Genomic DNA, 115,343 nt, shown 5'->3' on the forward strand with positions numbered 1-115,343 from the left:
CCGCCCTGACCCGGCACGCCGATTCACTGCGCGCCGCCGGGGACCCCCGGTCCCGCGGCCAGCTCATGGCCGACGGCCTCCTCGAACGGACTACCGGCACCCCCGGCGGGATCACCGGAATCGAACTCCAGCTCATCATGACCGACCGCACCCTCCTCCAGAGCGACTCCGAACCCGCACGCCTCCCCGGCTACGGCATCGTCCCCGCCGGCTGGGCACGAAACATCCTCACCCACACCGCCAAAGCCGGGGCCACGGTCAACGATGACGCGGCGTTCAACCTCTTCCTCCGCCGGCTCTACACCGCCCCCGGCAGCGGGGACCTGATCGGCATGGACTCCCGCGTCCGGCTCTTCCCACCCGGGCTCCGCCGCTTCATCCAGGCCCGCGACGACACCTGCCGCACCCCCTACTGCGACGCCCCCATCCGCCACTACGACCACATCATCCCCTGGCACCACGGCGGCACCACCACCCGGACCAACGGCGCAGGACTCTGCGAAGCCTGCAACCACACCAAAGAAAACCCCGGCTGGACCGCCAAACCCCGACCCGGGCCCGACGCCGCCTCCCACCACAGGCACACCATCGACCTCACCACCCCCACCGGCCACACCTACCACTCCACCGCACCACCACTCCCAGGAACACCACTCCCGGGAATGAAGCCGCCGGGAACGACGCTGCCGGAATCAGGTCTGAGCCGGACGAAGGTGCGGGGAACGAAGCTGCGGAGATCAGGTCTGAGCCGGACGTCACCGGACCCACCCCCGCCTCACCGCCGCCGGGCCAAGATCCTCCGGAGCGCCAAGCCGCCGCCGCCAACAACAACGCGGGCAGTCACATACGGCCCATCCGACAGGGCATAACGGGCCGTATGTGATCCCCGCGTTGCAGTCAGAAGCGGGTCAGCGCGCCGCCGCGCCGCCGTCGTGACCCCGCGTTGCAGTCAGAACCTTGTCCTCGCGCCGCCACCCTGCCGCCGCCACCCTGCTGCCGTCGTGCGGGTCCGGAAGCAAGAAATCGCCGCCGTCGAACGCCTCAGGACGCAGGAAGCCGCCCGCCGATCAAAGTGATCAGCGGGCGGCTTGGAAAATCGGCGCGGGGAGCCTGTGGCTGTCAGCGCGCAGTGGCCCCGGCGACCCCCGCCGGTTCTGTTGCGGAGCCTGCACCCGTCGTCGTCCCCGGTTTGCGGAGCTTGGCGCCTTCGACGTCCACGTCCGGCAGGAGGCGGTCCAGCCAGCGCGGGAGCCACCAGGCCTTCTCGCCGAGCAGGTACATCACGGCCGGAACGATCGTCATCCGCACCACAAACGCGTCGATCAGCACGCCGAAGGCCATCGCGAAGCCCAGCGGCCGGACCATGTTCAGGTGCGAGAAGATGAAGCCCGAGAACACGCTGACCATGATGATCGCTGCCGCGGTGACCACCGCGGAGGCGTGGCTGAAGCCGGAGCGGACCGCGTGCTTGGCCGGTTCGCCGTGCATATACGCCTCACGCATGCCGGAGGCGATGAACACCTGGTAGTCCATGGCCAGGCCGAACAGCACACCGATCAGGATGATCGGCAGGAAGCTCAGCACGGCCCCCGGGTTTTCGACGCCGAAGATGGCCCCGAGCCAGCCCCACTGGTAGACCGCGACGACGGCGCCGAACGCGGCGGCGAGTGACAGCAGGAAGCCGCCGGTCGCCAGCAGCGGCACCCAGATGGAGCGGAACACGAGCAGCAGCAGGATCAGGGAGAGCCCCACCACAATCGCCAGGTACGGCGGCAGGGCGTCGCCGAGCTTGGTGGAGACGTCCACGTTGCCGGCAGTCTGGCCGGTGAGGCCGATGCTGACCCCGGTGGTGTCCTTGATCTGGCCCTTTTCGGCGCGCAGTTCGGAGACCACCTGGACGGTGCTGGCACTCGCGGGGCCTTCTTTCGGGATGACCTGGAACACCGCGGTGCGGCGGTCCGCGCTCACGGCCAGCGGGACGGCGGTGGCGACGTTCTTGGTGTCCCGGAGAATGTCGGCGACGTCGAGCTGTTTGGCCTGGGCCCCGGCTTCGCTGAGGCCGGACGGGAGGTCCCCGACCACTATGATCGGTCCGGTCATGCCCTCGCCGAAGCTGCGCTTCGTGACGTCGTACGCCTTGAAGGCCTGCGAGGCGACCGGCTCGGAGCTGGCGTCCGGCAGTGCGAGCCGGAGCTGGCTGGCGGGCAGCGCCACGATGCCGAGTAATAGGACGCCGGCCAGCAGGGCCAGGACGGGGTGTCGCGTGACGAGTCCGCCCCAGCCGTGGCTGCCGCGGTACTCGTCCTTGGCCCGGTCCTCGGTCTCGTGGCCGGGGGCTGCGTTGTGCTTTTCGGCCTTGGCCCAGGCCCGTTTGGAGATGAGCCTCCGGCCCATGAGGGACAGGACAGCGGGCGTCAAAGTCAGGGCGACGACGACGGCGACAGCCACCGTGGCGGCCGCCGACAGGCCCATCACGGCCAGGAACGGCAGCCCCGGGACCACCAGGGCAGCCAGGGCGATGATGACGGTCAGGCCGGCGAAGAGCACGGCATTGCCGGAGGTGCCGGTGGCCAGCGCCACGGACTCCTCGGGATCCATGCCGCTGAGCAGTTGGCCGCGGTGCCGGTTGACAATGAACAACGAGTAGTCGATTCCGACCGCCAGGCCGAGCATCAGCGCCAGCATCGGGGAGATGGAGCTCATGTCGACGGCGCCGCTGAGGGCAAAGGTGCCGCCGACGCCGACGGCCACGCCGACGATTGCCATCAGCAGGGGAAGCCCGGCGGCGATCAGGGTGCCGAGCATGATGATCAGGACCAGGGCTGCGACGGCGATGCCGATGATCTCGGCGGCGCCGAAGAGCTCGGAAATGTCCTCACTGATCTCCTTGCTGGGCAGGGCAGTGACGTTCGCGGAAGAGACTTCCTTGACGATGTCCTGGACTTCCTGGCGGACTGCGGGTTCGAGGCCGTTGATGGAGGTCTTGAACTGGACCTGCGCGATTGCGGCCTTACCGTCCTCGGAGACAAAACGCAGCCCCGTCGAGGCCTCCAGCTGGCGCTTGCTGAGGGCCATTTTCGTGGCGCCGGCCGCGAGGTCCCGGGTGCCGGCGTCGAGCTTTGCCTGACCTTCGGCGAGGGCGGCCTTCTGCTGGCCGAGCTGAGCGTCGATGGCGGCGGGCGGCATCCCGGCGTCGGTCATCTGCTGTTCCGCGGCGGTCAGCCGGGCCTTGCCGGCCGCAAGCTCCGCGGCCGACTGGTCCAGCCGGGCCTTGCCAGCGGCTGCCTGCTGTTCACCGGCGGCAAGATCCGTGGCGGCCTTGTCCAGGCGGGCCTGGGTTTCGAAGGGGTCAACCGTTCCCTGCACGTCCGGGAGGGCCTTGAGCTTGGCCAGGGCGGCGGACACGGCGTCCCTGCCGGCCTGGCTGAACTGGGCGTCGTCGGCTTCAAAGACAACGCTCGCGGAGCCGCCGGAGGATGAAGGAAGCTCCTTCTTGAGCTTGTCCGCCATCTGCTGGGTCTCGGTGCCCGGGATCTGGAAGTTGTTGGAGAGTGTGCCGTGGAAGGCCGCTGCCGCGCCGCCGACGGCCACCATAACGGCGAGCCACAGGGAAATCACCAGCCAGCGGTGTCGATAAGAGAATTTGCCGAGGCGGTAGAGCATCAGTGCCATGTCAGTGCCGTTCTGGGGAAGTAGTGGCCGGGGTGGCCGGAGTGGCGTCGGGGCTGGCGAAACCGGAGCCGAGGAGACTCATGGAATCGATGAGGAGTTGGCGTAGGGTGGCGAGGGAGCCGGCGGTGAGGTCGCCGCCGCAGCGGGCCAGCCAGAGATCCATGGCGGCCCGCCCGCACGCGATGACGGAGCCGGCCAGGGCGCGGAGGTAAAGTTCATCGATTTCCGTGCCGGGCGCGAAGCGTTCGCGGGCGGCCTCGATGATCTGTTCGGTGCAGTGGTCCCACGCCTCCAGCTCGGAGCGGCCCAGCTGGGGGTTGGCCTGGCCCAGGCTGTACAGTTCGGCGATCGGGGCCACAGCCATCGGGTCGGCGAGTTCAATGAGAGCCGCCCGGGCGGATTCCATAAACGATTCGCCGGCCGGGCGCAGCCGGAACTGCTGCAGCGCGTTGTCCAGGAAACCGTGGGTCACCGAGGCGATGGCTGCTTCGGTGCTGCCGAAGTAGTTGAAGAAGGTGCGGCGGGAAATGCCGGCGGCGTCGGCGATGTCCTCGACCGTGAAGTTGCCGGGTCCGTTGGACCGGAGAAGAGTTAGGGCCGCGTCTGTGATGGCCTCGCGGGTGGCCGCCTTGTTCAGCTCACGGCGCGACGGTCCCTCGGGCAGGGCAGCGGGCAGGGCACCGGGCGGGATATTGAACGGTGCCCCGGACGGCACGTCGGAGACCGGGGGCGCGGATGCGCGGGGGGATGAGGAGATGGGCACGTAATTACACTACGTGCATATTTGCACACAGGGCAACTTTTCCGCCGGGGTAAAAACTGAGGGCACACGCCGAGGGCAGACGCTGATACTGAGCGCCGGAGGGAAAGCGCCGGATACTAAGCGCCGGAGGGAAACTGCCGCGAGCAGACGCGGAGGGCAGATCAGGACGGCGGATCCGGCCGCAGATCAGCCTTTGCCTGGTCCGCCCCTGGCCCCGGACCGCGGCCGGAACCTGTGCCCGCCGCGGACTTCGTCAGGAAAACGGACTGTCCGGTGGCGCCCGGTTGGTTTTCCGCGAGCGGGATGACGAAGACGGCCGTGCCGTAAGCACAGACCTCGGTCCAGGTGGTCCCCAGCTGCGAGCTGTCGAAGCGCATGGCAACTATGGCATTGGCCCCCCGCTGCTCCGCCTCGGTGACCATCCGGGCCATGACCTGTTGCCTGCTCTCATAGAGCATGCGGGTCATCTCCGGCAGTTCCCCGCCGCCGATCGAACGGAAGCCGGCCATCACCTGCCCGCCGATGTCCCGGGCGCGGACAGTAAGCCCCATCACCTCGCCGAAAACGGCGTCGATCCGGTGGCCGGGGATGTCGTTGGAGGTCACGATCAGCATGACCCGAGCCTACCCACTCTCCGGCCCGCTGGGCCGAACACCATGCGGTAAATTGCAGCCCGTGAATCCGCCCGGAACCAGCCGGAAACCCGCCGGGAATCCGCCCGGAATCCGCCCGGAACCTTTCACAGGAAGATGAAAGGTTCCCAACAGCTCCGCACGAACTCCGCGCAGCAGACTTGGACTACGTCTTGAAAGAGACCAACCACCACGACGGAGCCGTCACGCACGGCAGATCCAGGAGACATCAGATGTCACGTACGAAGAGAATCACGCTCGGCATGTCGGCCGCTGCACTGGCACTTGGCGCCGGCCTTGGGGTCACCGGGATGGCGTCCGCGGCCACCACTCCGAGCCCCAGCCCCAGTTCCATCGCTTCGCCGGACAGCTCCACCGGCGCCACCGGCTCCACACCCGGTGACGGCCAGGGCATGCGCGGCGGCCACGGACATAAGGGCGGGGAGCGCGGCGGCCCCGGCGGCGTGCGAGCCGCCGAGCTGGCCACCAAACTCGGCGTGGACGAGGCCAAGCTGACCGAAGCACTCAAGGCATTCCGCGATGCCAACAAGCCGGCCACCCCGCCGGCTGACGGCACCAGGCCGGACCGTGCAGCCAGGGATGCTGCCCTCGCCAAATCGCTCGCATCCTCGCTGGGCATCGAGGAGTCCAAGGTCACCGCGACTCTTGAGGAACTCCGCACCGCGGCCCAGACGGAACGTGCAGCAGCGCTGAAGACCAGGCTGGACACGGCCGTCGCCGGCGGCACGCTGACCCAGGCGGAGGCCGACGCCGTCACCAAGGCCGTCGAAAAGGGCGTCATCGGCGGAGGCGGACACTAGGCCCCGCTTCATAGCCGACGCAGAAAGAAGTCCCCGGGTGATTTCCCGGGGACTTCTTTCGTGTGGTGCGTCAGGCGGGGGCTATGCCTTGGCGGCGGCCAGTTCGCGGCCTTCCGGCGTCGCTCCGGCAGACGCAGCAGTTGCGGGAGCGGCGGCAGCCGAGGGGTCGACGGCGGTGGTGCCGGCGTCGTCCGCGGTGTCGTCACTGAAAGGGTCACCGGTGCGCGGCGCGTTGTACAGCGACTCGTCCAGGATGCCGTGGCGCTTGGCCACGATGGTGGGGATCAGGGCCTGCCCGGCCACGTTGACCGCAGTGCGGCCCATGTCCAGAATCGGGTCGATGGCCAGCAGGAGGCCGACGCCGGCCAGCGGCAGGCCCAGCGTGGAGAGCGTCAGGGTCAGCATCACGACGGCGCCGGTGGTGCCGGCGGTCGCGGCGGAGCCCAGCACGGAGACGAGGGCAATCAGCAGGTATTGGGTGAAGTCGAGCTGGATGCCGAAGAACTGTGCCACGAAGATGGCCGAGATGGCCGGGTAGATAGCGGCGCAGCCGTCCATCTTGGTGGTGGCCCCCAGCGGCACGGCGAACGAGGCGTAGGCGCGGGGGACGCCGAGGCTGCGCTCGGTTACGCGCTGGGTCAGCGGCAGGGTGCCCACCGAGGAACGGGAGACGAAGGCCAGCTGAACGGCCGGCCAGACACCGGAGAAGTACTGCCTGACGGACAGGCCGTGGGCGCGGACCAGGACCGGGTAGACCACGAACAGCACCAGGGCCAGGCCCACATAGATGGCGAAGGTGAACTTGCCGAGCGAGCCGATGGTGTCCCAGCCGTAGATCGCCACGGCGTTGCCGATCAGGCCGACGGTGCCGAGCGGGGCAATCCGGATGATCCACCAGAGGACCTTCTGGATCACGGCGAGGGCGGAGGCGTTGAGGCTCAGGAACGGCTCGGCGGCCTTGCCCACCTTGAGCGCTGCGATGCCGACGGCGATCGCGATCACCAGGATCTGGAGCACGTTGAAGCTCACGGCGGTGGTGGCGACGCCCTCGGTGACGGTGGTGGTGGCGCCGAGGCCCAGGAAGTTCTTCGGGAACAGGCCGGTCAGGAAGGCCCACCAGTCGCCGGACTTGCCGGCGTACTTGGCGTCCTGGCTGATGCCGGTGTTGGCGCCGGGCTGCAGCAGCACGCCCAGTCCGATGCCGATCAGGACGGCGATCAACGAGGTGATGGCGAACCAGAGCAGCGTGTTCCAGGCCAGCCGGGCGGCGTTGGAGACCGCGCGGAGGTTGGAGATGGAGCTGACGACGGCGGTGAAGATCAGCGGCACGACGGCGGTCTGCAGCAGGGAGACGTAGCTCGAGCCGATGGTCTGCAGCGTGGCGCCGAGGGCGTTGGGGCTCGCCTTGGTGCTGCCCGTGTACTTGGCCAGCAGGCCGAGTCCCAGGCCAACGATCAGTGCGGCGATGATCTGGAAGCCGAACGAGCCGGCCCACTTGGGCAGCTGGAAGCCGGTCTTCCCGGCGGGTGCGGGGGTGTTTCTCTGAGTGCTTGTCTGAGTGCTCACCAGAACACGCTAGGACCGGGCCGCCTAGCACGACGAACGGATGTTGAGAAATGTTACGCAATCCCAATTTGGTGCCGTCCGCGGAATCCCGGGATATACGCCGGAAGACTACCCGTTTGTGAAGTTATTCCAGCCCCCGGTGTGGCGATTGTCTCTTGAGGCGAGGGCCTCCGGGACGGCGGCCCGGGGGGAGCCCGCCGAGGTGAGACTTCGCGCCCATGTGCCGGGGCATTATGGGCGCGAAGTCTCACCTCGGCGGGGATGGCTGCTCCCGGGAACCGCACTACTCCAGCAGCGCCCGCTTGAGCGTGTCGAGGCCCACGGAGCCGATGTTGAGGGCCTTGGTGTGGAAGGCCTTGAGGTCGAAGCCGGGGCGGGATTCGAGCTCGGCGCGGATCTGCTCCCAGAGCCGCTGGCCCACCTTGTACGACGGCGCCTGGCCCGGCCAGCCGAGGTAACGGGTGAACTCGAATTTGAGCTGGCCTTCGCTGATCGCGAGGTTCTGCTTCAGGAACTCGTAGCCCTTGTCCGGGGTCCAGGTGCCGGTGCCCCAGCGCCCGGGCACCGCCAACTCCAGGTGGACGCCGATGTCGAACACCACGCGGGCAGCCCGCATCCGTTGCATGTCCAGCATGCCCATGTGGTCACCCGGGTCCTTGAGGTAGCCCAGTTCCTGCATGAGCTTCTCCGCGTAAAGCGCCCAGCCTTCGCCGTGCCCGGACGTCCAGCAGGCGTTGCGGCGCCAGTTGTTGAGCAGTTCGCGGCGGTAGGTGGCGGTGGCGACCTGCAGGTGGTGGCCGGGGACCCCCTCGTGGAATACCGTGGTGGTCTCGGACCAGGTGGTGAAGGTGTCCTCGCCCGGCGGCACGGACCACCACATGCGGCCTGGCCGGCTGAAGTCGTCCGAGGGGCCGGTGTAGTAGATGCCGCCTTCCTGGGTGGGGGCAATCTTGCACTCCAGCGTCTTCATCACATCCGGGATGTCGAAGTGCACCCCGGCCAGCTCGGCCACAGCCTTGTCGGAGAGCTGCTGCATCCATGCCCGGAGGGCGTCGGTGCCCTTGAGCTGGCGGGCGGGATCGCTGTTCAGGATCTCCTTGGCTTCCTCCACCGAAGCGCCGGGACGGATCTCGCCGGCCACGCGCTCCTGCTCGGCGATCAGGCGGTCCAGTTCCTGCACGCCCCAGGCATAGGTTTCCTCAAGGTCCACCGTGGCGCCGAGGAAGTCGCGCGAGGCCAGCGCGTAGCGCTCGCGGCCCACGGCGTCCTTTTCCGGGGCAGCCGGCAGCAGCTCGGACTCCAGGAAGCCGGCGAGCCGGGAGTACGCGACCCGGGCGGCGGCAGCACCGGCGTCGAGCCTGGACTGCACCTCCGCCGGAAGCGGCCCGTCGTCGGTTTTTGCCTCGGCGGCCAGTTTCGCGAAGAAGCCGTCGTCCGCGGCGTGGTTGGTGGCCTGTTCGATCACGATCGACACCTGGCGGGCCGCGGCAATCCGGCCGTCCTTACTGGCCGAACGCAGCGACTCGATGTAGCCGTCGAGCGCGGACTGGACGTTCCGCGCGCGGCCCGCGATGTGGTCCCACTGCCCGGCGGTGTCCGTCGGCATGAGGTCGAAGATCGCGCGGATCTCCTGGGCGGGGGAGGCAATGTTGTTCAGCTGGGCCGCGTCCCAGCCCGATCCGTGGATTTCCAGCTGCAGGCCCAGGCGTTCGCGCATGGCGTCGAGGGTGACGGCGTCGACGTCGTCCACCGGCTCCAGCCCGTCCAGCGTGGCCAGTGCCCCGCGCGCGGCGACGGCGAATTCCTCGAGCCCGGCGGGGGAGAAGTCCTGGTATTCGGTTTCGTGGCCGGGGAGCCCCAGCTCGGTGGCGAAGCTCGGATTGAGCCGGATCAGGGTGTCCGTGTAGGCATCGGCGACCGCGTCGATGGCCGTCTTCGGGCGCACAGGGGCAGTATCTTCAGTGGTTTCGGTAGTCACCCGAAAAAGACTAGCCGGGCGGCGCCGGATATGAAAGGGTTACTGAACTTTTCCCGCGGGACCCTTCGGGCGCCGTGAAACTTAGCCGCGGCTGCGCTTCCACGAGCCGGGGCCGGGCTTCGGCGCCAGCTGCAGTTGCTGCCGCCGGATCCAGTGCCGCGCGCCCGGCTTCTGGGGACTGGCGGGTTCGTCGCTGCCCAGGGCGAGGACGACGGCGGTCAGCGCCGCCAGTTCCTCCGCCGTCGGTTCGCCCTTGACGACAGAGAGCAGGATTTCGCCGGACGGCGCGGCCGGCTCCGCCCCAGATTCCTCCGCCGGTGCGGTGGGGATCACAGCGGGATGTTCCCGTGCTTCTTGGCGGGCAGGCTGGCGCGCTTGTCGCGCAGGGCGCGCAGGCCCTTGATGATCTGCACCCGGGTCTCGGACGGGGCAATAACCGCATCCACGTAACCGAGCTGGGCGGCCTGGTACGGGTTGAGGAGCTCATCCTCGTACTGCCGGATGACCTCGGAGCGCTTCGCCTCGACGTCGCCGCCGGACTCCGCCACCGCGGCGAGTTCGCGGCGGTACAGGATATTGACCGCGCCCTGGGCACCCATGACGCCGATCTGCGCGGTGGGCCAGGCCAGGTTGAGGTCGGCGCCGAGCTTTTTGGAGCCCATCACGATGTACGCTCCGCCATAGGCCTTGCGGGTGATGACAGTCAGCTTCGGCACGGTGGCCTCGGCATAGGCGTAAAGCAGCTTCGCGCCGCGTCGGATGATGCCCTGGAACTCCTGGTCCTTGCCCGGCAGGAAACCCGGCACGTCCACCAGCGTGATGATGGGGACGTTGAAGGCGTCGCAGTGCCGCACGAAGCGGGCGGCCTTTTCCGACGCGGCGATGTCCAGGGTGCCGGCGAACTGGATCGGCTGGTTGGCCACGATGCCCACGGTGTGCCCCTCGATCCGGCCGTAGCCGATCATCACGTTCGGGGCATAGAGGGACTGCATCTCAAGGAAGTGGGCGTCGTCCACGATCTGCCCGATGACCTTGCGCATGTCGTAGGGCTGGTTGGCGGAGTCCGGGATCAGCGTGTCCAGGGCGAGGTCGTCGTCGTCGAGCTCCATGTTCTGGGTGTGCTCCAGCACCGGTGCCTCGGCGAGGTTGTTTGAGGGCAGGAAGTCGAGCAGTTCGCGGACGAACTCGATCGCGTCGGCTTCGTCGGAGGCAAGGTAGGTGGAGGTTCCCGTGTTCGCGTTGTGCTGGCGGGCGCCGCCAAGGGTCTCCATGTCCACGTCCTCGCCCGTGACGGTTTTGATGACGTCCGGGCCGGTAATGAACATGTGCGAGGTCTTGTCCACCATGACCACGTAGTCGGTCAGGGCGGGGGAGTACGCCGCGCCGCCGGCGGAGGGGCCCATGATGAGGGAGATCTGCGGGACCACTCCGGAAGCGTGGACGTTGTTGCGGAAGATATCCGCGAACATCGCGAGCGAGGCCACGCCTTCCTGGATGCGGGCGCCGCCGCCGTCGAGGATGCCCACCACGGGGCAGCCGTTGCGCAGCGCGAATTCCTGGACCTTGACAATCTTCTCGCCGTTGACCTGGCTCAGCGAGCCGCCGTAAACGGAGAAGTCCTGGCTGTAGACGGCCACCGGGCGGCCGTCGACGGTGCCGTAGCCGGAGACCAGGCCGTCGCCGAGCGGCTTCTTCTTCTCCATCCCAAACGCGGTGGAGCGGTGCACGGCCAGCGCGTCGAATTCGACGAAGGAGCCGGCATCCAGCAGCAGGCCGATGCGCTCGCGGGCCGTGTTCTTGCCGCGTGCATGCTGCTTCTCGATCGCTTCCGGGCCGGAGGGCTGCTCAGCACGGGCCTGGCGGTCGCGGAAGTCTGCAATCTTTCCCGCAGTCGTGGTCAGATCGTGGCTCATCAAGTGTCTCCGGCTCTGTCGCTGATTGTCCTGGCGCTGGTACTTCTGAGGTTCGCTGGCCCTGTCCCGCGTGGCGGTTTAGCTGGATTCCACAAAAGCAAGGCCTTGATGGCAAGTCTAATGACGCTATTGGCCCATACCGCTGTAGAAAACCTACAATATTCGCGCCGAGTCTCGCCGTGAACGTGATGGGCGGAAGTGTAGTTCGGTGGTGCTAGCTTGTGTGCAGAGTGGCGGCGTAGTCCGTGCGGTGGGTGGCGGCGCGTCGGCGGCGGGAAATGTTACTCGCCGGTAACATAAGTCCGCTAGAGTGTCCCCATGACTTCGAGCAATGATGCTTCGGGCACCGCCCGTTCCTCCCAGCAACCAGGGCCGTACCAGGCCGCCGGTTCCCTCCAGGGCCGCACCATCCTCATCTCCGGGGGAAGCCGCGGGATCGGACTGGCGATTGCCACCCGGGCCGCGCGCGACGGCGCCAATATCGTCCTGATGGCCAAGACCGGCCAGCCGCACGCCAAGCTGGAAGGCACGGTCTACTCCGCCGCCGAGCAGATTGAGGCGGCCGGCGGCCAGGCACTGCCGCTGGTAGGGGATGTGCGCAACGACGACGACGTGGCCGGCGCGGTTGCCGCCGCGATGGAACGCTTCGGCGGGATCGACATCGTCATCAACAATGCCTCCGCGATCGACCTGTCCACGACGGACGCAGTGGACATGAAACGCTACGACCTGATGCAGGACATCAACGTCCGCGGCACCTTCCTGCTCTCCAAGCTCGCCCTGCCGGCACTGCGTGAATCCGACGCCGGTCAGATCCTGACACTGTCCCCGCCGCTGAACCTGGACCCCAAATGGGCCGGCCTGCACCTGGCATACACCATGGCCAAATACGGCATGAGCCTGACCACCCTTGGCCTCGCCGAGGAACTCAAGGTCGACGGCATCAACGTCAACTCGCTGTGGCCCTGCACCCTGGTCAACACGGCAGCCATCCGCAACATGCCGGGCGGGAACATGATGGTCAAGGGCGCCCGCGGCCCCCAGATCATGGCGGACGCCGCGCATGCCGTGCTGACCGCCAGCAACGCGATCCCCGAATCGGGCAGCTGGAGCGGAAACTTCTACACAGACGAGCAGGTCCTGGCCGCGGCCGGCGTCACCGACTTCACCCCCTACAGCCTGGGCGCCCCGGAGAACCGGCTGGTGCCTGACATTTTCCTCTGAGTCTCCTGCGGATCCCGGCGCCCGGCCCACCCGGCCGGGGCTACCGGAGCCGTGACTCGGTAGGATTCAAAGCATGGAAGCCGCGCAGGTAACACCGGAACGTCCGCCCCTTGACCTGAATGCCCTCAGTGATGAGGTGTTTCTCTCCGCCAACGGCATTCCGCGGCTCACCGTGGTGGAGACTACCGGATCCACCAACGCGGATCTGCTGCGTGGGGTTACCGAGGACCCCCGCGCGTTCCCGGACCTCACCGTGCTCGCCGCCGAATACCAGAACGCCGCCCGCGGCCGGCTGGACCGCCGCTGGGAAGCGCCGGCGCGCAGTTCCGTCTCCGTCTCGCTGGTACTCCGGCCGCTCAACGCCGACGGCAGGCCGCTGCCCACGCAGAGCTATTCCTGGCTTTCGCTGCTCGCGGCGCTTGCCCTGCGCGAGGCGCTTCTGGAGACGGCAGGCCTCCCGGCCGAGCTCAAATGGCCCAACGACGTGCTGGTCCGCGGCAAGAAGATCGCCGGAATCCTCGCCCAGCTTGGACCGCTGGAGGGCGGCGCCGTACCGCCCATCGTGCTGGGCACCGGCCTGAACGTGACGCTCACCGCGGCCGAACTGCCGGTACCCACCGCCACTTCGGTGCTCCTGGAACATCCGACGACGGCGGACCGGACCGCGCTGTTGAAGAGCTACCTCGCCCGTTTCGCCACGCTCTACCGCAGTTTCTGCAACGCCGACGGCGACCCCACCGCGGGGATGGCCGGCGGCCCCTCGCTGCACAAGCGCGTCGAGCATCTGCTGACGACGCTTGGCAAGCAGGTGCGCGCCCAGCTTCCCGGCGACCATGAAATCATCGGGCACGCCACGCGCCTGGACGACTACGGCTCCCTCATGGTGGTTGACGCCGCGGGCCACGAACATGTGGTGACCGCCGGCGACGTGGTGCACCTTCGCCCCTGGACCCCGCCGGGTGACAGCGCCGCCACGGGCAGTAGCGGTGGCAACAGCGCCGGCAGCAAGACTCCAGGCAGCGCCGAAAGCGGCTATGCGTAAAGAGCTCCTCCCGGGCGAGCAGGTGATTGTGGTGACCCGGCCGCAGCCCCGGGCCCTGATTGTCCCGGCGCTGCTGTTCATCGTTGTTCCCGCCCTTGCCGCCTATGCCTGCGCCTGGATTGTGAAGGGCGGCCCCACCAAGCTGGTCCCGCTCATCACGAAGGAGTGGACGCCGTGGCTGATTGGAGCCTGCGTGGCTCTGGCAGCCTGGGTGCTGTTGGGTTACTGCCTGCCGCGGGCCATTACCTGGCACGCCACCCGGTACACACTGACCAGCCAACGATTAGTTGCCCGATACGGCATGTTAAGGCGTCGTGATCAGCAGATTTCGCTGGCCGCCGTCCGGAATGTGGTCATCCACCAGTCGTTGCTCCAACGGGTAATGCGCTCCGGGAATATATCCTTGGATACCGGGTACCCCGCCGGGACGGTGGTCCCCGACGTCCCGGAAGCCGCGACGTTCCGCAACTTCATCCTTGACGCCGTCGATGACCTCCCGCGGGAGGCCCGGGGAGCCGAGGGCATAGTGCACAACCCCGATGCGGCGTGGCCGTGGGAGACGAGAGAAGGTGGAAGAGATGAGCGCTGAGAACGTCCACCATAGGACCGGTCTCCTGGCCGAAGAACCGTCGCAGGTTCCGGACGCCGTCGTCGAGACCGCCAGCCTCGAAGCAGCCGTCCTCGACTCCGTGGCCGCTTCCGCGGTCGGGTCCGTGGCCGGGAGCGCCGCCGAACCGGGCCCGTCGCAGGATGTGGAACCCGCTGCCCACTCCGCCGACGCCGTTGAGACGGACTTAGAGCCGTCCGACGCCGGCGCCGACGATGCGGCGCAACCGGTTCCCGCCGTCGTGCCCCCCACCGGGACGATGTCGGCCGAACGCGTTGCGTTGAGGGCCCTCGAGCACCGGCTCCTGGGCGGGGAGCGCAAGCTTCGCCGCCGCGAAGTTGCCGCCGGTGCGGGACTGTCCCTGCTGTCGGCCCGGAAACTGTGGCGGGCCCTGGGCTTTCCGAATATCGGCGATGAGGACGTTGCCTTCACCGAACGGGACCAGGCCGCGCTGAATACCGTGGTGGGCCCGGTTCGGGCCGGCAAGCTCACCGAGGAAGCCGCCATTTCCGTCACCCGCGCCATCGGCCAGATGACGGACCGCATGGTGGTGTGGCAGATCGAGGCCCTTGTGGAGGACATGGTCCACCAGCAGGGCGTCACCGACGCCGAGGCCCGCAAGCGACTGGTCAGCGAGCTGCCGACGCTGGTGGACGCGCTCGAGGAAATCCTGGTCTACTCCTGGCGCCGCCAGCTCAACGCCGGGGTCCAGCGCCTGGCCGTGCGCGCCGAGGCCGGTCTGGCGTCCAGCGAGGAAGGCCGCGAGGGGGACGAGGACGACGCCCCACTGCCGCTGGCACGGGCTGTTGGCTTTGCGGACCTGGTCTCCTACACCAGCCTGTCGCGCCGGATGAACGAGAAGACGCTCGCCCAGCTGGTGCAGCGCTTCGAGAACACGTGCGCCGAGATCATCTCCGTCGGCGGCGGACGCCTCGTGAAAACGGTGGGCGACGAAGTCCTCTACATCGCCGAGACGCCCGCCGCCGGTGCCGAGATCTCGCTGGCCCTGTGCCAGGCCTTCACCGAGGACGAGATCCTCCCCGAGGCCCGCGTCGCGATGGTCTGGGGCCGCATCCTCTCGCGCCTCGGCGACATTTACGGCCCCACCGTGAACCTGGCCGCGCGGCTCACCGCCCTGGCCGACCCGGGGACGGTGCTGGTGGACTCGATGACCGCCGCCGCGCTGGAAAAGGACGAACGCTTCGTCCTGCTGCCGCGACCGGCGGAGGACGTCCGCGGCTTCGGCGAAATCCATCCGGTCCAGCTCCTGCGCGGCAGCGGCCGCGGCCTGGTCCTGGACTAGCCGGCCCCGCGCCGAACCCCGCCGCGGAAACGTGTCCCGACACCGCAGTAGGCAATCGGCGGGGAGTCCTCCCCATCGCGCGCTCCCGGAACATTCGGTAGGCTGTCGCGGGGAGTGGGCGGCCTTGTCTCGGGCCTGCCGGGGGAAACACGATGCAATGTTGAGGGAAATCTGAAGCTGTGGGACGTCTGTTTGGCACGTTGGGGAAGCCGGGATTGACGAAACGGCGCAAAAAGCTCATCACCGGTACCGCCATCGCCTCCGTGGCGGCGGTGCTCATCACCGGCGCCATCATCTACCCGGGGTTCAAGACCACCGAGGTGGAGTTGAACGACGGCGGCGTGTGGGTGGTCTCGAAGTCCAAGAATGCGGTGGGCCGGCTGAACTATCCCTCCCGCGTCCTGGACGGTGCCGTCACGCCGGCGAGCTCCACCTTTGACGTGCTCCAGGATGCCGGAACCGTGTTTGTCGACGACAGCTCCGGGTCCACCCTGAACCAGGTGTCGGCAGCCCAGATGCGGCTGGGCGGGGACAAGAAACTTCCCGGCTCGGCGGAGGTGAGCTTCGGCTCGAAGGTCATTTCCCTGACGGATGCGGCCAAGGGCACGGTGTGGGCACTCTCGCCCGCCACGGTCAACGGCTTCGACGAGGAAAATTCCGAGCCGGTCCTGAAAGGCTCGGAGGGGACCGTCTCGGCGGTGGGGTCCGATGACCGGATCTACAGCGCGGAGCCGAAAACCGGACAGATCACGGTGACCTCGGTGGACGCCGACGGCACGGCCAAAGAGACGAAAGCCAGCACCTGGGACGGGCTTAGAGGCGCTGGGGACCTGCAGCTGGCCGTCGTGGGGGACCAGCCGGTGGTGCTCGACGCCGGCCGGGGGAAGTTGTTCCTGCCCGGCGGGCGGGAACTGGCCCTGGCCGACGCCCGCGAAGCGAAGCTGCAGCTTTCCGGCCCGGCGGCGGACGCCGTCGCGATTGCCACCCCCAAGGCGCTGTTGAAGCAGCCGCTGGACGGTTCGACGGCGAAGACCGTCACCTTCGGCGGGCAGGGTGTTCCCGCGGCGCCGGTGCAGCTGGGCGGCTGCATCCATGCGGCGTGGTCCGGGGCGAACAAGTATGTCCGCGATTGTGTGAATGACGCGGATGATAAGACCGTCGCGGTTCCCAAGGCGTCCGCGTCGCCGTCGTACGCTTTCCGGGTCAACCGGGACCTGGTGGTCCTCAACGACGTGAACTCCGGCAACGTGTGGCTGGTCAACCAGAACATGCAGCTGGTCAACAACTGGGACGACGTTGTCCCGCCCAAGAACCAGTCCAAGGACCAGGACCAGGAGTCGGCGGACAACAACACCATCAACATCCTGCCGGACCGCACCAAACCGAACCGGCCGCCGGAAACCAAGCCCGACGCCGTCGGCGTCCGCCCGGGACGCACCACCATCCTGTCCGTGCTGGACAACGACTCGGACCCCGACGGCGACGTCCTCACGGCCGGCGTCGGCAACGCCGGCCCGAAAGCGGGCAGCCTCGAAAACATCTACGGCGGCACGGCCTTCCAGATCACCGTGCCGGCGGAGGCCAAGCCCGGCACCGAAACCCTTGCCTACAACGCCGCCGACGGCCGCGGCCTCACCGCCGCCGGCAGCGTCACGCTCAATGTGGTGGGCCCGGACGAGAATAAGCCGCCGCTGTTCAAACGCGGCGACCCCACCACCATGCTGGTGGAGCAGGGCAAATCGGTCAGCCAGAACATCCTCACCGACTGGACCGACCCGGACGGCGACGACCTGGTGCTGATGGACGCCACGGCGGACAATGACCAGGACCAGGTCAAAATCCGCCGCGACGGGCTCCTCACCTACCAGGACTCCGGTGCCGCGCCGGGCAAAAAATCCGTCACCGTGTCCGTCTGGGACGGCCGCGCCACCACCACCGGCAAGGTTGTGGTGAACGTGCAGCCGCCCGGCGCCCTGCAACCGGTGGTCAATGCGGACCACGTGACCGCCGTGGTGGGCCAGGACCTCGTGATCGCTCCGCTGAAGAACGACGTCGATCCCAACGGCGGTGCGCTGCGCCTCGCCCAGGTGGAAGCCGCCGGCACGGCGCAGCTGGGCCCCGTGACCGACGGCGGCACGTTCACTTTCCGCAGCGACACCCCCGGCCCCGTTTATCTGACGTACATCGCCAGCAACGGCCCGCAAAGCAGCCAGGGCCTGATCCGGGTGGACGTCGAATCCGGCAAGGACACCGGCAACCCGGTCGCCGTGCACGATGTGGCCCTCCTGCCGGTGGGCGGCAGCGTCCTGCTGGACCCGCTGGCCAATGACTCCGATCCCTCCGGGGGAGTGCTGGTCCTGCAGTCCGTGCAGCTGCAGGAAAACTCCACCGCTTCGGTCAGCGTGATCGATCACAGCGTCCTGCGGATCACCGATGTGGTGGGTACCAAGGACCCGTTCACCTTCCGCTACACCATGTCCAACGGCACCAAGTCGGCCACCGGCAGCGTCTCCGTGGTCCCCGTCCCGGCCCCCGTCGTCGTCGAGGCCCCGCAGCCCAAACCGGACGAGGTGAATGTGCGGGTCAACGACGTGGTCACCATCCCGGTGCTGGCCAACGATACCCACCCGCAGGGCGAGAAACTGACCGTTGACCCGGTGCTCCCGCAGGGCGTTCCGGCGGCTGACGGCAAGAGCTTCGTCTCCGAAGACTCGCTCCGCTTCATCGCCGGCCCGGTCCCCAAGACGGTCCGCGCCATCTACAACGCCGTGGACCCGCAGGGGCAGAAGAGCGCGGCGGCCGTCACCGTCCACATCCTGCCGCTGGAAGGCGCCGAGAACTCCCGGCCGCAGCCGAAAAACCTCACGGCGCGGGTGGTGGCCGCCGGTTCCGTACGGATCCCGGTGGAACTGGACGGGATCGACCCCGACGGCGACTCGGTCCAGCTGACCGGCATCGACAGCACGCCCGCGTTGGGCACCGCCACCGTGGGCAGCAATTTCATCGACTTCACCGCCGCCGGCGACGGCGCCGGCACGGACACCTTCCGCTACAAGGTGGTGGACCGGCAGGGCGCCGTCAACACCGGCACCGTGACCGTGGGCATCGCCCCGCGCGGGGACACGAATCAAAAGCCCACCCCGGTGGACGACGAGGTCAAGGTCCGGCCGGGCCGCCAGATCGCCGTCGACGCGACCGGCAACGACACCGATCCCGACGGCGACCCCATCCGGATCCTCGGCGACGGCATCGAGGCTGCCGCCGAACTCCAGGCCACCGTCAGCAAACAAAGCGGCCGCATCATCCTGCAGGCGCCGGGCGAGGAAGGCACCGTCAACGTCCGCTACACCGTGGCCGATGACCGGGGCGCCACGGCCCAGGCCGCCATCGCAGTCAAAGTGCAGAAAGATGTGCCGCTGCTGGCCCCGATCGCACGGGACGACCGGGTGACGTCGGCGCAGACCCTCGGCAGGACCGCCGTCGACGTGCCCGTGCTCAAAAACGACGAGGACCCCGACGGCGTCGGCGAAAACCTCAAGATCGCCACCGAAGCCAAGACCGCCCGGCCCGGTACCGAGGGCACCATGATCGTGGAGCTGACCGAACAGCCGCAGCTCATCCCGTACACCGCGGAAGACGTGGACGGGCAGAAGTCCACCGCGATCATCTGGGTCCCGGGGCTGGGGCAGCAGGTACCCACCCTGGCCAAGGACGAGGTCATCGAGGTTGTAGCCGGGCAGTCCGTCACCGTGGATCTTAAGGAATGGGTCAAGGTCCGCGACGGACGCTCGCCTCGCCTGACCCAGACGGACCGGATCAAACTGATCGGTGCCGACGGATCAGACCCGGTGGCCAATAACGGCACTGCGCTGAAGTACACCGCGGGCAAGGACTACGTGGGCCCGGGCTCGCTCAGCTTTGAAGTCACGGACGGCTCAGGCCCGGACGATCCCGCCGGCCTCAAGGCGACCCTGAGCATCCGCACCAAGGTGCTGCCGGACCCCAACCGGAACAACCCGCCCGTGCTGCTGGGCAGCCAGGTGGAGGTACCCAAGTCGGACTCCACCACCACCGACCTGGCCCGGCTCACCACGGACCCGGACGACGGCGATCTGGACCGGATGAAGTACGAGCTGGTGGGCAATGTCCCCGCAGGATTCAACGCGAGCCTTGACGGAAAGACGCTGAAGGCCGCGGCGAAGGACGGCACCGCCGCCGGAACCACCGGCGCCGTCCAGATCAAGGCCAAAGACCCGCGGGGGCTGGAGGCTACTGCCACCTACCAGCTGGCCGTGACGGCCTCCAACCGGCCCAAGCCGGTGGCCAACGACGACCTGGAACCCAACGCCGCCGCCGGCAAGCCCGTCACCGTCCGGGTGCTGGAGAACGACGCCAACCCGTTCCCGGATTCAGCGCTGAAGATCATCTCTGCCGTCACCGAGACCGGTCAGGGGAGCGCAGCGGTCAACGGCGACGCCGTGACGGTGACCCCCGCTGCGGGCTTCTCCGGAACCCTGATTGTTGCGTACACGGTTTCCGACAAGACCGCGGAATCCTCCCGTTACGCGACGGCCCGGGTCCGGCTGACGGTCAAGGACAAGCCCCTTGCTCCGGCCACACCCCAGGCGCAGAGTGTGGGGGACCGGACCGCCCTGCTGAACTGGAGTGCCCCGGCGGACCGAGGCTCCCCGATCACCAGGTACACGGTCTACGGCGAAGGCGGCTACCGCCAGGACTGCCCGGCCAACTCCTGCACCCTCAACGGGCTGAGCAACAACGCCAAGTACCACTTCCAGGTCACCGCCAGCAACGAGTTCGGCGAATCGGAGCGCTCCCCGGCCTCGGCCGAGGTGCGCCCGGATGTCAAGCCGGACACTCCGGCCGCGGCGGCGTTGAAGTTCGGCGACCAGCAGCTCACGGTCACGTGGGTGGCCCCGGCGTCCAAGGGCTCGCCCGTGAAGAGCTACGACCTGGAGATCTCGCCGGCACCGGCCGGGCAGAACGCCCAGGTCCAGAACCTCACCTCTGTGAGCTACGCCTGGAAGGGCCTCAGGAACGGCGTGGCCTACAAGGTCCGCGTCTTGGCCCGGAACGACGCGAAGGATCCGTCCGAATGGAGCGCCTACTCGGCTGCGGAAATTCCGGCCGGGGTGCCGGTGACCCCGGCGGCTCCGAGCTCCAGCCAGGCCGGTTCCGTGGGCGCGCAGAGCCAGCTTAAGGTCTCCTGGCCGGCGCCGAACAACAACGGCGACGCCATCTCGGCGTACACCCTGACCACGCTGCGCGGCGGGGCCGCCGTGGGGAGCCAGCAGGTTTCCGGCACCTCGCAAAACGTCACGGTGGACAACTCCGAGGCGGACTACACGTTCACCGTCTCGGCCACCAACAAGGCCGGCACGTCCGGTGTGAGTCCGCAGTCCGCGCGGATCCGGGCAGCAGGCAAGCCCGGCACCGTCACGAGCGGGACCGTATCGGCGCCGGGAAGCAACGGTCAGCTGACCGTGACGTTTACGCCGCTCACCCCGGCCCAGCGCAACGGCTCCCAGGATACGGAGATCAGCTACCGCTGGTCCACGGCCTATGGCTCGGGCCCGATCAGCGCCGGCGGCGGCACCATCACCGGCCAGCCGAACGGCCAGAACGTCACCGTCAACATCATTGCCACCTCCACGAAGAACAACGTGGCCGGCGACGGGAAAGCGATCGGTTCGGCCGTGCCTTATGGCCCGCCGGAAGCGCCCAGGGTCACCGGCGGTACCTCCGGCGTCGGGGATGGCCAGGTGCACTGGACCTGGACGGAGCCGAATGCCAACGGGCGGCCCATTAACAGGTACGAAGTGAACTACGACAACACCGGCTGGACAAGCGTCGGCCTGGACCGCCGCTACGACCGCAACGCCGGCGGCTGGAGCCAGGACCACAGCCTGAAGGTCCGCGCCTGCAACGGGACGGACGGGATCAAGGATTGCAGCGGTAACGATACCGCCACGGCCCGTTCCGGGGCAGACCCGACCCCGCCGCTGTCCCAGATCCAGGTGGAAGCCTCCACCGTCCGGACGTGCCCCGGCCAGCCGGGCGTCAGGGATTCCTACAGCGACGGCCCGCCCAAGGATTGCGGCGCCGGCTGGGTGGAACGGACCGAGGGCAGGCTCAACATCAACTGCACCAAGGACATCTACAACAACGGCACCCCCTGGTATCGCGTGACCCAGGGCAGCCACCCGGGCTGGTTCGTCAAGTCCACCACAGTGGATCTTTACGGACCGCGGCCCGGCGGCTGCTGATGTCAGCCGATAAACTAGCCGCCGCCGGACATCGCGGGATGCCCCGGCGGCGGCGCACTAAGAACCTTCACCAGAGACAGAACAGGACCACCCCATGACCATGACCACCGAACAGGCCGAATGGTTTTCCGGCACCTTCGAGAAACTCGTCGACAACGTGGGCCAGGCCGTGCTCGGCAAGGCCCACGTCATCCGGTTGACGTTCATGGCGATGCTGGCCGAGGGTCATGTCCTCTTCGAGGACGCCCCGGGCACCGGCAAGACCTCGCTGGCGCGCGCCCTCGCGGCGACTGTGCAGGGCTCCAATAACCGCATCCAGTTCACCCCGGACCTGCTGCCCTCGGACGTCACGGGCGTGACTATCTATGACCAGAAGACGCAGAAGTTCGAGTTCCACAAGGGCCCCATCTTCAACAACATCGTCCTGGCCGACGAAATCAACCGTGCCTCACCCAAGACCCAGTCGGCGCTGCTGGAGGTCATGGAGGAATCCCGCGTCACCGTGGACGGCACCACCTACGAGGCGGGACGGCCCTTTATGGTGATGGCCACCCAGAACCCGATCGAGCAGGCCGGCACCTACCGCCTGCCGGAGGCCCAGCTGGACCGCTTCCTGATCAAGACCTCCATCGGCTACCCGGACCACGCCTCCACCGTGCAGCTGCTCGGCGGCGCCAACCTCAAGGACCGGTCCAAGGACATCACCGCCGTCATCACCACCCAGGCGATCGCGGACATGGCGGACCTCGCCGCCACCGTGCACGTGGATACCGCCGTGCTGGAATACATCTCCCGGCTTTGCGAAGAGACCCGCAGCGCCCCGGAAACCCGCCTCGGCGTCTCCGTCCGCGGCGCCCTCGCCATGGTCCGAGCCGCCAAGGTCTGGGCGGCCAGCCAGGGCCGTAACTTCGTCCTGCCGGACGACGTCAAGGACATCGCCGCCGTTCTCTGGACGCACCGCCTGGTGATGGACCCGGAAGCGGAGTTCGCCGGCGCCACGGCCGACGCCGTGCTGACCCGCGTCATGGCCGACGTCGCCGCGCCGCAGCAGCGCGCTTCCGTGTAGCCGGGTCCCCACTGGCCACCAGCTCCACCGGCACTGCGGCACCCACGAATCCCAGCACGAACGAAGGCTCCCAATGTCCACCAGCACTCCGTTGACCCGGCTGGCTGACCGCCTGAAACGTCCCTTCCACCGGGACGGCAGGCCCACCCGGCTGCATCCTGCCTCCCTCTGGTCCGAGGCCGGCAGCACCGCCGGCCTCGCCCTGGCGCCCGCCTGGGGCGCGGTCCGTGGTCTCTGGCTGCGGTACGCGTGGCCGGTGCTGGCGGTGGTCAGTGTCCTGGGCTGGTCCGTGCTGGCCGCGTCGATCCTGCTCTGGACGGTGGGCCAGGCTTTTGGCTGGCAGGAAGCCAAGGCCGCCGCGATCGCTGCCTTTGTGCTGTTCGTCCTCGCCGTCGGCTTCATCCTGGGCCGCTCCTCCTACGGCGTGGTCCTGGATCTGGCCCGCACCCGCGTAGCGGTGGGGGACAGCGCCGTCGGAAGCATCGCCGTCTCCAACACCTCCGAGCGCCCGCTGCTGCCCGCTGACCTGGAGCTTCCCGTCGGGGGAAACACAGCCGTGTTCCACCTGCCCCGGATGAAACCGCAGCAGGTCCACGAGGACCTGTTCACCATCCCCACCGCACGCCGCGCCGTGATCGTGGTGGGCCCCGTCCGCTCCGTCCGCGCGGATCCGCTGCACCTGCTCCGCCGCCAGGTCCTGTGGACGGAACCGGAGGACCTCTTTGTGCACCCCAGGACCGTGGCGCTGGCCGGTTCGGCCGCCGGGTTCATCCGGGACCTCGAGGGTATGCCCACCACCGAGCTCTCCAGCGCGGACGTGTCCTTCCATGCCCTGCGCGACTACGTTCCGGGGGATGACCGGCGGCACATCCACTGGAAGACCACGGCCCGGACCAACAAGCTGATGGTCCGCCAGTTCGAGGAAACCCGCCGCGCCCACCTCGCCATCTCGCTGTCCGTCAACACGGACGAATACGCCTCGGAACAGGAGTTCGAGCTGGCCATCTGCGCCGCCGCCTCGATCGGACGGCAGGCCATCCGGGAACAACGCGACCTCGACGTGCTGACCCAGAAAGGCCCGCTGCGCTGCGAAACCGGCCGCAATCTACTTGATGACATGACCCGGATCGTCGGGGCGCCGCTGCGTAAGACCGCCGTCGACCTTGCCCGGACGCTCGCGGACACCGTCCCCAACGCCTCCGTGGTGTTCCTCGTGGTGGGCAGCAACATCACCCCCGGCCAGCTGCGCTCCGCCTCGGCCTCGGTGCCGGTCGGCGTGCGCAGCCTGGCCGTCAGGCTCCAGCTCGGCGCCGCGCCGGCCCGGGCCAACATCGGCGACCTGACCGTACTGACCCTCGGCGACCTGTCGGACCTGGCGATCGTGCTGCGAAAGGCGGCCGCATGAGCACCGCACCTCGGACCTCCCGGCGTGCCGCCAGAGGTGCCGCCGCCGGCAATCCCCAGCCGAAGCCTTACGGCTTCGCGGACGGCCAGCCGCTCTGGCATATCGCACTCGACGCCGGCGCCCTCACCCTGCTGCTGGGCCTCGGTGTGCTCGGATTCAGCCTCAGCTTCGGCGGCGACCCCTACTATCTGATCGCGGGCTTCGGCGGCATCCTGCTGGGCCTGGCCGTCGCCGCGGCCAACGTGCACTTCCGCCTGGGCCTGCTCATCACCAGCGCCCTGGCCCTCGGCGCCTACCTCGTCCTCGGCACCGCCCTGGCCGTCCCGGACGCCTCGATCGCGGGCGTGCTGCCCACGTTCGACTCGCTGCGCACCCTCCTGCTGGGCGTGGTGCTCGCGTGGAAGGACATGCTCACCGTGGGTGTGCCGGTGGGGACCGCCGGCGGCACCCTGATTGTGCCGTTCCTGAGCTCCCTCATCACCGCCCTCGCCGCCGGACTGCTGATCTGGCGGCTCAAGAGCCCGTACTGGCCGCTGCTGCCGGTGCTGGTCCTGTTCGTCACCGGCATCGCCTTCAGCACCAACGCGGGCTTCCTGACGGTGGAACGGGGCATCTCGCTCACCGTCGTCGCGATCGCTTGGGCCACGTTCCGCCGTGACGTGCTCCGCCGCAGCGACACCCGCAAGGTCTCCGTCAACCGGCTGGAGGCGGACCAGGCCACGGCCCGCGCGGCGAAGCTCCGCCGGCTGGGGACCGCCGCAGCGGTGATCGCGGCCGCCGTCGGGATCACCGCCGTCGCCTCCCCGCTGGTCACCGCCGGGGATGACCGCCGGGTGCTGCGCAACACGATTGTCCCGCCGTTCGATCCCAAGGACTACGTCACCCCGCTGGCGAGCTTCCGCACGTTCGTCAAGGACCAGAAGGATGACAGCCTGTTCGTAGTGAAGGGCCTGCCCAAGGACGCCCGGGTGCGCCTCGCCGCCCTCGATTCCTTCAACGGGACCAACTACAACATGGATCCGAACGGCTCCGGCAGCTTCAGCAAGGTGGGAGATGCGAAGTCCATCAACACGCCCGCGGACTCCACCGGGATTGTGCAGAGCACAAACTACGCCCTCGACATTACGATCGAGGACTACCAGGGCTACTTCCTTCCCGGCGGCAGCAGGACCACCGGAATCAGCTTCGCCCGCGACGGATCGGGCGCCGCCGCGGGGCTGTACTTCAACGCCGGAACGGACACGGCCGTGACCACCAAGGGACTCGCCAAAGGCGATTCCTACCGGGTCCAGGTGGCCGACCCCGCCAGGCTGGACCACGGACAGCTCACCCAGTACGACTTCGCCAGGCTGTCCCTCCCGGACCCGGCCGAGGTCCCGCCCGTGATCGGTGCCCAGGCCAATGACCTTGCCGCCGACGCGCCCACCGCGATCGACCGGGTGCGCCAGGTCGAGGCGCATTTCCAGAAAAAGGGCGCCTTCAGCAACGGCCTGATAGCCGACGGCCAGCTGCCCAGCGTCTCCGGCCACGGCGCCAACCGCATCCGCAGCCTGCTCACGGCCAAGCAGATGCTCGGCGACGACGAACAGTACGCCGTCGCGATGTCGCTGATGCTGCGCCACCTGGGCATCCCATCGCGTGTGGTGATGGGCTTCTACCCGGATCCGAAGAGCCCGGAAAACGGCGCCGGCGAGGTAAAGATGACAGGCAAAGACGTCCACGCCTGGGTGGAAGTGGCGTTCGAGCGCGTGGGCTGGGTGTCTTTCGACCCCACCCCGCCCAAGGACAACGTGCCCATCCCGCCGGATCCGGAGAACAAGTCCAAGCCCAAGCCGCAGGTGCTGCAGCCGCCGCCCCCGCCGCAGGAACCCGCGGACCTCCCGCCGGATTCCGCGCCGGATGCGCTGGACGCCGACGAGAAGAAGAACAACCCCTGGCTGTTCTGGGGCCCTCTCCTCGCGGCGATCGGCTTCGCGCTGATCCCCGTGGCGATCCTGGCGCTGCCGCTGCTGCTGATCGCGCTGCTCAAATCCCGGCGCCGGAAGGCCCGCTTCAGCGACGGCCACCCGGCCCAGCGTGTGGGCGGCGGCTGGAACGAGGTTCTCAGCCTGGCCACCGACCTCGGCGCCGGGATGGACCAGCGCGCCACCCGGCGCGAGTCCGCCGTCGTCCTCGCGGATGCGTTCCCGGCGACGCAAGGCACCACCACTCTGCTGGCCCGCCGTGCCGACGCCGCGATCTTCGGCGCCGGCCAGCCGAGCGAGGACGAGGTGACGCAGTACTGGGAGATCGTGGACGGCTCGCTCAAGGAAATGACCGGGACGCTTGGTTTCTGGGGCCGGCAGCGGGCCCGGTTCTCGCCGCGCTCCCTCCTGGCCGATGGCCGGGCCGCGCTCAGGCTGCGTGGACTCCGGCCCGTGCTGCCCGGCCGGAGGCGGCCCGCGGCGCCGTCGGGTGAGCCCGCCGGTACAGTGTCCGCCGGTACTGGGACTGCCGGTACAGTGTCGGCCGGTACTGGGACTGCCGGTACAGTGCCCGCCGGTAGAGTGGAGACCGATCCGGTGCCGGCGGCCCGCATCAATGCCGCCGCCGCCGCCGCCGCTGCTGCTGCAGCCGCCGCCAGCCAGACCGCCAGGAAGAACCGCAACGAGCCATGACCGACGACGCCGAGCGCTGCCCGCGCTGTCAGCAGCCGCTCCGGCCGGGAGCCGCCTTCTGCACCTCCTGCGGTGCGCCCCTGAGCAACCGCTCCGCGCGGAGTTCCCGGAACGCGCCGGACCTTTCCCAGCCGCAGGGTGCGGACACGGCGGCTGCAGTGGCCGCGGGCGGCGGGAACCCCGGCGTCGGGCGCTCCGGCCCGATCCCCGGTAGTATCCCCGTAACGCAGGGCCCGGTCACGGGCCATGGACAAGGGGGAGGTCCTTTGATGCCAAGCAGGCTTGAGCTGGTTCCCGCCGACACCGGAAAACGGTTCGGTGCCGCGGTGCTGGACTGGCTGCCGGCCCTGGTGGTGCTCACGGTGCTGTTCGCGAGCGGATTCGCCGGCATCACCCGCAGCCAAAGCGGCGGCATGATCGTGTACGACACGTCCGCCGTTGTGATTCTGGGCGGCATCGGCGTGGGGCTGACCCTCGTGTACATCGGCGTCCTCGCGATGCTCGAAGCCCGTTCCGGCGTGACCCCCGGCAACCGCCTGATGGGGATCCGCAGCACCGATGCCGACGGCGACGCCCCCGGCGGGGGCGCCGTCTTCCTGCGCGGCCTCATCACCGGCGCCGGCATCCTGCTGGCCGTCGTCGCGGCCGCCATTCTGGTCATTTTCCAGTGGTTCGGCGTCGCCTTGGTGGTGCTGGGGCCGCTGCTGGTCCTTGGCTCGGCGTGGGCTGTCCTTGTGGTGCTGTCCAGCGCGTGGGACCGCAACGGAAAACTCCGCGGCTGGCACGACACCGCCGCCAAGACCCTCGTCTTTAACGTGGTGGCCGGCCGCAATCCGATCACCACCGGCGGCATTCAGGGCCCGTACAGCTTCGCGCCCCTTGACCTCCCGGCGGTCCAGCAGGTCGCCTCGCCGCTCGCGGGCGCCGGGCTCCGGAACGGCGGCGGTCTTGGGAGCGGCGCCGGGCCAAACAACAGCGCTGCGCCGGGCACCGCCGTGCACAACCCCAACCAATGGCAGCCGCCCGCAGCACCGCAGCCTGTTGCCGCGCAGCCGATCACCGCGCAGCCGATCACCGCGCAGCCGGTAGCGGCACAGCCCGCGCCCGTCGTCGTCCAGCCTGCCTCCTTCGCTCCTCCCACACAGCCGGCTGCGCCTACACCGGCAGCCCACCCCGACGACGACCACGACCGCACCCAGGTCCGCGGCGACACCCACACCCCGGTCACCGTGGCCATGCTCCGGATCCGGCTCGACGACGGCCGCGACATCGAACTCGACCGCACCGTGCTGGTCGGCCGGAACCCCGCCGGCCACCCCGGCGAGGACTTGGTGCAGCTCATCCCGGTCGCGGATCCCGGCCGGTCCATTTCCAAGACCCACCTCCATCTGCTTGCCGGAAACGGGGGAGTATGGGTCACGGACCGGAACTCCACCAACGGCAGCGCTGTCACCACACCGGACGGGATCCGTACCGCCCTGGCGGCGGGGGAGCCCACCCACGTCCGCCCAGGTTCCACCGTCCACTTCGGTGACCGCTCCTTCTACCTAGGACAGGCATGAATTCCCAGCCGGCCGCCGTTCCCCCCTCCGCTGAGTCAGCAGCGCCCGCCGTGGAGACACCCCTGGGCCTACGGCTTAACTGCGGCTACGGCACCGACCGGGGCCTGCGCCGTGAGATGAACGAGGATTCCTACATCGCCTCCGATCCCGTGTTCGCCGTCGCCGACGGCATGGGCGGGCACGAGGCCGGCGAAATCGCGAGCGGCATCTGCGTCCGGACCCTCGCCCGGATCCCCCAGCTGGCGAGCGGGAAGCGGGACGCCACCGCCGGCGTCGTGCAGGATTACCTGCTGATGGCTGACGAGAGCATCCGCGAGGCCACCGGTTCCCGCGCCGGGACCACGCTGTCCGGCGTGGTGGTGGTGGAACAGCTGGGGGTCCCGTACTGGCTGGTCCTGAACATCGGCGACTCGCGCACGTACCGGCTCAGCCACGGCAGGCTCAGCCAGGTCAGTGTGGACCACTCCGAGGTGCAGGAACTGGTGGACGCCGGGCAGATCACCCAGGCCCAGGCCGCGGTGCACCCGCGCCGCCACGTGGTCACCCGGGCCCTGGGCGCCGGCGGAGGGGCCGAGGCCGACTACTGGCTCCTGCCCGTCGAGGAGGGCGACCGGATGCTGGTCTGCTCCGACGGGCTCAACGGTGAGCTGAGCGACCACCACATCGCCCGGATCCTGCGCTCCCAGGCCGACCCCCAGGCCGCTGTGGACGAACTCATCCAGGCGGCCCTGCGCAGCGGCGGCCGGGACAACGTCACCTGCATCGTGCTGGACGCATCCAACGTCACGAACGACGACGACGGCGCCGCCCTGACAGCGCCGCGCACCGCCGCGGCGGCGGCGGACGAAGACACTCTGCCGCGGACCGATGTGCAGGAAATCGCCCCCGCCGGGGAAGCGGTTAACGGGACCGGCGCGGTTGACGGGATCGACGCGGTGTCCGCGAATGGGCCACTACCCGACACCGGGCCTGCCACCGACACGGAGCGTGGCTCCGGAATCAAACCTGGCGCCGGCGTCGAGCCTGGCGCTGGCTTCGAACCTGGCAAGGGCGCGGATGATGGCAAGCGTTAACGCTCCGGCTGCGGTCCGGTACACGCCCGGGACCTGGCTCGGGCTGGTGCGTTCCGGAACCGTGGTGCTGCTGCCCCCGGACACCACTCCCGCGCTGGTGGAATCTCTGTGGGAGCTGCTGGCCACCGGGCCCGAAACCGCTGAGGTGCTGGACGCCGTGACCTCGGCCTCGGGCGTTTCCCTGTCGCGGATGCCGTGGTTTGGGATCGTGGACGCCAGGAACGCGATGCACGTGTTCCTGCGCGGCGATATCGACCTCAAGGTCCAGATGCCCGCCGGGCCGATGGAACTGAGCGGACGCAACGTCACCACCTGGACGGAACGCCGCTTTGTCTCGGCCGCCGGCTATGCCGTGGGCATTCCCGGCGCGGGTGCGGATGCCGTCGTTTCAGGTGGATCTACCCTGGACTTGCCGCTGGGCGACGGGGTGGTCCGGCTGCAGGGGCTGCGGATGGACCTCTCCGGTTCTGCGGCGTCTGCGGCGTCTGCCGTGGTGCCTGCCCCAGCGTCTGCTGTGGCGCCTGCCTCACTGCCGGAAGCCGACGCGGCGGTCGAGGTGGTCCGGACTCCCGAAGTCCCCACCATTGCCGAGGTTGACATCGCAGCTGTACCGGGCGAGCACGGAGCCTCCGCCGAAACCGTGCTGGAGCTCGACGAGGAGGACGAGGAATTCGACCCTGACCTCGGCGGGACCATGCAGGAATCGGAGCCGGAGGCCGAACCGGAAGACGATCCGGAAACCGATCCGGAAGCCGAACCGGAGCCGGAGGCCGAACCGGAACCGGAACCGGCCGACAGCTACGACCACCTCTGGGAACAGACGGTGATGCGCACCATCGAGGAAGCCGCCGTGCGCGAGGACCCCGACGCCGGTGCGGAATCCGCCGTCGGAAGTTCCACCCCGGCGCCATCTGCTCCGGAACCCGCGACCCCTCAGCCGGCCCCGGCCCCGGGGGAGGGGGCTGCGGAATCCGATGCAGCTCCGGGACCGACGGCCGCGCCGCGCCCGGTGGTCGCCGCCGGGCTGATCGACTCCGTGCCGTGGCACACCGGAGGCAACGGCTCGTCGTCGTCGGCGTCCCGGACAGCAGTGCCCCCAAAAGCGGCGCCGCCAAAGGTGGCGCCCGGTCAGCTGCAGGCACCAGCCGCGCAGCCGGAGCCGGATGCGGACCACGACGGCCAGACGATCATGAAGGGCGACCTCGCCGCAGGCCCGTCCCTGCCAGCCAGAACCGCGCCAGGGGCTCCGCGCATTCCGGAACCCAGCACCGGCCCCATGGTGCTGGCCCGCGTCTGCCCGCAGGGCCACGCCAACCCGTCCACCTACTCGAAGTGCGGCCGCTGCAGCCTGCCGCTGCCCGGCGACGGGGTCCAGGTCCGTCGCCCCCGGCTGGGGCGGATGAGGTTGTCCACCGGCGAACTGATCGACCTCGACCAGTCGCTCATCGTCGGGCGCCAGCCCTCGGTATCCCGTGTCCAGGGTGCAGTGATGCCCAGGCTGGTCCAGGTGCCCAGCCCCGGCGGCGACATCTCCCGCTCGCATGTTGAGGTCCGGCTGGAAGGCTGGCACGTTATGCTGTGTGACCTCAAGGCCACCAACGGAACCGTCCTGGTGCGCGAAGGCCAGCCCCCGCGGCGGCTGGCCCAGGGCGAAATGGCGATCCTGCTCGACGGCGACATCGCAGACGTAGGCGACGGCATTTCGCTGCGCTTTGAGGAGATTCCGTGAGTTCAAAACGACCTGTAGCCCCGCCGCCGGTCATTCCAGGCTTCACCTACATCAGCCTGCTCGGGTCCGGTGGATTCTCCGACGTCTACCTCTACGAGCAGGACCGGCCGCGCCGCAAGGTGGCCGTCAAGGTGCTGCTGGCGAGCCTTCTGGCCGAGGGCGCGCGCCGCCGCTTCGAATCCGAAGCGAACCTGATGGCGCAGCTGTCCTCGCACCCGTATATCGTGACGATCTTCGAGGCCCAGATCACCGACGCCGGGCACTCCTACCTGGCCATGGAGTACTGCTCCCGGCCCAGCCTGGATGTCCGTTACCGCCGGCAGCGCTTCAGCGTGGACGAGGTGCTGACGGTGGGCATCCAGGTGGCGTCCGCCGTCGAGACCGCCCACCGGGCCGGCATCGCGCACCGCGACATCAAGCCTGCCAACATCCTGGTTACCGACTACAACCGGCCCGCGCTCACCGACTTCGGTATCTCCGGCACGCTGGCCGGGGACGCGGACGAGGACGCGGGCATGTCCATCCCCTGGTCCCCGCCCGAACAGTTCACCGACCAGCACGTCGACGGCGTCCTGGTGGACGTCTGGGCGCTCGGCGCCACGCTCTACACACTGCTCGCCGGGCGTTCGCCGTTTGTGCTGCCCGGCGCGGACAACTCCCAGCGCGAGCTGATCTCGCGGATCACCAACACGCCGGTGCCCACACTGGGACGCGCCGATGTGCCGCAGTCTCTGGAACTGGCCCTGGCGACGGCGATGGCTAAGTCAGCGTCCGCACGGTACTCCTCGGCCCACGCTTTCGCCCTGGCCCTGCAGCGGGTCCAGGCCCAACTGAACCTCGCCGTCACGCCCTTTGAGGTCCTGGAAGAGCCGCGGCCGGAAGAACGCCACCCCGACGACGGTTTCGAGGAAACCCGCGTCCGCAGCATCGCCTCGATCGACCCGGATGCCACCGGCCAGGCCCCGACCTTCCCGGCCCGGATCCTGAAGGACGCTTCGGGCTCCACGGGCTCCACCGTTGACCACAACACCACCAACAACCACGCAACCGTCCGGCGCCCACCGGCGCTGCCCGGCTTCGACGCTCCCGGACCTCCCGGGGCTGCCGCCCGGACGGCCCCGCCCGACGACGACCTCGCCGCGACCGTCAACCGAGCCAGCGCGGCGGCTCCCTTAGGCGTCAGCGGCGGGAGCACCGGGGCGGAGCGCCCGGCCGGGCACGGGCGCCGGAACCTGATGCTGTCAGTCGTCGGCGGCACCGTGCTGGTGACCGCCGTCGTACTGGGCATCATCGCCGGCGCCACGCGGCCCGAGCCGGCACCCAGGGCCGCTGACCAGGTCAGCAAGCCGCCGGCGGATGCCCTGGACAGCGGCACCGTTCCCGACGCGAAGAACGTCGTGGGCGTGGCCGGGCCCACGGGAAAGATCCTGTTCAGCTGGACCAACCCGCAACCGAAACCCGGCGACAGTTACAAATGGCGGGTCCACACGCTCAAGGCCGACGGGACGTACCAGGCCACCGCCGAGCCCAGGGCCGAAATGGCGGCCAATCCGGCGGAGCCCAGCTGCATCCAGGTCATGATTGTCCGCAGTGACGGGGCATCCTCCCCGCTGGGTGAAGACTCCATCGGCTGCGTCAGCAAATGAGCAACGAGTCAGGGAGGCACGGCTGATGGGGGATCTGGCAATAGATTTCTGTGGCGAGTGGCATGAGCCCTCGGACGGGGACGTTTTCAGCATCGGCCGCGAAGGCGACCTCGAGGTGGATGACAACCCGTACCTGCACCGGCAGTTCCTGCAGATCGCGCGGTACGACGGTATCTGGTGGCTCAGCAACGTTGGCAGCATGCTCTGCGCGACCATCGCCGATGCCTCCGGCGGGATGCAGGCCTGGCTCTCGCCCGGCGCCCGGATCCCGCTGGTCTTCAGCCACACCAACGTCATCTTCACCGCCGGCCCCACCACCTACGAGTTCGCCGTGCACCTGAAGACGCCCGCGTTCCGGCAGGAAGCCCGCGACGAGGACAGTGGCGGGGATACCACCATTGGCCCGGTCATCTTCACCGACTCGCAGAAAGCCCTGATTGTGGCCCTCGCCGAACCGATGCTGCGCCGCGACGGGACCGGTTTCAGCGCCATCCCCTCGTCCTCGGATGCCGCCAGGACACTGGGCTGGGCGCTGACCCGGTTCAACAGAAAGCTGGACAACGTGTGCGACAAGCTGGACAAGGTAGGCGTCGCCGGCCTGCGGGGCGGCGGCGGGAAACTCGCCACCAACCGCCGCGCACGGCTCGTGGAACATGCCGTCACCTCACACCTTGTGACGGCCGCTGACCTGCACCTGCTTGAAAAGCACAACACTGTAAAGCACAGCACTGACAAACTGAACGGAACCGACGACGCGTGAGAATCCGACTGACGCTGCGCCGCGACCCGGCCGCCGCCAAAGACCTTGCCGTCACCGTCGACGGGCTCGCCACAGTGGCGGACATCGCCACCCAGCTCTGGGCCGCGGACCCGGCACGGCGGGGGACCCCGCCGCCGTCCACCCTGTCCCTCAGCATCGAGGAGGCCTTCGCCGCCGGCGGCATGAAGGGCAGTGTTCTGGACCGCAGCGACAACCTGCTCGAATCCGGGCTGCGCCCGGGGTCCATCGTGTCCCTGACCCAGGTGAGTGAGCAGTTCGGGACGCCCGGGGCAAACCGGGGTCCCGCGGCGGCGACGCTGCGGGTGCTCTCCGGTCCCGACGTCGGGCGTGAATTCTCGCTGCCGTCGGGCACCAGCTACATCGGCCGGGACCGCGACGTCGACCTCCGGCTGACGGATCCGCTCACCTCCAAGCGGCACGCCCGCATCACGGTGGGCGAGACGGTGGAGATCGTGGACACGAATTCGGCCAATGGCCTGCTGATGGACGGGCTCCCCGTGACCCGTGCCACGCTGAACTCCTCGGACACCGTGACCCTCGGCGACACCACTGTCTCCGTGGTCTCGCTCGGCACCGGGCACAGTTCCGCCCCGAGCTCCCCGCTGATCGACTTCAACCGCTCGCCCCGCGTGGTGCCGCGCTTCGAGCCGCAGAAACGCATGCTGCCGGCCGGGCCGAAGCGCCAGGACCCGCACGCCTTCCCGTACATCATGCTGCTCGCGCCGCTGATGATGGGCGGCATCCTGTTCGCCGTCACCCAGAACGTGCTCTCCGTGGTGTTCATGATGATGATGCCGTTGTTCATCGTGGGGCACTACGTGGACCAGTTGCTGCAGACCAAACGGGAGACCAAAATACAGCTCAAGCAGTTCCGCGAGTCGATGGCCGCGTTCCGGCAGGACATCACCCGGCTGCAGAACGTGGAACGCTCGGTCCGGCTGCAGGAAGCGCCCTCGGTCAGCGACACCGTGGACTCGATCTACCAGCTGGGACCGCTGCTCTGGACGCACCGGCCCGAACACACCGGCTTCCTGGGCCTGCGGTTCGGCCTCGGCACGTCGCCCTCGCGGATCCTGTTCGAGGAGCCGAACAGCAACGACACCGAAGCCCAGTACATGCAGGAAATCCAGGAGTGTATGGCGCAGTTCCGGGACGTCGAGGGCGTGCCGGTTGTTTCGCAGCTGCGCTCGGCCGGTTCCTTCGGGCTGGCCGGATCCCGCGGCCTGGTGGACGATGTGGCGCGCGGCATGATCCTGCAGCTTGTGGGGCTGCACTCGCCGGCGGAAGTGGTCCTGACCGCCATCACCTCGGCGCAGTCCAGGGAACGCTGGGGGTGGCTGCAATGGCTTCCGCACGTCGGCTCCGGCCACAGCCCGCTGGCCGGCGACCACCTCGCGGCGGGTCCCGCGGGCGGTTCCGCCCTGCTGTCCCGGCTCGAGGACCTGATCGAGACGCGCGAGGCGGCCGCCCAGGGGCCGCGCCCGGCGCTGCGGCCCGGCGTCGACCCGCTCTCCGCCGAGGTGTCGGCGCCGCTGCTGCCCACCGTCGTGGTGATCGTCGAGGACGACGCGCCGGTGGACCGCGGCCGGCTTACCCGGATGCTGGAGCGCGGCCCGGACTCCGGCGTGCACGTCATGTGGGTGGCCAGCGCCGTCCAGCAGCTTCCCGCCGCGTGCCGGGACTTCATGGCGGTCGACGGCGAACACGGCACCACCACCGGGCAGGTACGGCTCGGCCGGCACACCTTCCCCGTGAGCTGCGAAAGCCTCGACGCCGGACTCGCCGCCCAGCTGGCCCGGATGCTCTCGCCGGTGATCGACGTCGGCAAGCCGCTGGAGGACGACTCGGACCTGCCCCGCGCCGTCTCCTATGCGACTTTGATCGGCAAGGACTTCCTGGACAACCCGGCCGCCGTGGCGGAGCGCTGGACCGAAAACAACTCGGTCCGCGCCTCCGCCGTGCCCAACCGCAAGGACAACGGCACGCTCCGGGCCCTGGTCGGATCCAAGGGCATCGAACCGCTCTACCTCGACCTGAAGAACGAGGGCCCGCACGCCCTCGTCGGCGGCACCACCGGCGCCGGCAAGTCCGAGTTCCTGCAGTCCTGGGTGATGGGAATGGCCGCGGCCTACAGCCCGGACCGGGTCAGCTTCCTGTATGTGGACTACAAGGGCGGCGCCGCGTTCGCCGACTGCCTGCAGCTGCCGCATACCGTGGGCCTGGTCACCGATCTCTCCCAGCACCTTGTCCGCCGCGCCCTGACCTCGCTCCGGGCCGAGCTGCACTACCGGGAGCGGCTGCTCAACCGGAAGAAGGCCAAGGACCTGCTGGAACTCCAGCGCGAGGCGGACCCCGACGCGCCGCCGTACCTGGTCATCATTGTGGACGAGTTCGCCGCCCTGGCCACCGAGGTTCCCGAGTTCGTCGACGGCGTGGTGGACGTCGCCGCCCGCGGACGATCCCTGGGCCTGCACCTGATCCTGGCCACCCAGCGCCCGGCCGGCGTGATCAAGGAAAGCCTGCGCGCCAACACCAACCTCCGCGTGGCGCTGCGGATGGCCGATGAGGACGACGCGGTCGACATCCTGGGTGTGCCCACCGCAGCCTACTTCGACCCGTCCATCCCCGGCCGGGGCGCGGCGAAGACCGGCCCCGGCCGGATCCAGGGCTTCCAGACCGGCTACGCCGGCGGCTGGACCACAGAGAAGCCGCAGCGGCCGCAGATCGAGATCGTCGAGATGGCGTTCGGCTCCGGTCCCGCCTGGGCCGCCCCGGCTTCCGGGACCCCGGTCAAGGAAGAACCGGCCGGACCCAACGACATCGCCCGGATGACGGCCAACATCATCAAGGCCGCCGACGTGCTCTCGATCGAGCCGCCGCGCAAACCCTGGCTGGACGAACTGGCCACGAGCTACGACTTCTCCCGGCTGCCGAACCCCCGCACCGATGAGCGGCTCCTGCTCGGTGTGGCGGACGACCCGGCGCACCAGGACCAGCCCACGGTGTTTTACGAACCGGACCGGGACGGCAACATGGCCGTTTACGGCACCGGCGGCTCGGGCAAGTCCGCGGCCCTGCGCGGGATCGCCATCGCCGCCGCGGTCACCCCCCGCGGCGGCCCGGTCAACGTTTACGGCATCGACTGCGGTTCCGCGGGGCTGAAGATGCTCGACGAGCTCCCGCACGTCGGCGAGATCATCAGCGGCGACGACGTCGAACGCGTGGGCCGGCTGCTGCGCTGGCTGCGCGAGCTCGCCGACGACCGGTCGGCACGGTATTCGGAAGTCCGCGCGTCCACCATCGTGGAGTACCGCACGCTGGCGGACCGGCCGGCGGAGAAGCGGATCTTTGTGCTGGTGGACGGCATGTCCGCCTTCCGCGAAGCCTACGAATACAGCAGGCTCTCGGCGCTCTGGGACATCTTCCTGCAGCTCGCCACCGACGGCCGGCCGCTCGGCATCCACCTCGTGGTCAGCGGGGACCGGCCCAACTCGGTGCCGGCCTCGCTGCTGGCCTCGATCCAGCGCCGGCTGGTGCTCCGGCTCTCCTCCGAGGACGACTACCTGTCGATGGACGTGCCCAAGGACGTCCTGGGGGCGGCCTCGCCTCCGGGCCGCGGCCTGCTGGGCAACCTCGAGGTGCAGCTCGCGGTCCTCGGCGGCAACTCCAACCTGGCCGTGCAGGCCCGCGAGGTGCACAAGCTCAGCGAGGCCATGCTGCGCCAGGGCGTGGAACGCGCCCCGCAGATCGAACGCCTGCCGGACCAGATCGACCTCGACATCCTGCCCGCGGGCAGCCCGGACCTGCCGGTGATCGGCGTCGACGACGAGACCCTCCAGCCGGCCGAGATCCTGGCCAAGGGCCCGCTCCTGCTCGCCGGTCCGCCGGGCTCGGGCCGCACCGTGGCGCTGGTGACCCTGGCGTACGCACTGCGGCGGTCCAACCCCGGCGTCGAACTGATCTATGTCGGTTCCCGGCGTTCCGCCGCGGCGGCGCTGAAGATCTGGGACCGTTCCGTGGTGGGCGCGGACGACGTCGAGGAAGCGATCGACGAACTGGTGGACTACTCGACCGGGACGCCGGGCAAGCTGGCGATCTTCATCGAGGGCCTGACCGAGTTCACTGACACCGGCGCGGAGTCCGGGATCGAGCGGCTCGTCACGGCCTCCATCAAGGCCGAGCAGTGGGTGGTGGGCGAATCCGAGACGTCCACCTGGTCCTCGGCCTGGTCCCTTGGCCAGCCGTTCAAGTCCGGCCGCCGCGGGCTGCTGCTCAACCCCGGCGACATCGACGGCGACAGCCTGCTCAGCACCCCGCTGGGCCGGATCAGCACCGAGTTCATCCCCGGCCGCGGCTACATCGTGGGCCGCGGCAAGGTCCGCAAGCTGCAGATCGCCCTGCCTCCCGGGAACCGGAACTAAGCGGAACGGGTCGCCGACGTCACTCCCGGCACCCCTTATATGTATCGATGATTGTCGATACACTGATGGGAACCGCAATCCAAGGAGAACCACATGCCTGCTATCCGAATCTACGAATCCGCCCTCTGCTGTGATACCGGTGTTTGCGGTCCCGACGTGGACCAGTCCCTGGTGGATGTGACCGCGGATGTGCGTTACCTCCAGGGCCTCGGTGCCGACATTGCCCGTTACAACCTCGCCAGCGAACCGACCGCCTTCGCGGATGACGGGACGGTCCGTGGATTTATGCACCTGGTCGGATCCAAGGGCCTCCCGCTCACCATCGTCGACGGCGTCACGGTCGCCACTGGGACCTACCCGAGCCGGGGAGAGTTGCTGGGGTTGGCCGGATTGGGCGGAGCCGGCGTCGAACCGCAGTCCCGACCGGAACTCGGCGTGAGTGAAAAGTCCGGCGGCTGCTGCGGCGGCTCAACGAGCTGCTGCTAGGTCCGGCGTGAAGTTTCTCCAAAACGCGCCCCGGTTCCTGTTCTTCACCGGCAAGGGCGGGGTGGGCAAGACCTCCGTAGCGTGTGCAACAGCGCTTACCCTGGCCAAGACCGGCAGGAAGGTCCTGCTGGTCAGCACCGACCCCGCATCCAATGTCGGGCAGGTTTTCGGACTGACTATCCGGAACACCGTCACTGCCATCCATGATGTTCCGGGCCTCTCTGCCCTGGAAATTGACCCGGAGCAGGCAGCCGAGGCCTACCGGGAACGGATCATCGGACCCGTCCGGGGACTCCTGCCCGAGACGGAACTGGCCGGCATCGCCGAGAGCCTCTCGGGTTCCTGCACCACGGAGATCGCCTCCTTCGACGAGTTCACCAACCTGCTCACCGACCGGACCGCCTACGGGGAGTATGACCACGTCGTCTTCGATACCGCCCCGACGGGTCACACGATCCGCCTGCTGCAGCTGCCCGGCTCGTGGACCGATTTTCTGGCGGCAGGCAAGGGAGACCCGTCCTGCCTGGGCCCCATGTCAGGACTTGAGAAGCACAAGCAGGTATACGCCAGGGCAGTCCAGGCCCTCACGGACCCGGCCCGTACACGCCTCGTGCTGGTCAGCCGTGCGCAGACATCGTCACTGAGTGAGATTGAGCGGACCTATTTCGAACTCAACCAGATCGGCATCGGGGGCGGTTACGTCGTCGTCAACGGCGTCCTGCCTGAAGCCGCCGGTGAAGAGGAGCTGGCGCAGGCCCTCCGGGCCAGGGAAGCTGCGGCCATCGCTGCCATCCCCGCCGCGGTCGCCGCCCTACCCCGCGATGTTCTGGAGCTGAAGCCGGGCAATATGGTCGGCATCCCGGCGCTTGAGTCCCTGTTCGCGGCCACGTCCGGCGCCGGTATCACTGATGATGCGGCGCTGGCCACCGAAGTGGAGGACGCTCCGCTGGCTGTCCTGGTGGACGAAGTGGAGCTCGACGGTCACGGCCTGGTGATGTGCATGGGCAAGGGCGGGGTGGGGAAGACCACCGTTGCTGCCGCCATCGCGGTCGCACTGGCCAAACGCGGGCATGCGGTCCACCTCACCACGACCGATCCGGCAGCGCACCTCACCGAAACACTCCACGGTTCCATCCCCGGCCTGACGGTTTCACGCATCGATCCGGAAGCGGCCATCCAGGAATACCGACGCCATGTGATGGAAACCAGGGGCCGGAGTCTGGACGATGACGGACGCGCGGCCCTCGCCGAGGACCTCATGTCCCCGTGCACGGAGGAGGTGGCTGTGTTCCGGCAGTTCTCCAGGGTGGTCCAGGAATCGCGCCGCCACTTCGTGGTGATGGACACGGCACCGACCGGACACACGCTGCTGCTCCTGGATGCCACGGGTTCCTACCACGGCGAGATCTCCCGCCAGGTGGGCGACACCATGGGGTTCGTGACGCCGCTGATGCGGCTTCAGGATCCGGCGCAGACCAAGGTTCTTCTCGTCACGCTTGCCGAAACGACACCCGTGCTTGAAGCCGAAGAGTTGAAGAGTGACTTGGAAAGGGCCGGGATCCACCCGTGGGCCTGGGTTATCAACAACTCGATCGCCGCCGCACACCCGCAGACGCCGTTCCTGCGGGCCCGCGCCGCGAGCGAAATGGAACAGATCGCCAAGGTGCACACCCTGACGGACCGGGTTGCCCTCATCCCGCTGCTGCCCGAAGAGCCCATCGGTGAAGGGAAGTTGTCGGCCCTGACCGCCCTCAGCTGCCAGCCTGCCTAACGCTGAACCACAGCCCCGCCGCCCTGTGACCTACAGGGACGCCAGAAGGCCGGCTGTCTGCTCAATTGCGCCGGGGACAAGGGAGTAGTACGCCCAGGTGCCGCGCTTTTCGCGGTGCAGCAGGCCGGCGTCGACCAGGATCTTGAGGTGGTGCGACACGGTGGGCTGCCCCAGATCCAGCGGTTCGGTGAGGTCGCAGACGCAGGCCTCCCCGGCTTCGGCGCCCTTGACAATGGAAAGCAGGCGCAATCTGTTGGGGTCGGCAAGCGCCTTGAAGACCAAGGCTTTCTGCTTCGCCTCCTCAGCGCCCAGGACTGGCATTCCTGCCGGGGTCCGGCAGGATTCATCCGTAGCCGGCGTGAGCGTGGGCAGCGAGTTCATGTACCCATTATGCCCCGATATTGACAATCATCAATATTGCCAGCCACGGGGCCTGGATCGGGAGCGCCCCGCTATGGGCCGGCTGTTTCAGACCTGCGTGGGAGAACGATCTTGTCCGCGGTGCGGGCCGCGGCGGGGAACAGGATGAGGAGGAGGCCCAGGCCTATTGCCGCGCCGACGAGCTGCGCTATGACAAAGCCGGGAACCGAAGCTGGTGCGATGCCGGCGAAGGTGTCACTAAAGATGCGGCCGACGGTCACGGCCGGGTTCGCGAACGACGTCGAGGACGTGAACCAGTAAGCGGCCCCGATATATGCGCCCACCGCCGGTGCGGCTAAGGCGCCGCGGGAGGTGGCAGCCAGCGCGAAAATCAGCAGGACGAGCCCGGCGGTCGCGACCACTTCACCCAGCAGATGGCCCGTGGTTGCGCGCTCTTTCGCAGAGATGGACGTGCCCACTTCAAACATGGCATTTGCGAGCACGCTGCCGCTGACCGCCCCCACTGTCTGGGCTGCAACATAGGTGCCCAGCTCCGGGAGGGTCGGTCCGGTGCCGCTGCGTCGACCCAGGATCCAATCGGCGAGGGAAACCGCAGGGTTGAAATGCGCGCCGCTCACGGGCCCGAGCATCAGGATCAGCACCGTCAGGCCCAGCATCGTGGCGATGCTGTTCTGCAGAAGCTGCAGGCCGATGTCACCGGGGGAGAGCTGCTGGGCGGCGATCCCGGAGCCGACGACGATGGTCACGAGCAAACTGGTGCCGAGCAGTTCAGCGATGGCACGGCGCCATAGCGGCGGCTGGTTGGAGGTCATGGAAACAGCTTGACGGAAAGGATTGACTCAGTCAAAATTGAAACAATGGATACTGAGACATTGGCCGGCTTTCGGGTGCGGGTGGCCAGGCACGCGGCCCTCGCCGACCCTGCGCGCCTGCGCATCGTTGATCTGCTCACCCTGGGGGATTTCTCCCCGACAGAGCTGCAGGCAGAGCTGGGGATGCCGTCGAATCTGCTGTCCCACCACTTGCGCGTGCTCGAAGCGGCCGGGCTGGCAACCCGCCACCGCTCCGAGGCCGACAGGCGCCGGAGCTACCTCCGGCTTGCTGCCGGCGCCCTGGACGGGCTGGTGCCCGGGGCCGGCCGCGGGGCACGCCGCGTCATGTTCGTCTGCACGCGAAACAGTGCACGCTCGCAGCTGGCCGCCGCCCTCTGGCAGCAGATCAGCGACATCCCGTCGGGGTCGGCGGGAACGCATCCCGCTGACCACATTGCCCGGGGGGCCATCGAGGTCGCCCGTCGTCACGGACTGAAGCTCGCCGATATTCCTCCCCGCCAGCTGGACCATGCGGCGGTGGAGGGGGACCTGATGGTGACGGTGTGCGACAACGCCCATGAGGAGCTGGCCGGACTGGTCGGCGTGCACTGGTCGGTGCCGGATCCTCTGCGTCTGGGCACCGCAGAGGCCTTCGAGCATGCCTTCTCCGACATTGCCCACCGCATCAACCACCTCGCACCGCGCGTTCTCGCCGTCTGAACCCACGCCGACTGCACTAATATTGACAACCATCAATCTATTGCCCGATACTCTCTGTATCGACCATCGTCAATGTCTATGGAGCGGCGCGGAACGGGCACAGAGACCTCAACCAGACCATGCAACACCTAACTGATCCCAGGAGAACCCCTTGAGCACCGAAACCGCCCGGAAGCCCTCCGTCCTGTTCGTCTGCGTCCACAATGCGGGACGGTCGCAGATGGCTGCCGCCTTCCTCACCACCCTGTCCCAGGGCCGGATCGAGGTCCGCTCCGCCGGGTCCCAGCCCGCCGACACGGTCAACCCGGCCGCCGTCGCGGCCATGGCCGAACTCGGCATCGACATGTCCGCCGAGATCCCCAAAGTCCTCACCACCGAGGCCGTCAAGGAATCCGACGTCGTGATCACCATGGGCTGCGGGGACACCTGCCCGATCTTCCCGGGCAAGCGCTACGAGGACTGGGAACTCGAAGACCCGGCCGGCCAGGGCGTCGAGTCCGTCCGCCCCATCCGAGACGACATCAGGTCCCGCATCGAGGACCTGATCGCCTCCCTCACCCCCGCCGCCAAATAGGAGCAGGACCATGAGCGCCGACACCGGAAACGCCGACACCGGAAACACTGACCAGCTGATCATCATCGGGTCCGGCCCCGCCGGCTACACCGCCGCGATCTACGCCGCCCGGGCCGGCCTGGAGCCGCTCGTCATCGCCGGAGCGGTCACCGCCGGAGGCGCCCTGATGAACACCACCGAGGTGGAAAACTTCCCCGGCTTCCCCGCCGGCATCCAGGGCCCCGAACTCATGGACGGGCTCCAGGCCCAGGCCGAGAAATTCGGCGCCCGGGTGGTGTTCGACGACGTCACCGAAGTGACGCTGACCGGCCACCTCAAGCGCGTCGTCACCGGAGCCGGCACCACCCACGAAGCACCCGCGGTCATCCTCGCCACCGGCTCCGCCTACAAGGAACTCGGCCTGCCGGAGGAGAAGAAGTTCAGCGGCCACGGCGTCTCCTGGTGCGCCACCTGCGACGGGTTCTTCTTCCGCGAACAGGACATCATCGTCGTCGGCGGCGGAGACTCGGCCATGGAGGAGGCCACCTTCCTAACCAGGTTCGGCAAGTCCGTCACCGTCGTGGTCCGCAAGGGCGAGCTCCGCGCCTCCCGGATCATGGCCCAGCGCGCCAAGGACAACCCCAAGATCCGCTTCGCCTGGAACTCCGCCATCACCGCCATCCACGGGGACGCCAAGGTCACCGGCGTCACCCTGACCGACACCCGCACCGGCGAAACCCGCGAACAGGCCGCCACCGGCATCTTCGTCGCGATCGGCCACCTCCCGCGCACCGAACTGCTCACCGGCCAGGTCGACCTCGACGCCGAGGGCTACATCAAAGTGGATTCACCCACGACCGTCACCAACCTCAGCGGGGTCTTCGCGTGCGGGGACGCCGTGGACCACCGCTACCGCCAGGCCATCACCGCAGCCGGCACCGGCTGCGCCGCCGCCCTCGACGCCGAACGCTACCTCGCCGCGTTAGAGGACGCGGACAGCATCGCCACGGCACTGGTTGAAGAGCCCACCCACGCCTGACCCCAAACGGAGAGGGGGTGAGCTGAATGAAGACAGGATGCTGCAGTGACTCCGGTTGCTGCGACGACGATCAGGACTGCTGCTAACACCCTCCCGCCTGCCGGTCCCACCAAGGACCGGCAGGTGCCTCCCAACAGAACCGTCAAACCTACGGATGAAACAGAGGACACCATGGATTCAGCGAAGAACCTCCGCGTTGCCATCATCGGCGCCGGCCCCGTCGGCCTCGCCGCCGCAGCGCACCTGATCGAACGCGGCATCGAGCCGCTGATCCTCGAAGCCGGCACCACCGCGGCCGCGGCCATCGAGCAGTGGCGCCATATCCGGTTGTTCTCCCCGTGGCAGTACAACACCGATGCCGCCGCCGTCCGCCTGCTCGCCGCCACCGGCTGGGAATCAACTGAGCCGACGGCGCTGCCCACCGGCGGCGAACTCATCGACCAGTACCTCACCCCACTCGCCGCGCTCCCCTCGATCGCGTCCCGCCTGCACACCGGCGCCCGCGTCGTCGCAGTGACCCGGCAGGGCATGGACAAAACCCACAGCCGCAACCGCGACACCACACCCTTTGTGGTCCGGGTCGAACACACCGACGGCGAAGTCCGCGACTACCAAGCTGCCGGCGTCATCGACGCCTCAGGCACCTGGTCCACCCGCAACCCGCTCGGAGCCTCCGGACTCCCCGCCCTCGGCGAAGCCGCCGCCGCTGAACGGATTACCTCACCGCTGCCGGACGTCCTGGGCCGAGACCGCAGGACGTTCGAGGGCCGCACGGCGCTCGTGGTCGGCGCCGGCCACTCCGCCGCCAACACCCTGCTCAACCTCTCCGAGCTCGCAGCGCAGGTGCCCGGGACAAAGATCGTGTGGGCCATCCGCGGCGCATCCGCCGCCAAGGTCTACGGCGGCGGTGACGCCGACGGGTTGGCCGCCCGCGGCCAGCTCGGCAGCCGTCTCCGCAGCCTCGTCGAATCAGGCGCCGTCGAACTTCACACCGGCTTCGGGATCGCCGGCATAACCGCAGACGGCGGCTCCGTCACGCTGACCGCAAGCGACGGCCGTACCCTCGAAGCCGACGTCGTGGTTCCGGCCACCGGGTTCCGCCCCGACCTGGACATCCTCCGGGAACTCCGGCTCGAACTGGACCCCGGCGTCGAGGCCCCGCGGGAGCTCGGCCCGCTGATCGACCCCGAATTCCACTCCTGCGGCACCGTCGAACCCCACGGCGCCCGGATGCTGGCCCACCCGGAGCAGGACTTCTACATCGTCGGCATGAAGTCCTACGGCCGGGCCCCGACCTTCCTGCTCGCCACCGGCTACGAACAGGTCCGCTCCGTCGCGGCCGCCCTGGCCGGAGACCGGGAAGCTGCCGACACCGTCCAGCTCGAACTCCCCGAAACCGGCGTCTGCTCCTCCGACATCGGCTCCAGCTGCGACGTCCCCGCCGCCGTACCCGCTGGATTTGTCGCGGAAGCCTCCGGCGGCTGCTGCGGAGCACCCGAACCTGTCCTCGTCGGATTCCCCACCGGCCTTGCCCACGGCCGTTCCGGCGAAAACTGACCGTCTTCCCCTGCTTGCGTCCACTGATCACACTGGAGAGCTGACATGACTGACCACCACGAACACGGCCTGGGCCTGCAGGACAACACCGAACTCCTGCACCGGACCAGCGCGCGCCTGTCCGACCGGTTCGCCGGCGTGTTCGCCGCAGAAACGGTCGAACGCTACGTCTTCGAGTCCTACACCGCCTCGGCCCGGACCGCGAAGATCAAAGCGTACCTGCCCTCCACCACCGAACACTTCGCCAACGACCGGCTCAACGCTTTGGCGAAATCCAAGGGCGCAGTCACCAGCGACGTCCCGGAGGTGCTGTTCGTCTGCGTGCAGAACGCTGGCCGGTCCCAGATGGCCGCAGCCCTACTCACCGTAGAGGCCAAGGGCAGGATCCGCGTCCGGTCCGCCGGATCCCTGCCGGCCGCCGAACTGGACCCCGCCGTCGTCGCCGCGATGTCCGAAATGGGCCTGGACCTGACCAAGGACTATCCCAAACCCCTCACCGACGATGTCGTGCGCGCCTCCGATGTGGTGATCACGATGGGTTGCGGCGACTCCTGCCCGATCTACCCTGGCAAACGCTACGAAGACTGGGAGCTTGCAGACCCGGCCGGGCTGCCCGTTGCGGCCGTGCGGATCATCCGCGATGAGATCCACGACCGGGTCAAGGCACTGGCAGCATCACTGCTCACCACCCCCGACGCAGACAAGGAAGAATCACACGCATGACCCAGACCACGAAAAAGCCCAGCGTCCTGTTCGTCTGCAGCAAGAACGGCGGGAAGTCCCAGCTCGCCGCCGGGCTCATGAACCAGCTCGCAAACGGGACGGTCACGGTGCACTCTGCCGGGACCAAACCCGGCCAGTCGCTGAATCCCCAGTCCGTAGACGCACTGGCAGAACTCGGCATCGACATCACCGGCGAGCACCCCAAACACGTCACCGCCGAAGTACTGGACGAGATCGACGTCGTCATCGTTCTGGGCAATGAGGCGAAAGTCGAACCCCCCGAGGGCAAGCGGCTGGAGGTCTGGGATACGGATGAGCCCTCCGAGCGCGGCATCGAAGGGTTGGAACGCATGCGCCTGGTCCGGGACGACATCAAGGCCCGGGTCCGGAAGCTGTATGCGGAGCTCACCGGGAGCTAGTGGTCATTTTGCTAGTTCGTCGGGGGTCAGACGGAGCCTGGACGTTTTCGCGCCAGTGTCCTGGCCAGCGGGACATGCTCATTCTTCGCACCCGCGACCGGGCACAATGACACTGTGTCCATCCGCTGGTCCGGGCGCGGGGCATGTCCCTTTGGGCCGGTGTCCAGCCCAGGGGGACATGCCCATTCTTCGCACCCGCGACCGGGCATAATGGCACTATGTCCATCCGCTGCCCCCGGCGCGGGGCATCTCCCTGGGCCCGGCGATCGCGCCCCTGGACGCGACCATCCTCGCAGTCCGGGGGCGGGATGGGGAGGGGTGCCCATCGACAGTTTTTCGCGGCGCAGGGTAGGTTCTAGGCAATGGATCTTCCGGAACAGCCGGGAGCCACTGGGGGACACCGATCTGGATCGGGTCCGTTTCAAGTGCTGAAGGAGATTTTCGAATGGCTATTTGGGGTGCAGACATTGCTCAGCTCAAGACTCTTGGGACGAAGCTGCAGGCGGGTTCGTCGGAGATCGACAAGCAGAAGTCGATGCTGACCAAGGTGCTTGAGGGCACCGACTGGAAGGGGCCGGACGCCGACAAGTTCCGCAGCGAATGGAACGGCCAGCACGTTGCCTCGCTGGCGAAGGTCTCGCAGGCGCTGCAGGAGGCCGGCAAGCAGGCCAGCCGCAACGCCACCGAGCAGGAAAGCGCCTCCCGCTAGTCGGAGATCACTGCCTTGGCCCGGACGCACGAAGCGTCCGGGCCAAGGCTGTTTAACGCCGGCGCCCCGGCCCACAATCCTGACCGGACAATGTCGGTGATCTAAGGCAGGATAGGTCTGTGAGCACAGGGAAGACTGCAGCAGGCACCGAAACACCGACCCCGTCCGAGGACATCCGCGAAGAGTACGAAAACCTGGTTGAACAGGTCCGCAAGCACCGCTTCGCGTACTACCAGGACGACGCGCCGATCATTTCCGACCCCGAGTTCGACGAACTCTACCGGCGGCTGGAAACGATCGAGGCCCTGCACCCGGAACTCGTGGCCAACGATTCACCCACGCAGGAGGTGGGCGGCGAAGTGTCCGCCGCCTTTGCCGCCGTCGAACATCTGCAACGTATGTACAGCCTTGAGGACGTCTTCTCACTCGAAGAGCTGGAGGCCTGGATCGCCAAGGCGGAAGCCAACATCACCAAGCTCGGCAACGGGACGCCGGCGTGGCTGACCGAGCTCAAGATCGACGGCCTGGCCGTCAACCTGCTCTACCGCGACGGCGTACTGATCCGCGCCGCCACCCGCGGCGACGGCACCACGGGGGAGGACATCACCCACAACGTCCTCACCATCAAGGAAATCCCGCAGCAGCTCAACGGCGACGGCTTCCCGGCCGAGATGGAGGTCCGCGGCGAGGTCTTTATCCCCTCCAAGGATTTCGCCGCATTCAACGAGGCCCTGATCGAGGCCGGCAAGGCGCCGCTCGCCAACCCGCGCAACGCCGCCGCCGGCTCGCTGCGCCAGAAGGACCCGGCAGAGACCGCCAAACGGCCGCTGCGGATGTACGTGCACGGCATCGGCGCGCGCGAAGGCCTCGAAACGGCGAGCCAGTCGGACACCTACCGCCAGCTCGCCGAGTGGGGCCTGCCCACCAGCCCCTACTTCGAGGTCCTGCCCACCCTCAAAGACGTGCTGGAATTCATCACCCGCTACGGCGACAAACGGCACAGCCTCAGCCACGAGATCGACGGCATCGTGGTCAAGGTGGACCACTTCGCCACCCAGCGGGCCCTCGGCTACACCTCCCGGGTGCCGCGCTGGGCCGTCGCGTACAAGTATGCGCCGGAGGAAGTCCATACCAAGCTGCTGGACATCTCGGTCAATGTGGGCCGCACCGGCCGCGTGACCCCGTACGCCTTGATGGAACCGGTCAAGGTGGCCGGCTCCACGGTGGAAATGGCCACCCTGCACAACCAGGAAGTCGTCAAGGCCAAGGGCGTGAAAATCGGCGACATCGTGGTGCTGCGCAAGGCCGGGGACGTCATCCCGGAGATCGTGGGCCCGGTCCTGGCCCTCCGGGACGCCCAGGATCCGCCCGTCCGCGACTTCGTGATGCCCACCGTGTGCCCCGCCTGCGGCACGCCCCTGGCGCCGGCGAAGGAGGGGGACGTGGACATCCGCTGCCCCAACTCCCGCTCGTGCCCGGCTCAGTTGCGCGAACGCGTGTTTCACCTCGCCGGCCGCGGCGCCTTCGACATCGAGGCGCTCGGCTGGGAGGCGGCCATCGCCCTGACCCAGCCGGCGGAGCCCGACGTCGGGCCGCTCACCACCGAGGCGAATCTGTTCCGGCTCACCGCCGCTGACCTCGCTGAGGTCCGGATCCGGCGGGAAAAGCGCTCCAAGGGCGTGGCAACCGGAGAGTTCGAACTGGTGCCGTACTTCTACAGCAAGGGCACCGCCAAGATCCCGTCCAAGCCGACGGCCACCACGGACAAGCTCTTCCGGGAACTGGAAAAGGCCAAGAGCCAGCCGCTTTGGCGCGTCCTCGTGGCTTTGTCCATCCGGCACGTCGGCCCGCGGGCCTCCCGCGCCCTCGCGACCGCGTTGGGGTCCATGGATGCGATCCGGAAGGCATCGGAAGAGGAGCTCGCCAACGTCGACGGCGTCGGCCCGGTGATCGCCGCGGCCCTGACCGAATGGTTCGCCGAGGACTGGCACCGCGAGATCGTCGACAGCTGGGCGTCCGACGGCGTCCGGATGGAGGACGAGCGGGACGAGTCCATGCCGCGCACCCTGGCAGGGCTGACCATAGTGGTCACCGGAAGCCTCGAGGGCTTCAGCCGGGACGAGGCGAAAGAGGCCATCCTGATCCGGGGAGGCAAGGCGGCCGGCTCTGTCTCGAAGAACACCAGCTATGTGGTGGCCGGTGAGAACGCGGGCACCAAGCTGGACAAGGCCGAACAGCTCGGCGTTCCCGTGCTGGATGAAGACGGCTTCCGCGCACTTCTCGCCGACGGGCCCGACGGCGGTCCGGGGGCGGCTGCGGAACCGGCGGCTGCGGAACCGGCGGCTGCGGACGCTGAGAACGGCGACGGGGAGGGCGCTCCTAAGCATGCCGATGAAGACCACCAGGATGTGGTGACCGAATGAGCGCCCACCCCACCGAACCGCTGGACGCCGGAGCCGGGCCGGATCTGGCCGCGCTGCTGGAACTGGCGCAGACGGCGGCGGCGGCCGGGGCGGCCGTGCTGGCCGGCAGGAACGCGGCCGGGCTGGACGTCAGCAACAAGGGCGACGCGGGTGACTGGGTGACCGCCTTCGACCTCGCCGCGGAAACCGCAGTGCGCCACGTCATCACCGCGGCGCGGCCGTTCGACACCGTAACCGGGGAGGAAGGCGGCACCATCCTCCCGGCGTCACCCAGCGGCTACCGCTGGTCCATCGACCCGCTCGACGGCACCACCAATTTCAGCCGCAACATTCTCTACTACGGCACCTCCGTGGCCGTGGCGGATCCCGACGGCGCCTGGCTGGCCGGCGTCGTCAACGCCCCAGCGCTGGGCCGGACCTACTACGCGTCCCGCGGCCACGGCGCCTGGCTTGAAGAAAAAGGCCGTCTGACGCAGTTGTTCGGCCCGGACGCGGGGCGGGCCGGCCAGATCCTGGCGACCGGGTTCAGCTACGACCCGGCGGTCCGGGCCGAACAGGCCGCCGGGCTGGGCAGCATCATGGCGGGCTTCGCGGATGTCCGCCGGCTTGGCTCCGCGGCGCTGGACCTCTGCCTGGTGGCCGATGGAACCCATGATGCCTACGGCGAACGGGGCCTCAACGAGCACGACTTCGCCGCCGGCGCCCTGATCGCGGAGGAGGCCGGCTGCTGGGTGCGCCGTCCCCGGTTCACCAGCGTGCTCGACGGCGGGCCCTCCGACGAGGAGCGGCTCGCAGCCTGGACCTGCGCCGGGACGCTGGAACTCGCCGGCAAGTTCCCGCTGTGAGGTGCTGAGGCGCTGAGCGTGAGACTCAGAGGCGGGCCGAACTGATAGTTTTTTCACGGAAACGACCCGTAGGTGTGTTGCCCGACGCACCCGCCCGTAGCATGGACAGGTGCATCCTCAGATCATCATTCGCCCTGCCGTCCCGGCCGACTACGACGCCGTCGCCCGCATCACCCGGGACGCCTACCTGGCCGCGGGCTACTTTGAGAGCGCCGACCACCCCTATATGCGCCAGATCCAGGAAGTGCCCAAGCGGGCCGCGAATGCCACTATCTGGGTGGCGGAACGCGCCGGGACGATTGTCGCGTCCGTGACGCTCGCCGTCGCCGGCGAACCCTACGCGGACATTGCCTACGGCGATGAGCTTGAATTCCGCATGCTCGTGGTGGATCCGGCCGTCCAGCGCAGCGGAGCCGGCAAGGCCATGGTCCATGCCATCCTGGAGCACGCGAGGTCGCTGCCCGGTATCCACGCTGTGGCCCTGACCACCGGCGTGACCTGGGAAAGCGCCCACGGCCTCTACCAAAAGACCGGCTTCCAACGCGCCCCCGAGCGCGACTGGGTGGTCCCGGACACGGACATCAGGCTGCTCGTCTACCGCCAGGAGCTTTAGTCCGGCCGCTGCTGCAGACAGGCCCCGTCATACTGGATGCGTGGCGCGGATGGAAATGGTGAGTGTCCCGGGGGGAGTCGTATCGCTGCATGACGCGCGCCGGAAGCGCCGGTGGGCAGTAGAACTTCAGCCCTTCGAGATCGGAAAGTTTCCGGTCACGGCACACCAGCTTGGCGCGCTGTCCGGTGGAAAGCCGGGAGCCGGGCCGCAGCATCCCGCTGTCAGTGTGAGCTGGATTGATGCCATTGAGCTCTGCAATGCTGCATCGAAATCCTACGGACTCGCCCCGTCCTACGTTGTGCACGGCAACGATGTGCGGTGGATTGTCTGCGCGGAGGGCTTCCGGTTACCGACCGAAGCCGAATGGGAGTTTGCCTGCCGGGCAGGGTCCAGCACACCGCACTACGGTCCGCTCCCGGAAGTGGCCTGGACGAGCCACGACCGTGTGTCGTCGCCTCAACCGGTCGGATTGAAACTCCCCAACGAGCTTGGACTCTTCGACACCCTCGGAAACGTCTGGGAGTGGTGCTGGAACCTTTTGGACCCGGCCCGCTACAACGACTACAGGGTCTTCCGCGGTGGCGGATTCGCCGATCCCTCATGGAGCGTGCGCGCATCCGCCCGCCGGGGAGGAGCACCAGGGACTCGTCTCGACGATGTTGGATTCCGGGTTGCGCGGGGAGGATTCCGGTGCGTTGACGAAGCGCAAGGGTGGTCGGCAGCCGAGGATCACGAGCGTGCCGCGGGCCAGGGCCTGCTGCCATTTGGCTGGACTCCGCTCCGCTGAACGGACTTCGTCGACTGCCGTGGAGTCGGAACCGGTGCGAGCCGCCGTCGTCCGCCGGCGAGCTGTGATCCCGGCCAGTGGACGCAGCTCCGGGTAGGGTTGGCGATCAGGGCACAATTCCTGACGCACGCTGGGAACGGCACGAGTACAGCTGGAGGATTCATGGCACCGCACATCCCCGATTCGATCGACGAGAAGCTCCTTGGTCTCTATCTGTCGGACCACCTGACCGGTGCCACCGCCGGCGTTTCCCGGATCGGACGGATGGCCGAGGCCTTCTCCGATACCCCGGTGGCCAAGGAACTCGCGGAGCTGAGCGCGGACATTGGCCGGGAACAGGACATACTCCGCGGGCTGATCCATGACCTTGGTGTGCGCCAGCGTCCGCACCGCCAGGCGGCGGCGTGGCTCGTCGAACGCGCCGGACGGCTCAAACTCAACGGCCGCATAGTGAGCCGTTCCCCTATGACCATGGTGCTGGAAGCCGAACTGATGCGCGCCGCGATCCTGGGCAAGCTCGGCGGCTGGCAGACCCTCGAAGAACTGGCACCCGATCTTGGTCTCGATCCGGCCAGGTTCGCGGCGCTTGGCGACGAGGCCCGCTCGCAGATCGACGTCCTCAGCCGGGTCCACGAGCACGCCCGCCGCAACGCCTTCCGCAAGCACGGGGACATCACCACCTGACCACAACGCGGGGTCACCTACGGCCCATCCCGGCGATCCGGATGGGCCGCAAGTGACCCCGCGTTGCTTGTTGGCCAGGCAGACGCCGTCGGCGCCGGCTGACAATCCGCCGAGGTGAGAGTTCGCGCCGATGTTTGCGCGGCAAAACATCGGCGCGAAGTCTCACCTCGGCGGGAAGCACCCCTGCGGGCAGACGCCGTCGGGCAGTATCAGTCGGGCAGTAACAGCAGTTCAACCCACGTAGACTGGGACGGAAAATAATCCGAACCTGCAGGGGAGATCCATGGCTGCGATCAACCGCGACGACGTCGCGCATCTCGCGCGTCTCGCGCACATCGAGATGAGTGCTGAAGAGCTGGACAGGATGGCCGGCGAACTGGCCGTCATCGTCGATTCGGTGAAATCCGTCAGCGAAGCCGCCGGTGACGACGTCCCGGCCACGTCCCACCCGATCCCGCTGACGAACGTGTTCCGCGACGACGTTGTGGGCCACACGTTCACGGCCGAGCAGGCACTCTCCGGCGCCCCCGACGCGTACGAAGGCCGCTTCAAGGTCCCGGCAATCCTGGATGAGGGCTAAGAACATGTCTGAGAACAACGAACTGATCCGCTCCTCCGCCGCGGTGCTCGCCGGCAAGCTGGCCGCCCGCGAAGTCTCCGCCGTCGAGGTCACCCAGGCCCACCTGGACCGCATAGCCGCCGTCGACGGCAAGGTCCACGCCTTCCTGCACGTCAACACGGACGAGGCGCTCGCCGTCGCCGCCGAGGTGGACGCGATCCGCGCCGCAGGCGGGGCCGCCGCCGAAGAGCTGCACACGCTCGCCGGTGTGCCGATCGCCGTCAAGGACCTGATCGTCACGATCGGCCAGCCCACCACGGCCGGCTCGAAGATCCTCGAGGGCTGGCACAGCCCCTACGACGCCACCGTCGTCGAGCGCCTCCGCGCCGCGAAGATGCCGATCCTGGGCAAGACCAACCTGGACGAATTCGCAATGGGCTCCTCCACCGAGCATTCCGCCTTCGGCCCCACCCGCAACCCGTGGGACCTGGACCGGATCCCGGGCGGCTCCGGCGGCGGTTCCGCTGCCGCCGTCGCGGCCTTTGAAGCGCCGCTGGCCCTCGGCACGGACACCGGCGGTTCCATCCGGCAGCCCGGCGCCGTCACCGGCACCGTGGGAGTGAAGCCCACCTACGGCGGCGTATCCCGTTACGGCGCCATCGCCATGGCCTCCTCGCTGGACCAGATCGGCCCGGTTTCCCGCACTGTGCTGGACTCGGCGCTGCTGCACCAGGTCATCGGCGGGCACGATCCGCGCGACTCCACCTCGCTGCCGGACCCGCTGGAGGACCTCGTCGCCGCCGCGTCGATCGGCAACGTGCGCGGCATGAAGATCGGCATCATCAAGGAACTCCACGGCGAGGGCTACCAGGCCGGCGTCGAAAACCGCTTCAACGAATCCCTCGAGCTGCTCAGGGGCGCCGGCGCCGAAATCGTCGAGGTCTCCTGCCCCAACTTCAAGTACGCCCTGGGCGCCTACTACCTGATCATGCCCTCCGAGGCATCCTCCAACCTGGCCAAGTTCGACGGCGTCCGGTACGGCCTGCGGGTGCTCCCCGAAGAGGGCCCGATGACCATTGAACGCGTCATGGCGGCCACCCGCGCCGCCGGCTTCGGCGACGAGGTCAAGCGCCGCGTCATCCTGGGCACCTACGCCCTCAGCGCCGGCTACTACGACGCCTACTACGGCTCGGCCCAGAAGGTGCGCACCCTGATCCAGCGCGACTTCGAGGCCGCGTTCGGACGCGCCGATGTGCTGATCTCCCCGACAGCGCCCACCACGGCCTTCAAGCTCGGCGAGAAGCTCAACGACCCGCTGGCGATGTACCTCAACGACGTCGCCACCATCCCCGCCAACATGGCAGGCGTGCCCGGGCTCTCGCTGCCCGGCGGCCTGGCCGACGAGGACGGGCTGCCGGTGGGCGTCCAGCTGCTGGCCCCGGCCCGCCAGGACGCCCGCCTCTACCGCGTCGGCGCGGTGCTCGAAGCCCTGCTCGAGGCGCAGTGGGGCGGCCCGCTGCTGGACCGTGCACCCATACTGACCGATGACGCCGTCGCGAGCCACGGAGGTTCCCACTAATGACTGACGCAACCCTCAGCTTCGAAGAGGCGATGGAGAAGTACGATCCCGTACTGGGCTTCGAGGTCCATGTGGAGCTCAACACCAGGACCAAGATGTTCTCCTCCGCGCCGAACGTGTTTGGCGACGAGCCCAACACCAACGTCAACGAGGTGGACCTCGGCATGCCGGGCGTGCTTCCTGTGGTGAACAAGACCGCGATCGAGTCCTCGATCAAGATCGGCCTGGCGCTGAACTGCACGATCGCCGAGACCTGCCGCTTCGCCCGGAAGAACTACTTCTACCCGGACACCCCGAAGAACTTCCAGACCTCCCAGTACGACGAGCCCATCGCGTTTGACGGCTACCTGGACGTCGAACTCTCCGACGGCACCATCTTCCGCGTCGAGATCGAACGCGCGCACATGGAGGAGGACGCCGGCAAGCTGACCCACATGGGCGGCGCCACCGGCCGGATCCAGGGTGCGGACTACTCCCTCGTGGACTACAACCGCTCCGGCGTGCCGCTCGTGGAGATCGTCACCAAGCCGATCGAGGGCGCAGGCAGCCGTGCGCCCGAGCTGGCGAAGGCCTACGTCGCGGCCGTCCGCGAGATCGTCAAAAACCTTGGCGTCTCGGACGCGAAGATGGAACGCGGCAACGTCCGCTGCGACGCGAACGTCTCGCTGCGCCCGCACGGCCGGGAACGCTTCGGCATCCGCTCCGAGACCAAGAACGTGAACTCGCTGCGCGCCGTCGAACACGCCGTCCGCTACGAGATCCAGCGGCACGCCGCCGTGCTGGACGCCGGCGAGCCGATCGTCCAGGAAACCCGGCACTGGCACGAGGACACGCGGACCACGACGTCGGGCCGGCCCAAGTCCGACGCCGACGACTACCGCTATTTCCCGGAACCGGACCTGGTGCCGATCGTTGCCTCGCGGGCATGGGTCGAGGAACTCCGGGCCACCCTGCCCGAGCCGCCGGCCGCCCGTCGCAAGCGCCTGCAGGCGGACTGGGGTTACTCCGACCTGGAGTTCCGCGACGTCGTCAACGCCGGCGTGATGGACGAGATCGAGGAAACCATTGCCGCCGGGGCCACCGCCACCGTGGCCCGCAAATGGTGGATGGGCGAGATCGTCGGACGCGCCAAGAACGCCGACGTCGATCCCGGCCAGCTCGGCGTCGCACCGGCCACCATCGTCGAACTGAACCAGATGGTCCAGGACGGCAAGATCAACAACAAGATGGCCACCGAGGTCCTCGACGGCGTACTCGCCGGCGAAGGCACCCCGGCGGAAATCGTGGTGAAGCGCGGCCTCGCCGTGGTCTCCGACGACGGGCCGCTGCTCGAAGCCATCGACGCGGCCCTCGCCGCGCAGCCCGGCGTCGCGGACAAGATCCGCGGCGGCAAGGTCCAGGCGGTCGGCGCGATTGTCGGCGCCGTCATGAAGGCCACCCGCGGCCAGGCCGACGCCGGCCGCGTCCGCGAGCTGATCCTGGAGCGCCTCGGCGTCGAAGGCTAGGTCGACCCACCCACCAACCCGGTCATGATGGTCTGCAGCGCTTCGCAGACTTTTCTGACCGACGTGCGCTTAAGGTTCTCCGGCCGGGCCAGGATGTCGATCCGGCGGCGGGTGCTGATGCCCTCCAGCGGGCGCAGCACGATGTCCGGGTTCAGCACGGGCCGGGCGGTATGCCGCGGCAGCAGCCCGATCACGCTCCCGGTCGCCACGAGCGCGGCCACGGTGGAGTAGTCATTGATCCGGTGGACGATATTCAGTTCCCGGCTGGCGACGGCGGCGACGGCGGCGAGCACATCCGCGGGGGAGTAGCCGGCGTGGCTGGTCACCCATGGTTCGCCGACGACGTCGTCCGCCGTCACCGCCCGCTGGCCGGCCAGCCGGTGCCCGGCAGGCAGCGCCACATCCAGTGGCTCGTGCGCGAGCGGGATCACCGCGACGCGTTCCGCCGGCCAGCGCGGGCTGTGGTCCATCCGGTGCGCGAGGACCAGGTCGTAGCGGGCGGTCAGCGCCGGGAAGTCCTGCTGTGCCACGTCCTCGTCGGAGAGCAGGATCCGCGGCTGGTCCGGGCCTGTCAGCAGCCGGGCAAGCGGGGCAAACAGTGCCTGGCCGGCGCTGTGGAAGCCGCTGAGCGTCACGGGCGCCACGGGGGAGCCGTGGTACGCGCCGATCGCCGTCCGGGCGTCCGCCATGGCGCTCACGACGGCGGCCCCGGCGTCCGCGAGCACCTGCCCGGCCCCGGTCAGCACCAGGTTGCGGCCCTCCTTGCGGGTCAGCGGCACCTCCACCGTCTTCTGCAGGGCGGCGAGCTGCTGGGACACCGCCGAGGGCGTGACGAGGAGGGTTTCGGCGACGGCCTTGACGCTGCCGAGGGCGCCGAGTTCCCGGAGCATCTCCAGCTGGTGGATTTCCATGCCGACCAGTCTAAGCGCAAGCAAAAGCTAAATCGTCGATTGAGAAAAATCCGGTTGTGCTAATGCTTTCCGCCCCGGTCTAATGGGGTGAGTTGTCCCACATCACCCGCCTCCGGGGAGGGTGTCCCCAGAAGTTAGGAAGGCCCATGAAGGCTCTCTACAAGGCCGGCGCCCACGCAGGGTTCGAGCTGGTGGACCGCCCCGAGCCGGAAACCGGCGCGGGCGATGTTAAGATCCGCGTCATGACCACCGGCATCTGCGGCACCGACCTGCACATCCAGTCCTGGGACGCCTGGGCGCAGGGCATCATCAACGCCCCCCTGATCGCCGGCCACGAGTTCTACGGCGAGGTGGTGGAGATCGGCGAGGACGTCCTGGACGTCAAGGTGGGGGACCGCGTCTCCGGCGAGGGCCACATCGTCTGCGGGATATGCCGCAACTGCCGCGCCGGCCGCAGGCAGATGTGCATTAACACCGTCAGCGTCGGCGTCCAACGCGACGGCGCCTTCGCCGAGTACGTCGTCATCCCCGAGACCAACGTCTGGGTCCACCAGGACCCCTCCGTGACGCCGGAACTTGGAGCCATCTTCGACCCCTTCGGCAACGCCGTCCACACCGCGCTGAGCTTTCCGCTCGTCGGCGAGGACGTGCTGATCACCGGTGCCGGGCCTATCGGGCTGATGGCAATCGCCGTCGCCCGCCACGCCGGCGCCCGGAAAATCGCCATCACCGACGTTTCCGCCCCGCGGCTGGAATTGGCCCGGGAGCTCGGCGTCGACCTCGCGATCGATGTCTCCAGGATGCGCGTCAGGGACGCACAGCGCGAACTGGGCATGCGCGAGGGATTCGATATCGGCATGGAAATGTCGGGACACCCCACGGCACTGCCTGAGATGATCGACAATATGAACCACGGCGGCCGGATCGCGATGCTGGGACTGCCCAGCCAGTCCATCGACATCAACTGGGGCAAGGTGGTCACGCATATGCTGACCATGAAGGGCATCTACGGCCGTGAAATGTTCGAGACCTGGTACGCCATGAGTGCCATGCTGTCCTCCAACCCGGTACTGCGCGCCAACATCTCCGCCGTCGTCACGGACACGCTGCCCGCCGCGGACTGGGAGAAGGGCTTCGAGATCGCCCGCGCCGGCGTCGGCGGCAAGGTGGTCCTGGACTGGACCGGGTTCTAGAACTTCGCGTTTCCGGACCCCCACCCGCCGCCGACATCCGGCACACCGCACACATTCAGCTGAGGAGCACAACCCATGTATTCAGCCATCAAGGACCAGTTGCAGCACGAGCTGGACGAAATCCGCAGCGCCGGCCTGTTCAAGACCGAGCGGCACATCGACTCACCACAGGCCAACCACATCAAGGCCGGACGGATCGGCGAGCCCGGCGCGGACGTGCTCAACTTCTGTGCCAACAACTATCTGGGCCTCGCGGACCACCCGGAGATCATCGCCGCCGCCAAGTCCGCCATGGACGAACGCGGCTTCGGCATGGCCAGCGTGCGCTTCATCTGCGGCACCCAGGACCTGCACCTGGCCCTCGAGGCCCGCGTCTCGGCGTTCCTCGGCACCGAGGACACCATCCTGTTCTCCAGCTGCTTCGACGCCAACGGGGGCGTGTTCGAGTCCCTCTTCGGCCCGGAAGACGCCGTCATCTCCGACGCCCTCAACCACGCCTCCATCATCGACGGCATCCGGCTCTGCAAGGCCCAGCGCTTCCGCTACGCCAACCAGGACATGGCGGACCTCGAAGCCAAGCTGATCCAGGCCACCACTCAGGAGAACCCGGCCCGCCGCAAGATCATCGTCACCGACGGCGTCTTCTCGATGGACGGCTTCCTGGCCCCGCTCGAGGCGATCTGTGAGCTCGCCGAGAAGTATGACGCCATGGTCATGGTGGACGACTCCCACGCCGTCGGCTTCATGGGCGCCACGGGCGCGGGCACCCCGGAACACGCCGGCGTCGCGGACCGGGTGGACATCTACACCGGCACCTTCGGCAAGGCACTGGGCGGCGCCTCCGGCGGCTACGTCTCCGGCCGCCGCGAAGTGGTGGCCATGCTCCGGCAGAAGGCCCGCCCGTACCTGTTCTCCAACTCGCTGGCCCCGGCCATCGTCGCGGCCACGCTGACGGCCCTGGACCTCGTGGAGAACTCCGGGGAACTGCGCAGCAAACTCTTCGCCAATGCGGAGCTGTTCCGTACCCGGATGAGCGAGGAGGGCTTCGAGCTTCTCCCCGGCGAGCATGCGATCGTCCCGGTGATGTTCGGCGACGCCGCGATGGCCGCCAAGGTGGCCGATGCGATGCTGCACAACGGTGTGTTCGTGACGGCCTTCAGCTACCCGGTGGTGCCCAAGGGCGCGGCCAGGATCCGCGTGCAGCTCTCCGCCGCGCACAGCACCGACGACGTCGAGTCCTGCGTCCAGGCGTTCGTGCGCAGCCGCGCCGCCGTCGCTGAAACCGTCGCCGGCTAGCTCCGATCGAGGTTGCGGCCCAGCTCCGCGGCCAGGGCCCGGGCCAGTTGGGGCAGCAGCGCCGCCAACGGCGACGCAACCTCTCCAGTCTGCAAGGATGGAACCATGTCAGCTAATTACGATGTGGTGATTGTCGGCGGCGGTATCGCCGGCCTCTCCCTGGCCTCAGCCCTTGCCGGACAATGCAGCGTCGCGCTGGTGGAAGCCGAGCAGATCCTGGCGTACCACACCTCCGCGCGCTCGGCCCGGCAGCTGATCCCCAGCTATGGCCCCGCCGTGGTCCAGGAACTTACGCTCCGCACCCTCGAACTCATCGCCGGCCAGGACGCCACCCGGCCGGAACCGGTGCTTTCGCCCCGCAGCTTCATGCTGATCGGCGACGACGCCACTGTCCGTGGGAAGGCAAGCGGCCACATGCGCCGGATCACCCACGCCGAGGCCCTAGAGCTTTGCCCGGCCCTGGTTCCGGACTCCTTCAGCGCCGCCGGGCTGGACACCGGCTCCTTCGCCTGCAACGCCCCCGTGCTGCTCGAGGACCACCGCCGGCGGGCCGAAGCCGGCGGTGTGGACATCATCACCGGCGCCCGGGTCCACTCGGCCCAGCGCCTGGGCTCCGGCTGGCAGCTCGGGGCCGGGCAGGAAGGCTTCGGAGCCGGCGTCGTCGTCAATGCGGCCGGCGCCTGGGCGGACGAACTCGCCGTCCTCAGCGGCGTCGAGAAGGTCCAGCTGCAGCCGTACCGGCGCACCGCGGCGATCGTCGACGTCGGGCGTCCCCTCCCGGAGCGCAGCCCCATGGTGGCGGCCGCCGACGACAGCTTCTATTTCCGGCGCGACGGCGGGCAGGTCCTGATCTCGCCGTCGGAATCCGTGCCGAGCGGCCCGGAAGACGCGCAGCCGTTTCCGGGCGACGTCGAGGCGCTGGTCACCCGGCTCAACACCCTCACCACGCTGGGCATCCGCGGCGTCCGCACGGCCTGGACAGGGCTCCGGACGGAGGCGGCCGACGGCGTTCCCGTGGTGGGGTTCGACGCCGAGGCCCCCGGCTTCTTCTGGCTTGCCGGCCAGGGCGGCTACGGTTTCCAGACCTCCTCCGGCATCGCCGAACTGGCCGCGGGACTGATCCTCGCCGGGCAGGGCCCGGCCGAGGCAGCCGCACCCGCCGTCGGAACCGCCGCAGCCGCCAATCCGGCATCCCGGACGGCCGAGGCGCTGGCGGCAACCCGCTGGTCCATCCGGCGCTGAAAAATGGACCCATGAGCACCCTGATTACCAACATTGCCGAGCTGATGACCCAGGACACCGAACACCGCGTCCTCAAGAACGCGGCCGTGGTGATCGAGGGGGAGCGGATCGGCTGGATCGGCGCCGCGGCCGGGGCGCCGGCGGCGGACGAGGCAGTCGACGCCGGCGGACGCGCCGTCCTGCCGGGCTGGGTCGATTCCCACACGCACCTGATCTTCGCCGGGGACCGGACGGCCGAGTTCGAGGCCCGGATGGCGGGGGAGAGCTACAGCGCCGGCGGGATCGCCGTGACCACCGGCGCCACCCGGAGCACCAGCGACTTCGACCTCACCCGGCTGGCCCTGGGACGGGTGGCCGAGGCCGTCTCGCAGGGGACCACCTATCTTGAGACCAAAACCGGCTACGGCCTGGACGTGGAAAACGAGGCGCGCAGCGCCCGGATCGCCTCCACCGTCGCGGACGAGGTCACCTACCTCGGCGCCCACCTGGTGCCCGCCGGGATGGATTCGGATGAGTACACGGAGCTCGTCTGCGGACCCATGCTCTCCGCCGTCCTACCGTTTGTCCGCTGGGCCGACGTCTTCTGCGAACGGGGCGCCTTCACCGAGGACCAGTCGCGGCGTGTGCTCCGGGCCTGCAAAGACGCCGGGCTGGGGCTCCGCGTGCACGGCAACCAGCTCGGCGAAGGCCCCGGGGTGCAGCTCGCCGTCGAATTCGGCGCCGCCAGCGTGGACCACCTGAACTACCTCTCCGCCGCCGACGTCGACGCCCTCGCGGCGAGCTGGTCCGGCTGGGATCCCGGCGCCGGGCATGGCCCGCGAGGCGCCCGGCGCGGCACGGTGGCAACGTGCCTGCCGGCCTGCGATCTCTCCACCCGCCTGCCGCTGGCCCCGGGCCGGGAACTGCTCGACGCCGGGGTGCAGCTCGCGCTGGCCACCAACTGCAACCCGGGCACCTCCTACACGAGCTCCATGGCGTTCTGCGTCACCACAGCGGTGTTGCAGATGCGGCTCAGCGTCCACGAGGCCGTCCGGGCGGCGACCTTCGGCGGCGCGCTGGCGCTCGGACGCGAGTCAGGGAACGACGTCGACGGCGAACGCGCCGTCGGCTCGATCGCCGTCGGACACCGCGCGGACCTGCACCTGCTCAACGCGCCGTCCGCCACCCATCTGGCCTACCGGCCGGGCATTCCGCTGACCCACGCCGTCTGGCGCGCGGGGGTCCGCGCCCGCTGACGCAGCGCCCGCGTTGGGGGATAAAGATCTATCCTGCGATGAGCTCCTTGACCGGCCCTTCGTGCAAGGCCAGGTACACATCGTCTCGGATCCGATTGGCCTGTGGATCTGTCATGGTCCGGGCGAGAGGGCGCAGCACCAGACGGATCAGCGCGTTGGCCTGTCCGGCGCAGATGCGGAGTCGTTCCTGCGCTGCCGGAGGAAGCCCGCCATAGGACGTCAGGGCCAGAAGCTCGACGCTTTCCAGGTCCTCGGCTCTTCGGCCCAATGCAGTCCGCACCCGGTCTCCGAGCACTTCGGCATCCATATCGGCGGGAACCACGATGGAAATGTCCCTGCGGATGGAGGGCAGCTGGGAGACCGGTTTCCACCGGGACAGGTCCAACAGCTGCTGCTCGATTCTCTGGTCCGTAGACCGAAGCAGCCTGATGTCGGGGATGCCTTTGCGGAGCATCAGGGCCCGGTCCAGACCCATCCCCAGAGCCAGTCCCGACCACTTTGCGGGATCCAGGCCAGCTTCGAAGAACAGGTGCGGCGCCATGAGCCCGCATTCTGCGAGTTCCAGCCATTCCCCGTCCATACGGACATCGACCTGCAAACCGTCTCTGGTGTAGGGGTGAGCTGCCGGGACTGCGCGCCATTGCGCCCCCGGAAGCACCGCCTGCACCAGGGATACGATCATTTCCTGCAGGTTGCCGGAGTCGAGTTGTTCCCGCGAGCTGACGCGCCACAGGTCCACCTGGTGGGGAGTTCCCACGTGGGCGCGGTCGATGGAATCGCGCCGGTAGACGAGGCCGGGGACGGCCCAAAGCTCGTCCATGGAGTCGTCGGCATCCAGTGCCCGCAGCAGCGACGGGATGGACGCCGACGTGTGGCTGCGGAGCATGACTGTTGGGCTGACGTAGCGGGAGTATCGTTGATCCCGCGTCACGTCGGACTCGTTGAACCCCAGGCTGTCGTAGTTGTCGATCACACTGACCAGGGGGCTGTGCCGAACGATTCGTGCCGGCACGCCCCATTGGTTGCAGAGGGTGTCGATAACGCCCTGTAAGAGGGCCTGCATTGCATGGGGTTGATCGTCCGGATTTGAGAGGTCACGGATGGTCAAAGCGTCATGGAGTTCAGAGGGGCTGAGATACGTGGGCATTGTTGGTCCTTATGTTCGGATGTGAGTGAAGGTTTTCCTCCCCCGACTCACGTCCGGCGCCAGGACCTAGGCGCGCGCCTGAGAGCCCTCGCGACCGGAGACCGGTCGGGGGCACATAAATCGACGCGTAGAGAGCATGGGGCGACTCTACCCCAATGCGGTGCCAGCCGGGCTTCGTGCCAGCATCAGAACCCCCATGCCGCCGAGGAACATAGTGGCGTGGAACCTCGGACCGCGGGCTACTTCGGTGTGGTTGCCATACATCGTTGCGCTGGCGCTGCACCGCGAGTCCGGGAATGACGTCGACGGCGAACGCGCCGTCGGATCAATCGCCGTCGGTCACCGCGCGGACCTGCACCTGCTCAACGCGCCGTCCGCCACCCACCTGGCCTACCGGCCGGGCATTCCGCAGACCCACGCCGTCTGGCGCGCGGCGGTCCGCGCCGCTGACGCAGCACGTGCGCTCCAGGGAGCAGCCAGCGGCCTAGAAATACATCGGCGGGGCGTCCAGTACCGTTTCATCGACGCGCCGGGCTTCCCACTGGCTGAACGGCTTGTCCAGCTCATACTTGCCCAACCCGGTGCGGTGCAGGGTCCGGACCGCTGCGTTCTCCGGGTTGTTGAGGGACTCGAAGTACTCAACGGACCAGTGGAACCAGCGCATGCAGAACAACCGCATGGTCAACCCGTGCGTCACGAACAGCGCGTTCGGGGCATAGCTCGGCTTGGACCAGTGCCGGTACAGGGTTTCCATGAACGAGGAGATCCTGTCGTACACATCGGAGCCGGATTCTCCCTCCCGGAAGCGATAGAAGAAATGTCCGTAGGCGTTGCGGAGCTCCTTCTGGTCCTCGATCTCGCCGGCGATCTGAAAGTTCGCCCAGTCCTGCTCCCGAAGCCGCGGCTCCTCGATGACCCGCTCGATCAGCGGACCGAGGTTGAGCGCCTCGAGGGTCTGATAGGCCCGGAGATAGGGGGAAACGTAGACGCAGACCGGACGCCCGTCCAGCAGCCGCCGGACCTGCTCACCGGCGGCGCGGGCCTGCTCGAGGCCCAGCTCGGTCAGCGGAATCCGGTAATCGGGCACCCGGTTGTAGATCGAGGTGTCGGCGTTGGCGGCGGACTGGCCATGCCGGATCATGATGATTTTCCCGGGCGCACTCATAAACCCCAAGCATAGGCCGCAAGTACAGGCAAGATAGGAACATGTTGGTTCCCTCCCGCCGTCGGCTGCGGATCGAAGTCTGGATAGTCCTTGGCCTGTCGCTGGGGCAGTCCGCCGTGTACTCGGTGGTGCAGCTGCTGGACAAGATGACCCGGGCGCCGCTGGCTCAGGGCACCTCCACGCTGAACCGTTCGCAAAGCCCCCGCGAGTACTTCGATCTCACCTACCAGCTGCTGGACATCATCTTCGCCCTGGTTCCGGTGGTGCTGGTGATCTATTTCCTCTCCGAGCAGCGCCCCGCGCTCGGGTCCGGAGCCGGCGGGCCCGGCGCCTCGGCCTTCCAGAAGCTGGGCTTCAATTTCGCCCGTCCCGGCAAGGACCTGCTGCAGGGGCTGGGCCTGGCGGCTCTGATCGGCATCCCCTCGCTAGGCCTCTACGCCGCGGGCCGGGCGCTGGGGATCACGACGGCGATCATCCCCAGCGCGCTGGACTCCTACTGGTGGACGGTGCCGGTGCTGATTCTCTCCGCGGTCCGGCACGGGATCGTGGAGGAAGTCATTGTGTTGGGCTACCTGCTGGACAGGCTCCCCAGGTTGGGTTGGAGCATCCCTGTGGCCATTTTCGCCAGCTCCATGCTGCGCGGCAGCTATCACCTGTACCAGGGCTTCGGGCCGTTCATCGGCAACGCGATCATGGGCGTCATCTTCGCCTGGATCTACACCAAAACCCGCCGGGTGATGCCGCTCGTGATCGCGCACGCGCTTCTGAACACCGTGGCGTTCGTGGGCTTCAGCCTCTTCGGCAAGGCCGTGGGCCTGGGCTGAGTGGGCATAAAGCAACGCGGGGTCACTTCGCGCCCATCCAGAGGTTTGGGACGGGCGCCAAGTGACCCCGCGTTGCCCTCGAGAGCCCACGCTCCAGCCGAGGCCCTTAAATAGATATCGGCCGCCATCGATGGGGGGCGTCATTGGCACCCGCCGATAGCGGCCGAAGTTGGGGGGAGTGTCAGATTGTGACGGCTCCGGAGGCCGTCTCGAACGTGACGGAGAGGATGCCGGGTGTCCCGCGGGGGGCGAGCCAGTTCACGGCCACGTCCTCCAGCGGCTTTTCCACCGGAACACCGAGCCACTCGGTCACGCGCTCGGCAGAGCCCGCGATGGTGAGGGCCGACATCTTGACGTTGCTCTCGTAGGCCTTCGACGGGTGGAGCTCCGGATCTCCCTCCCACTTGAGCATGTATGGGACCTGGGGATCGGCGATGAGACCGAGGATGCCGATCTGCTTCCAGACGAGTTCGCGGCCGTCGGGGAACTTGCGGTTGCCGTTGACGGCGGCGCGGCCGAGCCGTTCCTCAAACGGTGCCAGGTCCTTGACCTCGACGCACCAGCCCATCCACCCGCCACCCGCCTCGGAGCGCGCACGGACGGCCTGGCCGAAAGGGGCCTTGTCGGATGCAGGGTGGTTCAGGACCTCGACAACCTCGAGGTACTTGTGTCCCGCGAGCGGGATAATCATGTTGCGGGTCCCGAATCGGGGGTGTACTCCGCCCTTCACGGCTTCGACGCCGAGGGCAGACGCAATTCGTTCGGTGGTGGCAGCCAAGCCATCTTGTTCACAGGCGTAAGAGACGTGATCCATGCGCATGCCCTCATCTTGGCACTTTGTGATCCGGCTCTCTGCTTAGGGTCCCCTAACCGAAATGGCGTGTCGCGTGATGCGGCCTGTCGACGCGGACTTCCGCCGTCATCACTCTCCCGGAAGGCGCCCCATCCGGCGCACAGCTTCATCTTCGTCACAAAGCTAGCCACGCCCGGTGAACGTTTCCTAGACTGAGCCCAGGTCATGAGTGCCAGCAGATAGCCCCGGCTTGCTGGCCGGCAACCCTCGTTTCGCGGTGGGGTGCCCCGGGTGAAGACCTGGCCGTCCGGCGCCCGCCGGAGGGCAAGCGCGGCGCCTGCGCCGCTCGGGGCCGATGAGCCCCGGGGCGGACAGTGCCCGGTCCTTTGAGGAGCATCCCAATGTCCAAAGCCTGGTCCTTCGAAACCCGCCAGATCCACGCCGGCCAGGAGCCGGACAGCGCCACCGGCGCGCGGGCGCTGCCCATCTACCAGACGACGTCGTTCGTGTTTCCCAGCGCCGAAAGCGCCGCGAACCGCTTCGCCCTCGCCGAGCTCGCCCCGATCTACACCCGGATCGGCAACCCCACCCAGGACGCCGTGGAGCAGAGGGTGGCGAGCCTGGAAGGCGGCCTCGCGGCGCTGCTCCTGAGCTCCGGCCAGGCCGCCGAGACCCTGGCGATCCTCAACGTGGCCGAGGCAGGCGACCATGTTGTGGCAAGCCCCAGCCTCTACGGCGGCACCTACAACCTGCTGGCGCACACACTGAAGAAGTTCGGCATCTCCGTGACCTTTGTGGAGGACCCGGACAACCTGCAGCAGTGGCGCGATGCCGTCCGGCCCAACACCAAGCTGTTCTTCGGCGAAGTGGTCTCCAACCCCCGCCAGGACGTGCTGGACATCGAGGGCATTTCGACGGCCGCCCACGACGCCGGTGTGCCGCTGATCGTGGACAACACCCTGTCAACCCCCTACCTGATCCGCCCGATCGAGTGGGGCGCCGACATTGTGGTCCACTCCGCCACCAAGTACCTCGGCGGCCACGGCACCGCGATCGCCGGCGTGATCGTGGACTCCGGCAACTTCGACTTCGGCAAGGATCCGGAACGGTTCCCCGGCTTCAACACCCCCGATCCCAGCTACAACGGCCTCGTGTACGCCCGGGACCTCGACAAGGACGGCGCCCTCGGCGCCAACCTTTCCTACATCCTCAAGGCCCGCGTCCAGCTCCTGCGCGACCTCGGCTCGGCGGTGTCGCCGTTCAACGCCTTCCTCATCGCGCAGGGCATCGAGACCCTGAGCCTGCGCGTCGAGCGGCACGTCGCCAACGCCACCACGGTGGCCGGATGGCTTGAGGCACGGCACGACGTCGAATCCGTCGCCTACGCGGGGCTGCCGTCCAGCCCCTGGTACGAGCGCGGCCGCAAGTACGGGCCCAAGGGCACCGGCGCCGTCGTTGCGTTCAACATCGCCGGGGGAGCGGAGGCCGGAAAGCGCTTCGTCGATGCCCTCGAACTGCACTCCCATGTGGCGAACATCGGCGACGTGCGCTCGCTGGTGATCCACCCGGCGTCGACCACCCACAGCCAGCTGACGCCGGAACAGCAGGCGATAGCCGGCGTGACCCCGGGTCTGGTGCGGCTGTCCGTGGGCCTGGAACACATCGATGACATCCTCGAGGACCTCGACGCCGGATTCCGCGCGGCCAAGAGCGCCTGAGCACCGCCGCTCCCGGCGTGCCGCCGCTGGAAATTCGGGCGCTTGAGCTTAGGGGCGCTTGAAATTCGGAGCGCGCGACGCCGGAAGTCATACGGTCGTCACAATCTTCGCCACAACGGCGCCTCCTTTCGTAAACTCAATGAAGGTCATGAGTGCCAGTGACAGCCCCGGCTTGCTGGCCGGCAACCCTCCTTTCGCGGCGGGGTGCCCCGGGTGAAGACCTGGCCCGCCGGTCAGCTGACGGCGGGCAAGCGCGACGTTAGGTCCTCACATGAGCATTGCCGTCACCCGCAAGGGTGTACCCGGGAACAAGACCCCCCATAACCCAGCTGCCTCGCCGGAAACGGAAAGGCCGGAAACCAGAAGCCCGGAACCCGCGCGTCCGGAAACAGCCCGTTCCGAAGGAGTCCCGGACGGGACCGTGCAATACCTCCGGATCGGGGACCTCGAGCTCGAATCCGGCTCGACGCTGCCGGACGTCACCCTCGCCTACGAGACGTGGGGGACCCTCACCCCGGACGGCTCCAACGCGGTGCTGATCGAACATGCACTGACCGGGGACACCCACGTCACCCGCGGCGCCGGCGAGGAACCGGGCTGGTGGGAGCAGCTCGCCGGCCCCGGCGCCCCGGTGGACACGGACACGTACTTTGCTGTCTCCGTCAACATCCTCGGCGGCTGCTACGGCTCCACCGGACCGTCCTCGCCTGCGCCGGACGGCAAACCCTGGGGCTCACGCTTCCCGCTGGTCACGCTGCGGGACACCACCGCGGCCGAGGCCAGGCTGGCCGACGCCCTCGGCATCCGCTGCTGGCACGCCGTCCTGGGCGGCTCCCTCGGCGGCGCACGCGCCCTTGAGTGGGCCGTCAGCTACCCGGAGCGGGTCCGGCGCTGCGCCGTGATTTCCATCGGCGCCAGCAGTACCGCCGAGCAGATTGCCTTCGCCCAGGCCCAGACTCTCGCCATCCGACAGGACCCCAACTTCAGGGGCGGGGACTACTACGGCGGTCCGGAACCGGAAGCTGGCCTGGCCTTGGCGCGCCGGATCGCGCACATCACCTACCGCTCCGCCGCGGAACTGGACGGCCGCTTCGGCCGGAACGCCCAGGCGTCCGAGACCCCGCTGGAAGCCGGTTCCCTGGCTGGCCGCGGACGCTACCAGGTGGAGAGTTACCTCGACCACCAGGGCAACAAACTGGTCCGCCGCTTCGACGCAAACAGCTACATCGCCATCACCGAGGCGCTGATGAGCCACGACGTCAGCCGCGGCCGCGGGGCACTCGAGGAGGCGCTGGCTCCGGCCACGGCGGACTTCCTGATCGCGGCTGTCGACTCGGACCGGCTGTACTTCCCGTCCCAGTCCCGGGCCCTCGCCGACGCATTGCCGGGCGAGGTTGCGGTGCACACCATCGAGGCGCCGATCGGCCATGACGGCTTCCTCACCGAGATCGGCCAGCTCAGCGGCCAGCTCCGGCAGAACTTCTTCGGCTAGTGTGCATTTTCGTTTGTACGTCGGGGGTTCAGGCAGCGCCAGGACGTTTTAGCGCCGGGGGACATGCCCATTCTTTGCCCCCGGGACTGGGCACAATGACTCTATGCCCACCTGCCGGCCCGGGCGCGGGGCATGACCAGCCCAGCGGGCAGCTCCCGTCCGGCGGGCATTTTCGTTGACCTGGCCGGACGTAGGTGGCCGTTGGCGCCGCTCCTTCCCGGTTACCTGCCGCCACTGCTCCTGTCGGCCCGGGGAAGGCCCGGATTCCCGCGGGCTTGTGGCGCCGGGCGCCGAAGTAACTGGGCAGGAACGTCGCGGCCTGTCGCGTTGGGCTGGTCCGGTCAGGCGTTGGGCTGGTCCGGCGGCGTGGAATCTGGCGTCGCCGCGGGAGGACATGCCCATTCTTCGCACCCGGGACCGAGCACAATGACACTATGTCCACCCGCGCACCCCGGCGCGGGGCATGTCCCAGCGCTGTGCCCTCCCAGCCCCCGTTACCCCCGGGCCAAGACCCCCGACGAACTAACGAAAATGTCCACTAGCCGCTCTTCGGCTCTTGTACTGCCGGACCGGCTGCGGTCCGGGCGCGGTGGCCGGGCTCAGGGACATGCCCCGCGCAGGGGCCAGCGGGCGGACATAGCGTCATTATGCCCAGTCCCGGGTGCGAAGATTGGGCATGTCCCCCCGTTACCGGCACAAAATGGTCCAGGTCCGGCCCGGAACTTCCTCTGCTGCAGATACGCCGGTAGGCTCACGGCGCATGACAACGATCGATGAACAGGGCCGTACGGAACCTCCCGTCGCGGCAGGCGAGGCCGCTACGCTGCTGGGATTCCTTGACTACCAGCGAGCCACCCTCGAGTGGAAGTGCGCCGGCCTGGATGCCGCCGGCCTTGACGCGAAGACCGCCGCCTCGACCATGACCCTGGGCGGCCTGCTGAAGCACATGGCCTACGTCGAGGACAGCTGGTTCGCCTACTCCCTGTTCGGGCAGGACCGGCAGCCCCCGTGGAACACAGTGGACTGGACAGCGCACCCCGCCTGGGAGTTTGACTCAGCCGCCCTGGACTCAGGCGAAGCCCTCCGCGCACTCTGGCAGGGCGCCGTCGTACGCTCACGCTCCCTCGTGGCAGAGACCCTGGCCGGCGGCGGGCTGGACTCGCTGGCCCTGCGCACCTGGCCCGACGGCGGGGCGCCCAGCCTGCGCTGGATCGTCTGCCACATGATCGAGGAGTACGCGCGGCACAACGGCCATGCCGATCTCCTGCGCGAATCCGTGGACGGAAGTACCGGAGAATGAGGCACCTGTGTGCATTTTTGCAGATGGGCCCTGCACTAATGGCCGTTGAGGCCGCGGGCATGAGCGTCCATACTCGTTGAGAATGATGCCCGTGTCACACGTCACAGGTATTCTCTGTCCAGTGGTCCATAGGGTGTCGACGGAGACACCGAAGGAGTCGACATGACTACGCAAAATGCCGCCGCGAGGCGACCGGAAGAGCCCGACGTCAAGACGTCCGGCCTGAAGAAGGTTGTGACGGCCTCCATGGCCGGCACGGTCGTGGAATGGTATGAGTTCTTCCTCTACGCCTCCGCCGCCACCCTGGTCTTCGGCAAGCTGTTCTTCCCGAACTCCGGCACTGAGCTCGATGGCATCATTGCAGCCTTCGTGACCTATGCGGTTGGTTTCGTTGCCCGCCCCATCGGCGGCATCGTCTTCGGGCACTTCGGTGACAAGTTCGGCCGCAAGCAGCTGCTCCAGCTGAGCATCATCCTCGTCGGTGTCGCCACCTTCGCGATGGGCTGCCTGCCCACCTTCCAGCAGATCGGCTACTGGGCTCCGGCACTGCTGGTCTTCCTGCGGTTTGTCCAGGGCTTCGCCGTCGGCGGCGAATGGGGCGGCGCCGTCCTCCTCGTTGCCGAGCACAGCCCCAGCAAATCCCGCGGATTCTGGTCCAGCTGGCCGCAGTCGGCGGTTCCGATGGGCAACCTGCTCGCCACCGGTGTGCTTTTCACCCTCTCCTCCACGCTGTCCCCGGCTGACTTCCTCAGCTGGGGCTGGCGCGTGGCGTTCTGGCTCTCCGCCGTGATCGTGGTAGTCGGCTACTACATCCGCACCAAGGTCCAGGACGCCCCGATCTTCCTCGAGGCACGCAAAGAAGTTGTTGTGGAGAACAAGGGATACGGCGTCGCCGAGGTCTTCCGCCGCTACCCGCGCGGCGTCTTCACGGCCATGGGCCTGCGCTTCGCGGAGAACATCCTCTACTACCTTGTGGTCACCTTCTCCATTACCTACCTGAAGATCGTGGTCCAGACGGACACCTCGCGCATCCTGCTGCTCCTGCTGGTGGCGCACTTCGTCCACTTCTGTGCAGTGCCGCTGGTGGGCAAGCTCTCCGACGCTTACGGACGCAAGCCCGTCTACATGGCCGGCGCCATCCTCGGCGGGACCTGGGGCTTCTTCGCCTTCCCGATGATGGACACCAAGAACGACCTGATCATCCTCGCCGCCATCACCATCGGCCTCTTGTTCCACGCCCTCATGTACGCCGGCCAGCCGGCCATCATGGCCGAGATGTTCCCGACCCGGATGCGCTACTCCGGCGTCTCGCTCGGCTACCAGGTCACGTCAATCGTGGCCGGTTCGCTGGCTCCGATCATCGCGACCGCGCTGCTGAGCCAGTTCAAGTCCTCCACTCCGGTGGCCATCTACCTGCTCGGCGCCTGCATGGTCACGATGGTGGCAGTGTTCTTCCTCAAGGAAACCCGCGGCATCTCGCTTCACGACGTCGACGCCGCCGACGCCCGCGGCACCGCCGACCTCCTTGCCGCCGGCAAGAAGTAACAGGCAGAACAACGGCCCTTGTCCCCGCGCTGCGGGGGCAGGGGCCGTTGTTGTTGGCCGCCGGGCTCAGCCCAGCAGGACGTCCTGGCGCTCGGCGATCTCGGTTCGGATCGTGGCCAGCACAGCCAGTACCGGGGCCGAGCGCAGCGACTCCGAGCGTGCCACCGCCCAGATCGGCAGCTGGCGCTGGAAATCGTCCGGCAGTACGGGCAGGAAACCGGGGTTCCCGACCACCAGGAAGTTGGGCAGCAGCCCGATCCCGGCGCCGCGCCGCACGGCCTCGAGCTGGGCGAAAATGCTGGTGGCCTGGAAGCTGGACCGCGGCATGGGGAGCTGGGTGGAGCGGTGGCCGAGTTCCGCGACCTGCAGCGCCGATTCCACGTAGGAGACAAAGCCGTGCTGCCGGACGTCGTCGAGCGTCACCGGCAGTCCGCGTTCCTGCGCGTACTGCGGACTGGCGTAGAGCCGGAGGAAGTAGTTGGACAGGAAGATGGTCTGCGCGTTGCTGACGTCCATGTTGCCAACCACCACTTCGAGGTCCACGCCCGAGCGGTTCCGGCTGACCTTGCGGGTGGCGCTCAACATCTCGACGTTCAGAAGCGGGTGCTCCTGCTGCAGCCGGACCAGCGCCGGGGTGAGGAACTCGGCGCCGAAACCGTCCGGGGTGCTGATCCGGACCAGGCCGGAGAGCGCATCCCCGCTGTGGGCAATGCGGTTTGACAGCGCACCGAGGGTACCTTCAATTGCCTCGGCCGCAGTCACCGCCTGGCTGCCGAGCTCCGTCAGCTCCCAGCCGTGCGGGCTTCGCTCGAGGGTACGGCCGCCCAGCTGCTTGTCCAGGGCCAGGATCCGCCGGGAAATGGTGGTGTGCGTGGTGCCGAGAGTCTCCGCCACCGCGTTGAACCGGCCAAGCCGGGCAACGGTCAGCAGGATGAGCAGGTCATCCGGGCTCGGAAGCCGCCTTAAGTCCACAACCGTCCGCCTTCCGGAGTATGTGCATCGATGCACATACCATCTGTAGTTTTTCGTCTTGATTGCACTGTAACAGGGTGTGATGCTGGACACGGAACGTTCGGCGGAACGTCCGGCGAAACGGCCGGATTGTGCGGACGCGGACAAAGACCCACGAAGTACGCACGACAAAAAGCAAAGGAGCTTACGCCATGGCAGTAATCGCTTGGATTGGACTGGGGAACATGGGCGGGTCCATGTCGGTGAACCTCGCCAAGGCCGGCCACAACGTCCGCGGCTTCGACCTCAACGCCGAGGCCGTTGCTGCCGCTGTGGCCGGCGGCGTGAAGCCGGCCGCCAGTATCGCCGAAGCGGTCGACGGCGCAGACGTCGTGTTCACCATGCTGCCCAAGGGCGAGCACGCCCGCGCCGTGTACCTCGGCGGGGACGGCGTCCTGGCCCACGCGGACACCCGCACGCTGCTGGTGGATTCCTCCACGATCGACATCGCCTCCGCCCAGGCCCTGCACGACGCCGCCGCTGCCGCAGGCTTCCGCTTCGTCGACGCGCCCGTCTCCGGCGGGATGAGCGGCGCCAAGGCTGCCACCCTGACCTTTATGATTGGCGGCGAAGCAGGCGCCGTGGCCGAGGCCACCGAGTACATCAAGCCGATGGCCGCCAACATCATCGCCACCGGCGGTGCCACCACCGGCCAGGCCGCAAAGATCTGCAACAACCTCATGCTCTTCATCAACCTGGCCGCGACGGCCGAGGGCGCCGTGCTGGCGGACCGGCTCGGCCTGGACAAGCAGGTTTTCTGGGACATCGCCTCCGTCTCCTCCGGCGACAGCTGGGCGCTGCGCACCTGGTATCCGGTGGCCGGCGTGGTTCCCACGGCCGCTTCCAACAATGACTTCGCCCCGACCTTCACCACAGAGCTGGCCAACAAGGACATCGGACTCGCCATCAGCGCCGCCCATGACACCGGCACCCCGCTGGTGATCGGGGAGCACGTCCAGCAGCTCTTCCAACAGCTCGTCGACGCCGGCCAGTCCGGCATGGACTGCTCCGCGATCGTCAAGCTGGTCGACGGCAGCCTCGACTCCGCCAAATAGAAACTGCCAAGTAGCCACCGCCCTCTCCACGAAAGAGACCCACCCCATGGAACGCATTCCGCACTTCATCAACGGCGCCCTGATTTCCGACGCCGATCGCTACGGCCCGGTCTTCAATCCGGCCACCGGCGAGCAGGAGAAAGAGGTCGCCCTGGCCTCCGCAGCCCGGGTCGAGGAGGCCATTGAGGCCGCCCGCGCCGCCCTGCCGGGCTGGCGCGCCACCAGCCTGGCCAAGCGCACCGCCATCTTCTTCAAGGTTCGGGAACTGCTGATGCAGCGCCGGCCCGAACTGGCGGCCCTGCTGACCAGCGAACACGGCAAGGTCCTCTCCGATGCCGAGGGCGAGATCACCCGCGGCCTGGAAAACATCGAATTCGCCACCGGGCTGTCCCACGCGCTCAAGGGCGAACGCTCCGAACAGGTCGCCGGCGGCGTCGACGTCCACTCCGTCCGCCAGCCGGTCGGCGTCGTCGCCTGCATCACGCCGTTCAACTTCCCCGCCATGGTGCCGCTGTGGATGATCGGCAGCGCCCTGGCCTGCGGCAACACGGTGCTGCTCAAGCCCAGCGAAAAGGACCCGTCCTCCGCCGTCTTCATCGCGCAGGTCTTCGCCGAGGCCGGCCTGCCCGCAGGGGTCCTCAACGTGGTCCACGGCGACAAGGAAGCCGTCGACGTGCTCCTTGAGCATCCGGCCGTCAAGGCCATCAGCTTCGTGGGCTCGACGCCGATCGCCCAGTCCATCTACAAACGCGCCGCCGATCATGGCAAGCGCGTACAGGCCCTCGGCGGCGCCAAGAACCACATGGTGGTCCTGCCGGACGCGGACCTGTCCATGGCCGCCGACGCCGCCGTCTCCGCCGCCTACGGCTCCGCGGGGGAGCGCTGCATGGCCGTCAGCGTCCTGGTGGCCGTCGGCAACATCGCCGACGAGCTCGTCGAGGCGATCACCACCCGGATGGCCACCCTCAAGATCGGCCCCGGCACCGACCCCGCCTCGCAGATGGGCCCGCTCATCACCGCCGAGCACCGCGACAAGGTCGCCTCCTACGTCGCCGGTGCCGCCACTGAAGGCGCCACCGTCGTGGTGGACGGCCGGGAACAGGAGTTCGACTCCAACGGCTTCTTCATCGGCGTCAGCCTGATCGACCACGTCAAGCCGGGCATGAAGGTCTACGACGACGAGATCTTCGGCCCCGTCCTGTCCGTGGTCCGGGTCGAGACGTACCAGGACGCCGTCCGGCTCGTCAACGACAACGAATTCGGCAACGGGGTAGCGATCTTCACCCGCGACGGCGGCGCCGCGCGCCAGTTCGAGTTCGACGTCGAGGCCGGCATGGTGGGCGTCAACGTGCCGATCCCGGTGCCGGTGGGCACCTTCTCCTTCGGCGGCTGGAAGAACTCGCTCTTCGGCGACACTCACATGTACGGCCCCGAAAGCATCCGCTTCTACACCCGCGGCAAGGTGGTCACCACCCGCTGGCCGGACCCGTCCACCTCGGTAATCGACCTCGGCTTCCCGCAAGTCGACTGACCAACCCGCCTGGCCTCCCGCCGCCTCCCTAAAAGGCAACGCAGTCACATACGGCCCATCCGACACCCAATTATGGGCCGTATGTGACTGCCCCGCGTTGTTGGCAAGGGGGTCAGCCCTTCATGATCTCCGCGCGCTGGGCCATGTAGTCCTCCATGGCGAGTTCTCCGTTGCTGTACCGCTGGTCCAGTTCCGCCAGCTTCCGCGCCCGGAAGCCCTGCGGTGCCGACGGCGGCGGGGGCACCGCAGGTCCCGACGGCTGCTGGCCCGCAGCGGGCTGCTGTCCGAACTGCTGCGCATCCTGCTGCTGGAACGGCTTGGGCTGGTTGCCCGGGTAACCCGGGCTGTCCTCATGGGGGACCGGCGGCTGGTATCCCGCCGGCGCCTGGTGGCCCGCCGGCGGCGTGGGCTGCTGCGGAGCGCCCAGCTGGCCGAAGCCGCCGTAGTAGTCCCGCTGGGTGAAGCCGTCACGGGGCTGCTTGTTCTGCTGTCCGGGGTAGTTCCCGGCATCGCTCCCGGGAGTATCGCCGGGGAACTGCCCGAACTGGCCAGGGAAGCCGCCCGGCATACCCTGGTCCCGATTCCGGCCGCGCACCGACTTCTTGTAGTAGCGCATTGCCATCGGGATCAGGAATGACAGGATGATGATCCAGAAGAACAGATTGTTCACGGTACGGCGCCTTTCAGAAAGTGTCCTTCCAGCTTAACGCCCACACCCTGTCCGCCGTGCCGGGGCGCTACGTGCGCACGGGTTCCTCGGCACCGGGCGGGCCTTCGCCGGAGCCCAGCGGAACACCGGGCCCGAACACCGGGCCGGGCAGCGGTCGCTTTGCCGTCATACCGTCGCCGGAGGAACGGTGCCGCAGCCGCCGCACCACCCACGGCATGAAATATTCGCGGGCCCACACCAGGTCCCCGGTCCGCGCCTCCCGCCAGCTCCGCTGCGGCAGCGGCTTGGGGGAGAGCGGCTCGAGCGTGTGCCGGACGTTGAGGGAATCCAGCACCATGGCCGCGATGGTGTGGTGTCCCAGCGGCGAAAAGTGCAGGCGGTCCGCGTCCCACATCTGGGGATCGTTGAGTTGCCGCAAGGACCACATATCCGCGATGACGGCGTCGTGGCGGGCAGCGATGGTGCGGAGGTTCTCGTTGTAGATGGCCACCTTGCTGCGGACCCGGCCCAGCACGGACGAGCCGGTGTCGGGTCCGTTGAAGAGCACCACGGTGGCGCCGCCCAGGCCCAGGATCTGCACCAACGAGTCCAGCTTCTCCGCCAGCAGATCGGGATCGCCGCCGGGCCGGATCAGGTCGTTGCCGCCGGCGGACAGGGTCACGAGGTCCGGGCGGAGCGAAAGGCAGTGCGCCAGTTGCTGGTCCGCGATCTGCTGCAGGAGCCGGCCCCGGACGGCGAGGTTGGCGTACGCGAAGCCCTCGTGGCCGCGGCTCAGTTCCTCGGCCACGCGGTCGGCCCAGCCCCGGTGGCCGCCGGGGCTCGCTGGCTCGGGATCGCCGATGCCCTCGGTGAAGGAGTCCCCCAGGGCCACGTAGCGGGTCCACGGGTGGGTCACGGCAGTAGCTGGCGGATTCTCTATGGCTTCGGTTTCGCTCACCTTCATATCCTGCACTGTTCCAGTAAAGCTACGCCACCATAAGTTGTTACCGGCGGGTAATGGGAAGGTGGAACTGCAAGAATGGAGCCATGACTCACGCTCCTGCCTTTCCCGCGCCTGTTGTCCTGTGGTCCACCGCAGAGGAGGACCGTGCCGGAAAGCCGCTGCTGGTCCTGCTGCATGGCTACGGCGCCAACGAGCAGGATCTGCTCGGACTGGCGGACGTGCTTCCCGCCGGGTTCGCGGTGGCCTCGCTGCGCGCACCCCTGGTCTCCGGCCCCGGGTTCACCTGGTTCCCGCTGACCGCCTCCATCGACTACACGCTCGACGCCGTCCAGGACGCCGCCACGTACGTGCAGGACTGGATCGACTCCGTCAGGGCGGACCACCCCTCGGTGGCGCTGCTGGGGTTCTCCATGGGGATGGCGGTGGCCACCACGCTGCTCCGTCAGCGCCCCGCTGACTATGCCGCCGTCGTCGGACTCTCGGGATTTGCCGTCGACGCCGGCGGGGACCCGGGCTTCCGCGACGCCGAACTCGAAGGCACCGTGCCGATGTTCTGGGGCCGGGACCAGCAGGACCCGGTGATCACGCCGGACAAGATCGAATTCACCATGGCCTGGGTGCGCAGGCACGTCAAGCTCACCAAGGTGCTCTATGCCGGCATGTGGCACGGCATCAACCAGCAGGAAATGGGCCATGTGTCCGAGTTCCTGACCCACGAGGTGCTGAACAAACAGGGCTAGGGAGGACCCCGACGTCACGGCGGAGTCCTCCCAGTGCGCGCCCGGGAGCGCGTCAACACGGCATGTCGTTAGGGGATGTCGCTTTGTGCGGCCTCCCTGATGAGCCTGCGGGCGTCGTAGTCGGTCAGGAAGGTTTGGCGCTCGAGCGTGCGGGCACTGTCCTTCACTGCCTTCACGTAGGCGCCGTGGTTCCGGTACAGGCCGTCGATCACGTCCTGCGGGAGCGGTCGCTCGTATCCGGCGATGAAGCAGAAGGATGCACCGGTGGCGGTGCCGTACCAGGTGCTCGTCGGAGCGTCGAGGAAGGGTGAGCGCAGGCCACCCTGTACATTGCCGAACTTGTCCAGCACCGCCGCGCCATCGCGGACGAGGATCGGCTCCGCGCGCGGTGGCGCAATGCCTTCCCGGACCCAGCGGTCGAGGTTCCGCAGCGCGGCATTGAAGAAGATGGAGCTGGGGAACCTGCTGCGCGGTCCCTCATTGCAGGACGCAGGCGGGACGGACCGCCCCGCGGCAATGATGTCCGCGGACGACGCCGAGAAGGTGAGCTCGTCCGGTGTGGCGTGGCCGGCGCCCGCCATTTCGTAGTGGCGGTACTGGTCCCCGGGAACATCACTGTCGGCGCGGCGGGATCCGATGCCCCGCAGGTAGTCGGACTGCGACATGATCCGCATGATGGGCACGCCGACGTCCTTGAACTGGCGGCGCACATCGTTGGCGGGCGGGGCGGGCTCGCACTGGTTCATGGGGTACGCGCCGGCGAATGCACCGCCGGCCACAGCGACGATGTACGCGTCGTAGACGGGCTTGCCGTCGGATTCGATGACCAGCGGGTGCACGCCGTTGATGTAGTTGACCAGAAAGCCGCCGGTCTGGGAGTAGCCGAAGCCGTAGGCGTGCTCCACCCTGGTAGTCGGTGATCCGTAGCGCAGCGGGTTGGTGGAATCGTTGCTCTTGAGCCACGCGCCCACCTGGGAGTAGATGTCCCAGATCAGGCCGTTCTCCGTTGTCCGGGACGAGTCGGCGGCCACCGTTGCACAGTTGCGGGGGTCAGTGAGCGGCAGCGGATTCGCGAACGACAGGGATGCGTACCGCTCCGGATCGAAGTTCTTGAGCGCCTCGACGGCGATCGGCTTGGCGGTGATGCCCACCCAGGCGTCGCCGTTGGCGACGATCTGCTCCTGGGCGACTGCCCAGCCGATGTTGAGGTCGAACAGGTTGCTGGGGTTGAGCATCTCAACTACTACGTTGCCGCTGAACTTCTGGCCCTTGGCCGGTTTACGGACCAGGACGCGGGTGGTGTACGGGGCGTCGGCGGTGCGGATCTGGGCGGGTCCAGCGGTAGGCCAGGTGTAGACGTTCGAGGTGCCGCTGACCAGGTACTCCTCCTCGACGTAGCCGAGCTTCGAGAGATCCTGGGGGACTTCCTGGTGGTTGGCGGCGCCGAACGGATAGGACTCGGCCGTGGACGCTAGGGGTCCCTGCACCGCGGGGATCGGCGTCGCCCCGTCGGGTGCGGCAACCTGTGCCGGCGGGGGTGGAGTCACTGCAGTGGCTGGAACGGCTGACAGGCTGAGTCCTGTGAGGGCGAGGGACAGCGTCAGCAGGATGGATGTTCGGGAACAGGTTCTCATCGGTGCTCCTTCTCGGGACCGGGCTGCACTGCCCGGCACGCTTCGCGGCACACCGGCCTCGGTGCCGTGTGCCCTGACGCGACCTCGACGCTCAGGCCAGAACCCGGCGATTGTCAGGCAACGAAGCACTTCGACAGTAGTTAGGGCTGGTCGGCAGGGTCAAGGGTGGTGCGTGAAAGTGCAACAACGTGCAAGCTTCCACAGCAGACCTTGTCGATAAGCGATGTCGATACGCGGTAGGGCATCGCTCAGGACGGAATTACGCGACGTGATTCGAGCATGCAAAGCCGTCACGAACCAGTTGTCAGCCACGCACTATTGGTCATTTTCGTTAGTTCGTCTCGGGGGTCAGACGGAGTCTGGACCTTTTCGCGCCCGGTGTCCAGTCCAGCGGGGCATGCCCATTTCTTCGGACCCGGGACTGGGCATAATGCCACTATGTCCATCGGCTGGCCCCTGCGCGGGGCATGTCCCTTTGGGCCGGTGTCCAGTCCAGCGGGGCATGCCCATTCTTCGGACCCGGGACTGGGCATAATGCCACTATGTCCATCCGCTGGCCCCTGCGCGGGGCATGTTCCTGAGCCCGGCTTACGCGCCCAGACCCCCGACGAACTAACGAACATGCGCACTAGGTGCCGGCCGGGGTGCTGATCCTCACGGTCCTGCCGTTGACCGTGACGGTGTCGCCGTGGTGGAGTTGGCGGCCGCGGCGGTCGTCGATCTCGCCGTTGACCTTGACCAGGCCGCCCTTGACCAGCTCCGCCGCCTCCACTCCGTCCTCCACCAGGCTGGCCAGTTTCAGCAGCTGCCCCAGCCGGATCATGTCGTCGCGGATGGGGATCTCTTCAATTTCCGGGTTGCTCATAAAGCAATAATGCCTGACGTAAAGTGACAGCCATGACCCACTCACCCCGGATGCCCCTCATCGCCGGCCTGCCACTGGCCGTGGCCGCAGGGCTGCTGATGCCGGTCCAGGGCAGGATCAACGGCGCGCTGGGCGCGGCGCTCGCGGACGGAATCGCCGCCGCAGTGGTCAGTTTCAGCACCGGACTGGTGCTCATGATCGCCATTTCGCTGGCGCTGCCCAAGGGCCGGGCCGGGCTCGCGCGGATTCTGCCCGCCGTCCGGAACCGCGACTTCCCGCCGTATTACGTCCTGGCCGGCTGCATCGGGGCCTTCTTCGTTTTCACCCAGTCCTTCACCGTGGGCCTGCTGGGCGTAGCCCTGTTCACCGTGGCGGCTGTGACCGGTCAGACACTCAGCGGACTGCTGGTGGACCGGATGGGGATCGGCCCCGCCGGCAAAAAGGCCATCACCGGCATCCGGGTGCTCGGCAGCGTCCTGACCGTCGCCGCCGTCGCCTGGGCCGTCTCGCCGCGCCTTTCCGGGGCCGAATCCGGGGCGCTGCAGTTACTCGTTCCGGTGTTGCTGCCCGTGCTGGCCGGGTTCCTGATGAGCTTCCAGCAGGCCATGAACGGGACCGCGACGGTTCACTACGGCACCCCCATCACGGCCACGCTGGTGAACTTCGTGTCCGGCACCGTCCTGCTCTGGACCGCCTGGCTGATCAAGCTCGCAGTGGCCGGCACCGGAAATCCACTCCCGGGGGAGTGGTGGTACTACCTCGGCGGGCCAATGGGCTGCGTTTTCATCGGGGTGGGCGCCCTGCTGGTGCGCAGCCTGGGTGTGCTGGTGACGGGGCTCGGAATGATTTCCGGCCAGCTGCTGGGCTCACTCGGCCTGGACGTCGCCTTCCCGGCACCGGGGACCGTGGTGGCCCTGCCTACGGTCCTCGGCACCATCCTGACCCTGGCGGCGATCGTCCTGGCCACCCTGCCCTGGCCCAAAGGCGCCCTGAAGCGGTAGCCCCGGCGGGGCGGCAGCCCGGTAGGCTAGGAACCGCAGCTTCCTGCACCGCGGCATTTGGCCGCAGCGACATTTACCCACCGCAATGTGTACCCATAGCTTTGTTTGTTTTGCGTTTTTAGTGCCCCGTCCGGCAACCAGCCGGGGGTTCCGGGGCTGAGACCGCGGACCGCACCCAGCGGCCCTGTAGAAAGTGGAGTTCCCATGGCAGCAAAATCCGTCCTCGACCAGATCATTTCCCTCGCCAAGCGCAGGGGTTTCGTATTCCAGGCCGGTGAAATCTATGGTGGCTCCCGCTCCGCCTGGGACTACGGGCCCCTTGGCGCGGAGCTCAAGGAAAACATCAAGCGCCAGTGGTGGCAGTCCGTGGTGCGCGGCCGTGACGACGTCGTCGGCCTCGACTCCTCCGTCATCCTGCCCCGCCAGGTCTGGGAGGCGTCCGGCCACGTGGATGTCTTCTCCGACCCCCTGGTGGAGTGCCTCTCCTGCCACAAGCGCTACCGCGCGGACCACCTCCTGGAAGAGTTCGAGGAAAAGAAGGGCCGCCCGGCCGAGAATGGCCTCAAGGACATTGCCTGCGCCAACTGCGGAACCCGCGGCCAGTGGACCGAACCGCAGGAATTCTCCGGCCTGCTCAAGACCTACCTGGGCCCGGTGGCCAGCGAAGAGGGCCTGCACTACCTGCGCCCCGAAACCGCGCAGGGCATCTTCGTCAACTTCAGCAACGTCCTGACCACCTCCCGCAAGAAGCCCCCGTTCGGCATCGGCCAGATCGGCAAGTCCTTCCGCAACGAGATCACGCCGGGCAACTTCATCTTCCGCACCCGCGAGTTCGAGCAGATGGAAATGGAATTCTTCGTCGAGCCCGGCACGGATGAGCAGTGGCACCAGTACTGGATGAAGGAACGGATGTCCTGGTACACGGGCCTCGGCATCAAGGAAGACAACCTGCGCTTCTTCGAGCACCCGCTGGAAAAGCTGAGCCACTACTCCAAGGGCACCACGGACATCGAATACCGCTTCGGTTTCCAGGGCTCCGAGTGGGGGGAGCTCGAGGGCGTGGCCAACCGCACCGACTTCGACCTCTCCACCCATGCCAAGGCCTCCGGCCAGGACCTGAGCTACTTCAACCAGGCCACCAACGAGCGCTACACCCCGTACGTGATCGAACCCGCCGCAGGCCTGACCCGCTCCTTCATGGCGTTTATGATCGATGCGTACACCGAGGATGAGGCACCCAACGCCAAGGGCGGCGTGGACATCCGCACCGTGCTCAAGCTCGATCCGCGGCTGGCCCCGGTCAAGGCGGCCGTGCTGCCGCTGAGCCGCAACGAGGACCTCTCGCCGAAGGCCAAAGACCTCGCCGCGCAGCTGCGCAGGAGCTGGAACATCGAGTTCGACGACGCCGGCGCCATCGGCCGCCGTTACCGCCGCCAGGACGAGATCGGCACCCCGTTCTGCATCACCGTGGACTTCGAGACACTGGAGGATCAGGCCGTCACAATCCGCGAACGCGACACCATGAGCCAGGAACGCGTCTCCCTGGACAAGGTGGAGGGCTACCTGGCCGCCCGCCTGATCGGCGCCTGACGATGGCGATCGAATACCGTGAATGGCGCGACGGCGACGACCTTGCCCTGCTGGAAATGTGGGGCGGCCCGGAAACGGTCCAGGCCGGGCAGTTCCGCGGCACCCTGGCACCCTCCGGCAACTCGCCGTGGCGCCGCTGCATCGTGGCCGAGGACGTTGTCGACGGCGTGGCCGTCCCTGTCGCGGCGGGCGTGGTCCACGAGGCGTCCCTGCACCCGGAACGGCTCTGGGCCTACATCGAGGTGGATCGGCACCACCGCCGCACCGGCGTCGGGTCCACCCTGCTGACCATGCTCCGGCACGAGGCCGCACAGTCGCCGTCGGGCGTCACCAGGCTCCGGACCAAGGTGGAACCGGGCACCCCGGGCGCGGCCTTCGCCGCGGCGGCGGGCCTGGCCGCGATCCAGCGGTCCCGGCTCGTCGTCGTCGACCCCGGAGCGCTCAAGCTGCCGGTCTTCGGTGACGGCTCCGAAGCCGCCGCCGCCGAACAGATCGAAGACCTGGCCACCGGTTCCGTGGAGCTGAGCGACGTCGTGGGCCGCTACTACACGTCGGTGCACGGCTGGGACAGCCCCGGGGACCTCAGCATCGCCACCGTGCAGCGGCTGTTCCTGGCCGAGCTCAGCGGAGCCCACGGCGCGATTGTGCTCCGCGCACCGAGGGCCAGTGCCTTCGGCGCGGGCGTGCCGGCAAGCAAAAAGGGCCGGCTCGAGGCCTTCGCGGTCAGCTACGCGGCCTTAGTCCCCGGCGGGGAGAACACCGAGGGCGGCGAGGGTGCCACATCCGGCCAGCCCACCGACGTTTTCGTGGGCCACGAGCCACAGCTTCTCCCGGAGCAGGCCAAGGCCGCCGTCCGTGACCTGCTGGCGCTCATCGCGTTCCAGCACCCCGTGCTGCTGGAACTGGACGATTCGATGACGGCGCTTTGTGCCGTCGTCGAGCCCCTGCTGGACAGCGGCAACGCCCGCGAACAGGGTGCCGAGACCCAGGTCGTTTCCGACCCGGACTAGGACTTAACCCAACTGACCCGCAGCTGTGGCCGTTATGGAGCGTCATATCGGCCACAGCTGCGGGTCAGTTTGCATGTACGGCTATTTACCCGGTGGCATCACGGGCGGGACGAAGTCGAAGGTCATCCCCAGCAGCCAGACCAGCAGCAGCACCACCGGCAGGTGGAACACAAACTGCAGGAAGGTGAAGCCCACCAGGTCCCGGGCCCGCAACTTCAGCACCGCGAGCAGCGGCAGCATAAAGAACGGGTTGATCAGGTTCGGCAGGGCCTCGGCGATGTTGTAGATCTGCACGGTCCAGCCGAGGTTCATCTGCACATCGGTGGCGGACTGCATCACGTAGGGCGCCTCCACGAGCCATTTGCCGCCGCCCGAGGGGACCAGCAGGCCCAGCAGCGCTGTGTACAGCGCAATGACGACGGCGAACCCGCCGCCGCTGCCGATGTCCGTGAAGAATTCGGCCAAGTGGGCGGAGATGGTCATCCCGCCGTTGCCGGTGGCCCTGGTCAGGATCGCGGCCATCGCGGCGTAAAGCGGGAACTGGACCAGGATGCCGGCCGTGGCCGGGACGGCCTTGGTGACGGCCTGCAGGAAGTTCCGCGGCGTGCCGTGCAGCACCAGGCCCAGGATCAGGAAGACCAGCAGATAGCCGTTGAGGCTGCTGACCACCGACAGGAACGGCTTGGTGAGGAACTGCGAGGCGAGCCAGCCGAGCGTCAGGATACCGGCCAGGATGGGCAGGATCATGCTGTATTCGAGCCATTCGCCCGGGCGGGAGCGCGGCTCCGGCTCGCTCGGTTCGTCATCGAGGTCGACGCCGAGAACCTCGGCGGTGCGGATCGCGCCGCCCTGAGGCGCCGAGAAGTGCGCGATCACGGTGGTGAGGGCCATCAGGATGACCAGGGTGAGCAGCGACTGCCAGGTGAAGATGGTGGTGCCGAAGTCCAGGATGCCGGTGATCTTCAGCAGGGCCGGCGGCAGCGATGCCGCGGTGGCCTGCAGCTGGGCGGCGGAGGAGGAGAGCCCCAGCGCCCAGACGGCGCCGAGGCCCATGAACGCGGCCGCGCCGAGCGCCCGGTAGTCCACGGTCAGATCCTTGCGGCGGGCGATGGCACGCGCCAGCAGGCCGCCGAAGATGAGGCTGAGGCCCCAGTTGAGGAAGGACACGGACATCGACATCAGCGCCACGAAGCTCACCGCGGTGCGGGCGGTGGCCGGGATCAGGGCGAGGCGGTTGATGAGCCTGGCCACGGGCGGGGAGGTGGCCACGACATAGCCGGTGAGGACCACCATGGCCATCTGCAGGGTAAAGGCGGTCAGGTCCCAGAAGCCGTTGCCGAACGAATCAGCCACCGACTGGGGCGAGGCGCCGATCGCGAGGGCGGCTACGGCGATGATGACGACGCCGGCCAGGGCGAAAATGTAGGCATCCGGGAACCACTTCTCCGTCCACGCCGCCATCCGTTGGGCTATCCGGGCGAGACCGCGTTCTTCGATTCCGCTGGTCGTCAGGGCTGTGTTTGCCACAGAGGACTACCTCTCCATTGAGTGGGATTTTGTACCCCATGGAGTTTAGTGGGCCAGTGGCGGGAATCCGGCCTATCGGCGGCGGCCGCCTGCGCGCCGCGGGCCCTCGGCTTCATCAAGCCGTTGCCGTTCGTGCTCGCTGGGAGCTCCACCGCCAAGGTCCGCCGGCATCCACCAGGCGCCGGGGGCCGCTGTCAGCGGGAAGTCCGCGATGCCGGCGTCGATCCCGGCCTGCAGGACCCCGCGCAGCCGGGCGGTGGCTGCCTGGACGTCGTCCGAGGGGGCCACGGTCAGCGGCTCGCCGACATGGACCCGGACCGGCGCGCGCCACGCCATGCGGGGGGAGAAGCCGCCGCGGCGGGTCGACTGTTGGCGCGTCATCAGACGGTGGGATCCCCAGACCGAGACGGGGATGATCGGCACGCCGGCCTCGGCGGCCATCCGTACGGCGCCGGTTTTGCACCCGCGCACTTTAAAGCTGCGGCTGACGCCGCCCTCGGGCAGGACGGCGACGTACTCGCCGTCGCGGAGTTTCCGCACGGCGGCGTCGTAGGCGTGGGAGCCGGTGTCATATCCGACGACGACGTGCCCGGCGGCGCTGATGGCGGGGCCCGCGAACCAATGGTCGGCAGCTCCCTGGGTGATCAGGAAGCGCAGCTGGGCCTTGCTGTTCCACCACAGCAGCAGTTCGGCGAAGGCGAAGTCGAGGTACCCGAAGTGGGTGATCGCGACGACGGCGCCACGGCCCGGCGTGACCCGCCGGGAGGTGCGCCCGGTGGAACCGGCGGGCGACTCCGGCGCCGGGAGGTGCTCCCGCCCCGTGACGATGATACGGATCCGGAACAGCCACCGCAGCGCCAGGCCGGTGCGGACGATGACACGGTAGAAGCGGTCGTTGGGCTTGGGCCGCCAGGCCATCAGTGCCCGCTGGTCCGGGGCCCGCTGGGCCGGGACTTACCGGTGTTGCGGGGTTTGCGGGGCGGCCACGGCAGGAAGCCGGAGGTGGACTCGACGTATTCCTTGTAGCCGGGACGGGCGGACATTGCCTTCTCGGTCAGCGGCTTGCCGGTCTTGCCGGCCAGCGTCCAGATCATCAGCGCGGGGGAGAGGATGGTCAGCACACCGGGCCAGGAGTCGGCGGCGACGAGGAAGAGCCCGGCCCAGACGGCCGCGTCACCGAAGTAGTTCGGGTGCCGGGTGTAGCGCCACAGGCCGGTGTCCAGGACCGTGCCGCGCCTGGACGGATCGTCCTTGAACCGAGCCAGCTGCCAGTCGCCCACGGTTTCGAAGGCGAAGCCCAGGATCCAGAGCAGGACGCCCGCCAGCGCCAGCCAGCCGAGGCCCCCGGTACTGAACATGCCCACCTGCACGGTGAGCGAGACGAAGAAGAGCACCACGGCTTGGGGAAGGTACACGCGGCGCAGCGCATAGACGTTGCGGGAGCCGGGGGCCGAGGAGAGCATGTCCACGTACCGGGGGTCCTCGCGGCCGCCGCGGGCGCGAAGGCCGATATGGACGGCCAGCCGGATGCCCCAGACCGCCACGAGCGCCAGGAGCAGGAGGCGTCGGCCGCCGTCGCCGTGGCCGGCGGACAGCAGCCACGAGATGGCGGCGACGACGACGAAGCCGAGGCCCCAGACGGTGTCGATGACCGAATGCCGGCTCTGCCGGACGGCGATGGCGAAGGTCAGCGCCAGCAGCGCCAGGAGGCCTGCGGCCACCCAGGGGAGGCTGGCGAGGAAAGCCTCCAACGGGAAGACACTGAGCGCGGATCCGGGCATCAGAGCACCACCGGGAGGCGGCCGCCGGGGGCGGGGAGGAGGGTGCGGAACGCGTCCGTGCTGTCCGGCAGTTCCCTGCCCGCGCGGCCGGCGAAGGCATCCAGGATGAAGCCGTTGGCGAGGGAGTTCCAGAGACCCACCCGGCGGACCATGAAGTGCCCGGCGCCCTTGAGGGACACATAGTCCACGGATTCCGCGACGCCGTCTGCCCGCCGGGCGTAGGCCAGCGAGTTGGCGGGGCTGGTCCAGCGGTCGTCGGTGCCGTGAACGATCAGGATCCTGCGGCCGGCAACGGGTTCAACCGGCGTCGCATGGTTCAGCCACGGTGCCAGCGCCACCACGGCTTCCACCTGCGGATCATCGGCTACGCAGAGCGCGGTCAGCCCACCCATCGAGTGGCCCAGCAGATAAACGGGCACTCCCGGGTGCACGCGGCGGATGTGGGAAAGGGCCCAGCGGGCGTCCTGAACGGGGGACATGTCCTTCCCGTTCCAGCCCCGGTAGCGGTTCCGGAGGGTCCAGACGGCCAGCCCGTGCGGTCCGCCCCGCGAGCGGAGCGCCGAGGCGAACGGCAGCATCCGGGCCGGGCTCAGGTGCCGGGGGCTGACCGACTCGTAGCTTTCCGATCGTCCGCCGTGCAGCACCAGGGCGACGCCCCGGGGTTCCCCGGCAGCCTCGGCAATGCTCAGCACGGCCTTGGCGGCCGGAGCTGCTGGCTCCTGATCGCGGTCGTCCAGTATTTGTATGGCCACGCCGGTGTCCTCCAGATAGTTCGTCCCTCAAATAACAACCATAAGTCGCCCGGCGGCGTTCCCGGCGCGCAGTTCCTCAGGTCATTCCCACAGCATATTCGGAGCCGGGCCACCGGGGGATTGGATCGCAACCCGGGCGCAGGGCCCGCGGGCAGATGGACCGGGTGTCCCCGGCACCTGCGGCGTCATCCGTCCGGAGCGGCGCCGGAAACGCCGTAAGGTTTCCGGCATGAGGTTGAACTGCTGATGGGTGCCGGACATTCCCATGCCCCCACCGACCACGCGGCGCCGACGCCCCAGGCGCTCGCCGCACGGGCCAGGGCCAACTGGATCCTGGCTGCCATCCTGATCCCGCTGACCCTGCTGACGCTCGCGGCGATGGCAATGATGTGGCCTTCGGGCAGCAAGGAAAGCATCAAGCTGGCGAGCCCCTACGCGGCGGCGCCCGGCGTCACCTTCGATACCGGAAAGATCCAGCGCGTCGTCACCGGCAGCTGCATGGAGGGCGCCCGGACCGGCGGTGCTGGCGGCGACGCGGCCGGCCAGGCCGCGCCGCAGGGCTCCGAGTGCACTTTCGCCTTCACCGAGCCGGACAAGGGCGGCAATCCCGTCAAGGTGGTCATCAACCCCGACGTCGCCAAATCCCACGGGGTCAAGGTGGGCGACCTCATCCGCTACCTCAACCTGTCCAAAGCGCCGGGCGCCTCGGAGGCCCAAGGCTCTCCCGCCTATGTGTTCGTCGACTTTGTCCGGACCCTGCCGATCATCTTCCTGGCGGTGCTGTACGCCGTCGTCGTGATCGCGGTGGCGCGCTGGCGCGGGCTGCGCGCCCTGATTGGGCTCCTCGGGGCCTACGCCGTGCTTGTCACCTTTATGTTGCCGGGGCTGGTGGAGGGCAAGCCGCCGCTGCTGCTGGCGCTCGTGGGGTCCACGGTGATCATGATCGGGGTGCTCTACTTCGCCCATGGCTTCTCCGCCCGGACCTCCACCGCCCTGCTCGGCACGATGTTCGGCCTCGGCATCACCGCGCTGCTGGCGGCCTGGGCCACCGACGCCGCCAACCTCGCCGGCGTCGGCAGCCACGATTCCGCCACCCTCGCCAACATCTCGGACAACATCTCCATCTCCGGCATCATCCTGTGCGGGCTGATTATTTCCGGCCTGGGCGTCCTGAACGACGTCACCATCACGCAGTCCTCGGCCGTCTGGGAGCTGTGGGAACTCGCCCCGGAAACGTCCGCGCGCCAGCTGTTCACCTCAGCCATGAGGATCGGCCGGGACCACATCGCCTCCACCGTCTACACCATCGCCTTCGCCTACGCCGGGGCGGCGCTGCCCATCCTGATCATCGTGATGCTCTACGAGCGGCCAATCGGCGATGCACTCACGAGCGCCGAGCTTTCCGAGGAAGTCATCCGCACCCTTGTCGGTTCAGTCGGGCTGGTCCTGGCGATTCCGGTCACCACACTGATCGCGGTGCTCGTGGTGAAGGCCACCGGACTCAGGGGCGCCGGGCTCAAGAACGCCGGTGACGTTGTGCCCGGCGGTCCTGAGTCCAGCGGCCTTGTGCCCGGCGGCCGGCAACTTGCCGCGTCCACCGCGGACGACGACGACGGCGGTGACGGCGCGTACGACGGCGGCGCCCGTGCGGGCCGTGCCGGCGGTGACGATGCGGCGCCAGCCGACCGCCGCGGCCGCCGCAGTGCCTTACCCAGATGACGCCCGTTATCCACATAGCGCGGCCCGGAGCAGGCCGATTTGCCCGGCTTTGAGACAATGTAGGGGTGACTGTTGTAGCAACGCCTCCCGCCCCGACGCTGGAACTCCCGCCCCTGAAGCTCGGCCCCATCACGGTGGACACCCCCGTGATTCTGGCTCCCATGGCTGGCATCACCAACTCCGCCTTCCGCCGGCTATGCCGTGAATACGGCGGTGGCCTCTACGTCGCCGAGATGGTCACCTCGCGCGCCCTTGTGGAGCGCACGCCGGAATCGCTGCGCATCATTTCACACGACGACGACGAGAAAGTCCGCTCCGTCCAGCTCTACGGCGTGGACCCCGTGACCGTCGGCCAGGCCGTCCGAATGCTGGTCGAGGAAGACCGCGCGGACCACATCGACCTCAACTTCGGCTGCCCCGTGCCCAAGGTGACCCGGCGCGGCGGCGGCTCGGCCTTGCCATGGAAGATCGACCTCTTCACCTCGATCGTCCAGACGGCGGTGAAAGAAGCCGCCAGGGGCAACGTCCCGCTCACCATTAAGATGCGCAAGGGCATCGACGAGGACCACCTGACGTACCTCGACGCCGGCCGGATCGCCCGCGATTCCGGCGTGGCCGCCGTCGCGCTCCACGGCCGCACCGCTGCGCAGTTCTACTCCGGCCAGGCCGACTGGTCCGCGATTGCCCGGCTGCGCGAGGCGCTTCCTGACATTCCGGTGCTTGGCAACGGTGACATCTGGTCCGCCGAGGACGCGATCCGCATGGTCCGCGAAACCGGCGTCGACGGCGTCGTCGTGGGCCGCGGCTGCCAGGGACGGCCGTGGCTGTTCGGCGACCTGATGGCTGCCTTCGAAGGCAGCAGCAAACGCCACAAGCCGGACCTGCGCCAGGTGGCCGAAAGCGTCTACCGCCACGCCGAACTAATGGTGGAAACCTTCGGCGACGAGGGCAAGGCGCTCCGCGAAATCCGCAAGCACATGGCCTGGTACTTCAAGGGCTATGTGGTTGGCAGCGAACTGCGGACCAGGCTGGCGATGGTGACCAGCCTCGAGGTGCTCCGCGGGACGCTGGACCAGCTGGACCTTGATTCGCCGTACCCCGGAGTCGATGCCGAAGGCCCACGCGGCCGCGCAGGCTCGCCCAAGAAGCCCGCGCTGCCCAAGGACTGGCTGCTGGACCGCAGTATGGACGCCGCACAGTCGCGGGACATCTCCTTCGCGGAACTGGACGTGTCCGGTGGCTGAAACCAGGACAACCGCCCCCGTCCTGGACGGCTACGACGCCCGCGACTTCGCCCGCTGGGTGGAGGAACCGCCCAAGACCACCTACCGCTCGGACTTCGAACGCGACCGCGCCCGGGTGCTGCACTCCTCTGCGCTTCGCCGGCTCGGCGCCAAGACGCAGGTCGTGGCACCGGACACCGATGACTTTGTCCGCACGCGCCTGACCCACAGCCTCGAGGTGGCACAGGTGGGCCGGGAACTGGGCCGCGCCCTGGGGTGCGACCCCGACGTCGTGGACACGGCCTGCCTGAGCCACGATCTCGGCCACCCGCCCTTCGGGCACAACGGCGAGTCGGCCCTGAACGAGGTTGCGCACGCCATCGGCGGCTTCGAGGGCAATGCCCAGACCCTGCGCCTGCTGACCAGGCTGGAGCCCAAGGTCCTCACCCCGGACGGCCGCCCCGCCGGGCTGAACCTGACCCGCGCCAGTCTCGACGCAGCCGCCAAGTACCCGTGGTCGGCGGAGAACGCCCCCATCATCCACGGCCAGCGGACCAGTAAGTTCGGCGCCTACGAGGACGACCTTCCCATCTTCGACTGGATCCGCGAGGAGGCACCCGAGCGGCGCTCCTGCCTCGAAGCCCAGGTCATGGACCTTGCCGACGACATCTCCTACTCCGTGCACGACGTCGAGGACGCGATTGTGGCGGGACACTTCCAGCTGCGCTGGATGGACAACCCGGACCACCGTGCCCGGGTCGTGGGCTACGCCAGGCAGTGGTATCTGCCGCACAACGATCCCGCCGCGATCGACGCGGCGCTGGCCCGGCTCGAAGCCACGAGCGTCTGGGTCCGCGAGGCCGACGGCAGCCGCAAGTCCATGGCCGCGCTCAAGGATATGACCAGCCAGCTCATCGGCCGGTTCTGCCAGCGCGCGCTGGAAGCCACCCGCGCCGTCTACGGTCCGGAGAACCTCACGCGCTATAGCGCCGAGCTGATCGTCCCGGAGGAGACTGTGATGGAAATCGCCGTGATGAAAGGCCTTGCCACCACGTTCGTCATGACTACCGAGCACCGGCAGCCCATCTACGAACGCCAGCGCGAAGTCCTCCATGCCCTCGTTACCGCGCTGAGCGCCACCGGCGACCGGAACCTGGAGCCGATGTTCGCCGCCGACTGGCGCGACGCGCAGGACGACGGCGCGCGGCTGCGCGTTGTGATTGACCAGGTCGCTTCGCTGACCGACGGCTCCGCGCTGGCAATGCATGAGCGGCTCGTTGGCAGTCTGCCGTCGCTGTGGTGACTGGCACCATAACCAGCCCTTCGGCGTCGTACCCGGGTACTAGGATGGCACTGTGGCCGGCCTGATCAAACGCGAAGATATCGACGAAGTACGCCAGCGCACGGACATCAAGGAAGTCGTCGACGGCTATGTGACGCTCAAGGGCGCGGGGCTGGGCTCCTTCAAAGGCCTGTGCCCCTTCCATGACGAGCGTTCGCCCTCGTTCACCGTCCGTCCCCAGGTGGGCAGATACCACTGCTTCGGCTGCGGCGAGGACGGCGACGTCATCTCTTTCGTGCAGAAACTGGACCACACCTCGTTCCAGGAAGCCGTGGAGAAACTGGCCGCCCGGATCGGCTTCGAGCTCCGCTACGAGGATGGCGGCTCCGGCCCCAACCGCGAGGACATCGGCCGCCGGCAGCGCCTGCTCGACGCGCACAAGGTCGCCGACGAATTCTTCCGCGCCCAGCTCCTGACCCCCGGTGCCACCGAGGGCCGCAACTTCCTGCACGAGCGCGGCTTCGACCGCACCGCGGCCGAGCAGTTTGGCGTCGGCTATGCCCCGCAGGGCTGGGACTCGCTGCTCAAGCACCTCCGGGGACGCGGCTATACCGACCCCGAGCTCAAGCTCACCGGCATGTTTTCTGAGGGCGGACGGGGGATCTACGACCGTTTCCGGGGCCGGCTGATCTGGCCGATCCGGGATATCGCAGGGGACACCATCGGCTTCGGCGCCCGCAAACTCTACGAGGACGACCAAGGCCCCAAATACCTCAACACCCCCGAAACCGCGCTCTACAAGAAGTCGCAGGTCCTCTACGGGATCGACCTTGCCAAGCGGAACATCGCCAGGGAACGCCAGCTCGTCGTCGTGGAGGGTTACACCGATGTGATGGCCTGCCACCTGGCCGGGATCACGACGGCGGTGGCCACCTGCGGAACCGCGTTTGGCACCGATCACATCAAGATTGCCCGCCGACTGCTTTCCGACGACGGCAGCGGAGGTGAGGTCATCTTCACCTTCGACGGCGACGCCGCCGGCCAGAAGGCTGCGCTGCGCGCCTTCGAAGAGGACCAGCGCTTCGTGGCGCAGACCTATGTGGCCGTCGAGCCCAACGGCGCCGACCCCTGCGAGCTGCGCCAGTCCAAGGGTGACGCGGCCGTCCGTGAGTTGATCGACACCCGCCGCCCGTTGTTCGAGTTCGCGATCCGCGCCGCCCTGAAGCGGCACAACCTGGACACCGTCGAGGGCAGGATCGCCGCGCTGCGCGAAGCCGCCCCGGTAGTAGCCCAGATCCGCGACGTCGGCATCCGCCCCGCCTACGCCCGCGAACTGGCCGGCTGGCTGGGCATGCCGGTGGAGGACGTCAGCCGTGCGGTGGGCGCCGCGGCCAAGCGTGCCCCCCAGCCGCCGTCCGGGGGCTCCGCACCCGGGCATGGGGGACAAGGGCAGGGTTCCGGCTACGGTTTGGGGGCCGGCGGGGGAGCTCCGGCCCGGTCGGCGCCGGGTGTCGCGCCACTGCCGCGTTCGGCAGTTCTGCCGTCCTTCAACCGGCCGGATCCGCGCGACCCGGTGGCCTCCATGGAGCGGCAGGCGCTTGAGGTGGCCTTGCAGGAGCCCGCGATGCTGGAAGGCGAGACCTGGCATCGCTTTTCCGAGGCACGCTTCTCGACGCCGGCGTACCTTGCCATCCACGAGGCTATCCGGGCCACCGGGCTGGCCTTCACGGGTGATCCGGTGCGTTGGGTGGAGGCGTTGCTGCAGGAGGTTCCCGAGCCGCTGCGGCCGCTCGTGTCCGAGCTTTCCGTTGTCCCGCTGCCGGCCAGTACCGCGGACGGGGTGCTGCGGTACTGCAAGGACATCCTGGCGCGCCTGTTCGAGCTGCAGATCACCCGGGTCAAGGCGGAAAAGATGGGCCAGCTGCAGCGCCTTGATGCCTCGTCGGATCCGGAGGAATTCCAGCGGCTCAACCGCGAGCTCATGCAGCTCGAGATGCAGCGGCGGTTGCTTCGTTCGGACGCTTGAGCATCCCGGCTGTGTTGTCCCGGCTGTTGTCCCGTACGGGGGCAATTTCACTTCCCGGCGAGGTGTTTGCTAGGCTTAGATCCGCTTCATTCCTCCTTAGCTCAATTGGCAGAGCATTCGACTGTTAATCGAAGGGTTGCTGGTTCAAGTCCAGCAGGAGGAGCGCGCAGTCCCCGTTCCGGGTCACCGGGACGGGGACTTTTCTATACCCGGAGGGGGTATTTTCGATTTCCTGCGGGCCGGGCGCGCTGCCGATTTCCAAAGCGGCAGATCCTTTGCTAATGTCATACCTGCTTCATTCCTCCTTAGCTCAATTGGCAGAGCATTCGACTGTTAATCGAAGGGTTGCTGGTTCAAGTCCAGCAGGAGGAGCGGACAGGTCCCGCGGCCGGCAAACAACCGGCTGCGGGACCTTTTTTGTGCCTGGGAATGGTGGGGACGTCGCGGGGCGCCTCAAACGAAGTACATCTCCACCTGCAGGAACCGCTCCGCCTCGGCCACGGCGGCCTCGAAGGCCTCATGCTCAGTGGGGGACTGCCTTGGTACGCGGGGATGCCACTCATGCGGCGCCGAATGGACCTGGGTGAAGCCGCCGCCGGGCGGGGCGTAAAAGATCCCGAAGCGCTGCACGGGCCATTCCGGGGAGGTCTCCGGGGCAACCAGCAAGGCGGAGTCGTAGGCCGGGTTGTACCACTGGGCGATCGGGCGCCGCCGGTCCTCCGTGAACAGCCCGCCGGCGAAGAGGGCCGCCGACTGGGAGCTGGTCTGGCTGCACAGGCGATCCCACCACAGAGGCAAAATCCCGGCGTCGCACCGCTGCCACGTGGCCGGTAGGGGCGGAGGATCCTGCCAATCGGGCACACTGCAACTTTATCGCCCGCGGCGGATCGGGAACAGTGCCCGAGGACAGGGCGCGAAGCCAGGCCCTGAAGACAGGCCCTGAAGACGGGGCACCAGACCCCGCCCGCCGCCGCTGCCCCCGCCGTCGGACATGTCCCGCGCCGGGGTGGGCGGATGGACACAATGCAAATATGCCCACTTGCGGGCGCCAAGAATGGGCATATCCCGCTGGGAGTGGGTGGCGGAGCGGCCGGGGATCGTTCTAGCCGATCGCCGGTACCGTGCGCGGCCTCACAACGAGCCAGAGGGCGGCTGCGCCGAGGAAAATGCAGACGGCCTGGACTGAGCCCATCGGGGAGGCGGAGCTGACGCCGAGCCAGCCCACTACGGGCGAGACCAGGCCCGCCAGCATAAACGTGGCCGCGCCGAGCAGGGAGGCCGCGGTGCCGGCCTGCGCGCCGTGTTTGGCCAGCGCCAGCACCTGGACACAGGGAAAAGTGAAGCCGGCGCCGAGGATGTAGAACCAGAGCGGCACCAACACGCCCCACAGGCCGAAGCCCAGCTGGTCGAAGATCACGATCAGCACGGCCATGAGGAACATCCAGGCTGTCGAGCAGGCCAGGATCCACTGCGGCGGAACCCGGCGGATAAGCCGGGAGCTGGTCTGGACACCGGCGACGATTCCCAGCGAGTTGACGCCGAAGAGCAGGCCGTACTGCTGGGGGCTGAAGCCGTAGACACCCTGGAAGAGAAACGGCGAGGCGGACAGGTAACTGAACAGCCCGGCGAAGTTCATCCCGCCCACCAGCAGCAGGCCCACGAAGATCCGGTCCGCGAACAGAACCCCATAGCGCTGGCGGGCGGTCATCCCAGTCTTCCCGCGGAGCTCCCTGGGTAAAGTTTCGCGGACCACGAACACGGCAGCGATGATGACGCAGGACCCGTAGCCGGCCAGGAAGAAGAAGATGCCAGGCCACGGCATGAACAGCAGCAGCTGCGAACCGATCACGGGGGCGAGGATCGGCGCGAGGCCGTTCACCAGGGCCATCCGGGAGAACATCCGCACCATGGCGTAGCCGCTGAACAGGTCCCGGACCATCGCCATGGCCACCACGCTGCCGCCCGCGGCGCCGATGCCCATGAGGACCCGGAACAGGCCCAGCGTGGTGATGTCCGTGGACAGTGCCGCGCCCAAGGACGCGGTGATGTGCACGGCTGTGGCCAGGATCAGCGGTATCCGCCGGCCGAATTTGTCGCTCAGCGGGCCCACCACGAGCTGCCCCAGGGCGAAGCCCACCGTCGTTCCGGTCAGCGTGAGCTGCACGGCGGCCGCTGAGACCCCGAGGCTCTCTTCCAGGGCCGGGAATGCGGGCAGGTAGAGGTCAACCGTGAATGGCCCCAACGCGGTCAGGGCACCCAGCATCAAAATGTAGAGGAGTTTGCGACGTCGGCTTAGCGAATCGCCGGGATTGCTGTGTGTACTCACGGAGTTCAATCCTAGGGCCACCCCGCAGCCGCGCCCCGGCCGGCAGCAGGGGACGCGCCACACCCCGCCGCCGCGCCCGGCCGGGAGCCTGAATGGTAGTTTTGACACCGGGGTGTGCGTGAAGCGGCGCACACCCGTCAAGCCCGCGGAAGCGGATTCACAGATGTAACCAGATAGGCGGGACCGATGAGCGGACGTCACAGCGGCGGGACAAGCGGCGGGAAAAGCGGTAGAGTCCGCATTTCGGCGCTGCCCGGAACCTTGAAACTGATCTCCAAACTCGCTCCCCGGCAGCTCAATGACGAGATCGCCTTCGCCAAGATCGAGCTCAAGCGCAAGGGTATCCAGGTCGGCGTCGCCGCAGCCTTTCTCGCCGTCGCGGTGGCCTTCGTTTCCTTTTTGGTCATCGGGCTCATCGTCGCCGCGATCATGGGCCTCGCCACGATCATGCCGGCCTGGCTGGCGGCACTGCTGGTCTGCGGCGTTTTTCTGCTGATCGCCCTGATCACCGGGCTGCTGGGCGTCGGCAAGTTCAAGAAGGCCATGCCGCTGGTTCCGCAGGAAACCATCCGCGGCTTCAAGTACGACCTCGGTATCGCGAAGGAGGGTTCCGCCTTCGACCCCTCAGTTCTGGATCCCAACTCCGAGAAATACAAGGCAGCCAAGGCAGCCAAAGCCGAGGCTGCGGCCAAGGCGAAGGCCGAGAAGGAAGCCAAGGCTGCTGCCGAGCCGGACTTCGGCCCGCCGCCCGGCGAAGCTGAACTGCGGCGCCGGCTGGACCAGCGCCGCAGCCACCTCGCGGGGGTCCGGGATGACCTCACCGGGGAACTCGATGTGAAGACCCAGGCGCAGGCGCTGCTTGCCGCCACCCAGGCAAAGCTGGGGGACGGCAAGGACCAGCTCAGTGCCAAGATCACCGCGTTCCGGTCATCGTCCCGGAAGCCGTCGACGACGAAACGGACGACGTCGGCCAGCGGCACCGAGGGCGCCCCGCGGTCCTTCAGCATCGCCGGACAGCTCGGGCGGCGCTGGAAGCCGCTGGCCGCGCTGACCGCATCGACGGCCGCCCTGGTGTTCCTGCTGCGCAGACTCGTCAAGGGCTAGGAAGACCACTGAACGCCGAGGCGACACCGTTGACAGCCATGGAAAGGGGGAACCGATGAAGTTCATCGGCGCTGGTGCCCAGCCCGGGCAGCCTTCGATCCACCACGATACGGTTTTCACCGTCCCCAATCTCCTGACGGTTGTGCGGTTCCTCGGCGTTCCACTTTTTATCTGGCTCGTTCTCGGGGCACAGGAATACGGCTACGCCGCCCTCGTACTGGCGATCATGGGCAGCACCGATTGGGTGGACGGCTACGTTGCCCGCCGCTTCGACCAGATGTCCAACCTCGGCCGGGTCATGGACCCCATCGCCGACCGGATGTCGTTGATCGCGGTCGCCGTAACGCTGGTAATCGCCGGCGTCGTCGAATGGTGGTACCTGGCCGCGCTCCTCGTCCCCGACGCCATTCTGCTGACACTTTCGCTGTATTACTTCCACGGCCACCCCGACCTGCCTGTAAGCAGGATCGGCAAGATCAGGACAGCCCTGCTGCTGGTCGGCACCCCGCTGCTGGTGCTCGCCAGACTGCCAATCCCGGCCACCGAGGTGTACTTCGTGGCCGCCTGGATCTTCCTGGGCATCGGCCTGGCGGGGCACTGGATCGCCGGTTACAACTACTTCCGGGCCATCATCCGCAAGGGCAAGGAACTTAGAAACAATGCCGACGACGGCGGCTCCCGCTGATGGTTTGGCTCGCCCTGCTGCTGGCAGTTCTTGGCGCCTTTTGCCTGGCCATCGGCGCCCAGCGCCAGGGAAGCGCGGTCAAGGCGGACACTGGCGGACTGGCCCTGAGCGGCCACGGGCTGCTTCGCCTGATCCGGAGCCCCCGCTGGGTCTTCGGGCTGCTGCTCCTTACCGCGGGCATGGCGTTGAACGCCGTCGCCCTGGTCATGGCTCCCCTCACAGTGGTCCAGCCGATCGGGGCGATCGCGCTCGTCATTACCACGATCGTGAACGCCAAGGACCAGGGGCTGAGCATCAACCGCGCCACGGTGGTGGCAATTTCCGCCTGCGTCACGGGGTCCGCGCTGTTCGTTCTGCTGGCCGTGAACGTGACCCAGGAGAACCATCGCGTGAGCTCCTCCGACGAGCTGACTATCGTGCTGCTGCTGGCGCTGGCGGTCGGCCTTTTTGGGACGTTGGCCCTGATGTTCAAGCACCGCATGAGTGCCTTCATCTATATCCTTGGCGCAGGTGTCCTGTTCGGGTTCGTCGCCGTGCTCACGCGCATCATCGGCAAGCACCTGCTGGACCAGAATGGCCTGGGACTGCTGAATGTCCCGTGGTACTCCGTCGTCGCGATCGTGGCCGCGGGCGGCCTCGGCTCCTGGTTCGTCCAGAGCGCATATTCCGGCGGCCCGCCGGACCTCGTTATCGCCGGACTGACTGTGATCGACCCGATGGTCGGCATCGCGATCGGGATCACGATCCTCGGCGAGTTGCGGCCCGACGTGCACGCCGTGATGGCGATTGCGATGGGAACGGCCGCTTCGCTTGCTATCGTGGGAGTGATCGCCCTGTCCAGGCATCATCCCGAGGTCACCAAGCGCAAGAAGGACGCGCGGAAGGACTCGGGCCGGGTGTCCTAGGGCATCCACCGGACTTCAGCAGCAGGCCGGGCCACGGCCGGGCCCGGGCGTGCCGGCACCGAAGGCCGGCGGGCCACCAATGTCCCTGCTGCCCGCACCATGAACACCAGGAGCTTTCCACGTGACCATGCCCGATAACCAGCACCCGCTGACCATCCTGATTGCCGCGGACACGTACCCGCCCCACGTCAACGGCGCCGCCATGTTCGGTTACCGCCTCGCCAGGGGCATGACCGCGCGCGGACACAATGTGCACGTCCTGGCCTGCCGGCCGGACACGGGCAAGAGCTACAGCGAGTTCGGTGACGAAGCTACAGTCCATCGGATCCGCTCGCACTCAGTGCCCACCCACGACTACTTCCGAATCACTTTCCCTTGGGAGATCAAGAAGGAAATCAGCCTGCTGTTCGACCGGATCCAGCCCGACGTGGTGCACATTCAGAGCCACTACATGATCGGCGAGCACGTGCTGTACGAGGCCGTGAAGCGCGGCATCCGGATCGTGGCAACCAACCACTTTATGCCCGAGAACCTGAACCCTTTCCTGCCCTTCCCGCAGTGGTTCAAGGACATCGTGGGCCGCATTTCCTGGAAGGACATGGGCAAGGTCATGGGCCAGGCCGACGTCGTCACCACACCCACGCCGCTGGCGGCCAGTGCAATGCACCAGCACGCCTTCCTCCGCAAGGTCCTCCCGCTCTCCAACGGTATCGACGCTGCGGCCTATGAGCTCCAGCCCGGCGAGGAGCCGGAGCGCCACCCGAGCCCCACCGTATTGTTCGTGGGCCGGCTCGCGGAGGAAAAGCATATCGATGTCCTGATCGACGCCGTCGCCAAGACGCCCCGGGACCTTGACGTCCGTCTCGAAATAGTCGGCGGCGGCGAGGTGCGCCCGGCCCTCGAGGCCCAGGTCGCCAGGCTCGGCCTGCAGGACCGGGTCAAGTTCCTGGGTCTGGTCAGCGACGCGGAGCTTCGCTCGGCGTACCTCGCGGCGGACCTGTTCTGCATGCCAGGCACGGCCGAACTGCAGTCGCTGGTGACGCTGGAGGCGATGTCCGCCTCCACCCCGGTGCTGCTCGCGGACGCCATGGCCCTTCCGCACCTGGTGCACGACGGCGAGAACGGTTACCTCTTCACTCCTAACGACAGCGACGACCTGTCGGCCAAGATGGTCCGCGTGCTGATGCTTCCGGCGGATGAACTGGCGGCGATGGGCAAGGCGAGCCGGGGCGTGGTGGAGAATCACAGCATCGAACGCACCCTCCGGGCCTTTGAGGAGCTCTATCGCGGCGCCAGCTACGACGACATGGTGGTCTGACGGACCGGGCTGTTCGGCCGTTACAGGCCGTCCTGCGGCGGAGGCCTGCACTGTTCGGCCGGTCCGGCCCAGGACGACTACTATTGCTAGAGTGTTTTCCCCGGAAGCAGTCCGGCCCCAGCAGGGCGGGAGCGGGTTCCGGGTCCATGGGGCTATAGCTCAGCTGGTTAGAGCGCGGGACTCATAATCCTAAGGTCCTCGGTTCAAGTCCGAGTAGCCCTACCTCGAAAGAGCCCCTGACCTGCGTAAACGCGGATCAGGGGCTCTTCTCCTTTGAAGTTCTAAGGTAGGCATCCACCGGATACCCACCGGATTCATTCCATGCGCTGGCCGAACGCCTCCAGCAGCGTCGTGTTGTCCGGCGCCTCGTGGGTCTTCTGGACGTAGTGCTTCCGCGTCACGTTCTCGCTGGAGTGGCCCAGCTGGGCGGATGCCACGGCCATGCCTGAGGAGGCCTCCAGCAGGGTTCCTACCGTCTTTCGGAAGGTGTGCGGGGTGACCCACTCGAAGCCGAGCTCGTCACGCGCTGAGCGCCACTGCTTGCGGAAGTTGTTGGGGTCCCGAAGAGAACCGACGGCAGAGGGGAACACGACGTCCCACGGGTTGGCCTCCAGCTGCCCAATTTGCCGCCTCAGAAGCATCTCCACGGCGAAGGCGGGCAAGAAGTACCTCTGGCGGGAATGGGCGCTCTTAGGGTGGTCCTGGATAGTCAGGCCCTGACCCGGCATGTAGACGATGGTCCCGTTCACCGTGACCGTGGGGCGGGCAGCCTTCAGATCGATGTCTTTCCAACGGATCGCAAGGGCTTCACCGATCCTCGCCCCGGTGGCGAGCATGATGTCGACGACGTCGAGCATGTCCACGGTGGGATAGCGGCCGGCCTGCTTCTTGCTGGCCTCCCACTGGCGGAGCCCGGCACGCAGGGCGCCGACCTCCGCCACGGTCAGGGCTCGGACTTCCTTGTGGCTGGTTGGAATCGCGGCGACTTCACGCAGCGGGTCGGCCCGGCGCTACTCCTGACGGCCACGCTCGCCGTCGGGTCTGTCCTGGTCTGGCGGAGGTGGAAGCAACCAGGTGCGTGGCTGCGCCAGGACATTCTGAACCGCGAGGGGACGTGGCGTGGACTTTGGGACGTTCCCGCGGCGTCACGATCCACGTCTCCACCGAGGAATCCTCGGTCATCCAAGGCGCACCGCGCTCAGGTAAGGGGCTGTACGTTGTCATCAACGCGATCCTCGACGCGCCGGGCGCTTTGGTCACCACGTCCACCCGGTCCGACAACCTGGTGGTCACGATGAAGGCCCGCGCCACCGGCAGCAGGCCGGTAACAGTGTTCGATCCACAGGGCATGTCCGGGCTGCCTTCAACGCTTCGATGGTCTCCAGTCCGCGGCTGCCAGGATCCTGACACAGCCACCCGCCGCGCCCTCGTCATCACCGCAGACACCGAGATGAAGGGCGAAAACGCGGCCTGGCAAAAGCGCTCGCTGATCATCCTGCAGTGCCTCCTCCACGCTGCGGCATTGTCCGGGGAGGGCGTCCGCGCGTTTCGCCGCTGGTCCTCGAGCCCTGTCCTGGCGCGTGAGGCGCTGGAGGTACTTAGCCGGCCCGAAGCAGCGCTGGGATGGCATGCCGATCTGATGGGGATACTCGAGGATGACCTCAGGAACACGTCAAACTCCTGGATCGGCGTCTCGGCTGCTGTTGCGCCGCTGTCATCGCCGAAAGTACTCGCCGCGCTGGACCCATTGGACGAATCCGAGGAATTCGATCCAAAGACATTCATCCGTGACTGCGGCACCCTGTATCTGATCGGCACCCGCGCCGGAGCCGCCGCAGCAGGTCCGTACCTTTCGGCCCTGATCGATGACATCGACAATGCCGCCCGCGAGATGGCCTTTATCGCCCCCGGAGGCAGGCTGGATCCGCCGCTGTCCTTGATCCTGGACGAGATTGCGAACCTGGCACCTTGGCCGGGCCTGCCCATTGCCCTCTCTGACGGCGGCGGCATCGGTATTTCCACTCTTGTGGTCCTGCAGTCGCTGTCCCAGGCGCGGACGGGCTGGTCGATCGATGAGGCCGCAACCATCTGGGACTCGGCCGTCATCAAGGTGATCTTCGGCGGCGGCTCTGACGAGCGTGATCTTCGTTCGCTCGCCGGGTTGCTGGGGGAGCGGAGCCTGACGCTGAACACCCGTTCCTGGTCAGCGCAGGGCCGCCAGGACGTTGAACAGATCAGGGAGAGCCCGGTCTTGCCGCTCGATGAGATCCGGCGCCTGCCGACCGGCACGGCCCTTATGCTGGGGCGTCGAACCCGCCCCATCCTGTTGGATCTTCGCGAATGGCACAAACGCAAGGACGCCGCCGAACTTGGCCGGTCGAAGCTGGAGCTTGAACAAGCCCTGGCCGACGGGCACCGCGTGCGGCAGCAAGCAGCGGAAGAGGTGAGCGATGGCGAGCCAGGATGACACCGAACGCTTTGAGATCCCCTCAGCAGGAGGAGACGACGACGACCTGACGGCCGAGCTCTTCCGATCCGCATTCCGTCCGCCCGGGAGGGCGACCGGCGTGACGTACCGTTGGCGGGAACTGACGGCCGCGCAGGCCGGTACCGTATGGGGCGACCTGGCGGTGTGGGTCAGATGGCTTGTTTCCACGTACCAGCTGACGACGTCGGTGGTTCCGGATTGCTGGTGGCGTCACCCCGAGATCGTTGCCGAGCTCTACGCGCTGCACCGGACGGAACTGGCCTCCTATGCCAGCGACGATTCCGGTTTCGGGCCGCTCGCCTTTCACGAGCGGCTGCCCCATGCAGTAGAGCGTCTGCGGACCCATACCCGGACGGCCGGCTGCGTGGGCCTTCAATCGCACAAGGAGCCCGCCTTGAGGATCCTGCGGCTGGACGCGCCGGGCTTCGCTGAGTGGCAGACGGCTTCCCACCAGGCCGGTGACGAATTCTGAAGTCCTGGGGTCCGCGCCTGGCAGGACTTGAATTCTTGTCCACAGGGTAGTCCTGGCGGGACACCATGGAGCATGCCGGCCGGACAGTCCGCCGACGCCAGCGACGAGTGGCGGGCCCAGCCCATCTAACCGGCTTGGCCCTACTATGGGTTGAGTCAGAGAAGGTAAGCGGGCCGTCCGGGTGCTATCAGACGATTCGTTCGCAGCCCTGTTGGTATTCCCGGCCCCTAGCCGAGCCTTTGTTAGCCCTGAGACGGATTCAGCGGGAGGGGAACCATGGGCTGGTCATTGGCGGTGAGGTCTATGCCGAGATCTTTGGCGAAGACGAGCCTTGTGTCCTTGTAGATTGTGGGATGGTTCTCATCCAACTCGAAGACGCGCGCACCGCGGAGACGGTTCCGTTCCGGGCCGGGCAGTCCGTAGGCACCGAATCCGGTTCCGGGTGCGTAGCCGAGCTGAACACCGTAGTAGTTGCCTACATACGTGTTGACGTGATCGTGCCCCACGAAGTATCCGGCCACATCCCCTCGTTCCAGGAAGGCGTTGAACAGGCCGGAGTTGATGGGGCCGGGGCATTCGTCCTCGTTCCGTTCGCCGACTATGGTGTGCCTGGTGACGGCCCGCGCGTGATCGGCATCTGTTCGCGAGTCGAGGCTGGCGAACCACATGTTGCGGTGCTCATGAAGCGCGATATGGCCCCACATGAGTGAAGGGATCTTCTTTCCGTACTTTTTCTCTGCTGCGATTGATTGATTCCGGTACCACGTGACCTGGTCCATGCGCACCCAGTCCCAGTCCGGGTAGCCCTCGAAGGTCTGATCGTCGATGCTGTCGGGGGCATAGCGGCCGGTGTCGATGAGCCAGAGGCCAAAGGCCGGCGCTTTTGACCGGGAGGATTGAACGAGCAGTTGCGAGTTGGAGGTACCGGTGAGTCCCGGGGTGGAGTCGGCGTTAACGTTGAACTCGTAGGTCTGCAGGAATTGAAGCATTTTGGCTTCGGTCATCCCCGTTCGCTGCACCGAATCTTCGTCGTGATTGCCGAACGTTACGGCCCAGGGGATCTGCCGGCGTTCCATGGGCTGGACCACGTGGTTGAGCGCTTGTTTGACCTCCAGCTCGGAGTCGCATCCTCCATTGATGACATCTCCGTTGATGACAACAAAGTCCGGCTTTTCCGTATCAAGGGTCCGGTCCATGAGTTCGATTGTGCGACGGTCCGTCTGCTCATCGTCCTGGGTGTCGTTGAACTGAACAATTTTGAATGCGCCGTCTGGGCGAAAGGCAAGCGTCGGTTTTGGTGCCTTCGCGCCTGGTGCTGCCACGCTCGCGGCTCCCGCAGACGCCGTGATTCCCAATGCCCCAAGCACTCCGGCAGCAGCCAACGCCGCCCGCCTGCTGAGTTTGGGCTGGTGGATACTCGTCGTCATCGCGACCTCTCTTAATCACTGATACGGCCTCAATGCCGGCCGCCGGCCTGTCCAGACGGTACAAGACGGAAGCGTCCGGGGCAGAAACAGGTAGTGAACGCCCGTATTCAAGATTGCGACCCTGGCCGCCTGGCGGTACATCCGTCCAAACTCGCGCAGAGAACGACAGGCAATAGACGAAGGCCCCTGGCCGGGACCCAAGGAGCAGAAGTCGCGGACGACGTCGGTGGTTCCGGATTGCTGGTGGAGCCACACCGAGATCGTTGCCGAGCTATACGCCCTGCACCGGGCGGAACTGGCCTCCCACGCCAGCGACGACCCCGGTTTCGGGCCGCTCGCCTTCCACGAGCGGCTGCCACACGCCGTCGAGCGCCTGCGGACCCATACCCGGACTGCCGGCTGTGTCGGCCTACAAGCGCACAAGGACCCCGCGCTGAGAATCCTGCGGCTGGACGCGCCGAGCTTCGTTGAGTGGCAGGTCGCTTCCCACCAGCTCGGTGACGAGTTATGAAGTCATGCAGTCTGCGTCTCTCAAGACATGAATGGGTATCCGCAGGGTAGTCCCGGCGGGAACCCGAGAAGCTTGGAGGGCGGCTGTCGTGGCCCCTGAAGGTGAAGACGTATCCATCGAAGTGGCGGCGGATGCCGCGTTCAGCGCTAGCGACCGCGGCAATGAGCGCATGACACCGGAAGAACGCATCGCTGCCTTGACGGATGGTCTCCACAAGATCCTGGAACAGGCCGTTGAATCTCCGTCGCACTGGCAGGTGCTGCTGGACGCCTCGGCAACATTGTGGCGATACTCGGGCGGCAACGTTGCCCTGCTCATGATGCAGATGGCCCAGCGCGGCACCGAAGAACCCCCCTGGTGGCCGGCGGCGGGCGAGCGGTTGCCGCATGGCGCCGTCGACGATGGAAAGAAAACCGTCATCACCGGTTGGCGAGGCCAGGCAGTTTTTGACGTCTCGCAGACGCAGGGGACACCGCTGTTGGTGCCCCGCGGCGGCGCCGCCGCTGGCGTGGATGCAGGTGAGCTGCGGCGATCCCTTGCGGCCGTCGCCGGCAAGCACGGGTTCGACGTCGATGTGACGGACGCCCAATACGGGCTCACAAGCGGCTTCACGGACTTCGCCGGACACCGGGCCCAGGTCGGCGCCTGGCTGGGTCCGGAAGAGCGCACAGCGGTCCTCGCCCACGAGCTTGGGCATGTGCTGCTCCACGGACCGGACGACGAGATCGGCCGGCTCTACGGCAGCAGCGCGGACCACCGGGGGCTGGCTGAAGTTGAGGCTGAATCCGGAGAAAGCGTTGGCCAATGCGGCAGGCAAAGCCTTCAGCTTCGTTTGCTCTTCAAGCATCCGTGACTTTGCCGAGATGATGTGACGCTCCTCGAATTTTTCAGCCTCAAATTCGGGCAGCGCATCGTATCGAGGGTCATGGGCCTTGTGGAATTGGGCCCACGGTGACCGGTTCCGGAGCCTTAAGTCGTTGGCTGGATGCGCGGAACGGAGCGGTGGAGGAGCTTGAAGATTTGCCAGCCTTCCTCCACGGCCGTGAGACTTTCCCGGGTCCGGGCGGGATCTACTCTGGCCAGCGTGGCCACGATCCCCTGCTGGGCAGCCATCGCGGCAGTCAGGGACGGGAAAAACGACGTCCCTTCCGCTGGCGTCAGTACGATCTCGTCAGCAGATTTTTCAAGTGCAGGCGATATGTTGTCTGCGAGGACAATCACTTTGGCGCCGCGGGCCTTTGCCTCCGCCGCAGCAATGACAGCAACATCGTAAAGTCTCCAGTAGGAACAGACGACCAGGGTATCGGCCGCCGTCATTCTTGCGACATGGTTGGCGATCATCGCGGGACTGTCCAAGAGCTGCCTGGCGGGATAGCCGGCGATATGGACGTTATGGACGAGGGCATGGCCGACGGCGGCGAAACTTCCCTGGGCGGTGACGTAGATATTCTCTGATGAAGCGAGGATTTCCGCGACCCTGGTGATGCGTTGTTCGTCGAGATTCCGAAGCGCCGTTGCGAGGGAATCAGCGTCTTGCCGTAAAGAGGCACGAAATGGTGATGCCCCGGTGGTGTGTGTCTCAGATACTTCCAGCATGGACAGATGCGCAAGGTAGCGTGCCCGAAGGTCTCGTTGCAGGTCGGGCCATCCCGCGTAGCCCAGGCGCTGGGCGAGCCTCGTGACGCTGGAGACGCTCGTCCCGGCCAGCTCCGCCAGTTCGGCGGCAGGTGCGAAACTCGCCTTAGCCGGTTGGCTTGTCATGAGACTGAATACCTGTTGAGTGCTGCCACCTAACTCTCTGCCGGGGAGGAGGGAACGTAGCCAGTCGTCGACGGAATCCGCCTCCCCTCCAGCGGCGACAGAGACAGGATGACGTGGCACATCGGCTCCTAACTGCAAAGTTACTTGCAGGTACCTATTGATTGCACGGTTTATTGCACCTAGCATGGCACATTATCTGCACTTACATTAGCCCCTGAGGAGATAAAGGTGTCCCTTTCCGCCCGGCTTGACCGGCTGCCACTGAGCAAGCCGCACTATGCTTTATTGCTGATTGGAGGGCTCGGCTACACCTTCGATGGAATGGACAGCGCCATCGTGGCGTTCCTCCTGCCAGATGTACGAGAGGTCTTTTCCCTATCGTCCGGCCAGCTCGGGCTCGTGGCCTCGGCGTCCCCTTTCGGTTTCCTTTTTGGTGCCTTGCTCGCCGGATATCTCGGCGATACCTTGGGCCGGAAAAAGGTCATGATGTATGCCTTGGCGCTGTATGCGACGGCATCGTTGGTTGCAGCGCTCTCCTGGAACTTCGAGATCTTCCTCATCGCCCGGGTACTGGCCGGGCTGGGGGCCGGAGCAGAAAGCGCCATCATTGCCCCGTTCCTGTCAGAGTTCGTGCCGAGCCATCGGCGTGGCTGGTTCATCGGGGCGTTGGCCGGATTCTTTTCCTTCGGTTTTGTTGCCGCCGCCCTTATCGGGCGCTTCGTCGTCCCGGTGTTTCCTGAGGGGTGGCGTTGGGCGCAGGTGATTACCTTCCTTCCAATTGTCATGCTGCTTTGGTGGCGGCGTTCCCTGCCCGAGTCTCCCCGCTTCCTGATGAACGCAGGAAAACTCGCCGAGGCCGAGAAGGTAGTTCTCGACTTCGAAAACAAGGTCATGGTGTCCACCGGCAAGGAGTTGCCGGCGACCGATCCGAACCATGCAGAGGAGCCGGCGCCCGAAAAGTACTCCTTCGGGAAAGCCTTTAAGTTCCTTTGGGGTCCACAAATGTGGCGGATCACTTCCGTGACCTGGCTGATCTGGTTTGTCATCACCTTTGCCTACTACGGGTTTTTCTCCTGGATTCCGACACTGCTGATCAGTAAGGGCCTGACAGTCACCACGAGCTTCACCTTCTCGCTGTACATCTACCTTGCACAGATTCCGGGGTATTTCAGTGCTGCCTGGGTCAACGAAAAGCTGGACCGCAAGTACACAATCGCCATCTACCTCATCGGATCGGCGATCAGCGCGTTCTGGCTCAGCTCCATGACCGACCCGGTCTGGATCACTGCCGCAGGGATCGCGCTGTCATTCTTCCTCAACGGCACCTACGCCGGCGTGTACGCCTACACCCCGGAGGTCTACCCGACCTGGCTGCGGGCAACAGGCGTTGGCCTGAGTTCCTCCTTCGGCCGGGTGGGGTCCATCACCGCACCGCTGCTTATCGGAATCTTCGCAGCCCAATGGGGATTCGCCGGAGTATTCGGCATGACAACCGCGGTACTCGCAGTCGGGGTCATCTGCACGCTGCTCTTCGCGGTGCGCACTAAGGGCAGATCCCTCGAGGACATCACGATGAAAGAAATCAAGGGCAAGGAGTTCATCCATGAGCGGCCGTGAAGTCAACACCCTGCAGGAAGTTGAGGAGGCTGTGAAAGAAGCGGTCGGATTCAAGCTGTTTACGATCCTGGCCTTCCGGGACCAGGGCCGGCAGATGGAGAGAATCCATTCCTCCCACCCGTGTGAATACCCCGTAGGGGGACGAAAGGATGTCAGCCGCGATGTGGCCGCGGATTGGTTGGATGCATGTCTGGTGGAGCAGCGGCCGTTTTTCGGGCCGACCCGAGCGGATGTCGAACGGATATTCAAAGACGCCGAGCTCATAGCCAGCCTGGGTTGCGGATCGATCATCAACGCACCGGTCCTCCGGGGAACAACCACGGCCGCCGTGTTGAATGTCCTGGCCGCCGAGGGCGCCTACACAGAGCGGGACGTTGACAAGGTGCTGGACATTGCACATCGCTACACCACCACAATTTTGGAAGCAAAAGGAGAATAACCGATGACCCAGGACCTACTTATCAAAAACGCGTCATACCTCAACGTGGCCGAAGGGCACTATGAGCAGGGCGACATCAAAGTGTCAGGAGGTTCAATCACCCAAATCGGGTCAGGCCTGAAAGCAGACGGCGAGACGGTCATTGACGCCACTAACAAATTCGTCCTGCCCGGCCTTATCGACTGCCATGTCCACGTGACAGCGGCAACCGCAGATCTGGGCCAGCTCGGCGAATGGTCCCCCAACTACGTTGCGTTCAACACCGCCAAGCTCATGGGTGAGATGCTGGATCGCGGCTTCACCACCGTCCGGGACGTAGCCGGTGCAGACTTCGGAATTCACGACGCCCAGGCAGAAGGCCTCCTCCGCGGCCCCAGGCTGTTTTTCGGTGGCAAAGCCCTTTCACAGACCGGGGGCCACGCAGACCCCCGCCCCCGCGGACGGAATGCCTACGACGCCGGTTCCTGCTGCCCGCATATCGGCCGCCTGGCTGATGGCGTGGACGCAGTACGGCAAGCGGCCAGGGACGAACTCCGCAAGGGCGCCCACCACATCAAGATCATGGCCGGGGGAGGGGTGGCTTCGCCCACAGACCGGATTGATTCCACCCAGTACTCCCTTTCTGAAATTGAAGCTGCCGTGGAAGAAGCGACAGCCGCGAACCGCTATGTCACAGCGCACGCATACACCGGCAGGGCGATAAACCGCGCCCTGCGTGCCGGTGTCCGCGGCATCGAGCACGGCAACCTGCTCGACGACGAGTCCCTTGAGCTCTTCAAGGAGTTCAACGCATTTCTCACCATGAACCTCGTGACCTACTGGGCACTGGAAAGGGAAGGCCGCACGTTCGGGCTTTCCCAAGAGAACTGGGAGAAGGTAGCAGCCGTCCTCGACGGCGGCTACGAGGCCCTGGGCAAAGCCCATGAAGCAGGCATCAACCTTGCCTATGGGTCTGATCTGCTGGGTGGAATGCAAATTCACCAGGCCAAGGAATTCACTGTCCGGGCAAAAATCATGCCCGCCATCGACGTCATCCGCAGCGCAACGACCACCGCAGCCGCACTTCTGCAGAGGGAAGGCGAACTCGGCACCATTGCCGTGGGAGCCCACGGTGACTTCGTCATCGCCTCAGAAGACCCGCTCAAGGACCTGACGGTGCTTGCTGAAACAAGGCTGGACTACGTCATCCAGGATGGCGCAGTCGTCAAGAGGGGAACGTCCACAGAGGACTAGAAAGAACACAACAGACTTTCAGCGGCGGGTGTTGCGCGGGGGCTCAAGGTGTGCATTGGACCGGGAACAATCCCTCGCAACAGGAAACCGAAGCGGCGTATCAGGCAGAGCGTCATCCCGACATTCTGGAAGGTCACGGTCAGGGCTGGCACAACAGCCGGGGCTTAGATCAGCGGCCGCCTTCGCCCGGTCGTCGGGCATCACCCACGCCACCCCAAATCCGAAGTTACGTTTGTGGTGACGTGCGAGATCCCCGCCGTGGCGATGATTTTGCTGTTATTGGGGTGGCTTCTTCTGTCTACTGCAGGTTCAGGGGGATGGGCTGGCCGATGAGGTCGAAGGCGCGGTACTGGAGCGGGGTGGGTAGTGCGAGGGACTGGACGACGGGGGTGTAGGGACTGGAAGCTGTGCGCGGGCTGTTCACCGACTGTGGTGCGGGTTGGGGGGGGGTGCGTCGAGCATTCCTGTCCAAAGCATCCGGGCCTGATCCATCGCAGTGCCTACGTTCAGGCGCTGAATGGATTTCACGCGCCTTTCGACGGCGTCCGCGGCTTGGGTTTCTTTGGTAGGGGCCGGCAGAGCGATCCGGTTTGTGGAGGCGATGGTGCTGCCGCGGTAGACAAATTCGGCGTTGATCTGGCTGTATTCGGTCGCGGCTAGGGGCAGAGACGGTCCGTCACCGGGCTCGCCGTCGTATTGTGAAACTGCGTCGTCTCCTACCAGGAGCCCGTCACGGATGGTCATTCCCCGCTCGGCAAGGGCGCCTGTCAAGGCTGCGATGGTTGCGGCGTGCGGCCTTGCGAGGCCGGCCTTGCGGGCAGAGACGTGTACACAGCGAAGAGCACGCTGGCGGCCTTGGCGTCGTGGGCCAGGTATCCGGCGATGGTTTGTGCGTAGCTGATTTCTGATCCGGGCTTCGGCAGGTCAACGGGCAGGGTGGCGCCGACGTGGTTATCGGCGAGAGTGATGCAGACGAGGCTTTCGCGGGGCCAAAACCCCAGGGTGTGTCCGATGAAACTCAGCACGTCGGCGGGGGTTTTGATGGTTAACGCTTCCATGGCCTTTCTCCTTTATCAACTGGCGGGCACCGGTCGTGCCTGTCAGATCTCGGCGTCATTCTGATAGAGGAGCCACCGCTGGGTTTGAGGGGCCGGAGTGCAATTTGGGGAACCGGTCACGACCCAAGATTTCGCGAGGAAATAAGCGACGGAGGAGCGCCGAACGAAATCTTGGATCGCGATCGGCGCATCGCGCCCTGGTTGCGTGGAGGGCCCGCCCAGCGATGATAGGGAATCAGAATGACAAACAGCGAAGATGCTTCTGGTCATTCATGGGGATGTTTCGGCGGCACGGCATGACGCTGGAGAGTCCTATTGATCCAGGCGAATTTATTGGATGCGCTGGGCGTCGGAGCGCGTTTCTAGGGCAAGTTCGGCGCGTTCGAAGAGACGCGGGTGAAGTTGCGTTCAGGTGCCCGGATAGGGGCTATGAGCTTGCTGGATCGCTTGGCGAGGATCAGCTTGTCCCGTCGGAAGCTACCAGGCTCCCGATGGGTCGTATTTGCAAGAGCCGAAGGCGGCAGCCGCATTTCGATGCGCCAGGTTCAAGGTGGACGGCCAGAGGGGAGAAGTAACCCAGCGCTGACCAAGAGAACTGCGAACGTTCGCCGACCAAGTAGAACATCCTCAGTGCGACGGCTGACCTGCTGCAGTTTCTTCTAAACCGGATCACGTACGCGCGTACAGGATCCGGTTGAGAAGAGCCAGTACGCGCCGTATCGCTCGCGGCTTTCGCAACTTCACCGACAACCGGCTCCGATGCCTACTCGCGGCCGGCAAATGTCGCTACAGAGTGATGCGTTTCAGCCCAGTCTTGGTGGTAGTTCGTTGCCCTGCTGTGCTGGCTGTCTCTACCCAATCACTAAGAGTCAGGAAATTAGCTTCGACAATTGATGCTTAAGGTTGTTTGTTGATCGCTCCAGACCGGCTCCGTATGCTGCTGGGTTACCAGTTTCAGCGTCAGCCAATACCCCATAGATCTTCACGGCCTTCTGAGTAGCATCCACTGCCTCATGCAACTTGCCCACCTCCGATAACTGGTGTCCCAGGTTGTTCCAAGCTCGAGCGACTTCACGTCGGTAGTTGTTGGGACCGCCGGTGTTTGTCAAGGAGTCATAGATCCTCATGGCCTCCTGCGTAGGTGGGATAGCGTCCTTGTTTCTACCCATCCCCGACAAGGTGGCGCCGAGATTAACAAGAGACAGTGCTAGGTCCGGCGAGTAGACGTCCGGGTTGCCCGTCTCCGCGTCAGCTAAATCCCTGTAGATATCCACCGACTCATTTAACGATTCCAGGGCATCACTTCCCTTATTCACGGCCGACAAGCGGTTACCCAGGTTACTCAGTGCTCCTGCCAGCTCATGTCGAAATGCGGCGGGATCGCCGGTAATGGGGCTGGCCAGCAGCCTAAATACTCGTACGGCTTCCTCCGTGGCCGCCAAGGCCTCCGCACGATTCTCCCACGGCAATTGGTATCCGAGATTGGATAACGACGCAGCCAAACCAGGCCCGTAAGCGGTGACGTTGCCAGTATTCGGGTCAGCCAAAATTCTGCGAATCTCGACCGCTTTCTGCGTGGCGGCCAAAGCCCCCGAGGTATCACCTACGGTTGATAACGTAGCTCCGAGGTTGCTCGAGGCCATTGCTACGTTGGCAAGGTGTGATTCGGAATCGCCGCCGTGGGGTAAAGCAAGGGACTTATAGACATTGACAGCCGCTTGGGATGCTGCCACTGCCTCCGTCTGCTTTCCCGACTTCATTAACATCGGACCGAGATTACTCAAAGCGATGGCCAACGCGGGGCGGTAAACGTCGGAGTCGCCAGTCCCCTCCTGAGCCAAGAGAGTCAGAATCTGCACAGCCTTTTCTGTGACCTCGATGGCATCCTTATTTCGGCCGATATTGGTATACCGGTACCCCATGTTTAGGAGAGAACTGATGTGGTTGGAAGGATCATTCTTCATGTCTGCCATTGATGACAGTTTCAAACGATACTCAGCAAGGAGAACAGCTGCTTGGTCGAATTCTATGTCTATGCCTTCAGGCAGATGTTGGGCGAGCAAAGAAAGCATGGTGGCATCTGAGCGGGACAATTCTACGAGGCGAGCCGCGGTAGTGCCACCACCGGCTACCAGTAGAACTGGATTTTCTCTTAAGAGCGGCCCCAACGTGTCAGTGAAAACATGAGGCCAGCGTGATGCTGCCTCAACCAACGTTGTAACCATGCGTCTTGCGTATGCAGGCAACGCCACGGGATCCCTTATTTGCGTAGCCTCACCTGACGTTACCAACTGTGACAAGGCAGCGATCGCCCAAGCGTCGTTGAAGCCTTGTTCCTCCGTTCCAAGAAGTGAAAGTGCAATAAAGTCCTCAGCCAGACGGTCCGGAGCCATCGACTCGAGCACCGTTCCGACCGTGTTCGATGGATACGCGAGATTATGATCAGCAAGCACTTGGTCTGCATCCGGCAAGGAGGAGGCTATGCCGGTGGCCCGGACGACTTGGAGGCCTTCGTCATACGACATTGCGGAAGTAAGCGCTGCCACAAAACTAGCATGACCGATCTGGCGCGCCGTCGCTTTTATCCTGTTTGCCTGTTCGAGCTGGTTCCATCCACTTCGTTCTCGATTCAACAAGTATTTCGATAGATTTCGACCCGAAGGAATGACTAAACCCCGGGCTGTCGCATCAGTCGCTGACAGTGCAGCGATGTGCAGGGTCAGTGCGTGCTCGTTAGCCAGTGTCCCTATATTCTCGGGAATGGGAACGCGTACGGAGCTGTCTAAACCAAGGTATGGGGCAAACGCTGCGACCGCTAAACGGAACGCTTCGGCAGTGTCCGACCCATCACGCGCTAGTCCCGCAGCCAGCGTCGGAAGAGCAAACGTATCAACGTCACCTATTCCAACATCAAATAGTGCGTCCTCGAGGGTCGGCCACCACCCGCCAGTACCACGCGCTATTAACAGCACACGGACCGGGCCAGGCAAATAGACATGAGCTGCAAACAGGGCGATCAAATCAGATGTTGGCCACCGGTCTGCATAATCGACAACGACCAACAGCCCGCTGCCTTTTTTCGCTGATGCAGGAGTGCTTTCATGACCCAACTTATATGACGTGGTGTGGAAAGCCTCTGCCACGGCCCATCCCGATGCTGCCAGAGTACGCGCAAATTGCGATGCCAGCCGGGTCTTGCCCTGGCCACCTACAGCGTGAACGACCCGCACTACCACCCGTTCGGGTCCCGAAGCCCAGCTTGCCAATTCGGCAAGTTCACTTTCGCGGCCCACCAAGTCGACCACCTCATATTGTGTTGCTAAGAGCCGACTGGGAAAATTGCGGGCCATCAACGGCGACAATTTTGGCAAGGATGAATCAAACGGACGCAATCGAAACGGAGGGTCGCCTCGAAAATTCCATATGTACTGGTCGCCATCTTTGACGGCGTACACATGGCCGCCATCA

The 115,343-nt window shown here is 67.1% G+C and carries 94 protein-coding genes, 3 tRNA genes, 1 pseudogene and 2 riboswitches; of the genes and pseudogenes, 67 read left to right on the forward strand and 31 right to left on the reverse strand.

All coding sequences use genetic code 11. The annotated features are described in order from the left end of the window. Positions 1–869: HNH endonuclease (locus tag AC50X6_RS11125; protein WP_494966273.1), on the forward strand; the 869-nt coding region annotated here is incomplete at its 5' end. A 250-nt stretch (positions 870–1,119) separates the two neighbouring features. Here AC50X6_RS11125 and AC50X6_RS11130 read toward each other — a convergent pair. The 3 genes from AC50X6_RS11130 to AC50X6_RS11140 all read right to left on the reverse strand — a co-directional run bounded on the left by AC50X6_RS11130 (position 1,120) and on the right by AC50X6_RS11140 (position 5,049). Continuing rightward, the gene (locus AC50X6_RS11130) at positions 1,120–3,672 is read right to left on the reverse strand and encodes an MMPL family transporter (RefSeq protein ID WP_494966274.1); all 2,553 of its coding nucleotides are present in this window, start codon (positions 3,670–3,672) and stop codon (positions 1,120–1,122) included. Between the two features lies 1 nt (position 3,673). Further along, positions 3,674–4,363 carry a TetR/AcrR family transcriptional regulator gene (locus AC50X6_RS11135; RefSeq protein WP_494966372.1) on the reverse strand — a complete coding sequence of 230 codons (690 nt, stop codon included), beginning with the start codon at positions 4,361–4,363 and terminating at the stop codon, positions 3,674–3,676. Between the two features lie 233 nt (positions 4,364–4,596). Further along, positions 4,597–5,049, reverse strand: a complete 453-nt coding sequence (locus AC50X6_RS11140) for a YbjQ family protein (RefSeq protein ID WP_494966275.1) — start codon at positions 5,047–5,049, stop codon at positions 4,597–4,599. A gap of 251 nt (positions 5,050–5,300) precedes the next feature. Here AC50X6_RS11140 and AC50X6_RS11145 point away from each other — a divergent pair, with 251 nt between their 5' ends. Continuing rightward, positions 5,301–5,888, forward strand: a complete 588-nt coding sequence (locus AC50X6_RS11145) for a hypothetical protein (RefSeq protein WP_494966276.1) — start codon at positions 5,301–5,303, stop codon at positions 5,886–5,888. An 81-nt stretch (positions 5,889–5,969) separates the two neighbouring features. Here AC50X6_RS11145 and AC50X6_RS11150 read toward each other — a convergent pair whose 3' ends face one another. The 4 genes from AC50X6_RS11150 to AC50X6_RS11165 all read right to left on the reverse strand — a co-directional run bounded on the left by AC50X6_RS11150 (position 5,970) and on the right by AC50X6_RS11165 (position 11,345). Beyond that, entirely contained in the window at positions 5,970–7,454 is a 1,485-nt protein-coding gene (locus AC50X6_RS11150; protein ID WP_494966277.1) for a dicarboxylate/amino acid:cation symporter, read from the reverse strand. 283 nt (positions 7,455–7,737) lie between these two features. Beyond that, positions 7,738–9,432 (reverse strand): DUF885 domain-containing protein, encoded by a 1,695-nt coding sequence (locus AC50X6_RS11155; protein WP_494966278.1) that lies wholly within the window; start codon positions 9,430–9,432, stop codon positions 7,738–7,740. 81 nt (positions 9,433–9,513) lie between these two features. Next, positions 9,514–9,765, reverse strand: a complete 252-nt coding sequence (locus AC50X6_RS11160; protein WP_494966279.1) for an acyl-CoA carboxylase subunit epsilon — start codon at positions 9,763–9,765, stop codon at positions 9,514–9,516. Continuing rightward, positions 9,762–11,345 carry an acyl-CoA carboxylase subunit beta gene (locus tag AC50X6_RS11165; RefSeq protein WP_494966280.1) on the reverse strand — a complete coding sequence of 528 codons (1,584 nt, stop codon included), beginning with the start codon at positions 11,343–11,345 and terminating at the stop codon, positions 9,762–9,764. The genes AC50X6_RS11160 and AC50X6_RS11165 overlap by 4 nt, the downstream gene beginning before the upstream one ends. Before the next feature lie 318 nt (positions 11,346–11,663). Here AC50X6_RS11165 and AC50X6_RS11170 point away from each other — a divergent pair, with 318 nt between their 5' ends. The 16 genes from AC50X6_RS11170 to arsA all read left to right on the forward strand — a co-directional run bounded on the left by AC50X6_RS11170 (position 11,664) and on the right by arsA (position 40,402). Then, positions 11,664–12,569: an SDR family oxidoreductase gene (locus AC50X6_RS11170; RefSeq protein ID WP_494966281.1), complete on the forward strand. Its 906-nt coding sequence runs from the start codon at positions 11,664–11,666 to the stop codon at positions 12,567–12,569. Positions 12,570–12,642: 73 nt separating this feature from the next. Next, positions 12,643–13,611 carry a biotin--[acetyl-CoA-carboxylase] ligase gene (locus AC50X6_RS11175; RefSeq protein WP_494966282.1) on the forward strand — a complete coding sequence of 323 codons (969 nt, stop codon included), beginning with the start codon at positions 12,643–12,645 and terminating at the stop codon, positions 13,609–13,611. Then, the gene (locus AC50X6_RS11180) at positions 13,604–14,200 is read left to right on the forward strand and encodes a PH domain-containing protein (RefSeq protein ID WP_494966283.1); all 597 of its coding nucleotides are present in this window, start codon (positions 13,604–13,606) and stop codon (positions 14,198–14,200) included. The genes AC50X6_RS11175 and AC50X6_RS11180 overlap by 8 nt, the downstream gene beginning before the upstream one ends. Beyond that, the gene (locus AC50X6_RS11185) at positions 14,190–15,521 is read left to right on the forward strand and encodes an adenylate/guanylate cyclase domain-containing protein (protein ID WP_494966284.1); all 1,332 of its coding nucleotides are present in this window, start codon (positions 14,190–14,192) and stop codon (positions 15,519–15,521) included. Before AC50X6_RS11180 ends, AC50X6_RS11185 begins: the two co-directional genes overlap by 11 nt. 215 nt (positions 15,522–15,736) lie before the next feature. Next, positions 15,737–21,805, forward strand: a complete 6,069-nt coding sequence (locus tag AC50X6_RS11190; RefSeq protein ID WP_494966285.1) for an Ig-like domain-containing protein — start codon at positions 15,737–15,739, stop codon at positions 21,803–21,805. A 94-nt stretch (positions 21,806–21,899) separates the two neighbouring features. Continuing rightward, complete coding sequence (locus AC50X6_RS11195) at positions 21,900–22,871, forward strand: AAA family ATPase (RefSeq protein ID WP_494966286.1); 972 nt, start codon at positions 21,900–21,902, stop codon at positions 22,869–22,871. 73 nt (positions 22,872–22,944) lie between these two features. Next, positions 22,945–24,276, forward strand: coding sequence for a DUF58 domain-containing protein (locus AC50X6_RS11200; protein WP_494966287.1), 1,332 nt, complete (start codon positions 22,945–22,947; stop codon positions 24,274–24,276). After that, complete coding sequence (locus AC50X6_RS11205) at positions 24,273–26,933, forward strand: transglutaminase TgpA family protein (protein ID WP_494966288.1); 2,661 nt, start codon at positions 24,273–24,275, stop codon at positions 26,931–26,933. The genes AC50X6_RS11200 and AC50X6_RS11205 overlap by 4 nt, the downstream gene beginning before the upstream one ends. After that, the gene (locus tag AC50X6_RS11210; RefSeq protein WP_494966289.1) at positions 26,930–28,495 is read left to right on the forward strand and encodes an RDD family protein; all 1,566 of its coding nucleotides are present in this window, start codon (positions 26,930–26,932) and stop codon (positions 28,493–28,495) included. The genes AC50X6_RS11205 and AC50X6_RS11210 overlap by 4 nt, the downstream gene beginning before the upstream one ends. Further along, positions 28,492–29,568 carry a PP2C family protein-serine/threonine phosphatase gene (locus AC50X6_RS11215; protein WP_494966290.1) on the forward strand — a complete coding sequence of 359 codons (1,077 nt, stop codon included), beginning with the start codon at positions 28,492–28,494 and terminating at the stop codon, positions 29,566–29,568. The genes AC50X6_RS11210 and AC50X6_RS11215 overlap by 4 nt, the downstream gene beginning before the upstream one ends. Next, positions 29,555–31,297 (forward strand): FHA domain-containing protein, encoded by a 1,743-nt coding sequence (locus tag AC50X6_RS11220; protein ID WP_494966291.1) that lies wholly within the window; start codon positions 29,555–29,557, stop codon positions 31,295–31,297. Before AC50X6_RS11215 ends, AC50X6_RS11220 begins: the two co-directional genes overlap by 14 nt. After that, positions 31,294–32,943: a serine/threonine-protein kinase gene (locus tag AC50X6_RS11225; protein WP_494966292.1), complete on the forward strand. Its 1,650-nt coding sequence runs from the start codon at positions 31,294–31,296 to the stop codon at positions 32,941–32,943. The genes AC50X6_RS11220 and AC50X6_RS11225 overlap by 4 nt, the downstream gene beginning before the upstream one ends. 25 nt (positions 32,944–32,968) lie before the next feature. Continuing rightward, positions 32,969–33,703, forward strand: coding sequence for an FHA domain-containing protein (locus AC50X6_RS11230; RefSeq protein ID WP_494966293.1), 735 nt, complete (start codon positions 32,969–32,971; stop codon positions 33,701–33,703). Further along, on the forward strand, positions 33,700–38,145 hold the full coding sequence (locus AC50X6_RS11235; protein ID WP_494966294.1) for a type VII secretion EssC family protein: 4,446 nt from the start codon (positions 33,700–33,702) through the stop codon (positions 38,143–38,145). Before AC50X6_RS11230 ends, AC50X6_RS11235 begins: the two co-directional genes overlap by 4 nt. A 93-nt stretch (positions 38,146–38,238) precedes the next feature. Next, entirely contained in the window at positions 38,239–38,631 is a 393-nt protein-coding gene (gene arsD / locus AC50X6_RS11240; RefSeq protein WP_494966295.1) for an arsenite efflux transporter metallochaperone ArsD, read from the forward strand. 7 nt (positions 38,632–38,638) lie between these two features. Next, positions 38,639–40,402 (forward strand): arsenical pump-driving ATPase, encoded by a 1,764-nt coding sequence (gene arsA / locus AC50X6_RS11245; protein WP_494966296.1) that lies wholly within the window; start codon positions 38,639–38,641, stop codon positions 40,400–40,402. Between the two features lie 30 nt (positions 40,403–40,432). On the opposite strand, the gene AC50X6_RS11250 is transcribed toward arsA, so the two are convergent. Together AC50X6_RS11250 and AC50X6_RS11255 are read right to left on the reverse strand one after the other, a co-directional pair. Next, positions 40,433–40,783 carry an ArsR/SmtB family transcription factor gene (locus AC50X6_RS11250; RefSeq protein WP_494966297.1) on the reverse strand — a complete coding sequence of 117 codons (351 nt, stop codon included), beginning with the start codon at positions 40,781–40,783 and terminating at the stop codon, positions 40,433–40,435. Between the two features lie 71 nt (positions 40,784–40,854). Beyond that, the gene (locus AC50X6_RS11255) at positions 40,855–41,595 is read right to left on the reverse strand and encodes an aquaporin (protein WP_494966298.1); all 741 of its coding nucleotides are present in this window, start codon (positions 41,593–41,595) and stop codon (positions 40,855–40,857) included. A 45-nt stretch (positions 41,596–41,640) separates the two neighbouring features. Between AC50X6_RS11255 and AC50X6_RS11260 the strand changes: the two genes are divergently transcribed. The 15 genes from AC50X6_RS11260 to gatB all read left to right on the forward strand — a co-directional run bounded on the left by AC50X6_RS11260 (position 41,641) and on the right by gatB (position 56,310). Beyond that, positions 41,641–42,315, forward strand: coding sequence for an arsenate reductase/protein-tyrosine-phosphatase family protein (locus AC50X6_RS11260; protein ID WP_494966299.1), 675 nt, complete (start codon positions 41,641–41,643; stop codon positions 42,313–42,315). 151 nt (positions 42,316–42,466) lie between these two features. Further along, positions 42,467–42,889, forward strand: a complete 423-nt coding sequence (locus AC50X6_RS11265) for an arsenate reductase ArsC (RefSeq protein ID WP_494966300.1) — start codon at positions 42,467–42,469, stop codon at positions 42,887–42,889. A gap of 10 nt (positions 42,890–42,899) precedes the next feature. Continuing rightward, positions 42,900–43,907 carry a thioredoxin-disulfide reductase gene (gene trxB / locus AC50X6_RS11270; RefSeq protein ID WP_494966301.1) on the forward strand — a complete coding sequence of 336 codons (1,008 nt, stop codon included), beginning with the start codon at positions 42,900–42,902 and terminating at the stop codon, positions 43,905–43,907. 171 nt (positions 43,908–44,078) lie between these two features. Beyond that, entirely contained in the window at positions 44,079–45,464 is a 1,386-nt protein-coding gene (locus AC50X6_RS11275) for an NAD(P)-binding domain-containing protein (protein WP_494966373.1), read from the forward strand. A gap of 45 nt (positions 45,465–45,509) precedes the next feature. After that, complete coding sequence (locus AC50X6_RS11280) at positions 45,510–46,187, forward strand: arsenate reductase ArsC (protein WP_494966302.1); 678 nt, start codon at positions 45,510–45,512, stop codon at positions 46,185–46,187. Then, entirely contained in the window at positions 46,184–46,606 is a 423-nt protein-coding gene (locus tag AC50X6_RS11285; protein ID WP_494966303.1) for an arsenate-mycothiol transferase ArsC, read from the forward strand. Before AC50X6_RS11280 ends, AC50X6_RS11285 begins: the two co-directional genes overlap by 4 nt. A gap of 445 nt (positions 46,607–47,051) precedes the next feature. Next, positions 47,052–47,315: a hypothetical protein gene (locus tag AC50X6_RS11290; protein WP_494966304.1), complete on the forward strand. Its 264-nt coding sequence runs from the start codon at positions 47,052–47,054 to the stop codon at positions 47,313–47,315. A 119-nt stretch (positions 47,316–47,434) separates the two neighbouring features. Then, positions 47,435–49,738, forward strand: coding sequence for an NAD-dependent DNA ligase LigA (ligA, locus tag AC50X6_RS11295; RefSeq protein ID WP_494966305.1), 2,304 nt, complete (start codon positions 47,435–47,437; stop codon positions 49,736–49,738). Beyond that, entirely contained in the window at positions 49,735–50,583 is an 849-nt protein-coding gene (locus AC50X6_RS11300) for an inositol monophosphatase family protein (RefSeq protein WP_494966306.1), read from the forward strand. The genes ligA and AC50X6_RS11300 overlap by 4 nt, the downstream gene beginning before the upstream one ends. Before the next feature lie 109 nt (positions 50,584–50,692). Then, positions 50,693–51,196, forward strand: a complete 504-nt coding sequence (locus tag AC50X6_RS11305) for a GNAT family N-acetyltransferase (protein ID WP_494966307.1) — start codon at positions 50,693–50,695, stop codon at positions 51,194–51,196. A 55-nt stretch (positions 51,197–51,251) separates the two neighbouring features. Further along, on the forward strand, positions 51,252–51,983 hold the full coding sequence (locus tag AC50X6_RS11310; protein ID WP_494966374.1) for a formylglycine-generating enzyme family protein: 732 nt from the start codon (positions 51,252–51,254) through the stop codon (positions 51,981–51,983). A 162-nt stretch (positions 51,984–52,145) separates the two neighbouring features. After that, positions 52,146–52,667, forward strand: a complete 522-nt coding sequence (locus tag AC50X6_RS11315; protein ID WP_494966308.1) for a hypothetical protein — start codon at positions 52,146–52,148, stop codon at positions 52,665–52,667. A gap of 283 nt (positions 52,668–52,950) precedes the next feature. Further along, on the forward strand, positions 52,951–53,247 hold the full coding sequence (gene gatC, locus AC50X6_RS11320) for an Asp-tRNA(Asn)/Glu-tRNA(Gln) amidotransferase subunit GatC (RefSeq protein WP_494966309.1): 297 nt from the start codon (positions 52,951–52,953) through the stop codon (positions 53,245–53,247). A 4-nt stretch (positions 53,248–53,251) separates the two neighbouring features. Next, positions 53,252–54,805 carry an Asp-tRNA(Asn)/Glu-tRNA(Gln) amidotransferase subunit GatA gene (gene gatA / locus AC50X6_RS11325; protein WP_494966310.1) on the forward strand — a complete coding sequence of 518 codons (1,554 nt, stop codon included), beginning with the start codon at positions 53,252–53,254 and terminating at the stop codon, positions 54,803–54,805. Continuing rightward, the gene (gatB, locus tag AC50X6_RS11330; RefSeq protein ID WP_494966311.1) at positions 54,805–56,310 is read left to right on the forward strand and encodes an Asp-tRNA(Asn)/Glu-tRNA(Gln) amidotransferase subunit GatB; all 1,506 of its coding nucleotides are present in this window, start codon (positions 54,805–54,807) and stop codon (positions 56,308–56,310) included. The genes gatA and gatB overlap by 1 nt, the downstream gene beginning before the upstream one ends. Here gatB and AC50X6_RS11335 read toward each other — a convergent pair. Then, positions 56,307–57,221 (reverse strand): LysR family transcriptional regulator, encoded by a 915-nt coding sequence (locus AC50X6_RS11335; protein WP_494966312.1) that lies wholly within the window; start codon positions 57,219–57,221, stop codon positions 56,307–56,309. The two genes, gatB and AC50X6_RS11335, sit on opposite strands and share 4 nt — an antisense overlap. A gap of 146 nt (positions 57,222–57,367) precedes the next feature. On the opposite strand from AC50X6_RS11335, the gene tdh reads away from it, so the two are divergent. From tdh to hutI, 4 genes are all read left to right on the forward strand, one after another. After that, positions 57,368–58,414, forward strand: a complete 1,047-nt coding sequence (gene tdh, locus AC50X6_RS11340) for an L-threonine 3-dehydrogenase (protein ID WP_494966313.1) — start codon at positions 57,368–57,370, stop codon at positions 58,412–58,414. Positions 58,415–58,489: 75 nt separating this feature from the next. Further along, positions 58,490–59,710: a glycine C-acetyltransferase gene (locus AC50X6_RS11345; protein ID WP_494966314.1), complete on the forward strand. Its 1,221-nt coding sequence runs from the start codon at positions 58,490–58,492 to the stop codon at positions 59,708–59,710. A 105-nt stretch (positions 59,711–59,815) separates the two neighbouring features. Then, complete coding sequence (locus AC50X6_RS11350; RefSeq protein WP_494966315.1) at positions 59,816–60,952, forward strand: NAD(P)/FAD-dependent oxidoreductase; 1,137 nt, start codon at positions 59,816–59,818, stop codon at positions 60,950–60,952. 11 nt (positions 60,953–60,963) lie between these two features. After that, positions 60,964–62,187: an imidazolonepropionase gene (hutI, locus tag AC50X6_RS11355; protein ID WP_494966316.1), complete on the forward strand. Its 1,224-nt coding sequence runs from the start codon at positions 60,964–60,966 to the stop codon at positions 62,185–62,187. A gap of 28 nt (positions 62,188–62,215) precedes the next feature. Here the strand turns inward: hutI and srmL are convergent, their stop codons facing one another. Continuing rightward, positions 62,216–63,334: a PheS-related mystery ligase SrmL gene (gene srmL / locus AC50X6_RS11360; protein WP_494966317.1), complete on the reverse strand. Its 1,119-nt coding sequence runs from the start codon at positions 63,332–63,334 to the stop codon at positions 62,216–62,218. 268 nt (positions 63,335–63,602) lie between these two features. On the opposite strand from srmL, the pseudogene AC50X6_RS11365 reads away from it, so the two are divergent. Next, positions 63,603–63,776, forward strand: a pseudogene (locus AC50X6_RS11365) (imidazolonepropionase); the annotation flags it as partial. A 42-nt stretch (positions 63,777–63,818) separates the two neighbouring features. Here the strand turns inward: AC50X6_RS11365 and AC50X6_RS11370 are convergent. Further along, positions 63,819–64,499 carry a histidine phosphatase family protein gene (locus AC50X6_RS11370; RefSeq protein WP_494966318.1) on the reverse strand — a complete coding sequence of 227 codons (681 nt, stop codon included), beginning with the start codon at positions 64,497–64,499 and terminating at the stop codon, positions 63,819–63,821. A gap of 41 nt (positions 64,500–64,540) precedes the next feature. Here AC50X6_RS11370 and AC50X6_RS11375 point away from each other — a divergent pair, with 41 nt between their 5' ends. Next, the gene (locus AC50X6_RS11375) at positions 64,541–65,323 is read left to right on the forward strand and encodes a CPBP family intramembrane glutamic endopeptidase (RefSeq protein WP_494966319.1); all 783 of its coding nucleotides are present in this window, start codon (positions 64,541–64,543) and stop codon (positions 65,321–65,323) included. A 181-nt stretch (positions 65,324–65,504) separates the two neighbouring features. Here AC50X6_RS11375 and AC50X6_RS11380 read toward each other — a convergent pair whose 3' ends face one another. Then, entirely contained in the window at positions 65,505–66,143 is a 639-nt protein-coding gene (locus tag AC50X6_RS11380) for a VOC family protein (protein WP_326966821.1), read from the reverse strand. A gap of 194 nt (positions 66,144–66,337) precedes the next feature. Continuing rightward, positions 66,338–66,453: riboswitch (SAM riboswitch) on the forward strand. A gap of 64 nt (positions 66,454–66,517) precedes the next feature. Between AC50X6_RS11380 and AC50X6_RS11385 the strand changes: the two genes are divergently transcribed. The 4 genes from AC50X6_RS11385 to AC50X6_RS11400 all read left to right on the forward strand — a co-directional run bounded on the left by AC50X6_RS11385 (position 66,518) and on the right by AC50X6_RS11400 (position 72,171). Continuing rightward, complete coding sequence (locus AC50X6_RS11385) at positions 66,518–67,834, forward strand: bifunctional o-acetylhomoserine/o-acetylserine sulfhydrylase (protein WP_494966320.1); 1,317 nt, start codon at positions 66,518–66,520, stop codon at positions 67,832–67,834. Between the two features lie 144 nt (positions 67,835–67,978). Further along, positions 67,979–68,094, forward strand: a riboswitch (SAM riboswitch). A gap of 11 nt (positions 68,095–68,105) precedes the next feature. Beyond that, a complete protein-coding gene (gene metX / locus AC50X6_RS11390) occupies positions 68,106–69,326 on the forward strand; it encodes a homoserine O-acetyltransferase MetX (RefSeq protein ID WP_494966321.1) in 1,221 nt (406 codons plus the stop codon). Positions 69,327–70,086: 760 nt separating this feature from the next. Further along, a complete protein-coding gene (locus AC50X6_RS11395) occupies positions 70,087–70,626 on the forward strand; it encodes a DinB family protein (RefSeq protein WP_494966322.1) in 540 nt (179 codons plus the stop codon). Between the two features lie 162 nt (positions 70,627–70,788). Further along, positions 70,789–72,171 carry an MFS transporter gene (locus AC50X6_RS11400; RefSeq protein ID WP_326966825.1) on the forward strand — a complete coding sequence of 461 codons (1,383 nt, stop codon included), beginning with the start codon at positions 70,789–70,791 and terminating at the stop codon, positions 72,169–72,171. A gap of 66 nt (positions 72,172–72,237) precedes the next feature. Here AC50X6_RS11400 and AC50X6_RS11405 read toward each other — a convergent pair whose 3' ends face one another. Next, entirely contained in the window at positions 72,238–73,143 is a 906-nt protein-coding gene (locus AC50X6_RS11405; RefSeq protein WP_494966323.1) for a LysR family transcriptional regulator, read from the reverse strand. 191 nt (positions 73,144–73,334) lie between these two features. Here AC50X6_RS11405 and mmsB point away from each other — a divergent pair, with 191 nt between their 5' ends. Together mmsB and AC50X6_RS11415 are read left to right on the forward strand one after the other, a co-directional pair. Beyond that, a complete protein-coding gene (mmsB, locus tag AC50X6_RS11410; RefSeq protein ID WP_494966324.1) occupies positions 73,335–74,237 on the forward strand; it encodes a 3-hydroxyisobutyrate dehydrogenase in 903 nt (300 codons plus the stop codon). Between the two features lie 46 nt (positions 74,238–74,283). Then, the gene (locus AC50X6_RS11415; RefSeq protein WP_494966325.1) at positions 74,284–75,768 is read left to right on the forward strand and encodes a CoA-acylating methylmalonate-semialdehyde dehydrogenase; all 1,485 of its coding nucleotides are present in this window, start codon (positions 74,284–74,286) and stop codon (positions 75,766–75,768) included. 112 nt (positions 75,769–75,880) lie between these two features. On the opposite strand, the gene AC50X6_RS11420 is transcribed toward AC50X6_RS11415, so the two are convergent. Together AC50X6_RS11420 and AC50X6_RS11425 are read right to left on the reverse strand one after the other, a co-directional pair. Next, positions 75,881–76,438, reverse strand: a complete 558-nt coding sequence (locus AC50X6_RS11420; protein WP_494966326.1) for a hypothetical protein — start codon at positions 76,436–76,438, stop codon at positions 75,881–75,883. A gap of 67 nt (positions 76,439–76,505) precedes the next feature. After that, positions 76,506–77,381: an SGNH/GDSL hydrolase family protein gene (locus AC50X6_RS11425; RefSeq protein ID WP_494966327.1), complete on the reverse strand. Its 876-nt coding sequence runs from the start codon at positions 77,379–77,381 to the stop codon at positions 76,506–76,508. 83 nt (positions 77,382–77,464) lie between these two features. Between AC50X6_RS11425 and AC50X6_RS11430 the strand changes: the two genes are divergently transcribed. Then, on the forward strand, positions 77,465–78,121 hold the full coding sequence (locus AC50X6_RS11430) for an alpha/beta hydrolase (protein ID WP_494966328.1): 657 nt from the start codon (positions 77,465–77,467) through the stop codon (positions 78,119–78,121). Positions 78,122–78,189: 68 nt separating this feature from the next. Here AC50X6_RS11430 and AC50X6_RS11435 read toward each other — a convergent pair whose 3' ends face one another. Both AC50X6_RS11435 and AC50X6_RS11440 read right to left on the reverse strand, forming a co-directional pair. After that, positions 78,190–79,755 (reverse strand): alpha/beta hydrolase domain-containing protein, encoded by a 1,566-nt coding sequence (locus tag AC50X6_RS11435; protein WP_494966329.1) that lies wholly within the window; start codon positions 79,753–79,755, stop codon positions 78,190–78,192. Positions 79,756–80,383: 628 nt separating this feature from the next. Continuing rightward, the gene (locus tag AC50X6_RS11440) at positions 80,384–80,620 is read right to left on the reverse strand and encodes an RNA-binding S4 domain-containing protein (RefSeq protein WP_494966330.1); all 237 of its coding nucleotides are present in this window, start codon (positions 80,618–80,620) and stop codon (positions 80,384–80,386) included. Positions 80,621–80,652: 32 nt separating this feature from the next. Between AC50X6_RS11440 and AC50X6_RS11445 the strand changes: the two genes are divergently transcribed. The 3 genes from AC50X6_RS11445 (at position 80,653) to AC50X6_RS11455 (ending at position 84,221) form a co-directional block, all read left to right on the forward strand. Further along, entirely contained in the window at positions 80,653–81,621 is a 969-nt protein-coding gene (locus AC50X6_RS11445) for a DMT family transporter (RefSeq protein ID WP_494966331.1), read from the forward strand. Between the two features lie 204 nt (positions 81,622–81,825). Continuing rightward, on the forward strand, positions 81,826–83,211 hold the full coding sequence (locus AC50X6_RS11450; RefSeq protein ID WP_494966332.1) for a glycine--tRNA ligase: 1,386 nt from the start codon (positions 81,826–81,828) through the stop codon (positions 83,209–83,211). A gap of 2 nt (positions 83,212–83,213) precedes the next feature. Beyond that, positions 83,214–84,221, forward strand: coding sequence for a GNAT family N-acetyltransferase (locus tag AC50X6_RS11455; RefSeq protein ID WP_494966333.1), 1,008 nt, complete (start codon positions 83,214–83,216; stop codon positions 84,219–84,221). Between the two features lie 81 nt (positions 84,222–84,302). Here AC50X6_RS11455 and AC50X6_RS11460 read toward each other — a convergent pair whose 3' ends face one another. The 4 genes from AC50X6_RS11460 to AC50X6_RS11475 all read right to left on the reverse strand — a co-directional run bounded on the left by AC50X6_RS11460 (position 84,303) and on the right by AC50X6_RS11475 (position 88,281). Next, positions 84,303–85,748 carry a short-chain fatty acid transporter gene (locus AC50X6_RS11460; RefSeq protein ID WP_494966334.1) on the reverse strand — a complete coding sequence of 482 codons (1,446 nt, stop codon included), beginning with the start codon at positions 85,746–85,748 and terminating at the stop codon, positions 84,303–84,305. A gap of 72 nt (positions 85,749–85,820) precedes the next feature. Further along, positions 85,821–86,666, reverse strand: coding sequence for a lysophospholipid acyltransferase family protein (locus AC50X6_RS11465; RefSeq protein ID WP_494966335.1), 846 nt, complete (start codon positions 86,664–86,666; stop codon positions 85,821–85,823). After that, the gene (locus AC50X6_RS11470; protein WP_494966336.1) at positions 86,666–87,529 is read right to left on the reverse strand and encodes a DUF1295 domain-containing protein; all 864 of its coding nucleotides are present in this window, start codon (positions 87,527–87,529) and stop codon (positions 86,666–86,668) included. Before AC50X6_RS11470 ends, AC50X6_RS11465 begins: the two co-directional genes overlap by 1 nt. Beyond that, entirely contained in the window at positions 87,529–88,281 is a 753-nt protein-coding gene (locus tag AC50X6_RS11475) for an alpha/beta hydrolase (protein ID WP_494966337.1), read from the reverse strand. Before AC50X6_RS11475 ends, AC50X6_RS11470 begins: the two co-directional genes overlap by 1 nt. Before the next feature lie 246 nt (positions 88,282–88,527). On the opposite strand from AC50X6_RS11475, the gene AC50X6_RS11480 reads away from it, so the two are divergent. The 6 genes from AC50X6_RS11480 (at position 88,528) to AC50X6_RS11505 (ending at position 94,903) form a co-directional block, all read left to right on the forward strand. Then, complete coding sequence (locus AC50X6_RS11480) at positions 88,528–90,000, forward strand: YibE/F family protein (RefSeq protein ID WP_494966338.1); 1,473 nt, start codon at positions 88,528–88,530, stop codon at positions 89,998–90,000. Between the two features lie 65 nt (positions 90,001–90,065). Further along, on the forward strand, positions 90,066–91,244 hold the full coding sequence (gene dusB / locus AC50X6_RS11485; RefSeq protein WP_494966339.1) for a tRNA dihydrouridine synthase DusB: 1,179 nt from the start codon (positions 90,066–90,068) through the stop codon (positions 91,242–91,244). Next, positions 91,237–92,526 carry a deoxyguanosinetriphosphate triphosphohydrolase gene (locus AC50X6_RS11490; protein ID WP_494966340.1) on the forward strand — a complete coding sequence of 430 codons (1,290 nt, stop codon included), beginning with the start codon at positions 91,237–91,239 and terminating at the stop codon, positions 92,524–92,526. The genes dusB and AC50X6_RS11490 overlap by 8 nt, the downstream gene beginning before the upstream one ends. Positions 92,527–92,578: 52 nt before the next feature. Next, on the forward strand, positions 92,579–94,531 hold the full coding sequence (dnaG, locus tag AC50X6_RS11495; protein ID WP_494966341.1) for a DNA primase: 1,953 nt from the start codon (positions 92,579–92,581) through the stop codon (positions 94,529–94,531). A 90-nt stretch (positions 94,532–94,621) separates the two neighbouring features. Further along, a tRNA-Asn gene (locus AC50X6_RS11500) sits at positions 94,622–94,694 on the forward strand. Positions 94,695–94,830: 136 nt separating this feature from the next. Beyond that, positions 94,831–94,903: transfer RNA gene (locus tag AC50X6_RS11505), tRNA-Asn, on the forward strand. A gap of 81 nt (positions 94,904–94,984) precedes the next feature. On the opposite strand, the gene AC50X6_RS11510 is transcribed toward AC50X6_RS11505, so the two are convergent. Both AC50X6_RS11510 and AC50X6_RS11515 read right to left on the reverse strand, forming a co-directional pair. Then, positions 94,985–95,392 carry a hypothetical protein gene (locus AC50X6_RS11510; protein ID WP_494966342.1) on the reverse strand — a complete coding sequence of 136 codons (408 nt, stop codon included), beginning with the start codon at positions 95,390–95,392 and terminating at the stop codon, positions 94,985–94,987. Between the two features lie 241 nt (positions 95,393–95,633). Further along, the gene (locus AC50X6_RS11515) at positions 95,634–96,857 is read right to left on the reverse strand and encodes a multidrug effflux MFS transporter (protein ID WP_494966343.1); all 1,224 of its coding nucleotides are present in this window, start codon (positions 96,855–96,857) and stop codon (positions 95,634–95,636) included. Between the two features lie 186 nt (positions 96,858–97,043). Between AC50X6_RS11515 and AC50X6_RS11520 the strand changes: the two genes are divergently transcribed. The 5 genes from AC50X6_RS11520 to AC50X6_RS11540 all read left to right on the forward strand — a co-directional run bounded on the left by AC50X6_RS11520 (position 97,044) and on the right by AC50X6_RS11540 (position 101,091). After that, entirely contained in the window at positions 97,044–97,961 is a 918-nt protein-coding gene (locus tag AC50X6_RS11520; protein WP_494966344.1) for a phage holin family protein, read from the forward strand. Positions 97,962–98,016: 55 nt separating this feature from the next. Continuing rightward, entirely contained in the window at positions 98,017–98,646 is a 630-nt protein-coding gene (locus AC50X6_RS11525; protein WP_494966345.1) for a CDP-alcohol phosphatidyltransferase family protein, read from the forward strand. Continuing rightward, positions 98,646–99,551: a DMT family transporter gene (locus AC50X6_RS11530; protein WP_494966346.1), complete on the forward strand. Its 906-nt coding sequence runs from the start codon at positions 98,646–98,648 to the stop codon at positions 99,549–99,551. The genes AC50X6_RS11525 and AC50X6_RS11530 overlap by 1 nt, the downstream gene beginning before the upstream one ends. 121 nt (positions 99,552–99,672) lie before the next feature. Next, positions 99,673–100,869, forward strand: a complete 1,197-nt coding sequence (locus AC50X6_RS11535; protein WP_494966347.1) for a glycosyltransferase — start codon at positions 99,673–99,675, stop codon at positions 100,867–100,869. A 148-nt stretch (positions 100,870–101,017) separates the two neighbouring features. Beyond that, a tRNA-Ile gene (locus tag AC50X6_RS11540) sits at positions 101,018–101,091 on the forward strand. Between the two features lie 92 nt (positions 101,092–101,183). On the opposite strand, the gene AC50X6_RS11545 is transcribed toward AC50X6_RS11540, so the two are convergent. Then, positions 101,184–101,810: a site-specific integrase gene (locus AC50X6_RS11545; protein ID WP_494966348.1), complete on the reverse strand. Its 627-nt coding sequence runs from the start codon at positions 101,808–101,810 to the stop codon at positions 101,184–101,186. Positions 101,811–101,983: 173 nt separating this feature from the next. On the opposite strand from AC50X6_RS11545, the gene AC50X6_RS11550 reads away from it, so the two are divergent. Both AC50X6_RS11550 and AC50X6_RS11555 read left to right on the forward strand, forming a co-directional pair. Continuing rightward, entirely contained in the window at positions 101,984–103,336 is a 1,353-nt protein-coding gene (locus AC50X6_RS11550) for a type IV secretory system conjugative DNA transfer family protein (RefSeq protein WP_494966349.1), read from the forward strand. Then, entirely contained in the window at positions 103,320–103,829 is a 510-nt protein-coding gene (locus AC50X6_RS11555) for a hypothetical protein (RefSeq protein WP_494966350.1), read from the forward strand. The genes AC50X6_RS11550 and AC50X6_RS11555 overlap by 17 nt, the downstream gene beginning before the upstream one ends. Positions 103,830–104,071: 242 nt before the next feature. Here AC50X6_RS11555 and AC50X6_RS11560 read toward each other — a convergent pair whose 3' ends face one another. After that, positions 104,072–105,256 (reverse strand): metallophosphoesterase family protein, encoded by a 1,185-nt coding sequence (locus AC50X6_RS11560; protein ID WP_494966351.1) that lies wholly within the window; start codon positions 105,254–105,256, stop codon positions 104,072–104,074. Between the two features lie 226 nt (positions 105,257–105,482). Here AC50X6_RS11560 and AC50X6_RS11565 point away from each other — a divergent pair, with 226 nt between their 5' ends. Together AC50X6_RS11565 and AC50X6_RS11570 are read left to right on the forward strand one after the other, a co-directional pair. After that, positions 105,483–105,767, forward strand: coding sequence for a hypothetical protein (locus AC50X6_RS11565; protein WP_494966352.1), 285 nt, complete (start codon positions 105,483–105,485; stop codon positions 105,765–105,767). 88 nt (positions 105,768–105,855) lie between these two features. After that, a complete protein-coding gene (locus AC50X6_RS11570) occupies positions 105,856–106,620 on the forward strand; it encodes a M78 family metallopeptidase domain-containing protein (RefSeq protein WP_494966353.1) in 765 nt (254 codons plus the stop codon). A 116-nt stretch (positions 106,621–106,736) separates the two neighbouring features. On the opposite strand, the gene AC50X6_RS11575 is transcribed toward AC50X6_RS11570, so the two are convergent. Further along, positions 106,737–107,714: a MurR/RpiR family transcriptional regulator gene (locus AC50X6_RS11575; protein ID WP_494966354.1), complete on the reverse strand. Its 978-nt coding sequence runs from the start codon at positions 107,712–107,714 to the stop codon at positions 106,737–106,739. Positions 107,715–107,756: 42 nt separating this feature from the next. Between AC50X6_RS11575 and AC50X6_RS11580 the strand changes: the two genes are divergently transcribed. The 3 genes from AC50X6_RS11580 to AC50X6_RS11590 are packed head-to-tail and all read left to right on the forward strand — an operon-like array spanning position 107,757 to position 110,817. Further along, positions 107,757–109,145 (forward strand): MFS transporter, encoded by a 1,389-nt coding sequence (locus AC50X6_RS11580; protein ID WP_494966355.1) that lies wholly within the window; start codon positions 107,757–107,759, stop codon positions 109,143–109,145. Beyond that, on the forward strand, positions 109,132–109,584 hold the full coding sequence (locus AC50X6_RS11585) for a hypothetical protein (RefSeq protein ID WP_494966356.1): 453 nt from the start codon (positions 109,132–109,134) through the stop codon (positions 109,582–109,584). The genes AC50X6_RS11580 and AC50X6_RS11585 overlap by 14 nt, the downstream gene beginning before the upstream one ends. 3 nt (positions 109,585–109,587) lie before the next feature. Then, positions 109,588–110,817: a metal-dependent hydrolase family protein gene (locus AC50X6_RS11590; RefSeq protein ID WP_494966357.1), complete on the forward strand. Its 1,230-nt coding sequence runs from the start codon at positions 109,588–109,590 to the stop codon at positions 110,815–110,817. A 298-nt stretch (positions 110,818–111,115) separates the two neighbouring features. On the opposite strand, the gene AC50X6_RS11595 is transcribed toward AC50X6_RS11590, so the two are convergent. The 4 genes from AC50X6_RS11595 to AC50X6_RS11610 form a co-directional block, all read right to left on the reverse strand. Further along, the gene (locus AC50X6_RS11595) at positions 111,116–111,241 is read right to left on the reverse strand and encodes a hypothetical protein (protein ID WP_494966358.1); all 126 of its coding nucleotides are present in this window, start codon (positions 111,239–111,241) and stop codon (positions 111,116–111,118) included. Continuing rightward, entirely contained in the window at positions 111,238–111,588 is a 351-nt protein-coding gene (locus AC50X6_RS11600; RefSeq protein ID WP_494966359.1) for a hypothetical protein, read from the reverse strand. The genes AC50X6_RS11595 and AC50X6_RS11600 overlap by 4 nt, the downstream gene beginning before the upstream one ends. After that, positions 111,585–111,875 carry a DUF4192 family protein gene (locus AC50X6_RS11605; protein WP_494966360.1) on the reverse strand — a complete coding sequence of 97 codons (291 nt, stop codon included), beginning with the start codon at positions 111,873–111,875 and terminating at the stop codon, positions 111,585–111,587. The genes AC50X6_RS11600 and AC50X6_RS11605 overlap by 4 nt, the downstream gene beginning before the upstream one ends. An 869-nt stretch (positions 111,876–112,744) precedes the next feature. Further along, complete coding sequence (locus AC50X6_RS11610; RefSeq protein WP_494966361.1) at positions 112,745–115,330, reverse strand: tetratricopeptide repeat protein; 2,586 nt, start codon at positions 115,328–115,330, stop codon at positions 112,745–112,747. Positions 115,331–115,343: the final 13 nt, after the last annotated feature.

This window comes from Pseudarthrobacter sp. HLT1-7, assembly GCF_059383435.1.

Coding starts and splice junctions, on each gene's coding strand:
- AC50X6_RS11130 (WP_494966274.1), bottom strand. CDS start 3,672: ATGGCACTGATGCTCTACCGCCTCGGCAAATTCTCTTATCGACACCGC.
- AC50X6_RS11140 (WP_494966275.1), bottom strand. CDS start 5,049: ATGCTGATCGTGACCTCCAACGACATCCCCGGCCACCGGATCGACGCC.
- AC50X6_RS11145 (WP_494966276.1), top strand. CDS start 5,301: ATGTCACGTACGAAGAGAATCACGCTCGGCATGTCGGCCGCTGCACTG.
- AC50X6_RS11165 (WP_494966280.1), bottom strand. CDS start 11,345: ATGAGCCACGATCTGACCACGACTGCGGGAAAGATTGCAGACTTCCGC.
- AC50X6_RS11170 (WP_494966281.1), top strand. CDS start 11,664: ATGACTTCGAGCAATGATGCTTCGGGCACCGCCCGTTCCTCCCAGCAA.
- AC50X6_RS11175 (WP_494966282.1), top strand. CDS start 12,643: ATGGAAGCCGCGCAGGTAACACCGGAACGTCCGCCCCTTGACCTGAAT.
- AC50X6_RS11180 (WP_494966283.1), top strand. CDS start 13,604: ATGCGTAAAGAGCTCCTCCCGGGCGAGCAGGTGATTGTGGTGACCCGG.
- AC50X6_RS11185 (WP_494966284.1), top strand. CDS start 14,190: ATGAGCGCTGAGAACGTCCACCATAGGACCGGTCTCCTGGCCGAAGAA.
- AC50X6_RS11195 (WP_494966286.1), top strand. CDS start 21,900: ATGACCATGACCACCGAACAGGCCGAATGGTTTTCCGGCACCTTCGAG.
- AC50X6_RS11200 (WP_494966287.1), top strand. CDS start 22,945: ATGTCCACCAGCACTCCGTTGACCCGGCTGGCTGACCGCCTGAAACGT.
- AC50X6_RS11205 (WP_494966288.1), top strand. CDS start 24,273: ATGAGCACCGCACCTCGGACCTCCCGGCGTGCCGCCAGAGGTGCCGCC.
- AC50X6_RS11210 (WP_494966289.1), top strand. CDS start 26,930: ATGACCGACGACGCCGAGCGCTGCCCGCGCTGTCAGCAGCCGCTCCGG.
- AC50X6_RS11215 (WP_494966290.1), top strand. CDS start 28,492: ATGAATTCCCAGCCGGCCGCCGTTCCCCCCTCCGCTGAGTCAGCAGCG.
- AC50X6_RS11220 (WP_494966291.1), top strand. CDS start 29,555: ATGGCAAGCGTTAACGCTCCGGCTGCGGTCCGGTACACGCCCGGGACC.
- AC50X6_RS11230 (WP_494966293.1), top strand. CDS start 32,969: ATGGGGGATCTGGCAATAGATTTCTGTGGCGAGTGGCATGAGCCCTCG.
- arsD (WP_494966295.1), top strand. CDS start 38,239: ATGCCTGCTATCCGAATCTACGAATCCGCCCTCTGCTGTGATACCGGT.
- AC50X6_RS11250 (WP_494966297.1), bottom strand. CDS start 40,783: ATGAACTCGCTGCCCACGCTCACGCCGGCTACGGATGAATCCTGCCGG.
- AC50X6_RS11255 (WP_494966298.1), bottom strand. CDS start 41,595: ATGACCTCCAACCAGCCGCCGCTATGGCGCCGTGCCATCGCTGAACTG.
- AC50X6_RS11260 (WP_494966299.1), top strand. CDS start 41,641: ATGGATACTGAGACATTGGCCGGCTTTCGGGTGCGGGTGGCCAGGCAC.
- trxB (WP_494966301.1), top strand. CDS start 42,900: ATGAGCGCCGACACCGGAAACGCCGACACCGGAAACACTGACCAGCTG.
- AC50X6_RS11275 (WP_494966373.1), top strand. CDS start 44,079: ATGGATTCAGCGAAGAACCTCCGCGTTGCCATCATCGGCGCCGGCCCC.
- AC50X6_RS11280 (WP_494966302.1), top strand. CDS start 45,510: ATGACTGACCACCACGAACACGGCCTGGGCCTGCAGGACAACACCGAA.
- AC50X6_RS11285 (WP_494966303.1), top strand. CDS start 46,184: ATGACCCAGACCACGAAAAAGCCCAGCGTCCTGTTCGTCTGCAGCAAG.
- AC50X6_RS11290 (WP_494966304.1), top strand. CDS start 47,052: ATGGCTATTTGGGGTGCAGACATTGCTCAGCTCAAGACTCTTGGGACG.
- AC50X6_RS11300 (WP_494966306.1), top strand. CDS start 49,735: ATGAGCGCCCACCCCACCGAACCGCTGGACGCCGGAGCCGGGCCGGAT.
- AC50X6_RS11310 (WP_494966374.1), top strand. CDS start 51,252: ATGGTGAGTGTCCCGGGGGGAGTCGTATCGCTGCATGACGCGCGCCGG.
- AC50X6_RS11315 (WP_494966308.1), top strand. CDS start 52,146: ATGGCACCGCACATCCCCGATTCGATCGACGAGAAGCTCCTTGGTCTC.
- gatC (WP_494966309.1), top strand. CDS start 52,951: ATGGCTGCGATCAACCGCGACGACGTCGCGCATCTCGCGCGTCTCGCG.
- gatA (WP_494966310.1), top strand. CDS start 53,252: ATGTCTGAGAACAACGAACTGATCCGCTCCTCCGCCGCGGTGCTCGCC.
- gatB (WP_494966311.1), top strand. CDS start 54,805: ATGACTGACGCAACCCTCAGCTTCGAAGAGGCGATGGAGAAGTACGAT.
- AC50X6_RS11335 (WP_494966312.1), bottom strand. CDS start 57,221: ATGGAAATCCACCAGCTGGAGATGCTCCGGGAACTCGGCGCCCTCGGC.
- tdh (WP_494966313.1), top strand. CDS start 57,368: ATGAAGGCTCTCTACAAGGCCGGCGCCCACGCAGGGTTCGAGCTGGTG.
- AC50X6_RS11345 (WP_494966314.1), top strand. CDS start 58,490: ATGTATTCAGCCATCAAGGACCAGTTGCAGCACGAGCTGGACGAAATC.
- AC50X6_RS11350 (WP_494966315.1), top strand. CDS start 59,816: ATGTCAGCTAATTACGATGTGGTGATTGTCGGCGGCGGTATCGCCGGC.
- hutI (WP_494966316.1), top strand. CDS start 60,964: ATGAGCACCCTGATTACCAACATTGCCGAGCTGATGACCCAGGACACC.
- srmL (WP_494966317.1), bottom strand. CDS start 63,334: ATGCCCACGTATCTCAGCCCCTCTGAACTCCATGACGCTTTGACCATC.
- AC50X6_RS11370 (WP_494966318.1), bottom strand. CDS start 64,499: ATGAGTGCGCCCGGGAAAATCATCATGATCCGGCATGGCCAGTCCGCC.
- AC50X6_RS11375 (WP_494966319.1), top strand. CDS start 64,541: ATGTTGGTTCCCTCCCGCCGTCGGCTGCGGATCGAAGTCTGGATAGTC.
- AC50X6_RS11380 (WP_326966821.1), bottom strand. CDS start 66,143: ATGCGCATGGATCACGTCTCTTACGCCTGTGAACAAGATGGCTTGGCT.
- AC50X6_RS11385 (WP_494966320.1), top strand. CDS start 66,518: ATGTCCAAAGCCTGGTCCTTCGAAACCCGCCAGATCCACGCCGGCCAG.
- metX (WP_494966321.1), top strand. CDS start 68,106: ATGAGCATTGCCGTCACCCGCAAGGGTGTACCCGGGAACAAGACCCCC.
- AC50X6_RS11395 (WP_494966322.1), top strand. CDS start 70,087: ATGACAACGATCGATGAACAGGGCCGTACGGAACCTCCCGTCGCGGCA.
- AC50X6_RS11400 (WP_326966825.1), top strand. CDS start 70,789: ATGACTACGCAAAATGCCGCCGCGAGGCGACCGGAAGAGCCCGACGTC.
- mmsB (WP_494966324.1), top strand. CDS start 73,335: ATGGCAGTAATCGCTTGGATTGGACTGGGGAACATGGGCGGGTCCATG.
- AC50X6_RS11415 (WP_494966325.1), top strand. CDS start 74,284: ATGGAACGCATTCCGCACTTCATCAACGGCGCCCTGATTTCCGACGCC.
- AC50X6_RS11425 (WP_494966327.1), bottom strand. CDS start 77,381: ATGAAGGTGAGCGAAACCGAAGCCATAGAGAATCCGCCAGCTACTGCC.
- AC50X6_RS11430 (WP_494966328.1), top strand. CDS start 77,465: ATGACTCACGCTCCTGCCTTTCCCGCGCCTGTTGTCCTGTGGTCCACC.
- AC50X6_RS11435 (WP_494966329.1), bottom strand. CDS start 79,755: ATGAGAACCTGTTCCCGAACATCCATCCTGCTGACGCTGTCCCTCGCC.
- AC50X6_RS11440 (WP_494966330.1), bottom strand. CDS start 80,620: ATGAGCAACCCGGAAATTGAAGAGATCCCCATCCGCGACGACATGATC.
- AC50X6_RS11445 (WP_494966331.1), top strand. CDS start 80,653: ATGACCCACTCACCCCGGATGCCCCTCATCGCCGGCCTGCCACTGGCC.
- AC50X6_RS11450 (WP_494966332.1), top strand. CDS start 81,826: ATGGCAGCAAAATCCGTCCTCGACCAGATCATTTCCCTCGCCAAGCGC.
- AC50X6_RS11455 (WP_494966333.1), top strand. CDS start 83,214: ATGGCGATCGAATACCGTGAATGGCGCGACGGCGACGACCTTGCCCTG.
- AC50X6_RS11465 (WP_494966335.1), bottom strand. CDS start 86,666: ATGGCCTGGCGGCCCAAGCCCAACGACCGCTTCTACCGTGTCATCGTC.
- AC50X6_RS11470 (WP_494966336.1), bottom strand. CDS start 87,529: ATGCCCGGATCCGCGCTCAGTGTCTTCCCGTTGGAGGCTTTCCTCGCC.
- AC50X6_RS11480 (WP_494966338.1), top strand. CDS start 88,528: ATGGGTGCCGGACATTCCCATGCCCCCACCGACCACGCGGCGCCGACG.
- AC50X6_RS11520 (WP_494966344.1), top strand. CDS start 97,044: ATGAGCGGACGTCACAGCGGCGGGACAAGCGGCGGGAAAAGCGGTAGA.
- AC50X6_RS11525 (WP_494966345.1), top strand. CDS start 98,017: ATGAAGTTCATCGGCGCTGGTGCCCAGCCCGGGCAGCCTTCGATCCAC.
- AC50X6_RS11530 (WP_494966346.1), top strand. CDS start 98,646: ATGGTTTGGCTCGCCCTGCTGCTGGCAGTTCTTGGCGCCTTTTGCCTG.
- AC50X6_RS11555 (WP_494966350.1), top strand. CDS start 103,320: ATGGCGAGCCAGGATGACACCGAACGCTTTGAGATCCCCTCAGCAGGA.
- AC50X6_RS11560 (WP_494966351.1), bottom strand. CDS start 105,256: ATGACGACGAGTATCCACCAGCCCAAACTCAGCAGGCGGGCGGCGTTG.
- AC50X6_RS11575 (WP_494966354.1), bottom strand. CDS start 107,714: ATGCTAGGTGCAATAAACCGTGCAATCAATAGGTACCTGCAAGTAACT.
- AC50X6_RS11585 (WP_494966356.1), top strand. CDS start 109,132: ATGAGCGGCCGTGAAGTCAACACCCTGCAGGAAGTTGAGGAGGCTGTG.
- AC50X6_RS11590 (WP_494966357.1), top strand. CDS start 109,588: ATGACCCAGGACCTACTTATCAAAAACGCGTCATACCTCAACGTGGCC.
- AC50X6_RS11605 (WP_494966360.1), bottom strand. CDS start 111,875: ATGGAAGCGTTAACCATCAAAACCCCCGCCGACGTGCTGAGTTTCATC.